The organism is Faecalimonas hominis, from assembly GCF_054660755.1.
Window position 1 is genome coordinate 1 of record NZ_BAAHSH010000029.1, and the last position, 115,343, is coordinate 115,343.

The window sequence follows — 115,343 nt, forward strand, 5'->3', positions numbered from 1 at the left end:
TTTTGCAACAGCCCCTTTTGATTTTATAAACCGTTTCTCTTTACTTTTCTATCGTAATCTCTATGGAATACTTCCTCGTCATTCATCTTCGCTGTCATGTAACCTGTCAGGTAGAAATATTCTTCGTCCGCTGTCTGTGTAACAACAATATCCGTATCCATTAACCAGCCGTCTCTGCCGTTTTTCATCTTCTGATAAATCGTGTATTTCGCTGATAACGGATCTTTATTTGAAAGTGTCAGTTCTCGTTTCAGGTTATGTTCCACAACTGTTCCGATATCGTCGAAACGATATACGCCTTCTCCGAATACGCCTCCTACTCCGTCTGTAATACAAGTCCATGTATCTTTCAAAATATCATAGGAAACGCTTCTGTCCACATGTCCTTCTGACAATGTTGTCATCGGTGTAAGCGGTGCACACATCGGATTCATATCCGGTCCTTCACTATCCTGTCCCGTAAAGATCGGAAGTGTCACCTTCGCTGTTGAAAGGTCTAATTTCAATGTTGCAATCTCAGGCATTACCCAGAACATCGGCCAGTGTGATGTCGCCAGTGAAATACGAACACGGTGTCCTTTCGGGAATTTATGTCCGCATACGTCCAAGCCGACAAATGCTTTTACTTTTTCACCCGGCACTAACGGAACAACTTTATCGTGTCCCTGCAAGTGAGTTAAGTTCATTACACCGTAAGATACTCTTGTCACCTGTCCGTTAGGGTGTACATCTGACAACTGTGCAAATAACATCGCATTTGCCTTATCGCTTGTCAGTTCCACTTCCACTTTCGGATATCCGACAATATCAAAGTCTTCTTCCAGTACGTCCGAATCAAATACCATTGATAATCCGTCATCTAACTGCTGATCACACGCATTTTCTCCCGGAACACCTGCTCCCATCCATTCTCCCGCAAGAAGTCCGTGATTTAACGGTGTGCATAAATCAACAACCTCTTCTTTAGTATTTTCCTCTTCCGTCAGTTTACCATATGTCAATGAGAATACTTTATCATTCACATCTTTTGAAGGCCAATTTTCTAATCCTACCCATCTTCCTTCACTTACGTCGTGAATTGCTTCAGGAAGCATACTGTCCTCTACCCATACGTCTACCATAGGTCCGTCCAGCGTGTCATTGTCTTTTCCTTTTAACCATTTATCCCACCATTTTGTCGCTTCCCCTAAGAAGTTCATTGCAGGAGCCGGATAACCGTCATGCGCAAATACATGAGCCCAAGGTCCGATAACCGCTTTTCTAGGAACGTCCAAACCGTTCATCAATGTTAATACGGTGTTTGTGTAAGAATCTGACCAGCCGTCAATTGCGAATACAGGAACCTGAATATCTGCGTAATCTTCACAAACAGAACCGTGTTTCCAGTATTCGTCTCTCGTCTGATGTTGTAACCAGTTCTCCGCCCACAATGGCATATCTTCTAAACGTTCCAGCCATTCTTCTCTCCATGTTTCCGGTTTGATTTCACAATCGATTGCACGGCACTGATAAGCGAGCATGATTGCTCCCCACCAGAAGTTGTCGTTTAACAGACAGCCTCCTTTATAGTGAATATCCTGATTATATCTGTCATCTGTAAATCCTACACAGATAACTGCACGAAGTGCCGGTGGTCTTCTCGCTGCTACCTGAAGAGAGTTAAATCCTCCCCATGATTTACCCATCATACCTACATTTCCGTCACACCACGGCTGTTTACTAATCCAGTCGATAACCTCCAACGCATCGTCCTGTTCCTGTTTTAAGTACTCGTCTTTTAATAAGCCGTCCGACTCTCCTGTTCCACGCATATCTACACGGACAACTACATATCCGTTTCCTGCGAAGAAACCGTGCATCGGTTCATCTCTTCCTCTCATTCCGTCTCTTTTACGATACGGGATATATTCTAAAACTGCCGGTACAGGTTCATCTGTCTTTGGATACCATATACGGCTTGATAATTTTGTTCCGTCTGATAACGGAATCCAGTGATTTTCCTCAACTGTCCAGTCGTATGGAAAATCTTCTTTTTTCAATACTTTCTTTTCTTTTACTTCTACGCTCATGTTTATACCTCCTACTTTTAAAGTAATTTATTTATTTTTTTGTTTTTTCATTTGCTCTTTATAACGTTTTCCGTAAGTATTTGCCCAAACAATACTTGCGATAAATCCAATCACTGCCATTGCAATCATAATTCCAAAATAAATGTGGTATCCTTTCGCTCCGGCAAACGTATCTAAAATATTTCCTGCCACAATCGGTGCGATTACTTCCGGAAGGTATCCCAATGTTGATGCGATACCGATTGCAAGACCTGAAACTTTTAACGGAACTCCGCCTTCCGTAAGAAGTGAAAAGTAAATTCCAAAGTTAGAATACATTCCCACATAAACAATAATACATGCTGCCACAACAAAAACCATCTGCGCTCCGCCTGCTCCGCTTGAAAGTATAAGGACGAGCGTTCCCACTCCCATCAGAAGAAATCCGCCTGCCATAACCTGACCTCTTCCAATCTTATCCGCCAAAAATCCGCCAATCGGTGATGCGAACGGACGGCAATACTGCTGAAGTACAGTCAATACCGCTGCCACTACCGCTGTTGTCTTCAGTACGTTGCTGGCATATGGTGTAAAATAATAAATGGACATATTAAATGTGTAACTGCAGAACATCATCAATATAGTGAGCCACACAGCCGGCATCTTCAATACAAGTCCGATATTGCTCCATGAAAATTTCTCTTTCGGCTCTTCTTTCTCCGGCTCTGACGCCTTCTCTTTCACTTTCGTTTCACCCGGTTCTTTCAAAACAAAAATGAAAATAATTCCACAGAGAATCGGCGCTGCCGAATAAAAAATAACAATCCATTTAATCCCCAGTTCCGGCATCATCTTCGCCTGGAAGAAACCAAAAATTGCTGTTGCAATCGCCAACTGAAGTGCATTGAACACACCGCGGCCTCCCTCAAAAATTCCATAGGCGCGGCTTTGTTCATCTTCGTTTCCCTGCGTTCTTACAATCTTCATAAGCGCCGGCCAGAATGTCAAAAGGGAAGTAAATCCCCATAATGCATAAATAGCCATCAATGCTCTGAAATCTGTCACAAACAAGTGGAGAAATCCTCCGAGTCCCGTTGCGATCATTGACAAAATCAACAACTTCTTCGCTTTGAATCTGTCTGCCAAAACTCCTCCGAACATATAGGAGAAAACGCCCAGCATTCCGTATGCACTTCCAAGAAGCCCCATCTGGGTGTTTGTCAAATGATACAGGTTCTGATAAGTATCATAGTAATATGAACGGAAATACGGAAGTCCGTAAATAATCGTTCCTGCAAACGCCAGCAGACAAATCATAAAAAAATTCTTCTTAATACCTGTCTTTTCTTTCACTGTATGTACCTCTCAATCTTTATTTCTAATCACGATTATATCATTCGTCTTTATTTTGTCAATCGTGATTATATACTAATCACGATTAAGTTTTTTGTACATTATGATGATTTTATCAAAAAAATCAAATATAATTGCACTTATTTCAAAAAAAAGATATAATTACAACTATGAAAAAAGGAGGGAAAAATATGGCAAACAGAGAACGACACCATCAGAGAGTTTTAAAATATTTTATAGAGGCTACCCAGTTAATTATTCAGAAAGAAGGCATGGAAGCCGTCACTATCCGTAAAGTGGCTGAGATTGCAGGTTTTAACAGTGCCACTTTATACAATTATTTTCAGGATTTGGATCAGTTACTTTTGTACGCTTCTTTAAATCATCTGACATCTTATAATCAGAAGATTATTCAGGAGTCCTTCGCAGGAAAAGACTGGTACGATGTTCTTCTGCTGACATGGGAAGAATTTTCGGATATTTCCTTTACATATCCTGATGCGTTTTTACAGATCTTCTTTAACAAGCACAGCGATTCGCTCGCTGCCATATGCAACAGTTATTATGAACTGTTTTCAGAAGAGAAAGTTGATGACGCCAACGAATGGCATTCGATTTTAACGGACTTTAATTTATACAATCGAAATAAAGCCATCTTAACTAAAATATATTCTGATCCTACTGTTTCAGAAGAAAATTTGGATATTACAAATGAACTGATGATTTCTGCCTATCATCTTTTATTAGAATATCGAGTTTCCAACAAAGAAGAATATTCTCATCAGATTTGCCAACAGAAAATGATGCGTTACATTACTTATCTGTTGTCTACATTAAAATCTTAAATACAAAAGGGGGGTTTTAAGATGACTAAATCAAAAATCAGTTTTAAAGAACTTGTATTTATGAATATTTCTGCCCTTTATGGTATCCGCTGGATTGCCAAATCCACCTCTGCCAGTTTCGGACTTGGCTTAGGCGCCATTCCGTCATGGGCGGTTTTCATGGTACTTTTCTTTATCCCGCAGGCTTTTATGTGTGCGGAACTTGCTTCCACTTACCAGTCCGATGGAGGGCTTTATACTTGGGTACGCGAAGCATTTGGAACAAAATATGCCTTTATGGTATCGTGGCTGAACTGGACTGCCAAAATTTTCTGGTATGCCTCATTCCTCACATTTTTTGCGGTAAATTTCGCCTATATGCTTGGAGAACCAAGTTTATCAGAGAATAAGATTTTGGTGCTCGTATTATCGGTTGCTCTTTTTTGGATTTTGTCGTGGATCAGCACAAAGGGAATGTCCTTCGGAAAATTTTTCACCAGCATAGGATCTTTCGGTTCGACCATTCCGACAATTTTATTGATTTCCATGGCTTTTATTGCCATTGTCCTTTTGGATAAAGCACCGAGTGCATCGACTTATACCGTTTCGACTCTGATGCCGAAACTGAATCCGGATTCACTTGTCGCCATTTCAGGTATTATCTTTGCCTACACAGGTGCTGAAATTACGGCAAACTTTATTACGGAAATGGATCAGCCGAAAAAGAATTTCCCGAGGGCGATTATCGTATCCGCCGCAGTTGTTTGTGTCCTTTATATTCTCGGTTCCATTTCCATCAGTATGCTACTTTCTCCTGAAGAGATCAGTTCCTCTACAGGTATTTTAGATTCACTTTCAAGAGGTTGTGAGTTACTTGGTATTCCCACTGTATTTATCCAACTTCTGGCAGCAGGAATCTCTCTCTCCATTATCGGTGCTTTAGTTCTTTACATCGCTTCGCCGATTAAAATGCTTTTTGGAAGTGTGGAGAAAGGTCTGTTTCCCGAGAAACTGACAGAGGCAAACGAACACGGTATCCCTGTGAAAGCAGTATATTTACAGGCAATCATCGTCACCGTTCTTCTCGCAGCCACTTCACTTTTACCCGGTGTGGATACGATTTACAATGTATTGGTAACAATGACGGCATTGACTTCTTTGTTCCCATATGTACTTCTGTTTCTCGCTTACATCAAAATCAAAAAGAGACAGAAAACTGTTGACAAAGATACTTATGTGATGACCAAAAACAAAAAACTTGCCGTGGGCATTGCCATTTTTGAACTGGTTATCTGTATTATCGCCATCATCTGCTCTGCATATCCGGTAATGGATACGGTAAAAGACAATATCGTTTATGAGATTGAAATGATTGGCGGAGGGCTATTGGTTATCCTTTCAGGGCTTTATATTTGGAGACGTTCAAAATTACAAAACAAACTGTAAAATCTTTTATATAGCAGAGGAGGCGGCTCTACGCGAACCGCCTCCTCTGTCTATTCTACTCTTCTGCATCATTTGTTAAATGAAATTTATCCAATATGTAAAAAATCAAACTCAAAGCCATTCCAACTACACAGGCTAATACCATTCCTTTCAATTCTACATTTCCAAATTTCACTGTAATTCCTGACAGTCCCGTCACGAAAATAACTGATGTCAACGCTAAATTTCTTGATTTTCCATAATCTACTTTTGAATCAACTAAAATTCTGATTCCCGATGTGCCTATCATACCGTACAGCAGGAAAGAAATTCCTCCGATTACCGCTCCCGGAATTGTCTGGATTAAAACGGTCAGTTTTCCGATGAACGAACAGACAATGGAAAGAACTGCCGCTCCCGCAATAACATACACACTGTATACTCTTGTTACCGCCATAACTCCGATATTTTCCCCATAAGTTGTTGTAGGAACAGAGCCTATAAATCCTGACAACATCGTAGAAAAATTATCTCCAAATAATGAACGGTGTAATCCCGGATCTTTTAACAGATTTCTTCCCACAATTTTCCCCGTTACAATCTGATGCCCGATATGCTCTGATGTAATAACAAGAATAACCGGAAGAATAATCAGAATCGCTTCCAAATTAAATTTCGGTGACGAAAAATTCGGCATAGCAAACAAGGACGCCTTTGATACTGCCGTAAAATCAACGATGCCGCAGGCAATGGCAGAAATATATCCGGCGATTACCGCAATTAAAATCGGGATAACCGACAAAAATCCTTTAAATACAACCGACCCGAAAACAGCCATTCCTAACGTAACTAAAAATACAATGGCATTTTCCGGCTTGATGTGTTTATCCAGCAGTCCCGCATTATTTGCGGCAGTTCCCGCTAACTCCAAACCAATCAGAGCAACAACCGGTCCCATAGCCGCCGGAGGGAGAACAATGTCTATCCAGTCTGAACCGAATTTGTAAATTATAAACGCTAATATACAGCCACAAAATCCAACTGCCACAAATCCTCCCAGAGCGTATTCGTAGCCAAATTTACTGATGACAACTCCCGCCGGTGCAAGGAACGCAAAACTTGAACCTAAATACGCAGGTGCTTTCCCTTTTGTAATCAAAATAAACAAAAGAGTTCCCACCCCATTCATAAATAACACAATCGCCGGATTGATTCCAAACACAAACGGCACGAGTACAGATGCTCCAAACATCGCAAACATATGCTGAATGCTAAGAGGCACCAATAACTTAAACGGTACTTTTTCTTCTACCTGAATGATTTTTCTTTTTTCCATTCACTTTCCTCTCTTTCACTTTTTCTCAACAGTATAACAAAAGAAGAGCAGATTTTCCACTCTTCTTTTTCAAAATTGCTATTTATTTAATCCCATTTCTTGTCTTACTTCAATAAAGCATTTTACAATGAAATCAATATCTTCTTTTGTGTGACTTGCACAAACCTGTGTACGAATTCTTGCTTTTCCTTTTGGAACAACAGGATAAGAGAATGCCACTACATAAACCCCTTTCTCCATCATACGTTTTGCAAATTCTGCTGCCGTCACTTCATCGTATAACATAACAGGTACACATGGGTGTGTTCCCATAATAATGTCAAATCCGTTATCTACAAGCAATTTACGGTAGTAAGCAGTTGTCTCTTCCAAATGGTCTCTAAGTTCTGTGCTTTCACTTAACATATCGAACAATTCGATACTTGCACCTGCAATCGCCGGAGCCAGTGAGTTAGAGAATAAGTACGGACGGCTTCTCTGACGAAGTAAATCAACGATTTCCTTGCGGGCAGATGTGTATCCGCCTGACGCTCCGCCGAGCGCTTTTCCTAAAGTACCCGTAATAATATCTACACGGCCTTCCACTCCACAGTGTTCTGCGGTTCCGCGTCCGTGTGCTCCCACAAATCCAACGGCATGGCTGTCATCTACCATAACTAAAGCGTTGTATTTATCAGCCAGATCACAAACTCCTTTTAAGTTACAGATAATTCCGTCCATAGAAAATACACCGTCTGTTGCAATCAGTTTAATTCTTGCACCTGCTTCATCTGCTTCTTTTAATTTTGCTTCCAAATCTTCCATATCATTGTTTTTGTAACGGAAACGTTTTGCTTTACATAAGCGGACACCGTCAATAATTGAAGCATGGTTTAACTCATCGCTGATAACCGCATCGTCTGCAGTCAAAATTGTTTCAAACAACCCGCCGTTTGCATCAAAACATGAAGAGTAAAGAATTGTATCGTCCATTCCTAAGAAATCAGAGATTTTCTTTTCCAACTGTTTGTGAATGTCCTGTGTTCCGCAAATAAAACGTACAGATGCAACTCCGTATCCTCTTTCATCATAAGTTCTCTTTGCCGCATCAATTAATCTCTGGTTGTCTCCCAAACCTAAGTAGTTGTTCGCACACATATTGATAACTTCTCTGCCGTCTTCCAATTTTACTCTTGCGCCCTGTGCAGAGGCAATCGGTGCTTCACCTTTAAATAATCCTGCTGCCTTAATATCTTCCACTTCTTTTGTGTAGATACTTAAAATATCATTTTTACGTGCCATTTCTATCAATCCTTTCTCTCTTATTTTAAACTTCCTGTGATTGTGGTTCTAATTTGTCTAACTCTTCCCAGTTCAGGATAACTTTTCCTGACTGTCCTGAGATCATTGCATCAAATCCTGCTTTGTAATCTTTGATGTTCATTCTGTGTGTAATAATATCTGAAATGTCAAGTCCTGCCTGAAGCATTGTTGTCATCTTATACCATGTGTCCCATACTTTACGTCCGTAAATACCGCGAATGTTCAATCCGTTCCAGATAACTGTCTCCCAGTTAATCTGTGCGTCCGGTCTCTGTAAACCGAGAACTGCGATTTTACCGCCATGTTTCATGTTTTCAATCATATCACGGAATCCTGCAGCCGCTCCTGACATTTCCATACCTACGTCAAAACCTTCCGTCATTCCGATTTCTTTCATCACATCTTCCAGTTTTTCATTTGCAAGGTTAACTGTTCTTGTCGCTCCCAGTTTCTTTGCAAGATCCAAACGATACTGATTAAAGTCCGTGACAACAACGTGTCTTGCCCCCGCAAATTTTGCGATGGCCGCTGCCATAATACCAATCGGACCGGCACCTGTAATCAATACGTCTTCCCCTAATACTTCATAAGAAAGCGCTGTGTGTGTCGCATTTCCAAATGGATCAAAAATCGCATACATTTCTTCCGGAATTGCAGGGTTCGTAGGCCATACGTTCTCTGCTGGAATAACAAGATATTCTGCGAAAGCACCGTCTCGGTTTACCCCTACACCTTTTGCATCTTTACAGTTTTCTTTATGGCCTTCCAGACAGTTACGGCATTTACCGCATACAATGTGGCCTTCTCCTGATACAAGGTCTCCTATTTTATATCCGCGCACGCCTGAACCCATCTCTACAATCTCACCTACATATTCGTGACCTGCTGTCTGTCCAACTGCAATTGTGTGTTGTGCCCATTCATTCCACTGATAAATATGCACGTCTGTTCCACAGATTGCTGTTTTGTGAATTTTAATTTTCACATCGTTTGTGCCTACTTCCGGAATCGGAACTCTCTTAAGGGCTAATCCCGGCGCTGCTTCTTCTTTTACCAATGCCCACATTTTGTTATCATTCATCGTTTTCTTCTCCTATTCTTTCAGGTAATTTTTCCCGTTTCTTTAAAAATATCATATCCCATTTTTACGAAAATATCAAGCAAATTCTATCCGCTACAGGCGAACATTTTTCCAAAACCGTATTTGTTTCACGGACATAAGCAAATGTATTTGTAGGACAGACAAAAAGAAAGTAACCCCTGTTAAGAGTTACTTTCTTTACAAATAATTAGTTGTGTTTTAAACGTCTGCGCACCGCCAATGTAACCATACTGAGCACACAAATTCCAATCCAGAGTATCATGTCTGAAGTGTCTGCCGTCTTAGGCGCACTTCCATTTAGATTTTTCACTTTTTCAACACCTGCCATAAATGTTCCCAATGTGTTTGTTTTCACTGACACACTGTTTTCTTTGACAGTTGTCTCATAAGATACTATGGAGTTGTCCCCACACAATTGTTTTACAATCACATTTCTTCCGTTGTAAACTGCATCAACAGGAATTTTCACTGTGATTTCTCCCACATATCCGCCTTCATACGAAATTGTATACGGAACAAAAAGATTTTCAAGTTTATCACCCAATGATACAAATTCTTTTTGCAGAACAGCTTCCGCTTCTTTATCCGCTTTCTCTACATGGAGTTCAAAATCTTCCATGAATTTTCCGCTGACTGCTATTTTGCTCTTTTCATCAACTAAAGTGATTACTTTTGCATTTGATTCCAATTCTTTCCATTTTGCTTCCGCAGCTGACAGAACACTGTAATTATCTACTTTTTCCTGTGCCGTTTTTTCTAATTTGTCATAAGAAACTCTTGCAAATAAAATCGCATCTCTTGATTTTGAAGTAAAACGAACTTCTCCTATATTGGCAATTTGCTTTTCCACATACTCTGCCGCTTTCTCCATATTTTCTTGGGCTGTCAGTTCCGCATCGGTTTTTACGGCGTCCATTTTTTCTTTTGCCGCTTTTACGACCTTGTCTATACCGTCTTTATCCGTCGCATTTTCTATCTGCGTTTTTCCTTCACGGATAATTCTTTTTAATTCTTCCTGCTGTTCCTGTCTGTATTCCGTTAAATTTTTGTAGTTGTCTAAAAGATTCTTTGCATTTTCTTTTTCTTCGACCAACAATAATTCGGCATATTTTTCTTCTGCTACTTTGAGGATTTCTTCCTTTTCTACTTTTTCTTTCTGCTCAGGAGTCAGTTTTTCAAACGCTTCCCTTGCCTGCTGAATCTGTTTTCCACTGTCAATTGTAACTTCCCCGATTTTTTCAATCAAATCGTCTACCGCCTTTGCAGCAGCCTTGTCTGCTTCTTCTTTATCGGCCTCTCCTTTTAAACGGTCATATTCTTTTTCTGACTCTTCTAATACGTTTAACTTCGTTACTCTCTCTTTTTGCTCAGCAGTCAAAGTGTTATAAGCATCTCTGGCAATATCAATTTTAGCCTTGCTTTCCAAAGTAACCGTTCCGATTGCATCAATTAAATCGTCTACTTCTTTTGCCTTATCCGTAATCGTAACATGACATTTGTCCGTTATGCTCGCTCCATCATCAGATATAACCGTAATCTCTGCATTTCCTGCTTTTTTCGGTGTTACAAGACCTTTTTCGTCTACAGTTGCTGTCTCTTCATCAGACGAATACCATTTAACCGTCTGAATCGTTGCATTTTCCGGCATGATTTTTGCATTCAACTGTAATTTCTCTGTCATATCCAGTTCCGCTTCCTGTTTATCAAGCGCAATTCCGGTTACTTTTACAGGAACTTCTAAAGTCAGATTATAACTTGTCGTTTTCTTTCCGTTTTCAGACAACACGTCGACTCTAATCTTAGCCGTTTTTGTCTGATCTTTCTTATACACATTCCATCTGTCATGCCCCTGAGTTGAAGTATTCCCATTTGATGTTGTTATTCTGTCTACATTTTCTACAGGAGTTACGGTTATTTTTGAGTTTACATCTGTCGGTTTTAACCACACTCTCCAAAAACTTTCCTGTCTTGTTGTATCCACTTTATAATCCGTTACTTCTGATGTGAATTCAGGTGTCATCTGCAAAAATCCGGTGAAGGAGTTTGAATTTCCTACCTTCATACTCTCAAGAGTGGAGATTGCCTTTACCCTCGCAAAGTTTAATGTATATGTTCTTTTATATGTTTTTTCTCCTTCTGTTTTGCTGACTTCAATCTGTACTTTTGTGTCACCTTCTTCAAGTGTCACTTCATTTTTACCGGTATATGCGCTGCCGTTGATTGTAGCAGTCATTCCCTCATTCATTTCCAATGTGATATTTGCCGTTTTCATTGTATCAGGAATTTTTAACTCATATTCCGCATTTGCCGAATCAAATGCTTTATTCCATGAAATACTTTCGTTTTCTCCGCCTTTTACCGTTACATTTTTTAAGTATGCCAGATTGTTTTCTACTGCCATTAAATAGCAGCTGTCATTCTTATAATATAGTGTTCCGTCTCTGTCCGCACAAAGAGTACTGATACAATACTGCTGCTGTTCCTTTTGCGGCACAAATAATTCCCCGTACTGTTCAGGCTTTGCTTCTGTCTGATCCTTTGTATCGTAACAGTAATAGATTCCTCCCGGCATTGCATTGTATGTGAAATACAAATACACTCTGCCGTCTGCCTCTCCGTCTCCGTCAAAATCTTTGTCCGCATATGCTGTTGATGCTAACGCTGCCGCCTGCGGATATCCGGCAATCGGAAGACTATACATGATAGAATCCTGTGTAAGCGGACCTCTGTTATCGATAATACGGAATCCGTGTCCTGCGTCAGGATCAAACTGTCCTCCCGAACCCGAAACTCCCATATAAATCTTATTTCCATATACTAACGGCGCTGCTGTCGCCATTAATTTTTCATTTGTTACCGCTCCTATGTCAATCGAACTTGTCTCACTCAGTTTCCCTTTGCTGTCTACTTTTGTCTTGTAGAGAACCCCGCCTTTTGTGGCAAAATACAAATATCCGTTGTCGTACACTGTCGTTGTACGGATATCACCCTTAATTCCGGAAATGGAGTCAATGATTTTTCCCGTACGTGAGTCTAATGTATAGAATATGGCGTCTGCCGTATAGTCACCCTCATTAGAACCGTCATCTGAGCCTACCGCTATATAATTTTCTGTAGCGTATGCACCGGCCCAGTAAAAACCTCTTTTATTCTTTACCTGCGGATCATCTGTTGAAGGAGTAAACTGCCATGTTAATTTTTTTTCTTTTCCTCCACCTTTTGTCTGCCCCTCTACTTCCGTTGTTCCCTCGTCATCTGTTGTCATACAGATATAACTTCCATCTCGTTTTTCACTGTTCCATGTACCGCTATAGATGTAACCTTTCCCGTCAATCTTCGCATAACTGATCGGAGAAACCGTCTGTCCGCCTATTTTCTCACTATACCACACACATTTTAATGTCTTATAGTCAACAGCCTGAATTGCACCGTTTCCGACCTGTACAAACAATTTCCCGTCCGCATATGTGAGAGGATTCATCGCATACCCGACATTTCCAATCATTTCATCACTTCTGCGAATTTCTTTACCTGTCTCTTTGTCGATTTCAAGAATCCGGTTTGCAACACCGATATATAATTTTCCATCTAAAATCAGAGGCGGAGTCGGTGCTGCCGACCAGCCTGTTCCATACTTTTCTGCCCACTTTTGTACTGTTTCCTCCGCCTCAATCGGAGTAGGTCTGTCTGTCACCCCGTTATTTTCCGGATTGTTTCGGAAATTGTACCATTCTGTATCTACATTCTCACGAACTGCCTCCTTGGCAAACACATTTGCCGGAAGCATTGTTATCATTAAAGACACCGCAAGAATTGTTGCTGCCATTTGTTTTAACTTTTTCATCTTTCTTCTTCCTTTCCTTTCGCACTGCATTACATGTTTCAACCTTCTTTTTCGCATCACCCCTTTCAATATTACCAGTTTCCTGAAAACCATGTTCCGTTATATTCTGCTCCATTGTTCAGCGTAAATAGAAGTTCTACCTCCGAACCGTCTTCCGCCGGTATTGTTGATAACCCGTCCGGAAAATATCCGTCTAACCTGTAGAGCCACCCCGACCAGTAATAAAAATCTTTCTCCCCAAGGGAATCCGTCTCATAGCCAACCCATGAACAGTTTTCTTCTTCCAGTTTTTGTAAAATCGGTGCGGGAATTTTATATCCGTTTGTGATGCCCGGTTTATATATTCTCTGCAAATAGAATCCATAGTCAAATGTTCCCGTATACTTATATTTTATTCCCGCTTTCTTAAACGCACGGTCCACTACATAAGGAAGGTTCTCTCCCTCATAGAACACAACCGTTTCGTCAAAAATTGTTCCCAATCCAAGTACGTCCGCCTGCAATTTGACGCGCATTGTTCCTCCCTCTATCTGCGCGTCCTCTTTTTTGACTGTGACGTGATAATTTTTAGTGGCTGTATTCCCCTCTTTATCTGTTGCCGTAACGGAAATTTCATTATTTCCATCTTGCAACTCCTGAGAAGTTCTGTAACTTATCACATTATGCTGTGTTCCCGAACTGTACAACTTCCTGCCGTTTACCTTTACCGTTACATAAAAAGAACTTAACGGTTCCTTTTTATATGTGGTTGCCTGCACCGTGAATCCCAGAAAGCCTCCGCTTACCACCTGCCCTTCCGTCAGGCTGCATATAATCTCAGGAAGTTTGGATACTTCCTCATCGCCCCCTGTATTCTCACCGCTTTCACCTTCGCCGTTTCCCTCTTCGTTTCCTCCGCCTGTTTCCGGTTTTCCCTGTCCTTCTTCCGTCTTATCTCCGTTGCCGACGGAATTTTTATCTCCTGTCTGTGCCTGTGAAGAATTTTCCGAGAGAATCGATGATGTCTTCTTTTTGCCGGATTCTGTTTCACTTTTTATCTCCTCTATCGGTTCGGCGGGCTGTTGTTTTATTTTTTCTTCCCGTTTTGCCTGTTCACGCTTATATTCTTCTTCCTGCTTATAATTCAAAGTATAATTTTTTCCTGTCACCGCTATGCGTGAAGATTCCTTATTCTCTGTTTCCAATGGATTTTTTCCGTGTACCTGCTCCTGAGTTGATAAAAATGTTCCCGAGAGAAAAATAAATCCCAGTATTACTGCGACACCTAAAAGAGACAGCCTGTATTTCCTCCAAAAGTGCCGCAAACTATTTTTGCCCGTCATAAAGCCCTCCTTTCTCCATTTTTTTCATACTGCACAGAGCCAGCAATGCTTTCTCCGTAGCCATTTCATTTGCTTTTTCCCCGTCTTCCGTATGAAGAAACGCCCCGTTTTCCGCCTGATAATTCATTAAACTTTCTCCGAGACTTCCTTCATTTTTTACGAATCGTTTGTCCGAAAATACGTCTACTCCCAATTGTGTCAATGCAATGACAGCCTCGGAAGTGGACTCACAGTTTCCCATTGTTCCGTTATCCTGCTGCATATCCGATAAATATTTTATGCCGTCTTCCGTCACCTTCTTTACCGAATCATCGTCCTGATAAAAAGATAATCCCAAAAGCCCCATTGAAATATAATCTGTATATGTGTCTTTCCGTTCAGATAACATGGCTTCCATTTCCTTCACAAGAAATTCCACATACGCCTGTTCATGTTCCAGAGAAATACCGCTCTCATTCGCCGCCACAAGTGTGTATGCAACCGCATTCACTCCCTGCTGTGTCAATTCCTCATACTCTTCCAACGGCTTTGTCATATCGTACCCTTCCACATTGGTCGGATCTTTCCCTATCGCGTTTAAGGCAATAATCACTCTGGCATAATCCGAATAATATTCCTCGTGAATTGCGCCCTTTTCCGACTTAACTTTCGCTCTCACCGTATCGTAATATACTTCAAAATAACTGTCGTCCGGTTCGATACCGCTTTCCGCAATTCCTTTTACCGCCCATTCTCCGCCTATTGACGACACTTGCGGATTTGGGACATTTTCTTTCACATATTCCGCAGTCTTTTTGGTCTGCTCATCTATATTATCTGCCAGATTTTTTGCCCCGCAGCCGCACAATAGCATGGCGGCCGCAAGCGCGCCGACCAGCATTCCTTTTATTTTTCTTTTCATTTTTCTTTTTCTCCTTTGCCGCACTTTTCAGCGCCATTAACATTTCTTTGCGTTCTTTGTCGCTCAACTCTTCCTGACTGTAAGCGGCCTTATTCCCCAGCGCTCTGACGCCCTCTTTTATCGGATACTTTTGCTCTTCCATGTACGAATACATTGCACTGACCGCCTGTTTCGGCGCCGCCTTATTAAAAAGTTTCCGTCTGTTCAGGAATTTTTTAAAACAGATAACATATTTCCAAAACAGCCTGATCACTATTGCCAGAAGAATCAGACCGATAATCCCACAGATAATAATTATTACAGGAAAAGTAATGTGCTTATTATCGTCGCCTGACATCTCCGTTTCCTGCGCCTTATTATTTGCTCCCCCCTCATTATCAAATGGTCGCAATAGTGTATTGTTGGATATACCGACTTCCATATCCGCTTCTTCCATGATTTTTCGATAAGGGGGCGATACTTCTATCGGAACAAATCCCGTCCCGTCAACATATATTTCCACCCATGCGTGTGCATTTGTTTTTGGAATGATTTCCGGCTTTCCGCTTTCCATTTTTTTTGCATCTTTCGGCGTGATTAAATATCCTTCCACATATCTTGCAGGAATCCCATAATAGCGAAACATAAGTGTTGCAGCGGTGGCAAACTGCACATCGTATCCCTTTTTAGATACAAGAAATCCCTCCAGCATACTTTGACTTTGCTCCGCCTTTTCCCCCAGATTTTCCGTATATATAAAATTATCCTCCAGATACTTTTGAATTCCCGCAATAGCCGGTTTGTAATCAATATGCCCACGGGACTGATCTCCCGCTTTACCGATATACCGGTTCAAAATACTTTTTTCTTTTTTGGAGAGATATGTAAAGTTTTCATATACATATGTATTATAATTACTTTCTTTCCGTAAATAGTCTTTTGCCTGTTCCGTATCCGCTCTCAAAAACACTTTTGACGCCGTATCCGTCCATGTTTTAACGGCATTGTTACCCGTGTTATAACTATACTTTTTTAGTCTGTTTAAACCCGACGGTGTGATAAAACTGCCGCCCCATGCTTTTCCTTCGGAAATTTCCCCTTTCATCTCATAAGGGATATAGGCATAACGGCTGTCGGCTTCTTTGACCTGAATGGTAACCTGATTCTCTCTTTCTGATTTTTCTTCATGAAACAATTCCTCCGCCTGTCCCAACTGTCCAAACGTTTGAAATTCTTCCTTTCTCAGCCAGTAAAATAAATCTTTTTCTTTATAGTAATTGTAATTTGGCAACGTTTCCCACCGGTTATCCTGATAACTTTCCCCGACAAAACCTCTGAGGTATATTGACTGAGGGGTTGTCATCGTAATTTCAAGTGCGTCTCCTTCAACTTTCTCCCGTTTTCTCTGTTTCAAATCACCATTTTTTAACGGATTAGAGCCATAGTATTTCTCTTTCGCCTTCGTTTTTACCACATTCTGTATTTTATAAATTGTTTCTGATTTGGCATTTATCTTTCTGCCCAGCGGTGAAGAAAATACGGCTGCGCACAAGATTGCCGTCAAAATAAATAGGCATAACTTATTACACAAGCCATTCCTGTCACGGGCGTACAGTATTCCGGCAATTACGGAGACGGTAAAAAGCATTGCTGTTCCCATGGAAATTTGCAAATTTGTCGCTCCGCTTAAAATAACAGTCAAAAGAAAAATCAAAAAAATTGCCCAACTGTTTTTACTGTGTACAAAAAAGAAATACAGAATTACGAAAAGAATTAGCGCCGTAATTAAAAATAATGTATTTCCCTCTCCCTCTCCGGCAAACTTAGGAAGCAGAATATACTTTTCATTCCCCAACACATCTGCGATACGGTTCCATGTATACACTAATCCGCTTCTCATTCCACCTAAATATGATCCTGAAAAACATAAAGTAAACTGAAACATATCCCGAAAACACAAAAAAGTGGAGATACCTAAAAATAGAGAAAGCAAAATTTCCTTTATAATATCTTTTTTTCTAACTAAATTCTCTCGTTCGATAAATTTCAACGTTTCCATAATTCATTAATTTCTCCGTCTCTCTCTCTGCTGTATCACTCTCTGTCACATACAGATAGTTACTATATTCCTTCCCTGCGTCCGACTCTATAAACCTATCCACCGTGCTTATTTCATCTTTACAATGGGGATTGGAAAGAAGTTCCCCGATAATCACATAGATGTCCTCCGTGGATTGAATGCGATATTGTTCAAATTTTTCTATTTCATAATTGTACCAGCCAATGGAATGCTGTATACCGTTTTTTATAATTGTATTTGACAGCGACAAAAACATTTCCGTCAGTTTATCTTTCTTGTCCGCCGAAATTTCTTCTCTCTCTCTTTTGTCAAGCAGTATCATTACACTGTTTTCTACCGGAAGTCCCGCCTCCCGTACGATGAGATTTTCCATTTTCCCAGTCAGTTTCCAATGAATGGATTTCAGGCTGTCCCCTTCTTTATACTCTCTTATCCCGAAAGTCTCACTTGTATCTTCCCCGCTTTTTAAAGCGGAATATTTATAACTTTCCATATCATATTGATTCAACTGTTCGCTTGTAAAATCAACTTCCATCAATTTGGGAAAAACGTAATATCTGTTTTCCATATGGAAATTTCTCTCTTTGGTAAATATGCCAAACGGATCTGAAATTTTCATTTTCTCTACAGTCACTTCAATGCAGCCACAGAAATGCGCTTCTAAATAGAAGTGCGCCTTTTTGCTCTGTAACGGCAGAAGAGACATTGTTTTTTTGACTTCCGTCTGTTCACCCGTCAACTTGTTTTTCACCCGCAAAAGTATCTCCCCGTTCCAGATTGGAATCTTACTGTTATTTTTCATATGCAGAGTGACTTCCAGCTGACTTCCTTTTTCACATTGCTTTTCCCCGTCAAAATGCAAATCCGTTTTTTTCCCCGATATTCCGGATACGATAAATCCTACAATTCCATAAACACATATTCCCGTCAAAAACAGCGGTGCATATGAAATCTCCGTAAAAAAGTAAAGTACCGTTCCGGCAAGAAACAAAAGACCGAATACTATTTTTTCTTTTTTCAATACCATCACTCTTCCTACAACTTTGGTGCTTTATTTTCATCTAAAATCTGCTGAAGTATACTGTCCGTATCCATAGAAGTTAAATTCGCCTTCGGCTTAAGAATAAGACGGTGTCTGCATACATCTAAAAAGCACTCGCTTACATCTTCCGGTGTCACATAATTTCTACCTGAAATATATGCTCTCGCTTTGGCTATACCGCACAGCGCCAAAGCCCCTCGCGGACTTATTCCGAGTCTGACATAATCATGTTTTCTTGTTGCTTCCACAAGTATTGTAACGTACTCATATATTTTATCGTCCACATAAATCTCTTTTGCTTCCTTCTTCATCTCAATCACTTCTTCAATTGAGAGAATTTCTTTCACGGCATCAAGAGGATCTTCTTTTTCCCTGTTCTTTAAAATTTCTATCTGTGCGTTAAATTCCGGATATCCCATAGATAACTTTATCATAAAACGGTCAAGCTGGGCTTCCGGCAGCATCTGTGTTCCCGCAGTACCTATAGGATTCTGCGTGGCCATAACGATAAACGGCTGAGGAATCCGGTGTGTCTCCCCGTCCACCGTCACTTTCGCTTCCTGCATTACTTCCAGAAGTGCCGACTGTGTTTTACTTGACGTGCGGTTAATTTCATCTGCGAGAAAGAAATTGCACATTACGGCGCCTTCCCGATATGTAAAACTATTTTTTTGCTTGTCATATATCATAAATCCCGTAATGTCTGAAGGGACAACGTCCGGAGTAAACTGTATACGCCTAAACTCCAAGCCCATCGCTTTGCTGAAGGCTAATGCAAGTGTTGTTTTTCCCACACCCGGAATATCCTCCAGAAGAATATGTCCTCCCGCTATGATCGCCATCAGAACTTTCTCAACTACTTCCTCTTTTCCTACAATTACTTTTCCAATTTCTTTTTTTAATTTCAAAATTTTTTCTTTCATTCTTTTTCCTTTCCCCTGCCTTACTTATAATCACAGACATATTCCCACACGATTTTTTCTCCGCCTTTTAATTTATACTGTGAACAGCCATAGTTTGTATTTTTTCCATCAACAAGGTATATCCAGCCGCTTCTCTTTCCCGCGTCAAATTCATATAAATACTGGATTCCTTCCACATAATATGAATCATATCCGGCTGTATAACTGTATTCTATCTGAATGTCTTTCTCCTTACACACTCTGTTTAAAACATCAAAAACCGTCTCCCCTGTTTCTATGGTACACTTTGTCTCTTCCAATATGATTCCGTTTTCCGGTATATACTGCCACAATTCCGGTTTTGTCATTTTTTCCGGATTGTCAATCAGTTCATCACAGCGAATTTTCAGCGTAACCTCACTTTTCTTTTTTTCTTTTCCATTTTCTGTTTTGAAAGAAAATAGAGTTGTCAGTACAATAAACAAAATTACAATACATACTGAAATTTTTCGTTTTCTTTTATTTCGTATCAGTTTTTCAAAATCTTTGTCCACATCTCCACCCTCAATTTTTCTATTTATAAATTCCGTATTTAATCTTTATTCGTTCCAATTTCTGAATAACATTCCCGCCAATGAAATATACGCAAACCGCAGCGGTCAGCGCATGAAAAAAGTCATACGGCACACCGGTAACATACAGTATACGCAGTCCCTCAAGACTGATTCCTTTCCCCGAAGCACCGTTTGCAGATAACAATGCACTGCTGAGATTCATAATTCCACCATACACAATAAACGTTGTGAAAAAGGTAAATAGTGAAAGCGTAATATTATCTGCCGGAAGCCGCTTTTTCTGAACAGCCACCCCTAAAATCAAGCCGACTGCCCCAAACAGATAAAATCTCCAGCCCACGGCACTGTCCTGCCCGGGATAAAGCAAAAAACTAAGATATGCCAGCAAAAGCGAAAACAGTATTGTCAGCACCGGGCCTGCAATCATTTTAAAATTTCTTGATTTTAATGTTTCCGTATTGCCGCAGTTAAACGCAAACCCTGCCAAAAATCCGAGTATCCCCCAACAAACCATCTGCCACGGAGTCCACGGTCCCTGTCCCATATAAAAGTTACACACCAATCTGCTTAATGCCCCGATGAAAAAACCTGCCTCCGGTCCGAGAGAAATGCCGCTAATGATAATCAGCGCCGTCCCTATCTGTATCGGAAATACAATATGGAAAAACAAATGCGACGCCACAACAAGAGCGCTCATCATGGCAAGCAGAACAATTTCCCTTGCTTTTGGCTTTCTCGATTCAAAAACCATGAAAAACGGCGCTATCGTCATCGCAAGAACACTCAGGCTAAGCAGCATATACCACTCTCTCGGCAAAAACTTTATTCCTACTATAAGGGCAATCGGAATACCTATTAATATCAGTTCCGCCGCCACATGAAGTCTCTGTTTTGCCGCTTTTTCCTGCTGTGTTAATTGACGTTTTTCTGAAGCCATTCCTGAACCTCCTCACAAGTAATCAATTCATTACACCATTTTCTCGCTATCCTGTTTGCCGTTGTCGTATAGAAACTGTTTCCTGAAAAAAACTTTCTCGTACAGTCTTCCGATACAATTTCACCATCAAAAAACATGGCACAGTAGTCGGTATACGATGCGCAGAACTCTACATCATGACTTACCATAAAAATAGTCATTCCGTTTCTCTGCAAATCTTTTAAAATCTTTGCCAATGTCCTTTTAAAAAACGGATCGAGACTTTTTGTCGGTTCATCTAGAAGAAGAATTGTCGGCTCCAACAGTAAAATTTTTCCGAGCGCCAGCCTCTGCTGCTCACCTCCCGATAAGTCATATGGATTTGCCTTTCGCAAATGTGTTATCTCCATTTTCTCCAGCATCATTTCTACTTTTTCAATTTTTTCCCGGTCTTCCATGTCCATAAATGCCACACCCTCAAATAATTCTTCCTCCACCGTAATCTCTGTAAAGACTGCCTGCGGATTCTGTGGCAGCATCACAACTTTCTCAGAACATTTTTTTCCTGTCTGTGCACCATTGATAAAAACTTTCCCTTTCTGCTGTTTTAAAATGCCGCAGATCACTTTAAGCATTGTGCTTTTGCCACTTCCGTTTCCTCCCAAAACACAGGACCAACGTCCTTTCTCCACGGAAAAAGATACGCCCTTCAATACATCGTGATGCCCTTTTTCATAATGAAACCATACATTTTTCAGTTGTATGACTGTCTCCTTAGATTTTTCTACCGCATCAAAGGAACTTCCAACTACTTCTTTTCCTTTCAGTAATTGTTCCATCTTTTTTCTTCCCTCGCGGATTGTAAGCGGTGATTCTCCCATGCGGAAGTTTTGAAAAATCCTAACTACCGCCGGCAGCCCGTAAAACATGGGGTGTGCTCCGCCTGTTTCACTGCCGGAAAGATACTCTCCAATCCGCTCAGGAATATCTATCGCAACTATTTTCCCTGTATCTAAAACCAGCACTCTGTCCGCTATTGGAAAAACTTCCTCTAACCGATGTTCCGACATAATAACCGTGACGCCTAAATCCCGATTAATTTTATAAACCGTCTGCAAAAATTCCGATGCTGCAATGGGATCCAGTTGTGCCGTAGGTTCATCCAAAATCAATACTTTTGGCTGCATTACCATGACGGACGCCAAATTTAACAACTGTTTCTGACCTCCCGACAATGTATTTGTCTCCTTATGAAACCAGTTTTCTATGCCGAAATAATCCGCCATTTCTGCCACGCGGCGCTTAATAGTCTGATTGTCGTATCCAAGGCTCTCCAACCCAAATGCCAGTTCATGCCAAACCTTATCCGTAACAATCTGGTTATCGGGATTTTGCTGTACATACCCTATCTCAGATACACTCTTCCTCTCTTCCAATTCTTTTATGGAAGTTCCATCATATAAAATTTCACCTTTTAATTCGCCATACGGCATCATATTTTTTTTCATTTGCCTGAGCAGTGTACTTTTCCCACAGCCCGACTTTCCGCAAATCACAATAAATTGTGATTCCTCTATTTCAAAAGTAACGTCTTTAAGCGCTGCCTGCTCTGCAAGCGGATATGTAAATGTTACCTGTTCAAACTTTATCTTTCCCATTTATGTCCTCCAATATATTCAATTACCGATGGCATAAGCACTAATATACCAAAGGAACTTATGCAGATTATATCTTTCCATGCCATCGCCGGCACGAGCAGTTTCGGATAATACTGCATTGTTGTCCGGCCAAAAATACAGCCCGCCACAGTAATTCCGCCACACACTCCGACAATGATAAGCAGTATCACGTCTTGAACAGTGATTTTAAACAGATGAAAACTGCTTCTTCCCGGCAGTCCATACCCTCTGGCAGCCATAGAATCCGCACTTTCAATGGAAGCCTCCAGCGACCATGCAATCAAAATAGAAAGTTCTTTCAACAACTGTCTTATTTTCCAAATCACTCCCGTCTGTGCATTTCTTCCCATACATGCCTGCCCCATCTGTATTTCCTTAAATCTGCAGCGCAAAAGCGGAACAAACCGAAATATCATTGACACCATTAATCCGAATACCGGAGCTATCCTTCCAAATAAATAAATCAATTTTTCTTCAGACATAATCACATGAAAACAGTCAAACAGAATGATGACGGAAGACAACATTACCGATGATGCAATCCCAAAAAATACAGCCTCCATCGTAATTCGGTTATGACGTATATAAAACAAAACCGTTTCTCCGTTATGGGTAAACAGCGCATTTATCCCTGTCATAATGACAAGGGTAATAAATACTATAGAAATGTTTTGTTTCATTGCCTTTTTCCCCTTCAATACAAGAGAATATATAAATGCCCCCGACAGAGAAAGCAATAAAAAATATGGTGACATAGAAAATATGGTAACCCCGATAACCACTGCAAAATAGACAGCATTCACAATCGGGTGAAAATCACTAAATTTCATACCTTCCCCCTTTTCCTCATTAAAAGTCATTGCGCCACTGCGCATTCTCACATTAAAAAAGCAGCCTGTCGGCTGCTTTTAAACACACAAAAACTAAGACTCTGTATATGAAAGTCTGATTTAACTTCTATGTATCATCTTATCCTCACCGAAAGATTTCACAATATGTATCGGCAGGTCTCCTGACTTAGAACTAAACCCTACTTTCCTCCTTCCCATGCAGACCAGTTGTCTCCACAGTGGCTTTATGGATTTCGTCATTCCTTACAGTAAAGTGAGCTGTTTCGGACTTGCACCGAATTCCCTTTTAATACTTTTCATTACAAAAAGTAACCGCACAATGTTTTCATTATTCAATTATAAAATTTGCATTGATATGTTAGTATACCATGCTTTTATAAACACAGCAATATATTTAGCCATTTATTCACAATTCTATTTTCATCTGTTTTTCTTTATACACAACCCCGTTAAATTCATATTCAACCGATTTTAAGAAATGAAATCCTATTTTTTCATACAATTCGCAGGCAACCGTATTTTCCACTTCAACGGAAATATAGAGTTCCTGTATTTTCATTTCTTCTTTCATGTACTTAAAAAACTGCTTAACGGCATCTTTTCCTAAGCCCTGTCCCTGATACTGCTCTCCTATCATAAATCTGCTCATTGACCAGCCGGGAATCTCAGCATCATAATCAAACAATACAAATCCTACCATAGTGTCGTCTGAATAAATCGCACGGGTGTACAACCCTTCCTCAAACTTGGCCTCCACTAAAGATTGTGCATTGTCCGCAACAAAACCTTTTTGTTCTTCCTTTATTCTCAAAGAAATACATTCCATGTAATTGCTTCTGTCTATTTCTTTAAACGTAATCATTTTTATCACCTTCTTAAAAATCAAATAGGGACAACTGGTTTGACTCCGGAAGATTTCCGAACATACCCAAATCTGCCATAAGATCGATAACCGTCTTACTCACTTTTGTTCTCTGTCGGAAATCATCTCGCGATAAATATGGACCGTCTTTTGAAGCCAATTCTACCGCTTCAGCCGCTTTATCACCCATTCCCTCAATACTGTTGAGCGGAGGCATCAATTTTCCGTCTATAATTTGGAACTTATCTGCCTTCGCAGTATAAATATCAAGTGGAAGAAATTCAAATCCTCTTGCATACATTTCCTGCACAATTTTCATATCTTTTAATACGTCCTGCTCCTTTTTACTTAAAGAATCCGAACGTTTCTTGTAATCTCTGAGATAAAACTCCAATTTATCTTTTCCCTGACACATAATTTCATAAGAAAATGCCGACGCACGGATACTGAAATACGCCGCATAATATGCCAAAGGATAATTCACCTTACAATACGCAATACGATATGCCATCATAACATAGGCTGCCGCATGGGCTTTCGGGAACATATATTTAATCTTCTCACAAGAACCGATATACCATTCCGGCACCCCGTGTTCCAGCATATCTTTCTTATACTCCGGCCACTCTTTACATTTTCCTTTTGCGACAAGTCCTTTACGGACACGCTCCATAATTGTAAAGGATTTCTCACTATCCAACCCTTTATTAATCAGGTACGTCATAATATCATCTCGTGTACAAATTGCCGTAGAAATCGTTGCCTTTCCTTCCTGAATCAGCGTCTGTGCATTGTTAAGCCATACGTCCGTCCCGTGGGAAAGACCGGAAATACGAATCAAGTCCGAAATCGTCTTCGGCTTCGTATCCACAACCATCTGAATAACAAAATCCGTTCCAAACTCCGGAATACCAAGACAGCCTACCGGACAACCACCAATATCTTCCGGCTTAATTCCAAGAACCTCCGTCCCCGCAAAAAGCGCCATGACATCAGGATCATCTAACGGAATCTTTGTTGCATCAAACTTCTCTCCGGTAATATCTGTAATCAAATCCTCCAACATACGGATAATGGTAGGATCATCATGGCCTAGAATATCCAGTTTCAACAAGTTATGGTCAATAGAGTGATAATCGAAATGTGTTGTGATTATATCCGTTGTCATATCATTTGCAGGGTGCTGCACAGGGGTAAAGGAATTAATATTTTCGCCGTGAGGAAGAACGATAATCCCTCCCGGGTGCTGTCCCGTACTTCTTCTGATTCCCGTACACCCTTCCACAATTCTCTCAATCTCACATTTTCGCTTTCGGCTGTCTCTCTCCTCATAATAATTTTTCACAAAACCATATGCCGTCTTATCTGCAAGAGTACCGATTGTTCCCGCACGGAAAGTCTGGCCTGTTCCGAAAATCACTTCCGTATATTTATGAGCATTACTCTGATAATCGCCCGAGAAATTCAAGTCGATATCCGGCTCTTTATTCCCCTTAAATCCAAGAAACGTCTCAAACGGAATATCAAACCCGTCTTTTGCAAGGGGTTCCCCACATACCGGACATTTTTTATCCGGCATATCCCAGCCCGACAAGCCGGAATACGCCCTCACTTCGTCCGATGTAAAATCACTGTAATGACATTTTTTACAATAATAATGAGGACTTAACGGATTTACTTCCGTAATCCCCGCCATGGTCGCCACGAAAGAAGAACCAACCGAACCTCGGGAACCTACAAGGTATCCGTCCTCCACGGATTTCCACACAAGTTTCTGCGCAATGATATACATAACCGCAAACCCGTTAGAAATAATTGAGTTTAGTTCTCTTTCCAGACGTTCTACAACCATATCCGGAAGGTTTTCTCCATACATACTGTGAGCTTTCTCATAACAGATGTCACGCAGTTCCTGATCCGAATTTTGGATAACGGGAGGACACTTATCCGGACGCACCGGAGAAATCGGGTCAATCATATCCGCGATCCTATTCGGATTGGTAATAACAATTTCCTCCGCTTTCGCTGAACCGAGATAAGAAAATTCCGACATCATCTCCTCCGTTGTGCGCAAATACAACGGCGCCTGATCGTCCGCATCGGAGAAACCTTTTCCCGTCATAATAATTCTTCTGTACACTTCGTCATCAGGATCTAAGAAATGAACATCACAAGTGCCTACAACCATTTTTTGAAATTCTTCTCCCAGTTTCACAATCTTTTTATTTATCTGGATTAAATCTTCTTTCGTATTTACATTGGATATACGTTCACTCTCCAGCATAAACGCATTATTTCCCAGCGGCTGAATTTCCAAATAATCATAGAAGTTGACAATTTTTGCAATCTGTTCTTCTGATTTATCATTTAAGATGGCCTGATAAAGTTCTCCTGCCTCACAGGCGCTTCCCACAATCAGACCTTCCCGATAACGGTTCAACTCACTTTTCGGTATACGGGGCATACGGCCAAAATATTTCAAATGGGACATGGACACCAATGTATATAAGTTTACTCTCCCTACATCATTTTTTGCCAAAATAATAACATGGTGTGCCGGCATTTTTCGGATAGCATCGGGATTCATCGCCCCAAATTCATTTACACCTTTTAGCGTAGTTATCTCACGCTCTTTTAACATCTCCACAAATTTCACGAAAATTTCTGCCGTAGCGCCCGCATCGTCCACCGCACGATGATGATTCTCCAGAGAAATCCCCAAAGTTTTCGCCACGATGTTCAATTTATATCTCGAAAGTGTCGGAAGCAATACTCTGGCAAGAGCAACCGTATCCACCGATGTCAACTTTCGTTCCATGCCGAGTCTTCTGCAATTTTCCTCGATAAATCCCACATCAAATCCGGCATTATGTGCCACTAATACCGCATCTCCCACATATTCCATAAATTCAGGTAATACGGTCTCTATCTTCGGTGCATCAATTACCATAGCGTCCGTAATACTTGTCAGTTTTGTAATCTCAAAGGGAATCGGCACTTCCGGATTGACAAATGTGCTGTAACGGGAAACAATTTTCCCATTTTCTACTTTTACCGCACCAATCTCGATAATCTTATCTTTCACGGAACTAAAGCCCGTTGTCTCTATATCGAATACAACAAAAGCATCATCAAGCGTCTGATTATCCTCATTCACCGCAATATCCGTCAAATCATCAACCAAATACCCTTCTACTCCATAAATGATTTTAAACGGATCGTCTTTGTCCAGCGTTTCAATATAGTGATTTGCATCAGGGAAGGCTTGGACAACACCGTGGTCGGTAATGGCAATCGCCTTATGCCCCCAATCATGCGCCCGCTTTACAATCGCCTTTACTTCCGATACGCCGTCCATGTCACTCATTTTTGTATGACAGTGAAGTTCCACTCGTTTTACCGGACTTGTATCCTTCCGTGTCGTTGTAAAATCAGGAATTTTCTTAATTCCCGTCACCGATCCGATAGTCAGTTCACCGTCAAACTTATCAATAGTCGTAACACCTTTTATTTTCAAAAATGCTCCCTTATTAATCTCGCTTAAAATCTCCGGAAGTTGTTCATTTCTCGTAAACATTTTTACCATAATCGTGTCGGTAAAGTCCGTTACCGCAAACATAATGATTGTTTTCTCGTTGCGAATTTCCCTTGTATCAAACTGAATGACTTTTCCCCGAATGGTAATCTCTCCCATTTCTCCTACGACCTGTGAAAGTTCAATCGTATCGTCCTCAAAGTTTCTGCCGTAAATAACATTCGGGTCATCGGAACGTTTAACCGATGAGTAGAACTCTTTCTTCTGAAACGGTTTCTTCTCCTCTTTCGGTTTGACCGTTCTTTCTTTGTTCTCCTCAGGCTTCTTTTCCTTCTCCTCCTCGACATGTTCTTTTCTTCGGCTTTCATTTCCCTCTACAATTGCCCTGATTTCCTGCTGCAAACGTATCTCATTGTACTTTTTATGTTTGCTTTCTTTTGCTTCCTCATAGAGTACACGGACTTCCACAGGAACATTACACCGCTCATTAAACACTTCCTGAAGCAGTTCCACAATAGAATCCTGCTTTCCCTTCGCCACAATTGTATCTTCCAGTGTCATACAAAGAATACTCTCATTTTCAAACGTACACTTAGCGTTCAAAAACATGTTATATTCCACGGCACTCTTTTCTTTCAATTCTTCCAAAATACTGTCCCGATACTCTCGCAGCAGATTTTCCGGTGTGTACTGCTCTGAAAGTTGATACCTCTCCACGATTTGAATGGAAATCGGCGTGCGGGCAAACAACTGCTCCCTTATCATCTGTTCCATCTGATAAATGTATACTTTTGGAATCAGATGTGTGCTTAAAAAATATATTTTCAACCTGTCTTTTAAGGAAGTGGTTGTCACTTTCGTCACTTCCACTCCCTCAAATAAACCCTCTATTTCTTTTTCTGTCTGCAATGTTGGAAATACATCAAAAAATCGTTTTCCCATTTTATTTTCCCCAATTCAAAAGTTCCTGTCTCAATGTTTCCAAAAGTTCTTCTTCCTTCACTTTTTTCACCATTTCACCTTTTTTAATCAGAAGTCCTTCTCCAATTCCTCCTGCAATTCCGATGTCCGCCTCTTTTGCTTCCCCCGGTCCGTTTACAACACAGCCCATAACCGCAACTTTAATATCAAGTGGAATATCCGCAACCATATTTTCCACCTGATTTGCCAATCCAATCAAATCAATCTTTGTTCTCCCACAAGTTGGGCAGGACACAACTTCAATTCCACCTTTTCTCAATCCAAGTGTCTTTAGAATCAGTTTCGCCGTCTTAATTTCTTCCAGCGGATCACCTGTTAAAGATACGCGGATTGTATCTCCAATTCCTTCATAAAGCATAATGCCAAGCCCTACGGAAGATTTAATGTTTCCCGACAAAACTGTTCCCGACTCTGTAATTCCAATATGTAATGGATAATTACACTGTTCAGAAATCAACTGATGTGCCTTAATACACATCAGTACATCAGAAGATTTGATACTGACAACCAAATTATCATATCCCATATTTTCGATTATGTGAACCTTATCTAAAGCGCTCTCCACAATCCCTTCCGCCGTCACTCCGCCATACTTTTCAACAAGATGTTTCTCTAAAGAACCACTGTTTACCCCTACACGGATTGGAACTCCGTATTCTTTCGCCTTATTCACAACAGCCTGCACTCTTGACACATCTCCGATATTGCCCGGATTAATACGGATTTTGTCCGCACCGTTTTCAATCGCTTTGATTGCCAAACGATAATCAAAATGAATGTCTGCCACAAGCGGAATGTGTATCTGCTTTTTAATCTCTTTCAACGCTTCCGCAGCCTCCATCGTCGGAACTGCACAGCGGATAATTTCGCACCCTGCCTTCTCCAATGCCAATATCTGCTCCACTGTAGCCTGTACGTCCTCTGTCTTTGTATTTGTCATCGACTGAATGGCGATTGGATTGCCTCCGCCAATAGACCGATTTCCTATATGTACCACTTTCGTTTCTTCACGTTTCATCTCTTTTCTCTCCTTCTCCGATCTTTTATAATCAAAAAATAACCAAAGCCTCCACCTAAAAAAATGTGGCTTTGGTTTATTTTTACTTTTTCACAAAAACGATTTGCTCACCATATTCGCGTTCAGATAAAGTCAGTTTACTCTTCTCCAAATTATAGTCAAAAGTTGTCTCCAGCATACTGATTTCCGTCTCCAGCGCCGTCTTCGTCAGCCCTGCATCAGAGTTCTTCACTGCTTTTGCAATCTCTGCATCATCGACTTTAAATGTAATTGTTTTGTTCTCTTTATCTAGTGTATAGTTAATCTTCACTTTAACGTTCGACGCTTCTGCAATCTCCGACCAACTTGCCGTAGCGGAATCCCCGCCGCGGATTGTCAACTGCAAATTACTCTCCTCGCTCTTCCACGTTCCTTCAAGCGGATTACCTGCAAATAAGGAAAACAGAAAATAAACAATCACTATAAGAAGAATAATCGATGCTCCTGCCATCACCATTCGCCATATTCTGCTTCTTTTTTCCTCATCATTCTTTGCTATAATCATTTTACCACAATTCCCTTCTTCATCGTTTACACTTTAAATTATACGAAGTTTATCATGGACTGTCAACGCATTAAATATCAACAAAAATTACACTTTTCGCAAATCTTTTTTACAATTTTTTCCCAACAAGAAATACTGTGACTGCTAAAACGCCTATACAGGCATATTTCCCTATACGAAGCAATGATTGATACCCAATCTGACAGAGAAAATAATTTTTCCCTGCTCCCGTCTGAATACTTTCATAAAACGCACGGATTCTATCCGCATATGCGCCTATATTTAAAATTCCTTCCGAAGAAAAGAACGTCTGTGGAATACCGCATTGATTTAACAGTGTATGCCAAAATCCGAATCCGCTTCCGCTCAGACAAACGCCCGCCAAAACAAATCGGAACTTTCTCTCCTCATAAGCCTTTGTCCACCAAAAAACAGTATAGCGGAAAAGGAAAATAAGAATAACCAGCAGGACAATCACGGAACATATCCATTTTACTTCCGTTACCATTTTATCCATATCCTGCAAATTATATTGTTTTCCGTCTTTTGCGGATAAATGCAAATATTCTTCCACCATAAGCGCAGCCGTATTCTGTCTGAGTGTTTTTCCCTGCGTACTTTTTACCATAACGGAGGTAATCGGAATTTCTTCGCCTTTCGGCATTTGATTTACATAAATTTCTTCACCAAATCCTTTTGTTTTCTCCTGATTATCATATACTTTTTCTACCCGATAAGAAGTATTGTCCAGAGAAATGGTATCACCTTTCTTCACCTTTAGTCTGTCCGCCGTATGTTTATGAAGAAACGCCTTTCTCTCACCCTGAAAGAAACTTTCTGTTTCTCCTTCCGATAATCCTATGTTTCTCGCCCGAAGCCATGATTTATTACCGTAAGCAACGTCCACTTCTTCCTCTTTGCAAACAGATTTTTTCTGACCGAAGTATGCCGTGTCCAAAACAGACTGACTGTCGGCAATATCTTTTTCCAACTTTGCCCTGTCTATTTCCTTATCCGTTACATACAATACATGATTTGGTTCAGGTTTTGTATTTCCCCGTTTTTCATACACTTTTTTGACTGTTTTTTCATCTTCTAAAGGAAACAGATTATCAACAACTACCGCCTCCGGTCTTATTTTTAAAGTAGCGCTCTCACCGACTATCTCCTTTACAACATCGGATTCAAACCGAACTTGATATTGCTTTTCACCCCAAATATCCACTACTTCCTGCATAGCCCATACGCCCTGCTCTCCCTTTTCATTTGCGCGTACACAGACAGCGGGAACTTTTGTTTGCTCCGAAAATTCGTCCATAGCCGTTGGCACGGTAGAAACTACTTCTGGTATAAGCCTTTCTTCCACCCAAAAGGACGTTATCGTACAAAGGAGAAGAAAAAGCATTACCCATATACTGCATTTCCATATTTTTTTCTTCATACGCATCTCTCCTATTTTGAAACGGAAACGGATATTCCTTCTGCCAATTCATCGTGAAAGAACAAAAACAACAATGTTACCGGAATAAGACTAAGTATTCCACATACAAACTGCAACTCAAAATTTTCCACATTAACGCTTGCTAAGAACACCGATAGCTGATTTTGTCTTTTTATAGAATTTTTCACATATACTTTGCAATATTATGCAAAAACAGACACTTCTCACGAAGTGTCTGCCTCATTACTTTCTCTTCATCTCTTTTATTTTCTCTTTTGTTTCTTTATCCACCTTCTGCGACTCCCGAATTTTCTGTAAAGCCTTATGATAAGTAAAATCATCTAAACGATTATTTTTCAAATACACCATAGTCTGCTCAGGCATTTTAATAAAGTAAATCGAAATCGCCCACGCAACCGCCATCTTCACATAATAATCTTCGTGACAGATTTCATCAAAATAGGAAAATGCCTGTTCAATATGTCCCTTATCCGTGTAATAAAAAATCATCATAACTACACTGAATCGCACAAAATACGTTCTCTCATCATGTATATATCGGGTGATAAACTCCCACATCTTTTCCGGCTCTTTTTTTGTCTGTTTCAACCCCGCACAAAAACTGTCACAAATGCCCCAGTTATCTATTTTCGGCAGAAATCTCTCTACCTGTTTTAAGACTTCTCCAAAATCTTCTTTTATATAGCCGATAACCATTCCCTGCAACATAATTTCCTCGTAACTTTCGGCAGGATATTCCTCTAAATAAAATCTCCAGTCTTCCTTTGCTATCTGTTTTGCAATCTTTCTTAAAATCGGGGTTCTTACCCCTATTATTTTCTCCGGCTTAACATTCGGAATTAATTTTGCCATAAATTGCTGAAAGTCCGGCTCAGCCAGACTTTCCAATTGTTCCCGTATATTCATCATTTGCGATTACTCTCCTCCCAATTTGCTTGCGACAAACCAGCCTAAAGCAAATGTGACAACTCCGCAACCTACCATAAGAACAGATGCTCCGCTCCAGTTCGTTTTCATTAAAATGGCAATCGGAGAAGCGAGAATCAAACCGATAATTCCATAATATGCGTGAATTTCCGCTTTGGAGAAAATAAATTCAATCAATTTTGCAATTAAGAAGATACCGATAACAACTCCGATACCAAATGGTGCTAAAACGCCTACACCCGTTGTAAGTCCACCCATATCAAATTTCACTAACGCATCGACAAAATCATTGATTGTTTTTAAGATTGTATCGTAGTAACCGAGCAGCATCAGCATCATTGAACCACTCACCCCCGGTACAACCATTGTTGCAGCGGCGATAACTCCAACACCAAACAATTTAATTACATTTACAAGTCCAAAACTGACATCAGCACTGTTTCCTCCTGTCTCTCCCAAAAGAGCCATAACAATAACAACACCGAAGAAAATCAAAAATGGAATTATCTTTCCAACCGTTACTTTGTGTCCTTTTACCTTTTTGAAGATAAACGGAAGACTTCCTGCAATCAATCCACAGAAAGCAAAATTCGTCGGAATCGGATATGTCTCCAACAGAAATTCAAACAATCTTGATAAAGCAACAATCGCAATTCCCGCTCCCGCAAAAATCGGAAGCAATAATTTTAAACTTTCTTTGAATTCACTTTTCAAATGTGTAATGGCATGAATCAGTTTGTCGTATAGCCCCATCGCAACCATCATTGTTCCGCCACTGACTCCCGGAATAATATTTGCTATCCCAACAACCATACCCTGTAGTATTTGTTTAATCATTTTTCTACCTCTTCTTATTCTATTTCTCCCGCCAAAATATTGATTTTGACTACTCTCAGAAATCTATCACACTTTATTATATTTTTCAATATTTAAAAATATTTCTTTGCCAACTCTTTAAATTTCGGAAGTGCATTTACTATCGTTTCATAAGAAACACAGTAGGCAATACGCACATATCCGCCACAGCCAAAAGAACTTCCCGGCACAAGAAGAATATGCAGTTCTTTTGCCTGCCTGCAAAATTCCTTCTCATCTTCAATCGGAGATTTCATAAACAGATAAAATGCTCCCTCCGGTTTGATGCAGGAAAACCCACAATCTGTCAGTCCTTTATACAGCGTTTCTCTGTTCCTATTATAATAGGAAATGTCTGTCTGTTCTTCCAGACATTTCTGCACGATTTTCTGCTGTAATGTAGGGGCATTCACAAACCCTAAAATACGGTTGGCAACATTCATCGCTGCGATGACTCTCCCGCTTTCGCTCACCTCATCAGGAACAACAACATACCCTATTCTCTCCCCCGGAAGAGAAAGTGATTTACTGTACGAGTAGACTACAATTGTATTGTCATAATATTTTGTCAGATAAGGAACTTCTGCCCCGTCATAGACAAGTTCACGATACGGTTCATCTGACAGAAGATAAATGTCATTTCCATACTCTTTCTGTTTCTTCTCCAATATTTCTGCCATGCGTACAACCGTTTCTTCCGGATAAACTACGCCTGTCGGATTGTTTGGTGTATTTACGATTACCGCTTTTGTGCGTTTCGTAATTTTCCTCTCAAATTCATCTAACTTCGGCTGAAAGTTTTCCGTATTCGGTGAAATTTCCACCAAAACACCGTCGAAGTTATTCACATAACTTCTGTACTCACTGAAATACGGTGCAAAGACAATTACCTCATCATCTGGATTTAAAAGTACCTTTAAGGCAACGTTTAATCCGCCTGCCGCCCCTACCGTCATTATGATGTTGTTTCCTGCTAAAGAAGTTTTAAATCTTTTATTCAGTGACGATGCCACCGCATCGCGCACTTCCATATATCCCGCATTGCTGTTTGTATAGCCGTGAAGTGTTAGGGTATCTTCCTCATTCAAAATTTCAACAATCGCTTCTTTTACGCGCTTCGGAGCGGGAAGATTTGGATTGCCTAAACTGAAATCATACACATTCTCTTTTCCATAGAGTTTTGCCATGCGATTTCCTTCTTCAAACATCTGCCGGATTGCAGAACTGTTTGATACCATTTTTTCCATCTTTTCAGAAATCATCTATCTTTTCACCCGCCCTTTTTCTACAAGAAAAGCGGGACGATAAGACAATTTTGCCTTGCGCAGTCCTTCCACCCCTGCATCGTCTTCTCTGTTGATATATTTGTATTTTGCACATTCATGCTCCACAAACTGCTGGTTAATCATCGGATATGCTCCCTGTACTTCCGAGAACGCTTTTTCGATATGGACAACAAATGTGTCATCATTAATCGGTTCTCCCATTGTAAACGCCACAATTTTGCCGTCCACACGCAAAATTCCCCCCGTCATTTCCAACTCTCTGAAAAGACGCAAAGAATTAAGTGTCACACACATCTCCGCATTTTTTTCTGCGTCTGCGTCACAGCCATTTTCTTTTCTCCACTGCAGAGCCATCTGGAAGCATTCTTCCACATTGTCTTCCGTCATTGTTTCATAACTCCAGTTTTCATGCTCCGCCTTGAATTTGTTAATATGATTTCTTTTTCCGTGTAGTTTTTTCCCCGACAAAGTTATCAGTTTTTCTGACTCATACACATAATCTGCTATGTCTCTGTCATATGTGATTTGAAATTCATCGGGATACCACGAATTCAACTGCTCAAACTGTTCTGCCGTCACACAGTACAATTCAAATTCTTTGCCGAGTTTCTCACAGTATTCCATCAAAAACCGCAGCGCTCTCTTTATATCTTCCACCTCTCCCAAAGGATAAGTAAAAGCAATATCTTCATCTTCGCTTTTAAATACGAGCGTGTTTTCAATCACTGCATATTTAACTTTGTAATGCCTTGACCAGAGATATACATTGATAAATGTCCTCTCACAACTTCTGGACGGATACCGTTTAAAGTACCCGTCCAATAATTTTCTGTCCTCCATCTCAGGACGTTTAAATTCTATATTTTTCATTTCCACACCTTCATTCTATTACTGGTTTCTAGTGAAACTGCATATGATATAAAGACTCATAAATCCCCTTTTGGTGAAGAAGTTCCTCATGGCTTCCCTGCTCTTCAATTCCTTTTTCCGTGAGAACTAAAATTCTCTCAGCATTTTTGATTGTGGAAAGTCTGTGTGCAATTACAAATGTCGTTCTGTCTTTCGCCAACATTTCCAAAGACTGCTGCACCACTTTCTCACTCTCATTATCCAGCGCCGAAGTTGCCTCATCAAAAATAAGAATTGGAGGATTTTTCAAAAACACACGGGCAATAGACAGACGCTGCTTCTGTCCTCCTGACAGTTTTGCCCCTCGCTGTCCGATGTCCGTATCGTATCCGTCAGGAAAACTCATAATAAATTCATGGGCATTTGCATTTCTCGCCGCACGAATGACATCTTCATCTGTAGCATCAGGATTTCCGTAACGGATATTTTCCATAATTGTTCCCGCAAACAGATATACGTCCTGCTGCACGATACCGATATTATTTCTCAAATCGTCCAACTTCATCTTGCGGATATCCATTCCGTCTATCTCAATTTTTCCGGCTGTCGCCTCATAAAATCTCGGAATCAGACTGCAAAGTGTTGTCTTTCCAACTCCCGAAGGTCCTACAAGAGCAATGTATTCTCCTGCTTTGACGTCCAGATTAATGTGAGAGAGAACAGGTTCGTTTGTGTCCTGATATTGGAAAGAAACGTCCTCAAATGTAATCTTGCCTTCCAATTTTCCAACGGAAACAGCATCTTTCGCATCGGTAATATCCGGTGCAATGGCAAGCATTTCCTGAAATCTGTCAAAACCTGAGTAACCGTTCTGGAACATTTCCGTAAAGTTAATTAATTTCTTCACCGGCTCAATAAAGTTATTGATATAGAGCAGGAAAGTTACAAGATCTGCCACCAATACCGTTTTTGTTGTAAGCCCTTCCGCTCCCACGAGCAGTACGACAACTGTTACAAGTGTTGTCAGCGCTGTCAATGTTGAATGATACCCCGCCATGTAACGATAACTGATTTTCTTTGCAGCCAGAAATCCGTCATTTCCTTTATGAAACTTCTTCATCTCAATCTCTTCATTGGCAAAGGATTTTACAACACGGATTCCCGATAAACTGTCTTCAATCTGACTGTTGATATCTGCAATTCTTGCACGGTTGCGCTTAAATGCAGTCTTCATCTTCCTATTATAATATACCGCAAAGACAATCATAACCGGAACAAACACAAAAGCTACCATTGCCAGACGCAGATTGATGTTCGCCAAAATAATAAACGAACCTACAATCTTAATAATGGAAATAACAATGTCTTCCGGTCCGTGATGCAATAATTCCGTAATGTCAAATAAATCACTTGTAATACGTGAAAGGAGCGCTCCCACCTTCTGATTATCATAGAAAGCAAATGTCAGTTTCTGGTAGTGACTGAAAATGTCGCTTCTCATATCCGCTTCCATTTTCGCTCCCATCATATGTCCATAAAAGGCGATAAAATAGTTGCAGCCAAACTCTACAAGAACGAGAACAATCATCAACGCCCCTAATGCCACAATTGTTTCCATTGCCCTGTTGCCGTCAAAATAGACAACCTCACTTGTGATATAGCGCACAATCAGAGGGATAACCAGTGTGACTCCCGCTCCGAGTATTGCAAAAAACATATCACTGTAAAAAAGTAATTTATACGGCTTATAGTACGCAAATAGTTTCTTTAGTTTGTCTTTCATCTCTTCTCCTCCTCATTCTAAAATAAGGACGAAACTTCTAAAAGTCCGTCCTCAAAATTCCTCTATCTTTATAATATACTACACGCTTCTAAAAAGTGCAATATTTTTGCAAAAGAAATCCCGCAGGAATTATTCGTTCCTGCAGGATTTTTCAGTCTGTATTATCTTTGTCTTCTTCTGCGTACCGCTGTAAGTACATTGAGAAGAATTACCATTCCGGCAATCGTCATCATACCTGCCATTGCCATTGGATTTGACTCGTCACCTGTTTTAACAGGTGTATCGTCTTTTGGTTTAGCAGGTGTTAATACCATTGCTTTTTCTGCGTATTCATTTGTAAATACTGCGCTGTCTCCTTCAACAGTTGCTTTTAACTGTCCTTTTTCATCATCTACAACATTTACCGTCACTTCATATACTTTTTCATCGTAAGTGATATTCTCCTGTTTATCATTTACTTCAGAAATTGTATATTTGTAAGTTCCCGCTTTGTCGTATTCTAATGTTTCAAAGATAATCTGTCCGTTTTCGTTGTTCTTTGCTTCGGCAACTACATTTCCGTTCGCGTCTTTCAACCGGAATGTAAACTGTCCTTTTACAAGGTCGTTTCCTTTTAATACTTTGCTTGCACCAAGTGTTACGCTTGTTCCTGATGCCTTGTAAACATTTCTGAACACAATTTCACCTTCTGTCGTATGTTTCACACTCAATGTACCGTCACTGTTGTCCGTTACCGATGTATGAATCATAAACTCGCTTGTATCATATGTAACACCATATGTATCTTCCGGAGCAACTTCTCGTACCGTGTAATCATGTTCACCCGGTTTGTTGTATTCCAGTCCGGTAAATGTTACTTTACCGTCAGCATCATTTGTTCCCGTTGCGACAACTTTATCGCCTTCAAGAAGTTCAAAGTTGAACTCTTCCGCCTGCATCTTGCGTCCTTCTAATTCTTTTGTGATAGAAATCTGATCTGTCACACTTGAAGTAATCGGACTTTCAATGCTGTAAGTGTTTGTAAATGTGAATAATGTGTTGTCGGCAGGGTTCTTTGTAACTGTCATATGACCTTTTCCGTCATCTGTTACCGTAAGTGTAAATGTCTTCGTCTCTTTATCATTTGTCACACCTGCAACTTTTCCGGATTCCGTTACCGTGTAAGTAAATGTCTTACTTCTCGGTTCACCCGCTTTTGCAGATGCTTTTTCTCCGAATACATTTTCTAATGTAAAGGATACTTTTCCGAAGTCTACATTGCCCTGCGCATCATTCTGTGCCGTTGTCTTCTCAGGCATTGGAGCATCTTTTTCTCCCTTCAGTGTAAATGTAAATTTACCTGTAATGTCAGGAGGTGTAAGCCCCTCTTCTGCTGAAAGAATTTTGCTTCCGTTTACATTTACTTCTACAGGTTCACCTGTTGAATATGCGTTTGTAAATCCATGTCCTTCTGGAAGATTTGTCACTGCTTTCAATGTTCCGTCACCGTTATCCGTAACAGTTACGGTAAAGTCAAACGTATTTTTCACCGGAGTAACTCCGTTTTCAGCAAGTCCGTCTATTTTCTCCACTGCTGTGTAAGATACTGTCCATGTTCCGTTTGGATTTTGAACTGCATCACCTTTTTTCGCTGCTGCTTTCAGAGAGTCGATCGTAAATGATAATTCTCCGAAGTTTACCGTTCCGTCTGCACTGTTCTTAACGTCTTTTACAACAACGTCTTTGCTGTTCTTATAAACAACGCTGAATGTAAATTCTCCTGCCGTAAGAGGACGTCCCGTCAATGTTTTCTTAGTGACAACCGGCGCTTTTGTTCCGCCTGCATTGTCTGTAGAAGCGGCATATTTGTTCTTAAACGGAATAACGGCTTTTTCACCTTCCGCATTCGTCTTGTAAGTATATGTCTTATCTCCTACTTTTGTTGTTACAGTCAGTGTCGCATCGTTGTTGTCTTTTACACTGATTTCCACTTCATGTTTCGTGTTGTCATATGTGTAGCCTTTCTGACCTTCATTGACTTCCTCCGCCGTGTAGCGGTACGTCTTTCCGGCATCAGCCTGCGTAAATTCTACTTTATCCGGAAGTACATTGACCGTTGCCGTCTCTCCGTCTTTTGCTGCCGGTGATTTGAAAGTCGTGCCTTCTTTAGAAATTCCAAGTTTTTCTGCTGAGGCATCGTCTTTTGCTTTCATTACAAATGTAAACTGGTCTTTCGCTGCATCGCGTCCTTCCAATACTTTTGTAATCACAAGTCCGCCGGCTGCTCCATAGTCGATTGAAGAGCGATAGTGGTTTGTAAATGTACCGTTGTTTACAACTGATGTTGCCGCCGTAAGTTTACCTTCTCCATTGTCTGATACAGTTACTTCCAAAGTTGCCGTATGTGTATCTTTTGATACGCCCGGCATCTTATCTTTGTTGATGTCATTTTCCGTCACCTTATAAGTGAATTTCTTTGTATGCGCTGTTCCCATAAGTTCCGGTGTAAATGTAATTTTTCCGAATCCAAATGGCGCTTTTTTATCTTTTACATCAGATTTTTTCACTGTAGCCGTTGTTTTTTCCGGTACAGGTGCATCACCCTCCGGTGCGATTGTAAATGTAAATTCGTCTGTATCTAACCAATCACGTCCTTCCAGAACTTTCTCGAAGAATACGCTTGTGTCCGTAGGAGTTGTATCAACTTCTACCGGATTTTGAATCTTGTATACGTTTTTGAAAGTGAGAAGCCCTTCAGCCGCATTTTTCACTTTCGCACTAAGTGTTCCGTCCCCGTTATCAACAACTTCAACAACTACTTCTCTTGTCGCATTTTTATCGTCAACTACACCTAAAATGCCACTTGGATTTTCAGTAACATAGAAAGTGTATTCTCCTGCACGTTTGAAAATAATATTTCCAAATGCGGCCGCTTTGTTAGGCGTTGTACTGTCAATCACAATTTCGTCTGCATTGCTCGGAAGAACTACCGCACCTTCCGGTGTTCCTTTTGCCATTGTCAGTTTGAAAGTAAATCTGTCCTTTTCAAGCCATTTATTTCCTTCACGTCCCGTAAATTCTTTCTTCACTTTCAGATTTGCAGCACCTTCAAGACTTTCGTCTGCCACACTGTACGTATTGATAAAGTGTGCTTCCGCTGTTTTCTCTGCCGGCACTGTTCCGGTGATTGTCGATTCGTTCGGTGTGTATCCCGCTGCCTTTGTTTCTGTCACTTCATAAGATGCACCTTCCGGTAAACCTTTAATTGTAATGCTTTCACCGTGTTTCAAATTGATTGTCTGACCGCTTCTAATCTTCTGATTATCTCCGTAAGTATACTCACCTTTCAGTTCCTGTCCGGCAGTATCTTTTAAGACAACTTTAAATTCAAATGCTTTGTTTTTGTCGATAACCGTTCCCTGATTTTCCGTCAGTTTAATTTCTTTGGAGATTGTAAGGTTACCTTTCTTTGTGTTAAACGATTCTGTGTTTGTGTCGATAACAGGATTGTTTTCGCCAACCTGAACACCTGCCGTATTATTTACACCGTCTTCAATCAACGCATCTTCATTTACCACTGCTTTAAATGTCACCGTACCTGTTGTTCCCGGTTTCACCTTTATCAGTTTCCATGTGATTGTTCCTGTTGCCTCATCATAACTTCCTCCGTTGTCTGCCTCTTTGAAAGTTAATCCTTTTGGCAGTTTATCCGTGATTGTTACGGTTGCGTCTGCATCTTCCGTGTTGCGATATTTGATTGTGTATGTTACCGTATCACCCACTTTAATATCAGATGAACCGTTATCATTTTTCACATCTTTACCCGGAACAAAGTTTTCTACTTCGTTTGTCTGTTTTGGATCGTTGTCTCCAATCTTGATACTTGCCGTATTTTTGATTGTGTCAACTTTCACGGCGTCCTCCGTAACTTCCACTTTGAATGTCACAGTTCCGCCCGCTCCTGCTTCCTGTTCTTTAAATGACCATGTCAGTTTGCCGTCAGCAAATTTACCGTCATTGCTTGCTGAACCTTCCACATATCTCGTTCCTTCCGGAATCGTATCTTCGATGATTACGTCTGCCACTGTCGGCTGTCCGTTTTCATCTACAGCGTTATTTACCCAGTCGATAGAATATGTCAGTGTGTCGCCGACTGAAATCATGTCACCATCTGCCGATGTGTTCTTATCCTCCCCATTTGCAACATCTTTTGATTTTTCATCTGTGTAAATATTTGTAAATACAGGACTTCCTGTCTTCTCGATAACTTTTGCTGATAACATACCCTCTGTGGAGTCGTAAGAAACTTCCACAACATAACTGAATGTATGTCTGTCATAAGTCATCTGTTTGTCAGGTGTACCAGGAATTACTTCGCTGATTGTAAAACGATATTTACCTGCTGCCGTGAATTTAACTTTTCCGAAGGAAACCGAACCGTCAGCCTTATTTGTCGCCGTAAGTTCCGGTAAAACAACTGTATTCATATCGCCTTCCAATGCATCTACTTTCATTTGGAATGTAAATTCATTGTCCTTAAGCGCTTCCTCGCGGTTACCTTTAAGCACTTTTGTCACTTTACCCGCCATCTCAGCAGGATTCATCTCAATAATATCCGGTGTGTAACTATTTACAACCGGAGCAACTGCTGTCGCTTTTTCGTCTTTTGAGTTATATACACCTAATTGTTGTCCGTCTTTTGTCACAGTTGTAACCGTATAAATGTCTCCGTTTTCTTCCAATACCTGAACGGCAACGGTTACATCTTTGTTATCGTATGCGATAGCGCCCCTTGCATTTACCACTTCATGAACTGCGTATGTAAATGTTTTTCCGATATCGTCCTGATTGAATGTCACTTTACCAAGTTTGCTCATGACTGCTATTCCATTATCACCCGGTTTGCTGTTTTTAAATGTTCTGTCACTGTCGTCCAGTTTTGCTTCCGCTTCCTCTGTCTGACCTGTGATGGTAAAGGCAAACTCATTTTCTTTTAACTTACGTCCCTGTAACTCTTTTGTTACGTTTAATCCGCCTTCGGCACCGTATGTTGTGTCTGCTGCAAATACATTGACGAAGTTACGTTTCAGATTATTTGCCGCATCTGAAATATCCTGCATTGCTACCAACTTAGAATTTTCATCTGTTACTTTAATCTTCACTTCGTAGTGGTCTGCATCATATGTCCAGCCATTTGGTACGGAAACTGCTTTTTCAAAAACATCAAATGTATATGTTCCCGCTTTTGTGAAAGTCAATTCTCCAAATGTAACTGCCTGAGGGTCTCCGCCCTTTTTCAGCATATCTTTAGAGATTGTTGCTTCTTCTTTGTACCCTGTGATTTCGCCTGCTTGAATCGCATTCTTTGTCACATCGTCTTTCGCTTTCATGATGAAAGTAATGTCTTCCACCGCATCGTGTCCTTTTACCTGTTTTGTAATGGACGGTACAAATGTTGCGTTTTCTGTTGTATTGTATGCGTTTGTAAATGTAAGTTCATCAGAACCTTCTTTTATCGCCGCAGTCAGTGTTCCGTCATTGTTGTCCGTTACGGTTACCGTCACAACTTTTACGGAAGTGGAATGGAAAAACACCAAGTCCCCAGCCTTTGCCTGCGAGAGTGGCAGATGTTGGGTTGCGTCATACTGTGCTTGTGCCGTTCTCGGTAAAGAGATACCAGCTTTTCCATAGCACCATTGCGTCAGTCCCGAACAGTCAAAAGAAGTATTCGGGTTACTGCCCCCATACACATATTTCCAGCCTTGATATTTCAACGCTTCATTCATTACCTTTTGTGCCAATTCTCCCGATACCTGCGGAACAGTTAAATACTGATTAACTAATTCCACATAGAACATATTTCCATAGCCATACCGCCAGCCCCCATTCTTCGCAACAGCTATCGGGTTAGTATAGGTTACTTTCTTTCCACCCGATTTTTCACGGGCGAAGCTCTCTGCAAGATTAAAAGTATGTTTCTTTCCTTTTCCTGCCACGGTCTGTACCGATTTCCTCTGCGTTGCTGTTCCCGAATTGAAGCAAGAGCCACGGCTGTTCCACTTGAATAGAAAATAGGCTGTCCCGTATCAAGTCCACGCTGTCCTTGCCCTCGCTGTCAGAGTTTGGGAGCATGATTTTTGTTCCCAAATCAAGTGAATTATCATTTAAGGAAATGATGTCAAAAGCAGTATCTTTCAAAGTGGCACTTCCTTGTGGCTTTGTATCGCCCGTTTCTAAATCTCGTTTCTGAATTTTCACACCGCCACGGATAACCTTGTCAGATACGGAAAACTGGTTACTTCCAGTTAATACGGCAAGGTCGCCGTCCTCGGTAATCTGTGTTACATATAAGCCCTTAATCTGTTCGGACTTATCGCCAGCCTGCATATATGCACCGTCTAACAAGTAGCCGTTTGGAGCTTTTGTTTCCTCAACAGTTAGCGTTCCAAGTGGAAGAACCGCCTTACCGTCCTGCATATAGAAGTTGTTGCCAGACACCTTGTAAGCGTCCGCTAATTTTGTGATGTAGTGGGTTGTCCCGTCGCTGTCTGTTTCAGCGATTGTCTTTGTAACCCATGTACGAGTAGCTTCGGCAGGGAGATTGTCTTTATTGTAGAAGCCAGCATAATACTTCCATGTAAATTCCGCACCTGCTAAAGAAGCGTCTCCCTGCGGATTGACTTTCTGTGTTTCCATATCAATCTTGAAAAGCTCAATCAAAGTGTCTGTTACTTTTGGTGTATCTGATACTTTCAAAGTCGCTGTCTTTCCAGCTTCAACCTTTAAGGAATATACAGTTTTATCTACTTTATATCCTGCTGGTGCGGATAATTCCTTGATATAGACTGTGCCTGCTTTTACCTCTGCAACATCTGTATTTCCGTTTTCATCAGTCGTAAGGGTGGCAAGCTGTTTCGTGCAGTCCTTATCAGCAAAGACACCGTATGTTGCACCAGCGATTGAGTAGTTCCCGTTACCGTCTGTAATGCTGGTATTACTGGAAGTCTTTTGCAGTTTCGCATTTCCGACATTTAATTTCGCCCAGAATTGCCCTAATTCCTGCCCCTCGCCAGAGTAGATATAACCGCCACATTCATAGCGTCCTTTATTCTCTTTGACAAAGGCTTTTGCACCAGCGAAAACTTCGTCCTGCGTAGCCTTTGGAATTTCATCATAAGAAGCTCGCACGTTATCACATTGCCAGCCAAGATGTACGCTCAATCTCTGCCAGACAACACATTGTTCCAACAGATAAACTTGTTTGTAGTTCAGTTCCTTGTGAGCTTCGCTATACTGTTTGACATACTCTAAGGATAACGCCACATCTGAAATCTGGTCGGCACTTATGCGTGAGCTTGCGTCAGTTCTGGTCTTGTAGCCATTCTTAAAATCTGTATTGATGTCAATACAATAGGCAGTTTCGCCCTCGACTTTCATCATGCCCTCATTGAATGTCGAACCGATAGAACCGTCATTCATTACTTTTTCAATGATACCGACACGCTCTGCACTTTCCGTCCAGTATTGCTTGTTTTCTGCATGAACGGGTGTACTCGGTAAAGCAGTAACGACAGTTGCAAAAGCTAAGAAGCCCGTACACAATCGCTTTAATATCTTTTTCATAAATCTAATGCTCCTTTCATTTTAGGTAATAAAATAGCCGTCCAATAAGAACGGCTGGAAATAGAAAAGGAACGTCATTTTAGGCGTTCCATAGTCTATGAGTTATTCAATTTTTTCTTGTTTCAATACTGATGTGCTGTACCATATCTTTGCATATCTAGGAAAACTTGCGTATCAAGGCTCATTCGTTAATAGTAAATAAGTAGTAAATTGATGTGTTTGTTTCCTTGAAAATGCTGATAGATACTGTGTTTTAGCGGATAATCAGATTTTTATTGTGTTTTTATACATAGAAATTTTACAAAATGAACTGTTACTCTTTCGTTACTTTTCACCTTGATTTTTTGTCTTTTTTTGGCATATTAAAAAAGGTCGGAAACTTTTTCGTTTCCAACCTTTTGCCTGTTTTATTTTATTTTTTCTTCCAACTCTATCGCGGTCTCCTCCGCCCAGGAATACTCCCACAGATACTGCCCGACATATTGTTTTTCCCGCATGGTATCCGTTCTTCCCTCTAAGACCGCATAATAGTCACAATCCACTTTTTCATAATGAATGTTGCAAGAACCCCTGTTATTGACAAACACATCTTCCACCTCATACACCTGAAAAAGTTTTTTCAGATACATAACCGCTTTCCGATATAAGGTTTTCACTCGCTCGTCGTACAGTCTTTCTCCCCACAGTTTGTCAATTGCCTCTTCCATTGTGACATTTCCGCCCCTGTGATCTGCGCAAAGCGCCAGCAATTCTTTCGCCTTTGCGTTAGCGAAATAGACAACCTGTTCATCGATAAAGACGTCAAATCGTCCAAACATTCTGAAATACACTCTCTTCTTCTGTCGTTTTGAAAAATAGTACGAACGTCTCAGAACATCTCGGATTTCTTCCTGATTATAAGGCTTTAAAACATAATAGTCTGCCCTAAGGCGAAGCGCCTCTCTTGCATATTCCTCGTATCCCGTCACAAATACAAGAACAAGGTCGGGATACAATTCCCGCAGTTCTTTCCCAAATGCCAAACCATTCATCTCCGGCATTTCAATATCGGTAAACACAACTTCTACCGGGTGCTCTTTCAGATATTCGTATGCCTCCAGCGGGTTTTTAAATGTCGCTGCAATTTCTACTCCTTTAAGGCCCTCACATTCCATTTCAAATTGTTTAATCTGTAACCATTCATCATCAACAATCACGATCTTCAATTTGCTCGCACCCCCCCCCGAAAAATTTTAGGAAATGTCAAAGTTACCTTCGTTCCTTTGCCATTTTCTGACCACAATTCACACTTTGCCCGTGATATTTTTTCAAGACGAAATTGAATATTTCTTAATCCCACAGAGTCTTTTTTCTCTTTTCCTTCAAATCAAATCCCACGCCGTTATCTTCTACCTCCACAATATAATTTTCTCCCCGCTTATAACTTCGAATCCACACACAGCCGCCACCCGATTTTTTTCGGATTCCGTGTTTAATCGCATTTTCAACAAGCGCCTGTACACTTAAAGGCGGAATATAAAAGTTTTCTTCCTGTATATCAAACTGAACTTCCAATTGATTCTGAAATCGTACTTTTTCAATATTAACATAAGATTTTACATGACGCAGTTCTTCTGAAAGTAAAATATTTTGCTGATTTCCAATGGCATCAATATTCCCCCTAAGATAATTTGAAAAATCGTATACCATCTTGTAGGCTTCATCGGGGGATATTTTAATTAAGGCACGTATGGAACCGAGTGTATTGTATATAAAATGTGGCTGAATCTGACTCATCATCAGTTGTATTTCACTATCCTGCAATTGTTTACTCAACTTCCTATTGAGCTGTGCCGTGCCATAAATCTCCAAAATATAGTACCCGAACAGATATACCGTATAAATCAGCACCGTCCCTCTGATACATACGCCAAACGTATGCCATGTCTTGGAATAAAAATGTCCCCATTCTACCATTCCCGCAAGGAGAATCAAAATCATGCAAATAAATTCTCCCTTATTATATCCTTCTTCTTTTGCCAAAATCTTTTTTCCATAAATCCAGCAGGCATATATAAAAGACAGAATCAATGTCATCAGCATATAATTCGATGTTTCTACCAAATCTTTTATTCCTGTTATCTGTAAAATCAGACACCCAAAAGCACTTACAATGCTAAGATAAAATGCTGTTCTTGTAATTTTCTGACTTTCCCCCTCCACTCTCTGTTCCAGATAACTCAAGAAGAACACATTGCAAAACAGGGCAGACAGCATTGTAATAAAATGTCTCGGTTCTGCACCTACGCTTTTATATACCATCTGCGACACACCCGAAAGCCACAGGGAAACAAGAATAAACAAAATCCCCAGCGTTTCTTCCCGCCTGTATCCTCTGAATTTTCTCAAAAAAATAGAGATAAGCAACATAATGATGCCCATACTCCCAATGAACAGACTCGTAAAAAATGCAGGAAATTTCCATTCACGTATTCCATAATATAAACTGTTATAAGAGCCATAATAAATCGAATCCATTTTCCCCTGAAACCGTTTATACGGAGAAGATATTTCAATGCGAATATGCTTTCCCGAACTGTCCTGCGGTAATCGGATAAAATTCCATGTACTCGGTATCATATCGCCCGCTAATTTTCTTTCCGGATATTCATAAATCATTTCTTCGTCCAAAAATACTTTCACTTTCTGCTGCTGTGAATAAAATGCTACTGCAGCATTTCTATAAGCGATTTCGGGAAGTGTATTTTCCACAACAAACGTTCCGTGATTCACTTTATCAATGACAGTCGGAAGTTCCGGTTTAATTTTTTCTCCATTTTCTTCATAATACCAACCGTCCATTTTTCCGATTCTCTTATCCGGTCTGACTATTCCCACTGTATTCGGCATAAGAAGAAACGTCACATACATCACCACAAGGATACCGGCAGTGAACTCCGTTATTATCGCCTTTAATCTGTTACTTCCTGCTAGTTTCTTAATAAATTTCATTTTTCTTTCTCTTCCGACATACTTTCTTTAATTTATGGGACGCCAATTTTAATAAAACAGGACTTAACTTTCTTGCATGCCGCGGACAGACTGCCACGCATCTCATACAGGAAATACACAGATTTTTATCCAACTTTATATACTCTCCCATGGAAATTGCTCCGGCAGGACATTCCTTTGCACATTTTCCACAGTGATTACACGTCCTCTTTATCTGTGGTTTTAACGGAATCTTCCCGTATGCACGATAAGGTTTCTTTCCCGGAACTTTGAATGGTTTCGGATTCTCTATTCTCTCCCTGATAAACTGCACATAGGAAAGCAGTTCTTCCCTGTCCTGTTTATCCGGTCTTCCCTTCGCAAACTGATGCATAATGGAATGTTCTGCAACGGCTGCCACTGCCACGACCGGAAGAAATCCCGACTTTTTCGCCACTTCTTTTAATTCAAGCAGTGTGTCATCATATTCCCGATTTCCGTAGACAACAAGCAGGATTGCTTTTGCACCGTTTCCCTTTATTCTCGCAATTCTTTCCGCAGCCTCTTTAGGTACTCTCCCACCATAAGACGGTACGGCAAGCATACAGACATCGTCTTTCTGCAGACAGATTTTAGAAAATTCTCTGTTTCTATCCAGCAAATCTATTTTCTCTGCCGACTCATCAAGTCCTTTTATAAGAATATCGGCAACCTTCTCCGTTCCTCCGGTCGCGCTAAATATAATTTTCTTCAAACCCATTTCTTTTCCTCACTGTTCATAACATTTTTGAACATTATAACTCTCCCAAAATTTTTCTGCAATATGCTTGCAAAGAAATAGAGCATATTTTCATATGCTCCACTTCCTCATCTTATTTCCTTTTTGTCAATACAACCGCCAATCCTGATAACAGGAACAGTCCTCCGAATAAGAATATCGGCTCTGTATCCGCTGTCTTTGGCACATTCGGTTTCTTGTTTTCCGGTTTTTGCTCCGGTTTCGGTTCCGGTTTTGGTTCAGGTTTCGGCTCCGGCTTCGGTTCAGGTTTTGGCTCCGGTTCAGGTTCCGGCGCCGGTTTTGTTTCCAGACCGCTATACGCCTTTTCCACTTCACCTGTCATCTTATCCACATCTTCCTGTGTAACCCCTTTATCGAACAATTTTCCTGCCTCCGCCAATACATTTTCCAGTTTCTGCACACTTTCCTCTGTATATAAATCTTTATCTACTTTTTGTGCCTGTGAAATTGCATTGTCAAATGCAGTTAAATTTAACCTGTTCACCTGTTCAATCGCCTTCTCCAAGTCAGTTTTCGCACTTTCCAAACTGTCTCTTGTGCTTTCTGTATCAGCCAACACTTCTTTCGCTTTCTCCAATACAGGTTTTAATGCATCAATTGTGGACACATCATACAGACGATGATTTGACTCTGCATCGCTAATCATTTTTTCTGCTGTATCAATAAAATCCTGCAATGCTTTTCGCAGTTCTGTCAAATCTTCCTCTTTCGGTTCTCCCTTAACAACTGTCTGCACTGCTTCCACTTTTTTATCATTTATCAAAAGCGCTCCTGTAGGAAGTCCCCCTTTTAATGAAAGACTTACATCTTTTGCTTCATCAAAGCCTTCCGTATTCCATTTTGGAAGTACCTGTACAGCAATCTCCTCACCTGTTGCTTTTGCCATTTTTACATTCACAATTTCCGGTAAATGTAAATCTTTTACAGTGGCTGCATTTTCCACCTTGACATCTTCAAATGTATCCGTAACTGCCAAATAGTTCAATGGAGTTGTCTTTCTGATTCCTTTTACGGTTAATTCCGTAATCGAAACACTTCCACCTGCCGCCTGTGTATTTAACTTCTCTTTCGGGAAATACAGACGGATATATCTTGCCATAAGCGGATTTTCAAATGTCTTCTTATCTGAAATTCCTTCTTTATTTGCAGACTCTCTTATAATCGTCTCAAGTGTCACCCAGTTTTGCTTATCGTTTGAAACTTGAATCTGATACTCTGTCGGCCATACTTTCTTGTAGAAATCAATCTGAATTTCGTTCATCAATACAGGTTTTTCTCCCATATCCAATATGAGCCACTGGTCAGCAGGCTCTCCGTAACTCTTATCATTCAACGCACCGCTGCTCCAACGTGTATTTTTGTCTCCATCTACGGAAAGGTTTCCCGTATAATTTGTTTCAGCGCCTGAACCCTTCACTCTCTCTACATCAGATACTTCCACTTTCTGATTTAATGCAAGATTTACCACTTCCTCACTGTCCGGCTCTGACGAGTCTATATAAATATTTTCCACTGCAACTCCGATATCATCAGAAGGATTTTCCCCATAAGTGAAAACCAGTTCATGCAATTCCACGTCTTTGCCCTGTTCAAAATCAAAACGGATTGTATGAATATTTCCGTCGATTCCACTAAAGTCCTGTTTGCCGGAAGTCAGTTTGCCAAGTTTCTGTTCTGTATTGTCCGCCTTAACTAATGTAACGTCCGCATTGCAAGGTGTTCCCTGGAATACTGTGAAACTGTCAATATTTACATTGTCCGTCAATCTGTATTCCAACTTATCCCCTGCCTTTACATTCTGTACATAGAATAAAGTTGACAGGTTTTTATCGTCCAATGCTTTTACATCGCCTTTTGTGTTCGTCACTGCCGATTCAGGAGGAATAGAGTAGTTTGGCTTATCTCCCTTGTTCACTTCGATTTCATGAATCTTCAAGTAATATCCATATGCTTCTGTCACTTCCAGACGGATATATCGTCCCCGCTGTCCGTTCGCATTTGCGCTGTAACTTCTAAGCGGCGGGTCTACCTTTCCATTGTCATTGAAATCCGTAATCTTTGTAAAATTCTTATTGTCTGTTGAAATGGAGAGGGACGCCTTTTTAATTCTTGGATTTCCGTCCGATGTCCAGAATGTGATATCACGAATTGGTTTTGTCTCACCCAAATCTACCGTAATATAATCTCCAACTTTTTGTGCACGGTTTGTCCATACAAACGTATCCTTGTTTCCGTCCACCATGTTATCCCATTTACCTTCTTTAATTTCATTGATATTCGTCTCTTTAAAACGAAGGTCATTTGGAAGATTTTCCACAACCATGGCCAAACGTTTCAGATTTACGTTTACTGCCGTGTTTCCTTTATTAATTAAACGGATATATTTTGCTTCCAAATGTTTTGTCTGGTTTCCTGCTTTCGCAGTCTGCCATGAATCACCATAAAGAGAATACTCTAATGTAAGTTTGTCCGTGTTTTCTCCTTCCACAATGATAGAAGAAATCTCTGCAATCGCTTCTTTCTTCACACCGATGTAATCACCTTTGTTCAGTGTTACGTTAGAAAGGTCTCTTACACCAAATTCTTTCTCAGCGATTGTCAATGGTGTTTTTGCATATGCAGGCATATTTGTATAAATACGGTCTGCTTTCTTTTCTGTATTGTCACTGCTCAGCCATTTGTCTAATTCTTTCTGCACATCTTTCATGCAGGCATTTACAAATGGTACCAATCTTTTATTTCCCGCTTTCGGTGTCACCCTGTCATTGCCCTGACCGAATTTATATGTGCGGCTGTTGTATGCATTCATCTCTTTTGATGCTTTTGAAAATTCCGTCCATACTTTTGACATATCAAGTGTTTTCGCAGAAAGTTCTGCCTCTGCCTGTAAAAGGGCTTCTCCGGCTTTTGCCACGTTGTCAAGCGCCTGAAGCCAGCCTTCTCCGTTTTCTGTTCCACCCGGATTAGACAATTCTTGTACTAGAGCCTCATTTGTACAGTTCTTTTGGAAATCTGCTATCGCAGACTGTATATGTTTAAATTCTGCCAGCAATTCTTTTACTTCTTTTGCGTCTGCTTTAAACGTGTCATTTTCTGCAGCACTTTTCACTTTATCCAAAGTATCTTTTAAATACAAAGATTCTTCAAAACCTTGCGGTACTCTTCCTGAATTTGGACAGTCTGACACATTTCTTGCAATCGTTAAGTACTCGTCATATACTTCCGGCTGCAAATATTTAAAACACTGTTCCCAAACTTTCTCTACATTCTTAGAATAATTGTTTACATTCCAGAAATATGCGCCCAACTGAAATAGAGGTACTTTATCTGCCTCTGCAAAGAAAATTGGATTGGATACCGCACCTGCAAGTCCTGTAATGTTATCACGAATATAGTGTGTACTGCTTCCGAGGAAAATTCCTGATTTTGCATGCTCATTACACGGGTAATTTACCCAGAACACAGGGTCATGTCCCGTTTTTTCTTTTACATATTTAATTGTTGACTGTTCAAACGGAGAGTTTACGTCTTTCCCTGTCCAGAAAATAAGCACTTCCTCATTAAATTTTTTCATTGCCTCCAACTCTGCCGGTCTTGCCCATGCTTCATTGTAACCCTGCGGACAGAAAATAATCGGCTTACAGTTTTTTGGCTTGATATATTCCTCCGTTAAATCATTGATTAATTTTACAACTATTTCATTTGAGCCTGAACCGAAGTCATCGTTCAAAACACAAAAACGGCGGACACCAATATTGTAAAGCTGGTCAAATTTCTTTTTCAGTTTCTCTTTACGTTCATTATAAGTAGCGTCCTCTTTTGTCACGCCTTTTAACACATTTGTCAAATGCACTGACCACGAGAACTCCGCCTTTGTCTCTGCCTGTAAATCAGCCAGTTCCTTAAACTGATTTATTTGCTCTGCCGGATATAACTGATCCCACTTGTCCGTGTGGTATGGATCTGTTTTCGCTGCATATACATAGAGATTCATCTTTGCTTCCGGCGCAAATTTCATCAGACTTTTTCTCTGTTCATGTGTCCAATTTCCATAGAATCCTTCAATATATCCTCGCGCATCTATAGACGCATAATCCATAATCTCTACCGGATAAAATTTCTTTCCCGCAAAAGAAGAAAACATCATTTCCAAAGTAGATACGCCGTAAAATACGGCATCGCTGTCTTTTCCTAAAATAACGATATCCCCGTCCTTTGCATAGAGTGCGTATGCGTCCTCTTTCTCAAAATGTTTTGCATCTAAATTTTTATCTTTAAACCATTTATCTGTCTCATCATTTTTACCGTAGATACCTAAAATAATTTTGGACTCTTTCTTATCTGCCTTACTTTCTTTCGCTGTCCTATCATATTTTTTCAACACTTTTTCCAAATGCTTCTTCGTGGCATCGTCCACATCTGCACCAATTACAGTCTGCACTTCTTTACTTATCTCAAAAGACTGTTTCTCTTTTGGATATGTCACCTGCTGCGGAATTGGGTAAATCTGGTACTCTTCCCCGGTTGTCATTGCATCTCCCTTTTTCCATTCGGAAACCCACGGAGACTTTACTGCTTCGATACTTTCTTTTTCATTTCCCACTGCTTTTGCGGGTATAACCGCTGTAGAAACCATAGCAACTGTAAGTATTGCGCTTACAAGACTTTGCCATATTTTCCTTTTTCGCATTCTTTTCCCTCCTTCTATGCGTCGGCACTTATGAATATGTCTATTATAACATATAAATCCGCTTTACAAATTTATTTTTTGTGCATTTTAGTAGCATTTATTTGTATAATTATCTATGTATTTTACATTTTCACCATTTTGTCTTTTCTTTTATTACAGATAATCATTATATATGACAAAAAAACTACCAGATACATTGCTGTAAATGGTAGTTTTCTTATAATTTATTCATTCATATTTGCCAGTTTCGCCGCCTGGTCTGCCGCAATCAACGGGTCAATGATTTCGTCCAAATCCCCGTTCATAATATTATCAATCTTATATAACGTCAACTTAATACGGTGTTCCGTAACACGCCCCTGTGGGAAGTTGTAAGTACGGATTTTCTCCGAACGGTCACCTGTACCAATCTGGCTTCTTCTCGCTTCCGCTTCTGCCGACTGCTGTTTTTCTAATTCCAGTTCATACAGTTTTGAACGGAGCAGTCTAAACGCTTTCTCTTTATTTTGTAACTGTGATTTCTCCGTCTGGCTGTAAATAACAATCCCCGTAGGATAGTGAGTCAAACGCACGGCAGAGTCTGTTGTATTGACACACTGTCCACCGTTTCCTGATGCGCGCATAACGTCAATACGGATATCTTTATCATCAATTACAACGTCAACCTCTTCCGCTTCCGGCATAACCGCAACAGTAATTGTGGAAGTATGAATACGTCCGCCCGATTCCGTTTCAGGAACACGCTGTACACGGTGTACTCCACTTTCATATTTCATTCGTGAGTAAACGCTCTGTCCGCTCACCATGAAAACAACTTCTTTAAATCCGCCGATTCCATTTTCATTAAAAGAAATCAACTCTGTCTTCCAGCGTTTGCTCTCCGCATAATGTACGTACATACGGTATACTTCCGCAGCAAACAATGCGGATTCATCTCCACCTGCACCTGCACGAATTTCCACCATAATGTTCTTATCATCATTAGGATCTTTTGGCAGAAGTAAGATTTTAAGTTCATGTTCCAATTCTTCCACACGTTTTTTTGAAGCGGAGAGTTCTTCTTTTGCCAACTCTCTCATCTCTTCATCTGATTCCATCTCAAGCATCTCTTCGCTGTCTGCAATCGCCTGTTTTGCACTCTTATATTCATTATACGCATCTACAATCGGTGTTAAATCCGCCTGTTCTTTCATTAATTTACGAAAACGATTCTGGTCATTCGCCACATCTGGTTCCTGTAATTCGCCCATGATTTCCTCAAAACGAATGATTAAATCTTCTAATCTGTCAAACATATTTTTCCTCCTATCCGTTTACCCTCTTCTGAAATATTTTACACGCCACAGACTACACGGTCAAGCCCTGCCAAATCCTTTTTTATTTTCACATTGGTAAAACCTTCCTCTTCCATCAGCGTTTTTACTTCTTCTCCCTGGGTATTTCCTATTTCAAAATACAATTTTCCATTTCTTTTCAAATATTTTCTGCTCTCTTTTATTATCTTACGGTAAAAATAAAGTCCGTCTTCCTTCCCGTCAAGCGCAAGCATTGGATCGTGCAGTTTCACTTCCTCCTCCAGTTTTTCTATTTCTTCCGTTTTAATATAAGGGGGATTTGACACAATCACATCATACGTTCCCTCCACATTTTCAAACAGATCACTTTGGATAAAAACGGCTTCCATATCATGTTTCTGCGCATTTCTCCGCGCCACTTCCAGCGCCTCTTCGGAAATGTCAACGCCGACTCCTTTTACGCCGCGCATTATTTTTAACAGACTGATTAAAATACACCCCGAGCCTGTACATATATCGAGAACACGCATATTTTCCTCTAAATCTTCCAGAACAGTCTCCACCAGCACTTCCGTGTCCTGTCTCGGAATCAACACATGTTCATTCACCTCAAAAGATAATCCCATAAATTCCTGTTCTTTTGTCAGATGCTGGAGGGGAATTCTTTTTGCCCTCTCCTCAACAAAATATTTATATTGTGTTTTCTGTTCTCCCGTCATTTCCCGTTTCGGATTGGCATAGTACATCGCTCTGCTGATTTTGGTTATGTACTCCAAAAGAATCCATGCATCTATGGACGCATCTGCAATTTTATGTTCCTCCAATGTCCGTTTTCCAAAACCATACGCTTCTTCCAGTGTCATTCTTCACTCACTCCATATGTTTCTTTTTGATAAGTTCTCCAGTCAAACACCGCCTCAACAGATTGAATGGCAACTTCTATCATATCATCGTCCGGTTCTTTTGTCGTCAGATTTTGAAGCCATAATCCCGGTTTACTCAACAGATTTACAATCGGATTATCACTGTTTCCCGCCCATTTTATCAGTTCATAAGAAATTCCTGCAATTACCGGAATAAGTGCGATTCTAAGCCCGACTTTTACTAACTGGGAATCCGAACGGATAAAGAATATCATTACGCAACTGACAATCATAACAAACAAAAGAAAACTTGTCCCGCATCTTTTATGCTGCTTAGAACTTTTTCTCACATTGTCCACATTCAGTTCCATGCCATGCTCTATGCAGTTAATACATTTATGTTCCGCTCCATGATACATGAAAACACGTTTTATATCTTCCATTTTTGATATCATTAAAATATATGCGATAAAAATAAGAATACGGATAATCCCTTCCAGCGCCGCAAGCGCTGCCTTTGAATGAACGATATTCTCCGCAAAACTAATCAGGTAGTAAGGCAGAACCATAAAAATCCCCACGGCAAGCACTACGGAAACTCCAACAGTCACTCCCGTCAGAATAGATTCTTTTTTCTTCTTCTTTCTCTCCTCTTCCTCCGTCAGAGGAATCTTTTCTTCCTCTTCTTCATAAAACTCTGAGGAATAGGTTAATGTTTTCATACCAAGCACCAATGAGTCAATAAAATTAAATATCCCTCTTATAAATGGTGTCTTTGTGAGAAATTTCCATTTTACAATCCCCTTGTAAATATCTTTCTTCACTTCTATTTCACCGTCAGGCTTTCTCACTGCAACAGCGTAGTCTTCTCCGTTTTTCATCATCACGCCTTCTAAAACAGCCTGACCTCCGATATTGGACGATTTCATCATTTACCTCCAATCTTCTCCTTAACGCAACAAAGGTTGAGGTTTTGCAACCTCAACCTGTAAATGCTGGATTCTATTATGCCTGAATTCCGTATTTCTTGTTAAACTTGTCAACACGACCACGAGCCTGAGCCGCTTTCTGCTGTCCTGTGTAGAATGGGTGACATTTTGAACAAATTTCTACGTGAATGTCTTCGTTTGTAGAACCAGTTACAAATGTGTTACCACAGTTACAAGTTACTGTTGCCTGATAATAATCTGGATGGATTCCTTCTCTCATGATTTCACCTCTCTATTTTTATTTGTGCATAGTTTCCTACGCATTAGCATTTTTCTTAAACATCTTTTTGATTATATCACAATTTCATCTGCTTTGCAAGTTGTTTCTAAATGATTTTACTTTATTTTCCCTTTTATAGTCACCCACATATGTTTAACTGCCTGCAGAGGGTGAGAAAAAATCATTCTCGGACCTGCATATTTCATAACTGCCTTTATCTTTTCCTGCTTCTCTTTTGTATAACAGTGTACTTTACATGCGCTGCAGAACGTTTTCGTTGCCATAAACGGGCATTTTTCCGTCCGAAACAATGCATATTCCAGTAATTCCTTACATTCAGGACAAAGTTGTCCTTTTGTCTTATGCACTCCCCTGCAGTACACCGTAATCATCGTGCGCAGCATTTCCTTTTCGTTTTCCCGCTTTTTCTCTATATTCATTTGTTCTCTCCATTATTAACTTAATTTTCGATATTAGTATAAACTAACTTTTATTTCAAGTCAATAACTTCCGAGTGGAGATTTCTTTTATATGAACTTTGTTTTTCGTACAGTCTGCACTAACTCCTCATTATTTTTTGTGCGTGAAAACATATTTAAAATATTGTCTACCGCCTCTTCCGCTTTCATTCCGTTTAACGCCTTGCGCATATTGTTTACCGCTTCCTGCTCATCTGCCGTCAACAGAAGGTCTTCTCTTCTTGTGCCTGATTTCACAATATCAATGGCAGGGAATACTCTCTTTTCCTGTAACTTTCTATCCAGTACAAGTTCCATGTTACCCGTACCTTTAAATTCTTCATAAATCACATCGTCCATCTTACTTCCGGTATCCACAAGTGCCGTTGCGAGAATCGTCAGACTTCCTCCCTCGCGCATATTTCTCGCAGCACCAAAAAATCTCTTCGGCATGTGAAGCGCAGCCGGATCCAAACCACCTGAAAGTGTTCTTCCGCTTGGGGAAACCGTAAGGTTATACGCCCTTGAAAGTCTTGTGATACTGTCCAATAAAATAGTAACGTCTTTTTTATGTTCCACCAACCTCTTTGCGCGCTCAATTACCATTTCTGAGACACGTTTATGATGCTCCGGCAACTCATCAAATGTAGAATAAATTACTTCCACGTTCTTACCGCAAATCGCCTCCCGAATATCCGTCACCTCTTCCGGTCTTTCATCAATCAGCAGAATCAGTATATGCATTTCCGGATTGTTTTTCAAAATGGAAAGTGCAACTTCTTTTAATAATGTAGTTTTTCCCGCTTTTGGCGGAGAAACAATCATACCACGCTGCCCTTTTCCAATCGGGGAAATCAAATCGACAATACGCATTGCCGCACTGCTTCCCGGTCCTTCCAAATGCAATCTTTCATTTGGGAAAATAGGTGTCATATCTTCAAAACAGCCTCTTTTTGACGCCTCCGCCGGATTCATGCCGTTTATTTTTGTCAAATACAACAGCGCACTGAATTTCTCTGTCGGAGATTTCACCCTTGTATTTCCCTCAACAATATCACCTGTTTTTAAATTAAAACGGCGAATCTGTGACGGAGACACATATACGTCGTTTTCCCCCGGAAGATAATTGGCACAACGAATGAACCCATATCCGTCCGGAAGAACTTCTAAAATACCATTTGCCACAATTCCGCTGTCTAATTGTTCAATATCTGCCGTTCCTGATTTTTCATTTTTCACTTCTTCTCTCACGGCTTTCGTATTGTCTTTCTCATCTTCCTCTAACATTAACTCAATAATGTCCGCCTTTTTCATTGTCGAAACACCTTTTAAATGTCTTGCTTTTGCTAAATCTCTTAATGTTGCCAATGGCAAAGACTCATATTTTTCTCTCATTATCTTTCTTCCTTCCTTATTCACTTAACACTATGGGAATCTCTCGTCAGAACTGACTTTTCTGAATTATGTGGTAATTATACACTATTTTTTATAAAATGCAAAGGGTTTCTCACAAACTTTATGCAGTTGATTTGCTTTCGCAGGAATGGTATATTATGTACAGAGAAACCGTCAATATTTTATTTGACTATGTAAAAATAAGGAAAAGGTGTGAAATTATGACAACAAACGAAAAAGCATTACAAATGCACGAACAATGGAAAGGGAAAATCGAAACTGTAGCAAAGGCAAAAGTAAATTCTCGCGAAGACCTTGCAATCGCATATACTCCGGGTGTTGCAGAGCCTTGCAGAGTAATTGCCGAAGACAGAGATGCCGTTTACAAATACACAATGAAATCAAATACAATCGCAGTCGTTTCTGATGGAAGCGCAGTTCTCGGACTTGGAAATATCGGTGCTTATGCCGCTCTTCCCGTTATGGAAGGAAAGGCTGTTCTTTTTAAAGGATTCGGAAATGTCAACGCCGTTCCAATCTGCCTTGACACACAAGACACAGAGGAAATTATCAAAACGGTAGTAAATATCGCTCCTGCCTTTGGCGGAATCAATCTGGAAGATATTTCTGCCCCTCGCTGTTTTGAAATAGAGGAACGTTTAAAAGAGCTTCTTGATATTCCCGTTTTCCATGATGACCAGCATGGAACTGCCATCGTTGTATTAGCCGGAATTATTAACGCACTGAAAATCACGGGAAAAGAAAAAGAGAATTGTAAAGTTGTTGTAAACGGCGCCGGTTCCGCCGGAATTGCCATCACAAAACTTTTACTCACTTACGGATTTAAACACATTACGATGTGTGATATTAACGGAATGATTTCCAAAGCCTCCCCTAATCTGAACTGGGCGCAGGAAAAGATGACCGATGTGACAAACCTTGAGGAGAAAACAGGTTCTCTTGCTGACGCTTTAAATGGCGCTGATATTTTTATCGGTGTTTCCGCTCCAAATATTGTCACAAAAGAAATGGTACAGTCCATGAATAAAGACGCTATTTTATTTGCCATGGCAAACCCTGTTCCTGAAATCATGCCTGATCTCGCAAAAGAAGCAGGGGCAAGAATCATTGGCACAGGCCGTTCCGATTTCCCAAATCAGGTAAATAATGTCGTTGCCTTTCCGGGTATTTTCAAAGGCGCTTTGGAAGGACGCGCCACACAGATTACGGAGGAGATGAAACTTGCTGCTGCAAACGCCATCGCCGGTCTTGTATCAGACGAAGAATTAAGCGACACAAACATTCTCCCGGAAGCATTTGATCCGCGCGTTGCCGATGCAGTAAGCAATGCGGTAAAATCTCTTATCTGATGAAGCGGTGGGGTGATAAACGCTACTATTCTCTTGATTATTATTTAAAAGAAGTTTATGGTGAAAAATTATATAAGCTTTCTTTAAACGGAGGAATGACATGTCCAAACCGCGATGGGACTTTGGATAGTCGAGGTTGCATTTTCTGCAGTGCGGGCGGCTCGGGAGACTTTTCCGCCCCTTCCTCCATAGACATCAGAGAACAGATTGCCTACGGCAAGAAACTGGTAGAAAGAAAATATAAAGGACATTCTTATATCGCCTATTTTCAGGCATATACAAATACGTACGCTCCCGTTTCTCATTTAGAAAAGATTTTCACCGAAGCCATTCAGGAACCGGAAATTAAAATTCTTTCCATCGCAACAAGACCTGACTGTCTCGGAAAAGATGTTTTGGATTTACTTGCAAAATTAAATCAAATTAAGCCCGTTTGGGTTGAATTGGGTTTACAGACTATACATGAAAAGAGTGCCGAATTTATCCGACGGGGATATACTCTTGACGTCTTTGAATCTGCCGTGAAAAATCTTCGCGCTATTGGAATTACGGTTATTGTCCACACGATTCTCGGGCTTCCAAATGAAACCGAAGAGATGATGCTCGAAACTATTTCCTACCTGAATCAATTAGACATTCAGGGCATCAAACTTCAATTACTGCATATCCTAAAAGGAACTGACATGGCGGTATTTTTTAAAAATGATAAATTTTATCTTCCCTCTTTAGAGGAATATATGGTATTATTAAGTAGATGTATCTCTTTACTCCGTCCAGATATTGTGGTACACAGGCTCACTGGTGACGGTCCTAAAGATTTACTTATCGCGCCGCTTTGGACAGGCAGCAAGCGTTTTGTCTTGAATTCCATACAGCGATATTTCAAAAGCGAAGACATATGGCAGGGAAAGGAATATTTCCCGCAATAGAAAGGGGTGTTTGTATGTCTGAAACCTTTACTTTATACAAATTGATTATATTGTATATGTTGGAAAAAGTTGATTTTCCTCTTACAAACGGACAAATTTCAGAATTTATTTTGGATAAAGGCTATACCACTTATTTTAAATTGCAGCAGGCACTGTCAGAGATGGTGGAGGCCCGATTTATTCACGAAGAGACAACCCATAACCGTACTTTATATCATCTGACGGAAGAAGGCAGTGAAACAATCCAGTTTTTTATCAATAAATTATCTCCTGCCATTCGCGATGATATAGACGCATTTTTCAAAGAGCATAAATATGAATTAAAAAATGACGTTTCCGTCAAAGCAGATTACTTTCCAAATGCCAATCAGGAGTTTTCCGTGCGCTGTCAGATTATTGAAAACAACGCAAGTCTTATGGAACTTGTTCTGACTGTTCCGTCTGAGCATGAGGCAGAAGCCATCACAAATAATTGGCGTCAGAAAAACGAAGAAATCTATGCTTTTCTGATGAAAAATCTGTTATAAACAAAGCAAAGCACGTTCCCCTAGTAAGAGCGTGCTTTTATTTTATCCAAATATTCTTTTATCACTTTTTCATGCCCGTTTTCTGTAGGGTGATAGAAAGTCTCCTCCTTTATCTCATCAGGAAGATACTGCTGTTTCACATAATGTTCCGGATAATCATGAGCATATTTATATCCTATGCCATGCCCCAAATTCCCCGCTCCCTTATAATGGGAATCCTGCAAATGTGACGGAACCGTTGTCTTTTTCCTTTTTACATTATCCATCGCATTATTAATCGCCATGTAGGAAGCATTACTCTTTGGAGCGGACGCCACATACGTCACTGCCTGCGCTAAGATAATCCTCGCCTCGGGCATACCGATTCTCTCCACCGCCTGAGTAGCCGACACGGCCACCGTCAGCGCATTGGGATCTGCATTGCCCACATCTTCCGATGCGCAAATCATTATGCGCCTTGCAATAAATTTAATATCCTCTCCTGCATACAGCATCTTCGCCAAATAATATACCGCCGCGTTCGGATCAGAGCCACGCATACTTTTAATAAATGCCGAAATCGTATCATAATGATTATCACCTGTTTTATCATAGCGCACGACTCTCTTCTGAATACACTGCTCTGCCACTTCCAACGTGATATGTATTTTCCCGTCATCGCTTCGTGGAGTTGTCAGTATTCCCAGTTCTACGGCATTTAACGCATTTCTTGCATCTCCGCCGGAAATGTCTGAGAGAAATTCCAGCGCATCTTCATCTATCTCTGCGCGATAAGTTCCCATGCCTTTTTCTGTATCGTACACTGCACGTTTCAGCAAAATTTTTATATCTTCTCTTTCCAACGGTTTCAATTCAAATACGCTGGATCGGGAAATCAGCGCTCCATTTACCTCAAAATAAGGATTTTCTGTTGTTGCCCCGATTAAAATAACCGTACCGTCCTCCACAAACGGTAACAGATAATCCTGCTGCCCCTTATTAAACCGATGAATCTCATCAATAAACAGAATTGTTCGCTTACCATACATTCCCAAGTTGTTTTTTGCCTGCTCAATTACGGCTTCCATATCTTTCTTACCTGCAATTGTTGCGTTCATCTGCATAAACTCTGCGCTTGTCGTATTCGCAATTACCTTCGCCAGAGTTGTCTTTCCCGTTCCCGAAGGTCCATAAAAGATAATGGAACTTAATTTGTCTGCCCTGATGGCGCGATAGAGCAACTTATCTTTCCCGATAATATGCTGCTGCCCTACTACCTCCTCCAGTTTTGTCGGGCGAAGTCGTGACGCTAACGGTGATTCTTTCTCTTTTGTGTTTTCCCGCATATATTCAAATAAATCCATATCGTTTCTCCTAAACTCCCGCCAATTCTCTTACCACTTCTCCTGCAATAATCAGTCCCGCCACAGGGGGAACAAACGATATGCTTCCCGGAAGAGAACGACGTTTTCCCATCTTTTCCTCAATCACTTTTCCCGAAGTATCTACAGGCTGTTCCTTTGAGTACAGCACTTTTAATTTTCGTATGCCCCTTGCCTTCAATTCTTTTCTCATCACTTTACAGAGCGGACAAACCGATGTTTTATATATGTCCGTAACTTCAAATCTCTCCGGGTGCAGTTTATTTCCCGTACCCATACTGCTGATTATCGGAATATTTTTCTCTTTTGCCATTTCAACCAGCACAAGTTTTGCCGTCACCGTATCAATGGCATCAATAATATAATCCACCTTTTCCGTAAACAATGTGTCTATATTCTCAGGTAATACAAACGTTTCATATGTCACCACTTCTATCTCCGGACAAATATCTTTTATCCTGTCCCTCATGATTTCGGTTTTATATTTTCCTACCGTACTGTGATAGGCAATGGACTGTCTGTTAATGTTCGTCATGGAAACTACGTCGTTGTCCACAAGAATCAGTTTGCCCACTCCGCTTCTTGCAAGCGCTTCTATACAGTGAGAGCCTACGCCTCCCACTCCGAAGACCATCACCGAAGATTTTTTCAGTCTGGAAACTCCTTCTTCTCCGATTAACAATTCTGTTCTGGAATATTCATTTATCATTCTATTCTCCAATCTATCCTAATCTACTATAAGTTTATCCACCGTAACAAATTCATACCCTTCTTTCTGCAAAATATCAATAATCCGAAGGGCTGCATCGACCGAACTCTGATAGCAGTCGTGCATTAATATAATATCATTTTCTTTTACCTCCGTCACTACTTTGTTGACAATTTCATCGCTGTTTTCCGTTGTCCAGTCCAGCGGATCCACGGACCATGTCACCGGAAAAACATTCATTCTTGCAACCAAATTTTTCTTCCAGCTTCCAAAAGGAGCGCGAAGATATTCCACATCTTTTTTCGTGACTTTTTCAATCGTCTGATTTGTCTTTTCGATTTCCGTCACTGCCGCCTCATCTGACATTTTGCTGATATCCACATGATTATATGTATGATTTCCAATTAGATGCCCCTCTTCCTGCTCCCGCTTAATCAATTTGGGATTTTTCTCTGCCATTTTCCCTATCACAAAGAAACTGGCTTTCACATTTCTTTCCTTTAGTCCGTCCAACAGTTGAGGCGTATACTTCTCGCTTGGTCCGTCGTCAAATGTAATCGCTATCTGTGGTTTTTCCGACAGTACCTTCCCTGTTTCTACCACCTTTTCTTTATGCAGGAAACTTATCCCCAATGTCTGAAATAAAACTAACGTATACAGAAATCCACACAGACATAATAACTTCTTTATCTTCTTCACTTTATACAACCCTTTTTTCATCATCATACTCTATAAAGAATATGAAGCCATTGTATAAAACTTTCTCTTCATAACGAAAATAACAGGCTGTTACACCTGTTATCTTACTTCTTCTTTTTCTTTCTGACACTATATCCAAATGTCCCAAGCAGATTTCCGACACCATAGTATTCTCCGTGAGAATATACAAGCGGTTTCGCCTTTGACAACTCGAATTTATTTTTCTCATTCAAATATCTTTCATCAATGTTGACCGCCACCACGTCTGCCAGAAACATGTGATGTGAGCCTAACTCTTCAATCTTTCTCACTTTGCATTCAATATTGACCGGACTTTCCTTTATGAGAGGTGCATTGATGATACTTGCTTTCTCTTCCGTCAGTTTCATTTCCTTAAATTTATCCACATCTCTTCCGGAACGGACTCCGCAATAGTCTGTCGCATAGGCCAGTTTTTCTGTTGTGAGATTTACAACAAATTCTCCAGTTCTTTTTAAAATGTCATAAGAATATCTTTCCGGTCGAACGGAAATCGACAGCATTGGCGGATTTGTGCAAACCGTCCCCGCCCATGCCACTGTTATAATATTGGATTTTCCTTCCCCGTCCGCCATACTAACCATAACTGCAGGCAGCGGATATAACATATTTCCTGCTTTCCATGTCTGTTTTGCCATTTTTTCTCCTTAACTCTGCAATGATACTACAATTGCCGGTATTAACTGTTTCTTACGGGAAACAACTCCTTTTAAAATAATATCTTCCGTATCTGCCGACAAATCAAACGCCTCCAGCACAAGATTCCTTGCATTATTTCCGACACAGAGCAGTTCTGTCGCTTCCTCTATAATGTTTGTCAACATAATAAACATCATATCGATTCCTTTTTCCACAAGTGCGGTTTTTAAATACGGTAAAATACGTTGTTTGATCTCTTCCAGTTCTTCCCTGCTCATTGAGTTAATCTGACCTACGCCAAAGTCAACTCCGCTTACCTCGAACTTTTTAAAGTCCTGGAAACAGATTTCTTTTGCTGTCTTATTGACAAGATTACTTCCGGCTTTAAACATATTACCCGCAAGTTCTTCAATATCAATATGAGCAATCTCCGCAAGTTCTCTTCCGGCTTTCTCGTCCACTGCCGTGCATGTTGGCGAGCGGAACATAAGTGTGTCAGAAGTTATTGCCGAACAGAGAAGTCCCGCTGTCGTCTCATCAATCTCCACATGATTTTCCAAATACATCTGATATACAATTGTTGCCGTACAGCCTACCGGCTGATTTCTAAAGTATACGGGACCTACCGTCTCTATTCCTGTTCCCAAGCGGTGATGGTCGATAATCTCCAGTATATCCGCTTCCTCTATTCCGTCAACCGCCTGCGTTTTCTCATTGTGGTCTACAAGAATAAGCTGTTTTTTCTTTGCGTCCAACAAACGCCTGCGGGAAATAAATCCGACAAACCTGCCGTGTTTGTCGATGACAGGGAAATCGCGGTAACGTTTTTTCGTCATCACTTCCTTAATATCGTCAATGTAATCACTTGTCTTAAATGCAGTGAAATTTTCTTTTGTCATAAAATGCTTTACCGGAATACTCTGGTTAATCAATCTCGCCACCGTAAACGTATCATGAGGGGTGCGGATAATGACACAACTTCTCTCTTCGGCAATCTTTTTAATTGTTTTGGATACCGTTGCGTTCTGACACACGACAAGACAACTTGCGTCCATCTCCAAAGCACATAACTGTGATTCATAACGGTTTCCCAAGATAACCAAATCGTCCTGCTCAATGAAATTTTCCATCAACTCAGGGCTTGATGCAGCGATAACCACTTTTCCTTTAATGAAATACGCATGTTCATTCCCGGTCACAATCTCTCCGTCCAATGTATTTGCTATACTTCTGTACTGTGTTCTCGCAGATGCCAAAATATTACTGTCATACACTTCCATATATGATGTGGCAATATCTCCTATTGTAATCAAACCTTCCAGTTCACCGTTCGCCGTAACCGGCATCGTCTTCGCATTGTTCTCTTTCATCAACGCCCAGACTTTCTTAATGGAAACACTGCTCTCCACACCCGACATCTTATTAATGTCAATGTCTTTTACCTGCGTCTGGACATTGTTCAGCAGCCCCGGAGGCGTCACTCCAAAACGTTTTAACACATACTGTGTCTCTTCGTTAATCTGCCCTGCTCTTTTAGCGACATAGTCATCTCCCGTAATCTGCTTTTTTAAATTCGCATATGCCAGTGCGGAACAAATAGAATCCGTGTCAGGATTCTTATGCCCTACCACATACACTTTTCTTCCTCTCTTACTTTCCATAAACTCCATATTCACTCCTCGTCTCAATTGTTCTCGAAAGTGAAAAGAAACAGTCAAAGAACATACTTCCATGACTGTTTTCTTAGCCAAATCAACTTATTTTCTACAGTTGAATATTTTTAAATAAATCTCCTAAACTTGTGCCGATTTCCTCCGCTTTAGGGATTTCCACTTCCTCTACAACTTCCTCTTCCGGTTCAATCAGCGCTTTCATGCTAAGGCTGATTTTACCGTCCTTAATTCCGATCACTTTAACCGTAACCGCGTCGCCTGCTGACAATACATCTTTAGGTGATTTGATACGTTTGTCGGAAATCTGGGAAATATGTACAAGTCCTGACAAATCATTTTCCAAACGGACGAACGCACCGTAAGTCTGTAATGATTCTACCGTACCTTCCAAAACACTTCCCACTTCCACGGCGCTCAGTCTGCGTGCTTTTTCCTTATTTTCTTTTTCCTTTAAAATTTCTCTGGCAGATAATACCAGTTTATTCTCCGCCTGATCCACGTCAATAACGCGCACTTCCAGTTCTTTTAATAAGTACGATTCCACATTCTCCACATATGAAAGAGAAAGACGGGAAACAGGAATAAATCCTCTGATTCCTTCAATATAAGCAATTGCTCCGCCATTTACAATTCCTTCTACCTTAACAGAAAGAGTTGTTCCTTCTTCCATATAACGTTTGACAATATTCCACGGATTTGCCACATCAAACTGATCTTCATAATCTGCCATAGTTTCTGTCTGTAATTGTTCTTCGCTCATAATACACCTCTTCTTTTTATCGCTTCATTCTATTTAGTAGTATACCACGAATGCACTCTAAATTGCACCCCTACTTTTTCTTTTCACGTTCTTTTACAATCATAACTATCTGATAAACACAATATGGTATCACGGATATCGAACCTGCAACTAAGAAAAATGGTATCGTAAACACAATAATAACTATTTTCATTGCCAGTGACAACTTACTGATGACTTTCAAAAAAAGATACACTCCGTTAATCACTCCCGCTATCAGTAAGCCGCCCAAAAAACCAAATTGAAGTACAAACAGCGCCCTGTTTCCCCAGAGCCACACTTCCACTTCCATATTTGATAACTCCTGATGAAGTTTAAGTCCCATAGCCCCATAAATAATAAAACCAATCGCATATCCAAAAACTATCCAAAGCAGATAGTTCATTCTTTGTCTTCGTCTGTATTTTTTTCTGCCGTCAAAAAATTTTAAATCCGGTTTTTCTTTATATAACTGGTTTTCTTCCCACTGCACACTTTCTGTCGCACTCTGCTCTTCCTCTTCTTGTCCGTCCAGAACAGCCAGAAGTTTTTTGGCATTTTCCACATAGTATGTACGATTTCCATGTTGTAAAACGAATTGACAATATTCTTTTGCTTTATCTGCATTTCCTCTTCCAAACTCTGCTCTTGCCATTAGCATATATACGGAAACTTTCTGAAGCATTCGGGTCATGTCGGAAGTACATTCCAAAATCAATTTATCATAGATTGCATAATCTCTCCGATGAACGGCCACCTGCAAGTCCATATATTTTATCTGCTGAATAATCAATTTTCTTTCCATTGCTTTGGCATTTCCCAGTCTCCTTTCAAAGACACCTTTCACTTTTACCAATTGTTGCTCGTCATTCTTACAGGAAAAATACATTCTCATAAAATCATAGTAACTCAACTCAAATCGGGGAGGCAAGTCAGAAAAATCTATTTGATTCATCAATTCATATGCCGAATCTTCATATCCCTGCATAAGGAGAGCGGTAGAAATCTGAATACTGTACAAACTTTTTATTCGTTCTTTTTTTGTTTTTGCACGAAAATATTCATATATTTCCTTAAAACGAAACGGATCGCACTCTTCGTATAAAACATCTTGTATTTTCTTCATCTGATTTCTTTTCCAAAATCTAAAACCAAGTTCCAATCCCAATACAACAATCGTAAAAAGCCACCACGTTCCGTTTATATCACCAGTTCTAAATAATTCGCACCCCGTAAAAAACAACCAGGCAACGACAATAATATAAATCGCTGCAGTTCCAAAACGCACTTGTTTTCTATATGTTTCCGCCCATTTTTTATCCATTGATACCCAGCTCCTTTTTTACAACCGCTCTAACTCCTCTAACCAAATTGTTACACACGCATCACTCGGCATTCTCAAATCACCTCTTGGCGATAAACCTACCGTTCCCACTTTTGGTCCGTCCGGCAGGCATGAGCGCTTAAACTGCTGTGTGAAGAAACGTCTGCAAAAACTCTTCAGCCATTTTAAAATTGTCTCATCTTCATAAACGCCCGCAAATGCTTTTCTCGCAAGACGATATATTTTGGAAGGCTCGTATCCGTAACGAAGCATGTAATACAGATAGAAATCATGCAACTCGTAAGGACCTACCAAATCTTCCGTTTTCTGCTCAATTTCTCCTTCTTTTGCAGGGAGCAGTTCAGGGCTGATTGGCGTATCTAAAATATCAAATAATGCTTTTTTCAACGTTTCATCTTCACATTCCACTGCACAGTGTTTTACGATAAACCGTACAAATGTTTTCGGAATGGAAGAATTCACTCCGTACATGGACATATGATCGCCGTTATACGTTGCCCAACCAAGCGCCAGTTCCGACATATCTCCCGTTCCGATTACCATACCGTTTTCCATGTTTGCAATATCCATTAAAACCTGCGTTCTCTCTCTGGCCTGTGCGTTCTCATAAGTTGTATCAAAAAGGTCTTCTCTCTGGCCGATATCTTTAAAGTGATTTCTGACCGCCTCCTGAATGGAGATTTCTCTAAGAGTTACACCCAGTTTCTCAATAAGAACACAGGCATTCTGATATGTTCTGTCCGTTGTCCCAAAGCAAGGCATTGTCACTGCAGTGATATTTTTTCTGTCAATGCCGAGCATATCAAATGTTTTTACTGCCACAAGCAATGCCAATGTGGAATCCAAACCTCCCGATACGCCTATAACAACATTTCGGCAATTTGTGTGCTGAAGACGTTTCTTCAATCCTAACGCCTGAATCATTAAAATTTCCTCGCAGCACTCATCTCTTTCTTTTTCATCTTCAGGAATAAACGGCATCTGCGAAATACTTCTTGTCAATTCCGTCTCTTCCTTTTCAATTTCAAAAGGTACCGTAACCAAGAAATGTTTCCCGCTCATCTGTTGGAAAGTTGTGTTCTTTCTTCTTTCGTTCAGCAGACGATGCACATCTATCTCCGAATAAATCACATCGTTCATATATCGTCTTGATTCTTTCAGCACCATACCATTTTCTGCAATAATGTTATGTCCGCCAAAAACTAAATCTGTCGTGGATTCTCCCGCGCCTGCATTGGCGTACACATACCCTGCGATCATTCGTGCGGACTGTCCCGAAATCAGAGAAGTTCTGTACCCGTCTTTTCCGTAAGTTTCACTGCTGGCCGAACAGTTGACGAGAATTGTCGCTCCCGCCGTCGCTGCCATAATACTTGGCGGAATAGGTGACCAGACGTCCTCACAGATTTCCGCTGATACAATCAACCCTTCCATATTTTTCGCCTTAAAAAGAATCTGCGGTCCAAATGCGACCTGCTCTCCCTCATACAAAATAACTCTCGCCTCTTCCGGCCCCGCCTGAAATGTTCTCATCTCATAGAATTCGGAATAATTCGGCAAAAATGTTTTTGTCACCAGCCCGATGATTTTCCCACGGTTTAACGCTGCCGCCACATTATATAATTTTCCATTAATCGCTAACGGAACACCTACAAACACTAGCGCATCTTTATCTTTCGTGTACTCCGCAATTTCATTTAACGCTTCTTTTGAACGCTCCAATAAAATATCCTGGAAAAACAAATCTCCACAAGTATATCCCGTCACACAAAGTTCCGGGAAAACGACTATTTTAGCCCCGTTGGCAACCGTCTCATCAATCAGTTTGCAAATCTGTTCCGTATTGTAAGAAATATCTGCCACCCTAATGTCCGGTGTTGCCGCTGCTACTTTTACAAACCCCTGTTTCATTTCTATCTGCTCCTTTTTAACATTTCTTTTAATTCTTCTACGGAAAATGTATAGTTCGTATTACAGAAATGGCAATTTACTTCTATTTCTTTTCCATCATCTATCATTTCCTGAATATCTTTCTTACCGATACTGATAATGGCTTTTTCCACTCTTTCTTTTGTGCAGTTGCAATAAAACTGTGTCGGAACCGTATCCGTAAATTCCACATCTAACCCTTCCAGTACTTCTTCCAAAATATTTTCCGGTGTGTATCCTTTATCCAGCATCGACGTTACAGAAGAAATCTTCTTTATGTTTTCTTCCAGTTTAGACAATACCTCTTCCTCGATAAACGGCATAACCTGCACGATAAACCCTCCTGCCTGTTTTACCGTATTATCTTTCTCCATCAAAACGCCAAGTCCCACTGAGGACGGAACCTGTTCCGATGTCGCAAAATAATAAGTTAAGTCTTCCGCAATCTCGCTTGTCTGCAAAATCGTCTGTCCCACATACGGCTCTTTTAAGCCCATGTCTTTAATAACGCTTAACACACCTAAATCCAATGCTCCGGCAACATCAAGTTTTCCCTGCTTATTCGGCGGTAACATCACCTCCGGATTTTCCACATATCCCTTTACATTTCCATGTCTGTCAGCCGTGACAGTCAGCCCTTTAATCGGACCGTCACATTTAATCTGAATGGTAAGCATATCTGTATCATTTTTCATCATACTTCCCATCATCGCTCCGCCTGTAAGCAGTCTTCCAAGTGCGGCTGTTGCAACCGGACTTGTATTGTGAGCCTGTCTTGCTTTCTCCACTGCTTCTTTTGTTGTTGCGGCAAACGCACGAATCTGATTGTTTCCCGCTGTTGCTCTTACAATATAATCTTTCATCTCTATTTTCCTCTTTCCCTTGCTATTACATAAATTCGTTCACTGTTTTCCGTTGGTTTTTCATGGGTAAATGCATCGTATGCTGTGATATATTCTAACCCTGAACGTTCTACAAGACGCCGAATTGTCTCCAGACTGTATGCTTTCTGGTAATGAGTCTCCTCATATTTGCGATAGCAATCCGACCCTCCTTCCCTGATAAACAGGCTCAATTCATACTCATTTATCTCTTCCTCTTCATAATAATAGTTATCCCAGATAAAACTGCACTCTTCCCTGTTCTCTGCAATCGTCCGGTCACCCAGAATTTCCCTGTATTTATAAGTTGTATTGAAGTCAAAAACAAATATCCCCTTCGGATCTAAGTAATTGTTCACCAACCTGAAAACTTCTTCCAGCTCTTCCTCTTCCATAATGTAATTGATTGAATCGCAGACACTGACTGCCGCCTTTACCGTGCCATATAATTCAAACTCTCTCATATCCTGCAGCAGATACAAAATATCATGGTCGGAAGATAATTTCTTCTCAAGGGCAATCTCCAGCATTTCCTCCGCATTATCTATTCCAATCATGTCATATCCCGCTGACGCCAGCAGTTCCGTCATCGTCCCTGTTCCACAGCCCAGTTCCAGCACAAGACCTTCCGTCACCCCATATTCCTCCAGCAGTTCTTTTACATAAACGCTCCATTCTTCGTATGGGATATTATCCATAAATGTATCATAGACAGATGCAAAACTTGTATACGCTTCCATTTGGAAATCACCTCTTTCTAAAACATAATCTGTTTTATTATACCATATTTTTTTATTTAAAATCAATCCGCTAATTTTTCTTGACACACTATTTATTCCGCGTTAGAATGAAATGGTAATAAAGACACTCGGTAGGTGAGGTTACCATAGGGATTTGGTTTTACCTAAGATTGCTGCCGCAAAATTGTGGAGACACGATTAGTTGGTTAGCAGGCTATGTCGGAACAAGGCATAACCTAATGCAATTTTTACGCCCTATGATACTAAAGCTTGAACGATGTACCATGTGGGAGTATTTTTATACCTTGTCATCGTTTAGGCTTTGGCAAGGTTTTTTAGCGTATATGAATTTATTTAAGAGCAGAAAGGCAGGTGATGGTAATGGACGCTGGTGCCGGTAGGTATACCTTAATATTTGTACATAAACTAAAAACAGAACAAAGGAGAGGTCATCATGAATACAACAATTTTTATGGAACTTTTGGCAAAAAGAGAATTCAAAGTTATTCGGAGCATTTTAGACGTCATGAATGCAGTGGACATTGCCATTTTACTTTCTGAATTAGACGATAAAGAACTTGCACTGGCATTCCGTCTGATTCCAAAGGACAAAGCCGCTGATGTTTTTTCTAATATGAATAACTCCATGCAGACTTATCTTGTAGATATTTTCACGGAGAAAGAATTAAAGGAACTGCTAGATGACTTATATATGGACGACACTGTAGATATGTTGGAAGAGCTTCCTGCTAATCTCGTCACAAGAATATTAGACACCGTGGACAGCACAAAGCGAAACAGCATTAATCAACTGTTAAATTATCCCGACGACAGCGCCGGAAGTATTATGACAACAGAGTATGTCAACCTGAAAAAATCCATGACAGTTAAAGATGCCATGTCACATATCAAGGCGGTAGGGATTCATAAAGAAACTATTTATACCTGCTACGTCCTTGAGCATCGCCGTTTAATCGGTATCGTATCCGCCAAAGATTTAATGACAATGGACGATGAGACGGTAATTGAAGAAATTATGGAAACGGAAATCATCTCGGTTTCCACCCACACTGACCAGGAAGAAGTTGCCAAACTTTTTTCTAAATATGGTCTTCTTGCCATTCCCGTACTGGACACAGGAAACTTAATGGTCGGTATCGTCACTGTCGATGACGCTATGGGAGTTATGGTCGATGAGGCAACGGAAGATATTACAATCATGGCAGCCGTAAATCCAAGTGAGAAATCTTATTTTGAAACTTCCGTTTTTTCTCACGCAAAAAACCGTTTTTTATGGCTTTTGATCTTAATGCTTTCCTCCACTATTACAGGAGCAATTATCACAAAATACGAGAACGCATTCGCAGCCATACCGCTTCTTGTATCTTTCATTCCAATGCTGATGGATACAGGCGGAAACTGTGGTTCACAAAGTTCAACCTTAGTTATCCGCGGACTTGCTTTGGAAGAAATTAAATTTTCGGATATTTTCCGTGTTATGTTTAAAGAATTCCGCATTGCACTTTTAGTCAGTGCCGGACTTGCCATTGCAAACGGAATCCGCATTTTTATTATGTACCACGATGCAAAACTTGCGATTGTTATCGGACTTTCCCTGATTGCAACCATTATTATCTCAAAGTTAATCGGCTGTGTTCTTCCGCTTTTTGCGAAAAAATTACATTTAGATCCTGCCATTATGGCGGCGCCGCTTATCACTACTCTCGTGGATACATGTTCCATTATCATTTATTTTTCTATTGCAACAAAAATATTTGCTTTATAGATATGCAAAAAGGAGAAGAAAACCGCCACGGCTTTCCTCTCCTTTTTTGTCTGCTTTTTTGTTTTCAATACTATTTTTCTGCAATCTTTCCTGAACGGTAAGCCTCCAATAACCTTTCCAAATCTGCCATTTGTTCTTTTAATTCTTTCCCTGTGTCCGTGTCTTCAACGAGAGTCCTCTTCTCCACCCGCTTGACAAGAAACGTATCTGAATGTATGTCTGTTTCTTTTTGAATCGCGGATTCTCTCGACTCAAACGGTTCATGGGCTGCCAAAATCATTCCATATGAATTATAAATCAGTGTATACCCCGCAAGCCCCGTTTCTTTCTGATAAGATTTTGCAAATCCACCGTCAATGACAAGCACTTTTCCGTTACATTTTATCGGATTTTCTCCGTCTTTGCTTTTCACCGGAACGTGACCGTTGATAATATGGCTTCCCTCTTTTGGCAAACCGAATTCTTCTAAAATACGGTTCATCACTTCCCCATTTTCCAGAAGATAGTAATACGGATTTTTCTTCTCTTCATGGGTTTCTTTCTCCTCAAGAAAATAGCGCTCAAACGTAGCCATTTTATCTTTTGCAAAAAGCGGTGAATCCTCATGAAGCCATATGTACCAGAGCAGGTTTTTGCCCCTCTCTCTTTCTACTTTATCCGCGGCAAAGAACGCTTTACGCACATAACTTTCCAAAACATCATATAGTTCCTTTCCATGATATGTTTTGCCGTAGATCTGCACTTCCTTAAAACTTCCGTCCTCATTTAAAGGTACGCAGCCGTGATAAAGCAAATTTCCGTTGTATACTTTATAAAGGCTTCCTTTGGACAACAATACTTTCATATGCCCCTGCAGTTTTTCACAATTAACAAATGCTTTTTGCAGTCTTTCCATAATGTCCTGTTCTTCTTCCGTCAGTTCATACGGGTTATCCGCATCTACCGTCGGAAAGTTCGTATCCAAAAGGGCATACTCTTTATCCCCAATCTGTATGGTTCCCCTGTCGTAATCAATCCAATGTAACAACAGCCTGTTTTTCATGTGAAACTGTGGATTTCGCTCAATCAACTGTCCCTCCAGTTTAAACTGAATGATTGAAATGGCTTTGTGCATCTTAATCTCATTATTCATCTCAGCCGAACTGCAACCCTGCTGCCCTTTTATCCGAAAGCAGCCGCACGGATCGTCCTTATATGTATTTACCGCAAAAGTTGCAAGGGGAAGCAGATTAATACCATATCCGTCCTCCAAAATATCCAAATTTCCATATCTCGCACAAATGCGGATAACATTCGCAATGCAGGCCAACTGTCCGGCTGCAGCGCCAAGCCAGAGAATATCATGATTTCCCCACTGTATATCCAGCGAATGATACTTTTTCAATTTATCCATAATCTTGTGGGGACCCGGTCCTCTGTCAAAAATATCTCCCACAATATGAAGGTGATCCACCACAAGTCTCTGTATCAGTTCACTCATGGCAATAATAAATTCTTCTGCCCTTCCAATGCGAAGAATTGTGTCAATAATGGAATTATAATAGTGTTCCTTATCTTCCGCATCTGATTTTTCCGTCAAAAGTTCTTCAATGACATAGGCAAAATCTTTCGGCAGCGCTTTTCTCACTTTGCTTCGCGTATATTTTCCCGATGCACATTTGCAAACCTCTATTAAGCGATACAGTGTAATTCTGTACCAATCTGCCATATCTGTTTCTGTATGCCGCACAAGTTCCATTTTCTCTTTCGGATAATAGATAAGGGTGGCAAGGGATTTCTTATCCCTGTTTGTCAGCGTATTGCCAAACACCTCATCAATCTTTCTCCTCACTGAGCCCGAGCCGTTTTTCAGCACATGGGTAAACGCCTCGTCCTCCCCGTGAATATCCGTCAGAAAATGTTCCGTGCTTTTCGGTAAGTGTAAAATCGCCTGCAAGTTGATGATCTCCGTTGAAGCGGAAGCGATTGTAGGATATTTTTCTGCAAGCCGCTCCAAATACTTCATTTCCAATGTTTTCATCGATTGTCCTCCTGATTTTATTCTCTTACCCCTATTCTAACACACTTTATTCCTTTGCAGACATCATTTTCTTCAGATAAATCAAGAACCAGCCGGTCAAAATAACACCTTTAAATATACTTGAAATTGTAATGCTCCACCAGATTCCATTTAACCCCAATGCCGTCGATGTGAGCGCCACCGCCATAGGAATTCGCGCTGCTGTCAAAACGATACTTGAAATTGACGGCGGAACTGTTTTTCCAAGTCCCGAGAACGCTCCGGCGGTCGTCAGTTCAATACACATAAAGAGTTGTGATACTCCTAAAATTTTCAGATAGTCCACGCCCATCGGAAGTACATCTGCCTCCGGAATAAAAATTTTAAAGATAACTTCCGGAAATACAATAAGGATAAATGTGCATAAAATTCCCCATACAATTTCTATGCGCATCGCCACCTTGTATCCCTGTACAATTCGCTTTTTGTTTTTCGCCCCGTGATTCTGCGCCATAAACGCATTTACCGCAGCACCGAATCCTTCCGCTGTCATCCATGAAATCGATTCGATCTGAGAGCCTACTTTCTGAACCGCCACCGCGCTATCCCCAAAACCTGCAATCATTCTTGCGATAATCATGGAAATACTTGTGAAAATCATACTCTGCACACCTGTTGGAAAACCGATTTTGACAATCGTCATCATGCTTTCCCTATCTACCTTTTCAAGCAGTCTGACCTTCTGAAAAATAATCTCGTCCTTCAGCGCCGCCAAAATAAATACGGCTGTTACAATCATTTGGGCAAAAACGGTTGCCACTCCCGCTCCCATAACGCCCATCTCGGCAAAAGGTCCTATGCCGAAAATAAGAACCGGATCCATAACAATATTAATAACGAGTCCCACCGCTGTCGCGACAAACGATGTCCTGCTGTTCCCCATTGCCGTCATAATTCCCGTGAAAATCTGGTTCAGGAAGGAAAATACAACTCCCCCACAAGTAATCTGTAAATAAATCTTTGCGTCAGCAACTACTTTCGCACTGTTTAATTTAAAAAAGTCAATCAACGGATTCGCAAGAACAACGGAAAGGATACCGTAAATCAATCCCAACGTTATCCCTAACTGCAGTGCACTTTTTGCGTAACTTACTGCCTGCTTATTTTCTTTTGCCCCCAAAGCCTGTGCTACTTTTACCTGACCGCCCATTTTCGCCAGTGTAGCGAGTCCGTTTGCCAGCCACATATACATTCCGGCAGCCCCTACTGCCGCCACGGCTGAACTTCCCACTCTTCCAATCCAAATCATATCCGTCAGGTTATACGCCATCTGGATAAGTGATGTCGCCATAATCGGAAGCGCCAACCCTGACAGTGACGGCAGAATCGGCCCTTCCAAAAGATTAATGCTTTTCTTCATTTCCTTTCACTCTCTCATATCTCGCAAATACATATTCCAAATCAAAATATGTCTGTTCCTCACTAATTCCCGTTAAACTCCAATCTTCCATTTCATCTAAGTTCGGAAAATAGGTATCCGCCTCGTATGCATGGTCAATCTTTGTCACATACGCTGTTTTACAATGCGGAAGAAGTTGTCTGTAAATGCTTTCCCCTCCGATAACATAAATATCTTCTTCCTCATATTTTTTCAGTTCTTCCAAAACCTCCTCCAAACTTGTGACAACAATTGCATCTTTCACCTTATAATTTTTATCCTTTGTCATCACAATATTTGTACGCTTTTTAAGCGGTTGTCCCCCCGGAAAACTTTCCAATGTCTTTCTTCCCATGACAACCACTTTCCCCGTCGTCGTCTCGCGGAAAAATTTCATATCTGCCGGAATGCTGACCAACAGTCTGTTCCCACAGCCAATCGCCCAATTTTTATCTACTGCCACAATTAAATTCATTTTCTTTCTCCCCCCTTACACTGCAATCGGAATATTTTTAATCTGCGGACCGGTCTGATAATTATCCAGTCTCACATCGTCCGTTGTAAACTCATAGAAATCCTTTATCTCCGGATTAAGCCAAAATGCAGGCGCCGGATAAGATTCTCTTGAAATCAATTCTTCAATCAGCGGGATATGTCTGTCATAAATGTGAGCGTCCGCAATGACATGAACAAGTTCACCGACCTGCATATCACACACCTGAGCAAGCATATGCACAAGAACTGCATACTGACATACGTTCCAGTTATTTGCCGCCAAAACGTCCTGAGAACGCTGATTTAAAATGGCATTTAACACTAATTTATCACTGTCATTTTTCTTCGTCACGTTAAATGTCACGCTATAGGCACACGGGTACAGATTCATCTCATGTAAATCCTGATGTACATAAATATTTGTCATAATACGACGACTGTACGGATTATTTTTGAGATCGTAAATCACTCTGTCCACCTGATCCATCATACCTTCTTTATACTGATGTTTCACACTCATCTGATAGCCGTATGCTTTCCCGATAGAGCCGTCTTCATCTGCCCAACTGTCCCAGATGTGGCTGTTTAAATCATTGATGTTATTTGATTTTTTCTGCCATATCCAAAGCATTTCATCTACACAGCTTTTGATTCCTGTGCGGCGCAATGTCAGAGCCGGAAATTCTTTCGATAAATCATAACGGTTCACTACACAAAACTTTTTCATCGTATAGGCAAAACTTCCGTCCTCCCATTTCGGACGTACCTTCTCCCCCTCCGTGCTTACTCCATTGTCAATAATGTCGCGGCACATTTCTATAAATACTTTATCTGCATAACTCATTTTAATCTCCTCCTACGGTTCTGATATGTTATAAAGCACTTTTTCCAGACCTCGTCTGAATACTTCTACTTCTTTTTTTGTCATTCCGATTGTCAGCCGTTTATCCAGCCTTTTCCTGTCGGATTCCATTTTCTTTTGAATATCAAATGCTTTCTCTGTCAGATAGATATTCTTGCACCGTTTGTCAGTGGGACTTTGTACACAAAGCACAAACCCTTTTTCATCAAGCCGTTTCAACAATCCTGTCACAGTCGGATTCTTCAACTGCAGATTTTTCTCTATCTCCCTTTGGGTAACATGTTCCTGATTACTTTGGAACAGATAATTGAGAACTGCACATTGGGAAGAAGTGATACCGAGTACCTTAAGGCGTTTTGTCAGTTCTTTTTCATAAATATTGTTAATCTGTTTTACAATAAAACCTATCGGTTGCCTTTCTTCCATACATGCTTACTCCCTTTTATCTTTTTGTTTTCACTAACTCAAAAATTCTTGCCTTTGACAGGGCTTTCGCCACAATATAGAAAAGAAAACTTTCAATCGGTACAGACATAACCTGTTTCCACAGTCTGACCGGAATCAATGCCCAAAACGCCTTGCCATACATAATGTGCAGCCAATATGTTCCAAGCAATAAGTTTACAATAATTGCGACAATTATTTTAGCAATTAAAATTCTTTTCAAACTGATTGGACGGTGATATAAAATCATTCCATAGATGACCGCTCCCAAAATTGCGTTAAATGTAAATCCGAAGAAATACGCCCCTGTCGGCTTTAACACAAATTTGATAATGTCCGTCACTCCGCCCATAATTCCGCCCACCACAGGGCCGAACAGCAGCGCCGTCATTTCATTGGCAATAAAAGAAAAACCTATTTTCAAAAAATCCGTCACCTGAATTGTAAAAAAGAATCCAAGTACGACACCGATTGCAATAAACATTGCCGTCACTACAATCGTCTTCAGATGCTTCAACTCTTGCCAGGAGTCTTTAAACTGTGCTTTCATTTGTTCCATAAAAAATACCTCCTTTGCAGTAGTCCTCAAGCCACGCATAGCAGGTATACAGTACAAACATATCTGTCATGTGCAGCGGCGGGATGCAAAATATGTACCGCAAGTTATCACTTTTCGTCCCACCGGCAACTCCCCGTCCGGTCGGCACTTAACGCACATATTTCTACTCTGCTTTTTTCATTTTATTTTCTTAGAAATTGTATCATAGTATGAAAAAAGATGCAAAAGAATTTGCAATTCCTTTGCATCTTTTTATTTGTCTAGGCTTTCGCTGCCACTCTTTCTCTAACTTTTTTTGGCTTTTCTTCCACCACGTCTTCATAAATCAATTTCTGACGTGTACCAAATTTTTCTTTATATTGTTTTCTCGCGTATCCGTAAAATGCAATTCCCAGAAGAATCCATGCTCCTACAATTACCCACTCTTCAGTGATTAACTGTGAATTGCCCGGAACTATATACAACAGACACATAATTGTCGTTGTGATAACGGCCATGCCGCCAACAAGTTTTGCATTTTTTACTTTATATGGTCTGTTCATATTCGGCTCGCTCTTTCTCAATTTTAAGAAAGAAGCAGAAACCATCAGGTATGCAAGACAAACCGCAAAACTTCCGGCATCAGTAATCCATGTCATCATAGATTTTCCAAAGAACGGAGCGATCACTGCGATAAATCCAACTAAAAGAATTGAATTTGTCGGTGTTTTTGTCTTCTTATTTACTTTTGCCAAAAATCCCGGTGCCATATGCGATTCAGATAAAGCGGCAATCGCTCTTGAACCACCCATGAAGAATGAGTTCCAACTTGTTACAATACCCATAATACCACCGAAAATACATACTGTTGAAGCAATATCACTGTTAAAATATGCTTTCTTCATCGCATCAGCCGTCACCAGTTCAGATATACTTAAATCTCCTTTTGACATAATAAGTGAAACTGCCAAAACAATTAATACATACCATGCAACCGCCATAAAAATGGAGAAGATAATAATTTTACCGATTTTCTTGAACGGAATGTTGATTTCTTCGGCTGCCTGTGGAATAACGTCGAATCCGACAAGCATAAACGGTGTCATTACCGCAACTTTGAATACGCCGCCAATCTCATCTCCCTCTAAAAACATCGGATCAAGATTTGCCGTATCACCGCGAACTACCGACGCCGCAATCAGTGCAATTCCTACTAAAGCAATAACAACCGTAAGAATTGTCTGCACATTTGCCGCTGTTTTTGCTCCCTTATAATTGATATAAGTAATAATAATCGCTGCAACCACCGCTACCGCTACCCATGAGGCATATACGTCAAATCCGCCAATCGTGTACATATATCCTTTTGTCACAAGTGACGGAGCAATGTATTTAATAACCGTAGGGAAAGCACACGCCTCAAAAGCAACAACGCCTACATATCCCAAAATAATTGCCCATGTACAGACAAATGAACCATTTTTACCAAAAGCCCTCAAACTGAATATATGCTCACCGCCGCATTCCGGCATTGCCGCTGTCAGTTCCGCGTAAGTCAGACCTACGAACAATACCATAAATCCACCGATACCAAATGCTATCATTGCTCCGATGCTGCCGCCATAATTAATCCATTCACCTGTCATAACAATCCAGCCCCAGCCAATCATCGCCCCAAACGCAATGACAAATATATCTTTTGAACTTAAGACTTTATCATACTTTGATTTTTTCTCATTCATAATTTTTCCTCGCATTCTTTTTATTTATGACAACTTTACTGCATTTCAAAGTTGTCACTTTAAGTAACAACTTTATTATATTCCAAAGTTGTCATCTGTTCAAGTATTAGTTTGTGAAAAATTACACAAATTTCCAGTGTCCATTTTTAGCATATTGTCTAACTAAAAAAATGCACCTTGACTGATAATCAAGATGCACTCTATTTTTCTCTATTTATTTGGATACATAAACCCTCTCACTCTGTCCGGACAATCTTCATCTCCCGTATAATATACGATGTCATTTAACCTGAATACCGCTTCCGGCCCCGGTGACATAATTAACGTTCCGTTTCTTCGTATGGCAATTACCGTGGCAAATGTTTCCTGCCAAAAATTAATCGAGCCAACTGTTTTATTCAAATACGGAGTCTTATCCGTAATGACAAGTTCATACGGAATAAACGGGTTGATCGAACGATAATTATCAATTTTCTTGATAACTTCATCTAAATATCCATACAGTTCTTTTGTAGCTTTCTGCTGCTTCTCCACATTTTCCAAAATATTTCTTTTCAATCCCTGAATGGACTGCATATGGGTGTGCTGCTGCAGGAAATTCTTAGCATTGTCTTCCGATTTAATGACAACACCGCTGTTCTTCGCAACCTCCACAACGTCCCAGTCAGACAGCACGCACATCGCTCTTCTCGCCGTTTCTGAAGATACACCATAACGGCTTCCTATGGAAGACCGTGCATAGACTTTCATTCCCTCCGTGTAAGTGCCGTCGACAATCTTATATGCAATGTCTGCGGCAATCTGCTGATACTTCGGGATTCCCACCTCATTTTTCAATTCCTTTTTCATAATTTTCCCTCCGGCTTTATACTTTTATATACAAAAAAAGCACGAGACGGGATTCGAACCCGCGACCCTCGCCTTGGCAAGGCGATACTCCACCACTGAGCCACTCGTGCATATCTGTTCTGCTCTCCAGAACAATTATTCAATTAAATTCTTTGGAAGCACGAGACGGGATTCGAACCCGCGACCCTCGCCTTGGCAAGGCGATACTCCACCACTGAGCCACTCGTGCATATCTGCTGCTCGTCAGAACAGTATTCATTATACTTCGCCTTTTCACTTTTGTCAACACTTTTTTTCAATTTTCAAAGTATTTATATTTTGTCAATAGTTTTGCGACAAGTTTTTTGAAAAAATATTATGCCGTGATTTTCTCCAACTCTTCTTTAAATAATTCTTCTGATGTTTTAAAGCCAAAAATACCCCGTGGGTATGTGTTTATCCAATTTTCTATAAATTCAATGTCCCTATCTTGCTTTTCGTCAAAATCTTCCCCTTTAGGGATATGGCGGCGGATTAACTTGTTTGTGTTCTCGTTGGTCCCTCTCTCCCAACTACTGTACGGGTGGCAATAGAATAGGTATGTGCGTTTCTCTCCTGGTGTCAACGCTGAACGCTCCATGCCTTTACAATCTGAAAACTCCACGCCGTTATCTACTGTGATGCTTCTAAACACCTTAGAAAACATATCTCCCCATTTTCTTTCTAAACGGTCCAGGGCATCCACCACGCTTTCCGCCTTTTGGTCTTTTAGTTTAAATATAATCTCGTCCCTGGTCTTTCTCTCTGTTAATACAAGCATACATGATTTTGTAACGCCTTGTTTGCCCTTTACGGTGTCCATTTCCCAATGTCCGAATGTTTCACGGGTTGCCACTTCATCCGGGCGGTTCTCTATGCTCTCCCCGGCCGCTGCCCTCTTCTGTACCTGGACTTTCTTATTTTTCTTTTTCTTCTTACCCTTAACGGGTAAATGCTTGTTGGTAAGTTTAAGGAATATGCCGTTATCAATATAGCGGTATAGGGTTCTTACGCTTATAGTGGTGCTAAATTCTATTCCGCTTGTTGCTACTGCTGCCAATGCTGCTTCCGGGCTATATTTATTTTCTACAATCTTATTTTCTATGTATTCCGCCAATTTAATATCATTGCCTATTTTAATATTTCTGCCTTTGCCCTGGGCGTTCCAATCATGGGTCTGCTGCCCCTTATCACTACTATAACGCACCTCTTCCGTATAGTCTGAATTTCTATGTACATACTCGCCCCGTTTCATTTCTCTGTAAATAGTGCTTCTGTGAACGTGCAAATAATCCGCAACCTCTTGTACGGAATGGCCTTTGTTAAGTAGTGTTTCCATTGATATTCTATCATTTTGGCTTAATTGTTTGTATTTTCTACCCATAAAAATAACCCCCTTGATACGGCAATAGGGACAACCCGGAATAATCCGTTGTTGTCCCCGTCTGTTTCCTATGTTCCTTTACTTATTCTGTGATTTCTTCTTTATAGGTTATTTCAATGGTAATACTAAATTCTTTTTCTAATTCATCATAGTAATATACATCTTTTCCGGCGTCATACCTTAAATGTTTATAGTTGCCGCCGGAAACCTCGGACCATATATTTTCTATGTTTCCCTTTTTCAAAAGGTTCTTTACTCTGCTTATGCCGCCCTTTTTAATATCTCCAATGTGGGTATTACATACAAATACTTGTAGTTGCTCCACCCCCCCCTCACAAGATATAGGGGTTATTGTGGCTTTTTCGTTCAATTCATATTCATAGATGTTTTCATCTTCCCTATTTTCTTCTATGAGGTCTTTCTTTTTTAACTTGTAATCCTCGTTTTTCTCCACAAGGTCCATAATATCTTCCATGTGGTCTTTTACATTATCCAGGATAAAGCGTTGACTTTTTACAATATATCTTGGCTTTTTTTCTTCCGGCATCTGTACGGGCTGCGGTTGTGCTGCTGCCGTGTTCTTTTTTGAAAATAGGTTGCTAAATAATCCCATGTTGTGTTCCTCGCTTTCTTCCGTGCTACCTTCCTTTAATTTGGCATATCAATTTCCACTTTTGCCACCAATTTAAAGTAGGGTTTCTTTTTATAAGTTCTATATCCTCTTTCCCTGGCGGTGGTAATAATCGCATGGCGGCGGTTAATGCTTCTGTGGCTTCCTTTGCCGTTATTCCGTATTCATTAGGCATTGCTTGTATTCTCCATTCTCTGTTTAATAGCCTGGTTAATATATTCGTTCACGCTTTCCCCGGCTGCTGCTGCCCTTTCTTTAATAACGGCTTTATCTCCTTTTGGTACGGTCAAGTTGATGCGGTCATACTTCTCATTTATAAACTGATTTTGGTATTTCACTTGGTCGAACTCTTTTTTTGTTTTTGGCATCCGTTGCCCTCTTCCTTTCTCTTGCCTTATGGTATATAATAGGTTTTACAGTTTGGGCGGTTTTGGCAAGTCCACCGCCCTTTCTGCATCCCTAAAGCCTATTCATTAGGCTTTTCTTCATTTCTTGGCTTCGCATCCACAATTCTTCTGATTAAATCCAAAATCTCATGTTCGCTATGCCCTTTCTCGTCACACCACTCAATGACTTCTTTAATTTCTTTCTTGTCCATATCTTCCATGTTATTCTCCTTTCTCTGCCGCCCAGGTACTCGTTAGGTTTTATGTATCTCCCTTAACTATCTTTATTATATATCATATTACGCAATATGTCAATACATATTACGCAATATTTATAAACTTATTTTTATGTGCAATAAGCCCGGCGGAATGTGCCAGGCTTAAAAGTGCGTGTATTTACCATTGATAAAATCACAGAAACAACGGGTTTCAATATATAGTTGCATCATATAGGCGTTTTGGGTTTCCGGGCATTGGTCTAAACGATTGTGTATATAAGCAATGCACCCTTGCCCGGTGTATACCTCATTGCTTCCCCGTTTCACATTAAAACGTGGGTTAAAACTTGTCAGACAGTACCGCAACGCCTATTGTTGCAACCCCTCAACGGTTTATAGTGGCTTGGGACACTCGCACCCGTTCACTGTGCGGCCGTTTTAGTTGCCTGGGCGGCACTGCTGCCGCCCTTACTTTATGCAATCCTTGTTTGTTCCACATACTCTTGTGCTTCTTTTTCGCTTTCAAACCAATCATTGTATATATCTTTTCTCCTGGTGCTTGTGTATGTGCTTTCCGGCTTCTCTTCTGCTTTTATCATATCTGTAATGTTTGCCGTTGCTCTTCCCCTATCGTCAAATGATGATGTTACACAATAATATGTTTTCATACTCTTTTCCTTTCTGCCGGGGCGTTTGCCCCGGTCTTATGTGTTATTATGCTGCTATGTCGGATGCTCCAATTACCGGACACATGGAGTAAACGCCCCACGGTGTAATTGTTTCTTCCTTGCCATTCCAGGAAAGCCCAATTTTGCACCGCTTTTCTTCTCCGTCCTTTAAGACTACAACGGTCTTTGCGGTTCTTTTTATAACCTTTTTTTTGATTGCTTCATGGTATTTAAAAATCCAATTATCCATTAACTATTCATCCCGTAACGCCGCCAAACGGTCCACTTTTTCTTTTTCTTTTGGCGGTAAATACTCAATGAGTGAGTGAATAATTGCGGTATATTGGCGTGAATATTTCTCGTAAATTTGGGTTGAGGGGTGGGCTTTTACAAATTTCTGTGATGCGTTCACGGTTTCCGTTGTAAGGCCCTCTTTTTTCAATTCTTCTTTCGCCTGGAAACAAGCCACTTTTAAAAATGCCGCTTCCTCAATCAGCGAATTTATAAGGGTTTTCTTGTTTTCATCATCAACCCCAACAAACATTTTTTCTAAAAACTCTATCTCTTTTTTAATCCTCGCATTTGTTAATTTGTTCGGTCTTTTTTTCTTATTTTCTGTTAAATCATTCTTGCTTTCTGCCATAAATATACCCCCCTCATATGCGTGCGACCTTGCGGAGTTTTTTTGAAGTAACTCCCTCGGTTCTTTTACCCGGTGTCAAATTCTGTACCCCGGGGGTGTGGTCTGATTTATTATTTTCTTTCGGCGGTAATAAATTTCCGTTTGCATCATACTGATAACGCATTGGTGTATCTGTAATTTTGATTTTCATTATTTCACTCCTTTATTTCTTCCATAATCTCTTTTATTTGGTTCATGGTGCTTTCCACCTGGGCTATTGTCATATTCTTATCGTCTATGTAATAATCCGCATAGATTTTTCTTGTATCGTTTCCCCACCGCTTTATCTGCTCCGGTAACGGCTCATTCACGGCATCAAATACAAGCCCTTGCAATCTGCACCACTCCACGGCATTTTCCAGGTCTGTCCCGGCTCTGCTTGTCCACAATATTATTTGGTGTCCCTGGGCTTTTACCGCTTTTGCAAAAGCAACCATTTTTTTGTTTGGGGCTATAATTTCCGGGAAACGGGTAATAGCCAATGTGTTATCAAAATCAATTGCGTATATTGCCATTATTCGCCCTCGCTTTCTGCTGCCGGGTTAAGGCTCATTTCATATTTCATAAGCATTGCGGCCGTCTGTACGGCTTCACACGCAAGGTTAATTGCGTAATCTGCAATTTTAAGCGGTGTTATCTCTTCTTTCAGATAACAAGGCGTTTCTTTCCCTCTCACATCATCCCATAAGCACTTGAAAGATGTTTCTAACTCTTCAAGGGCTTCTTTACTCTCTTCCAATTCCTCATAGGCAACCGCCACGCCCTCATGTTTTGATGTAAATAACGGGAATTGCTCATTTGCCCGGTTTAATTCTCTGTTGGCTGCTGCCGTGATTTCTTCTTTTAATTTCTGCATCATGTTGTGTTCCCTCGCTTTCTGTACTGTTGCACCCTAAACCATGTAAGGGGCTGCAAATTCATATACCGGCCTATCTGCTGCCGGGTTCATCTGCTCCGGTTTGGTATAAAGTTTTAATGTGATTGCCGGGTTTCCGTCTGCATCCGTTCCCCGTTGGTTAAAATTGTACTTAAATCCCAAATGGCTATTCATGGATGCACCTTTTAAAGTAAAGGCAAAATTACTTAATTCCCTTGCCCCAATCGTCACGCCCTGGGTGTTTAAATCTCTCCACCGCTTAAAGGTGCTTTTGATGTGTTCTAAAAAATCCGGCTCAATCTGATTGTTAATAGGCATCATTGTTTTTTCTTCCATGTGTTATTCCTCACTTTCTTTGTCCTTGCGTGATTTCTCCAGGCACGCCGCCTTTGGATTTTCTCGTACCTCTTCAATAACCTTTGGATTTTTGGCATATCCAAAACGGTAATTTCCAATTTTCCAATTTCTGCCACGGCTTATTCCTCACTTTTCAATATGATTTCCCGGTATATAGTCAACTGCAAATCCGAAAAACTGTAATTTGGTGTTTCTTCCGGGTGTAACGGCTGCATCAATCCCAATTCCTTATATCTTTTATGGGTTATGTCCACCGTTTCTTTTATCCGTGTGACCTCTTCCGCCATAAGTGCTTCATATTCTGTCATGTGTACCAAATTACCCAAATATCCGGCAAATAGTTCATTGCTTCCTTTTGTAATCCGTACACGGTCCGGGCCAGACATAACGGTCACAATATCCGCTAATGTCATACGCTGCACCTACCTTGTGGCTTCTACAATGGCGTTGTATAAATCCGGTGTTCTTTCTCCGGCTTCCAACCGCTCTTTTAATGGTGTAAGTAATGGATAAATGATTTTTCCCATATATCCGCCCGGTGCATATTTTGAAAGCATATCATTGACGGCGTTTTGTGCCGCTTCCCAATCTCTCAATATCTCCGGTGCTTCCCCAATCGTCATTCCGTCCAATTCCTCTTTAATGTGCTTTGCAAACATCTTTTCTGTTTCATCTGTCACGCACGCACTCGCTACAATTCCACTATCAAGAAGAAAATGTAACATCCCGGTGGCTAATGTGTCCGGCGTTATGGTTTCCTCTGCCGTAATTGCGGTTTTAGTTGTTTCTTCCTGTCCTGCTGCCGCCTGGGCTTCTGCTTCCACTGTTGCCAAAATGCTTTCCGCCGTTGGCTTCTCTTCCGGTTCATTTATCCCGGTAAAGTTCTTGTTTTCTGCTTCCATGTTTTGTTCCTCGCTTTCTTCTGCTGCATAAATGCTTTTTGCTATCTCTTCCGCTATTGCAGTAAAAACCGTTGTGGTTACTGCATTACCAAATTGTTTATATGCCTGGCTATCTGAAACAACTTGTTTCCAATCGTCCATAGGGAACGCTTGTAAAATCCCGTATTCTTTAGGTGTCAACTTTCGCACCCTCAACCGCTTTGTATCAAATATTTTCACTTCCCTTTGCCCCCCCCGGATGTTGTAAGGGTTGGTGCTATTCCATTCACGGAATACACCCGGCGGCATTGGTCTTGACCCTTTATGTCAAGCATCCCCACCATTTGGCAACCCTGGTTATTTGCTCTTTCCATTGTCTTGTTCCTTTCGCTCTTCTATAACTGCTATCATGTCTTTCTTTCCGGCGTACCCTTTATAATCCCTTGCGGTAAGGCACGGGGAAACATCCGCAATTTTTAAAACATTTCTTCCGCACTTATTGACCGTTACTGTTATGGGAAACTCTGTTGCTCTCTGCCCCCCCCCCAACTCGTAATGTTTTACCACAACCGTTGGGGTCTAAAAGCCCGGTTTCCTCTGCAATGTCCGTAACCACGCTTTCTTCCGTCTGTTCATCTTCCAGGATGATAACGCCGTGTAAATCCTGGGCGGTAAGTGTAAACATTGGCTCGTCCTCTGCCTTTGCCCTTGGTCCGTTCTGCCGTTTGTTAATACGGTCCGGCGTAATGCACGCATGGCACTTTCCCATTTTCTCCAATTTCTCCATTGCCTGGACTATAATGGTTTGTGCCTTTTCATCCGGCAAGTAATATTTTTCCGGCACATCTTTTTCCAGGTAATCCGATAACTTCGGTACAAATTCGTGTTGCTCTTTTGGAAATGTAAATGATAGGTTCTTTTTGTTCCTGGTCCCTACTACTGCGTAACGGTCCCGGTTCTGTGGCACATTCCAATATTTGGAATTAAACATTTCAATATGTGCCGTGTACCCGTGGCGTTCATATTCCAGGCGTAACACTGGCAGATACGGGCGTAACCCTCGCACATTCTCCGCAATGATAACGGCCGGCATGGCGTGTTCTCTCTCTCTCTCTGTTTCTTCAAGCAATCGCATCATTTCAAAGAAACATCCGCTGCGGCTCGCCGCCTTGAAATTCTCTCCACCGCACACCGGGCATTTTGTGTTCCCCGTGTACTCTTCCGGGTTAATTTCTACTTCATCGCCGCAATCCTCGCATTTTAAAATCATGCCCCTTTGCTTTCCGGCAACGCTCAAATCCTGGCAAGGAAAACCAAACGCCCATACATCCGCTTGTGGTATATCTGCTTGGTGCAATTCCTTTATATCTGCCTTTTGCACATGGTCCCCAACATTGGCACGGTATGTTTCCACGGCGTATTTATCAAAATCCCACGCCCCGGCTATCTCATACCCGGCATTTTTAAATGCAATACCCATTCCGCCGCATCCACAAAAGAAGTCATTAACCTTTAATTTTCTTTTCATCTGCTGCCACCTACGCTTCCTGGAATAACGGTTTTGCTTCTACTGCAACCATTGCTGAATACTCCACCTTATAACCCGTTACCTTATCCCCTCGCATCTGCGGCACTACTGCCGTTTGATACTGAACCGTTGGCGTATGGAAAAGTGATTTTACCTTTTCCACCTCTTCCAACTGCTTATTTATCCTTTCTTCCAATGTTTCCGGGTCTGTCCCTCGTAATATCCACACTTCCATGTTGAGTTCCTTTCTATACTGCTGCCGCCTGGCATTTATAAACTTCTCTGTGCTACTTCTGCCCGGTATGGTGTTCCCCCACGCTTCAATTCGTTATAAATCGTTGCTCTGTGAAACCCAACCGCCTTTGCAATATCTGTAACCTTTGCCCCGGTTCGCTCCATTGCTTCAATCTTCTGTCTGTCGGCGTATGTAATACGCTTATCTCCTTTTTTCACGTTTCCGCCCACCTTTCCTTAAAAATTGGCAAAATAAAAAGTGCTACAAGAGTTTTTTAATTCTCTTGTAGCACTCGTATTTTCCACAATAAAAAATCAAGTGCGATAGAGTTATTAACCCTTGTCGCACTTGATTTTACAACTTAGCAATTTTCAAAGTATTCGCTTGATAGACGCATAGGACAATCTGTGTTAGTATATTCTTAAAATATTTCAGGGACATTCAAGGAGGTACATACTTATGAATCCAAAACAAAAAGCACATGAAAATATGGCAAATACTATTATCAAAAATCTCTCCAGACGAAATATCGAAGGTTTCTATTGTCCCGATAAAGATTCTGCCGTTTCTCTGGCAATGGACATTATAGGCGAAAACGCCACCGTCAGTTTCGGAGGCTCTGCGACACTAAAAGAATCCGGAATGTTAGAAGCTTTAAGGAACTCTTCTGTCCATGTTATCGAAACATTTTCCGCCCAAACTCCTGAAGAAAAGCATCAGGCATTTCTGAATTGTGTTGCTTCAGACTATTTCTTTATGAGTTCTAACGCCATCACTATTGACGGTGAACTCATTAATATTGACGGAAACGGAAACCGTATCGCCTGTCTTATTCACGGCCCGAAACATGTTATTCTTCTGGTGGGCATGAACAAGGTTGTATCTGATGCCAAATCGGGGATTGCCCGCATTCAAAATACCGCTTCCCCGGTCAACGCCGTTTCACTCAACAAGAAAACACCATGCGGCATCACGGGACATTGTGGAAACTGCCACTCAGCAGACTGCATGTGCTGTCAGGTTGTTGTCACAAGACACTCCAGACATGATGGGCGCATTAAAGTTATTTTAATCGGAGAAGAACTTGGATATTAATTTCACATATCTTCCGGAAGGCATTTCTTTCGGAAGATATTTCTCTCTTCCAACTCTTTTAATGAATAAAATGAAATTTCATATCCTTTTTCCGCAAGCATATCTTTCAGTACCTTCATAAAGATTCCTGGTTTTTCCTCTCTTTTTAAAGAATCTAATGTATCAGATAAATTTTCATTTCCACTAAATTCTCCTCCCCATTCTCCATCATATGTAAATGTCACACCACAGCTTGGACTTCCATCAATCCCCACAATTCCAATGATTTCAAACCTTTCCGGATAAAAACTGTACTCCTCAATTTGCAAAAGGATCGGCTCCAGCATTTTTCTGGATTCCTTACGAAAAAACGCTGTATCAAACTGAGATGCCGCATGTCCCCAACGATTTGCCCCGTATAAAATAAACTCCGGACACGGAAGTTGAATAATCTCCACTCCAGCATCTAAAATTTTTTTCAAAAATTCTCTCTTATCTTTCCTTTCTTGTTCCATTTCCGATAGATTTTGATTTTTTAATTTCGCTCCATCATTCAGAAAACAATGGCTTACAAATAAAATTTTTTGTTTCATGCAATCCTCCCTAAATAAAATTTATTCTATACATATTATATCACGTTCTTTATAAGTTGTTTTATTGAATCCGTTAATAAGTATATACCAAAAATCAATTATCCTTATCCTATAGAAAATGCTAAAATAAAACTATATCTAAAGAAAAGAGGAAAAATAAATGAACAAACAATTTTCACCAACTGCCAGAATGGCGTTTTGTGGTCTTGCCATCGCATTAAACATCGTTCTCGGCATTGTAACCGCAGCTCTTAAATTTCCATTTTATCTTGATGTTATGGGAACTATGTTTATTGCCATATTCTTCGGACCGTGGTACGGTGCAGTTGTAGGAGGAGCAACCAACATTTTAACAAGCATTTTCAGCGGTTCCATCTCCGGTATGCCATTTATGCTCGTAAGCATCGCAATCGGTCTCATTACAGGATTTGCATTCCGTAAAATCAATTTCACTTTTGTAAACGCTATTTTAATCGGCGTTGTAACAGGAATCGTTGCTCCACTCATCGGAACTCCTATCGGAATTGCCGTATACGGCGGACTTACGGGAACTGTTTCTGATGTTGCAGTTATGTTTTTAAAACAAAGTGGAGCAAGTATTTTTACAGCTTCTTTCATACCAAAACTCTTCAATAACTTATTAGATAAAATCGGTTCTATGATTCTGGTATATCTGCTTGTCATTGCTTTGCCAAAAAATTTAAAGCCGAAAGCATTTACAAGAACACAAAAATAGTTTATATAAAAAACGGGATATAATTTGACATTATATCCCGTTTTTCATATAACCGAATCCAACTACACAGTACAAAACTGTCGTTTTCTATTCTTCTGTCTTTTCTTTCACAACAATGGCAAGTCCTAATTCGTCCAACTGTTTCTGATCTACTCCCGCAGGCGCTTCCGTCATCAAATCTGAAGCATCTTTTACTTTCGGGAATGCAATTACATCACGAATGCTGTCCTGTTTTGCCATAAGCATAATTAAACGGTCTAATCCGTAAGCCAGTCCTGCATGAGGCGGAACACCATATTTGAAAGCATTTAACAAGAAACCAAACTGTTCCTGTGCCTGTTCTTTTGTAAAGCCTAACACTTCAAACATTTTGTTCTGGATATCCTGATTAAAGATTCTGACACTTCCTCCACCAAGTTCTGTTCCGTTTAAAACAATATCGTATGCTTTTGCACGGACTTTTCCCGGTTCAGTATCAATTAAGTGTAAATCTTCTTCCATAGGCATTGTAAATGGGTGATGCATTGCTGTATATCTTCCGGCTTCCTCATTCCACTCTAACAATGGGAATTCTGTTACCCATAAGAATTTATATTCGTTTTTATCCAACAATTCTAACTGACGTGCAATTTCTAAACGAAGATTTCCGAGAACGTCCCAAACAACTTTGTTGCAATCCGCTGCGAACAGTAATAAGTCTCCGTTTTCTCCACCCATTGCATTTACAAGCGCAGTCATTTCTTCCTCACTCATAAATTTAGCAAATGAAGATTTCATTGTTCCATCTTCCTGAATTGCAATATATGCCAATCCTTTTGCTCCGTATCCTTTTGCAAAATCAACTAATTTGTCAATTTTCTTACGAGGCATTGCTCCCTGTCCTTTTGCATTGATACCGCGAACACTTCCGCCCTGCTCAAGAGCATTTTTAAACACAACAAATTCACAGTCTTTTACAACTTCTGAAACGTCTGTCAATTCCATGCCGAAACGAATGTCCGGTTTATCGGAACCGAATCTGTCCATTGCTTCCTGCCATGTCATTCTCTGAATCGGAAGAGAAACTTCTACGTCAAGAATTTCTTTGAATACTTTTGCAAGCAGTCTCTCATTTACGTCAATAACATCATCAACATCTACAAAAGACAATTCCATATCAATCTGTGTAAATTCCGGCTGTCTGTCTGCACGCAAGTCTTCATCACGGAAACATTTTACAATCTGGAAATATCTGTCATATCCGGCACACATTAATAACTGTTTGAAAATCTGCGGAGACTGTGGAAGTGCGTAAAAACTTCCCTGATGCACACGGCTTGGCACAAGGTAATCTCTCGCCCCTTCCGGTGTACTTTTAATTAACATCGGTGTCTCAATTTCCAAAAATCCTTCTTCCGCCAAAAACTGACGTGTCAATGTTGCAACCTGACTTCTCATAATAAGGTTTCTCTGTAAGTCCGGTCTTCTCAAGTCTAAAACACGGTTTTTTAATCTGACTTCTTCTTTTGTCTTGCTGTTTTCTTCGATTGGAAACGGAGGTGTCTCTGATTCCGATAAAACACGAAGTTCTGTCGGAAGAACTTCAATATCACCTGTTACAATATTTTCATTTACTGCTCCTGAACGTTTCGCAACTTTTCCCACTACTGCCACTACATATTCTGAACGAAGACTTCCTGCTTTTTCAATTAATTCTGAAGATACGCTTCCTTCCTCAAAAACAACCTGCACGATTCCCGAGCGGTCTCTCACATCGACAAAAACAAGCCCTCCTTTATTTCTGTTTTTCTGTACCCAGCCCATAACGGTAACTGTTTCCCCGATATGACTGCTGTTAAGTTCTGCACATCTATGACTTCTTTTCAGTCCCTGCATTGATTCTGCCATCTTTTTTCCCTGCTTTCTTTATAGTTTATCTTTAAAAAATTCCTGTATATCGTTGTATCCTTCCGAAGAAAGTTGTTCTTTTTGGAATTTCTTATTTTTCTTCATCACACTAATCTGTACCTGATTGCCCGCAGCACGCTCTTCTTTCGCAAGTGAAAGCACTTTCAACAAACCTTCCTGATTCATACCTTTTTCAATTAGGAATGCTTTTTTATTTTTCGCTGTTGGCACTTCATATCCTCTTTCAAGCAATAACATAACAATACGCTCAAATCCTATGGAAAATCCACATGCCGGCGTCTGCTGCCCTGTAAATTTGCCAATCATTTCATCATATCGTCCGCCACCGCCTACGGAACCTCCGAACTCGTCCATGGCGATTTCAAAGATTGTTCCCGTATAGTATGACATTCCACGAACTAAAGTCGGATCGAAACTAATTTTAAACTCTGCCTCTTTCACACTGTCTACACTTGTGATAATCATTTCCAAACCGTCAGCAGTTTCCGCATCTAAAAATCCTGCTAATTTTTCTTTGCAGTAACGTACTCCTTCCACATCGTTTGTGATTTCTTTAAACAATGCCAAATATTTATCTACGGACTCTTTTGCATATCCGTTTGCTTCCAACTCTGCCGCAACACCGTCCAAACCGATTTTATCCATTTTATCTAGGATAATAAACACATTATCATAGTCTTTTTCTTCAAATCCGCTGTAAGACGCCATCGATTTTAAAATTTTTCTGTCATTAATACGAATTGTAAAATTCTTGAAATCTAATTTGCCAAGTAATGTCGTTGTTGCCAAAATCAGTTCTATCTCTGCCAAATTAGTAGGCTCTCCTAAAATATCAATGTCACACTGCATAAACTGGCGAAATCTTCCTCGCTGCGGTCTGTCCGCACGCCACACATTTCCCATCTGTAATGCTTTAAACGGAGAAGGCAATTCATTTGACGCATTTGCATAATATCTGCAAAGAGGAACCGTAAGGTCATAGCGAAGTCCTCCGTCCACTACGTCACTTTCTGTCTGTGCCGTTTCCAATTTTAACTTTTCTCCGCGCTTCAGGATTTTGAAAATTAGTTTTTCATTTTCCCCGCCCTGTTTACTGCACAAATTTTCGATATGTTCTACACATGGTGTTTCAATGGAAGAAAATCCAAATGTGCTGTATGTTTCCTTAATTAAATGAATGACATAATCTCTAATCTCCATTTCTCTTGGCAACATATCTTTCATGCCTGTCATTGCTTTCTTCTTTAACGCCATAGCCATTCTCCTTTTCTCTCTATCATTTCATCAATACGCATAATATACGCATCTACATCTTTCACATTTTCTATGCGTACAATATTTTTCAAATCACCGGATTTCCTGTCCCGGATTTCTTTCCCTTTTGGAAGTACAATCTTTGTGGACGCTCCTGCTCCAACCGCTACAATCGATTGTTTTTCCTCCATAATAAGTATATTGTATATTCCCGCTTTGTCAACCTTTGCATAACCAACATTTTCAAAATTTCCGGCAATATTTTTTTGTCGATATAAATAGTATGGAAACAATTCCATTTCTCCTGCATATTTTGCTGCGAGTTCAATCATCTCTGAAAGTGTCTCCGACTGATTCATCAATTCTTTTTTTGTTTCAGTCTGATTTAGTTTCGATGCACGTTTGATTGCCAGGGAATGTACTGTAAGATTATCGGGATTCAACTCCTTTATCTTCTCTAATGTATCTCGCATATCGTCAACATTTTCTCCTGTTAATCCTGCAATCAAATCCATATTGATATTATCAAATCCCAATTTTCTTGCCAACCGGAATATTCTGATGACATCTTCCACCGTATGTCTTCTTCCTATACTGTCCAATGTCTTTTGCTGCATCGTCTGTGGATTAATGGAAATACGGGTAATATGATGTCGCTTAAGTACTTCCAGTTTCGCCTCTGTAATACTGTCCGGGCGTCCCGCCTCCACAGTGAACTCCTTTAATTCTTCTAAAGAAAATGTCTTTTCCACATGCGTCAGCAGTCTGTCCAACTGTTCCGCCTCCAACGTAGTAGGAGTGCCACCGCCCATATAAATAGTGTTCAATTTTTTCTCTTTTGAAGTTTCTCCCACAAATGAGATTTCTTTACAAAGCGCTTCCAAATATTCGTCTGTTCTTTCCTTCCACTGCTGAATCGGATAAGAGGTAAACGAACAGTAGGAACATGTGGTAGGACAGAAAGGAATTCCGATATAGAGACTGTATCCGTTTTCGTAGTCCAACTGTTCCAACAGACTTTTTTCTCTTTTAGCAATTTCCATTCCCAAAGTTGCTTTTTTCTCAGACACAAGATACTGTTGCTGAAACCACTCTTTAATGTCCTCTTCTGATTTTCCGTCTTCCAATTTTTTCATCAGTATTTTTGTCGGCCTTATCCCAGTAAGGATACCCCACGCTATACTCTTATTTGTATACCTTTCCATTTGTTTGTAAATTTTTTTATTTACTTCACTTTTATTTTCTTTCTTTGTACACTCTTTGTTGACATCATCAATTTTTATTATCGTTTGTTTATCCACATCTATAGAAATTATTTCATTTCTTTCTCTATTAATATGTTGCTTTATTTCTTCGTTTGGTAAAAAAGCCTTTACGATATGGAACGCATCATATACATAAAACTCTTCTTTTATATAAATATCAACCATTTTCATCTCTCTCTTTTATAAAATAAGGGACGCAATTTTTCTTTCAGAAAACACGTCCCACACCTTTTGACTTTGTAACTTTTCTATTGAATAAAAGGGTTCTGCTGTCTTTCATATCCGATAGAAGTCGCTCCCATATGTCCCGGATAAACTATCGTTTCGTCCGGCAGGCACATTAATTTCTCCTTAATAGAACGAATCAGTGCAGATGTACTGCCTGTCGGAAAATCTGTCCTCCCTACCGACGCATAGAACAATGTATCGCCGCTAAACAAAACTTCTTCCTCTTTTACATAATAACACGCACTTCCCTTCGTATGTCCCGGTGTATGTATCACCTGAAAATCATATCCAATCAGGTTCAACATTTGTCCGTCCTTTACATACTGCGCCTTTGTAAAAACATAGCCTTCCGTATAAGTTTTAGACTGATTCAAAACTGCATCTTCAATCAGTTCCTTTTCTTCCTCATGAACATAAACAGGAACATCAAACATTTGCAGCAGTCCGTCCAATCCTAAAATGTGGTCAAAGTGTCCGTGTGTAAGAAGAATTCCTTTGACATTCAGTTTTTCTTCCAAAAGATAGTCTTTCAGGTTCTTTGAACAGGCACCCGGATCTATAAGAATCGCCTCTTTTGTTGTTTCATTATGAACTACATAACAGTTGGTGCTGATTATTCCCGTTACAATTGTTTTAATTCTCATCTTTATCTCCTAACTTACCGCACGTTCTATATCAATAACTCCGTCTATCTGACGAAGTTTCTCCGCCACTTTTGCAAGTTCTTCCCTTCCATGTACAATGAAACCAATCTCCAGTGTCACTTTTCCCTGTTTACTCGTTCGGGCGTTCATTGATTTCACATCAATTTTGTTTTCCGTAAACACTTTTGAGATTTCCATAAGGAATCCGGTTCTATCCATTGCATACATGCGGATTTCTGCCATATACTGACCTGTCCCCTTCTCTTCTTCCTGCTCCCACTCTGCATCTATCAGTCTTGCGCGTTCGCTCTCCGACAGATGAATAATGTTTACGCAGTCTGTTCTGTGAATGGACATTCCTCTTCCCCGTGTGACAAATCCTACAATTTCATCTCCCGGAACAGGATTACAACATCTTGAAAAACGAACTGCCATATCGTCAATCCCTTTAACAACAATACCGCTCTTTGATTTCGTCACATGCACTTTATTTTTGGCGGCCTCAGACACTTTTTCCAAAATTGTTTCATCTGTAATCGCCTCTTTATGCTCTTTATTGTACTCTTCCAAAAGGCGGTTGATAATCTGTCCTTCTTTTAAACCGCCATGCCCCAGCGCTGCCAGCACAGCTTCCCAATCTCTAAAACCATATTTCTGCTGTACGACCTGCATATATTTTGGTTTAGTCAAATCACTTAACACAAGCGCTCTCGCCCTGCAGTATGCGGCGAGCATTTCTTTTCCCCGCACAATATTTTCTTCTTTGAACTCTTTTTTAAACCACTGATTAATCTTGTTTCTCGCCTGTGTACTCTTCACAATATTTAACCAGTCACGGCTAGGACCTTTTGAGTTCTGCGAAGTGAGTACTTCTATTCTGTCACCATTTTGGATTTTATAATCAATCGGAACTAGTTTGCCGTTCACTCTTGCTCCGACCATTTTATTGCCTACCGCACTGTGAATTGCATAGGCAAAATCCACAGGCGTTGAACCATTAGGCAGATTCTTCACATCTCCATTCGGCGTAAAACAGTATACATCTTCCGCAAACAAATCCAAATCTCCTTTTAACAGAGATAGAAACTCACGGTTATCCGTATCCTGCTGCCACTCAAGAATCTGTCTGAGCCAACTCAGTTTTTCTTCCGCGCGGGTTGCCACACTCTTCTCACTTCCGCCGCTCTCTTTATATTTCCAGTGAGCAGCAATACCGTATTCCGCCGTCTTATGCATTTCCACTGTACGAATCTGAATCTCGAAAGGCTGACCTGCCGGTCCCATCAGAGTCGTATGCAAAGATTGATACATGTTTGGTTTCGGCATTGCGATATAATCCTTAAAACGCCCCGGTATAGGAGTGTACATCTCATGTATTGCTCCCAACGCAGCATAGCAGTCTTTTACCGAGTCGACAATAATGCGAATTGCAAACAAATCATAAATCTGGTCTACCGTTTTATCCTGATTTACCATTTTTTTGTAAATACTGAAGAAATGTTTTACTCTTCCATACACTTCCGCTTTGATATTCGCATTTTTCATATGCGTGGAAACTTCTTCCACAATCTGCTGTACAAACTCTTCTCTCTCGGTCTTTCTCGCATTAATCTGATTGACCAAATCATAAAATACGTCCGGCTGGGAATATTTTAACGCCAAATCATCTAACTCCGTCTTAATCTTGGAAATACCAAGACGCTGTGCGATCGGAGCGTAAATATCCATTGTCTCTCTCGCCTTTTCCTTCTGTTTCTCCGGACGCATAAACTGTAATGTGCGCATATTGTGTAATCTGTCCGCAAGTTTAATCAGAATAACACGAATATCTTTCGCCATTGCAAGAAACATCTTTCTTAAATTCTCCGCCTGCACTTCCAGTTTGTCTGCCGAGTAGGACAACTGTCCCAACTTTGTTACTCCATCTACCAGCAGCGCAACTTCACTTCCGAACTCTTCCGTGATTTCTTCTTCCGTCATAACCGTATCTTCCACGACATCATGAAGAATTCCCGCCGCTATTGTTTCTTTATCCAATTCCAAATCGGCAAGAATCAATCCAACCCATGTAGGGTGAATGATATATGCTTCTCCCGATTTACGCACCTGCCCCTCATGTGCTTCCTTTGCAATCCTATATGCTTTCTCAATCAGTGAAATATCTGTAGACGGGTGGTATTTCCTAATTCTTGCAATCAGGGCATCGTACAATTGATCTGAATCCTGATAATCCTCCGGTGCTTTTACCGCATGACCGTCAACAATTTCTAAATTTTGATACGGATTCTCCACGATGTTGTTCTGTGCCATAATGATACCTCCCTCTTTTTCTTACTCTAATTACCCGGATAAGTAATTACCGCTTCCATCTGATAATCCTTTAATCTCTTTCTTCCTTCCAAACCTGCCAATTCAATCAGACATACAATTTTAACGACTTCTCCGCCCATTCCTTCAATGAGTTTGATAATGGCTTCCATCGTCCCTCCGGTTGCCATCAAATCATCTATAATAACAACTTTCTGTCCCGGTTTTATGGAGTTCTTGTGCATCTCAATCTCTGCACTTCCATACTCTAAATCATATTGAATGGAAACCGTCTCACACGGCAGTTTTCCTTTTTTACGAACAGGAATAAAAGGTTTACCCATATTATATGCAATCGGAACTCCGAAAATAAATCCTCTTGATTCAGGTCCTACGACAACATCAAAGTCACCTTCCCCTATATTTTCCTGCATTAAATCGATTGCCAGACGCAATCCTTCAGCATCTTCCAAAACACTTGTAATGTCTCTGAAAATAATTCCCTTTTCCGGAAAATCCGGAATACTTCTTATATACTCTTCTATTGGCTTCATCTTTCCTGCCTCCAATTTTCTACAAAATATGTATATTATTATATCACTTTTCTAACGTAAATCCAATAACTATTGATAATTCTGTATGACAATCTGCAGCGTTTTCCGCCCCATATATTCATTGACAGTCGGATAATATGTAATGTTTATTTTCCCGTTTTTGTTTTCGATTGTATCCATAACTCTCCCGACATCACCGAAATACATTCCTTCCATCTCTGTTCCATACATATCGGAAAGCTGCAGTTTCAACACATTTTTATTTTTTCCTAATATTCTTGTTCCCCTTATCTGTATATCCTTTTCGGCAAATACAGGTTTAGGATTCCCTTTTCCAAAAGGCTCTAAACATTCCAGTTCCTCAATAAGCGTTTCACTTACATAGGAAAGCGGCAACTGCATGTCAATAGAAACTTTTTCGTACAATTCGTCCTCACTTAACTCACAGTTTTCATTTAATCTTTTCCGGAATAAATCAATGTTCTCAATCGGAATGGAAAGCCCTCCGGCTAGTTTATGTCCACCGAATTTCTCAAGTAAATCTTTGCACTTATTCATTTCCTCATACATATGATAAGCATCTATTGAACGGCCTGAGCCTTTTGCCCCCTCCTCCGCATTCGTCAGAACAAAAGTAGGTCTATAATATTTCTCGCGGATTCTTCCCGCAACAATTCCCGCAAGACTTTCGTGGCAATCCGGAAGATAAATCACCAGCACTGTATCCTCTTTTAGAGAAGTATTTTCCACCTGCTCAACCGCCTCTTCAACAGCCTCCGCCGTCATCTCTTTTCGACTGTCATTCAGCGCCTTTAAATCTCCTGCAAGTATATCCGCATCAGCCTTTGTTTTTGCCCGCAATAGTTCTAATGCTCTCTTAGCCGTATCCAATCGCCCGCTGGCATTTAAACACGGTCCAATCACAAAACCGATATGATATGACGACAATCTGTCCAATTCCATTCCCGTACATTCTATAAGTGATTTCAAGCCCAAATTTTTTGTCTTCTTTATCTTCTCCAGTCCATATTTCACAAAAATGCGGTTTTCTCCGATTAGATCCATGACATCGCCCACAGTGGCAATCGCCACATTTTCAATAAGATACTCTATCTCTCCCGCATCTCTTCCTTCCACATTAAACAACGTTTCCACCAGTTTATACGCAACACCGGCTCCACATAAATGTGGGAAAGGATATTCACAGTCTTCTCTTTTTGGGTCTATCACCGCGTCAGCGTGTGGGAGAAGATAGCGTATTCCTTCCTCCGTCTCCTCGTACGGCACTTCATGATGGTCTGTCACAACAATCGTCATGCCAAGACTTTTCCCATAGGCGATTTCTCCCCCGGCAGCAATGCCATTGTCACATGTGATAATCGTGTCCACACCGTCCTCGAACGCTCTGTCAATTAAAGTTTTATTCAACCCATACCCGTCTTTCATTCTGTCCGGAATATCCACACTTACGTCCCCGCCAAGTTTTTCTATCCCTTCCAGCAAAATGTATGTGGCGTTAATTCCGTCAATATCGTAATCTCCTATAATCCGAATCGATTTTCTTTCCTGAATCTTTTCTCTAATAATGTCAACGGCCACAGACATATCTTTCATCAGTATACCATCATATAAATTTTCCACATTTCCATTCAGGTAAAATTGTATTTCATCATCTCCCACTATATCCCTATTGCGGATAAGTCTGGCGATAACCGGATTGATATGGAACTTTTGACTGATTTTTTGAAAATCAGCGCCTTTTCGTGTTAAAAACCATTTTTCCATCTGTTTTCCTGCCTTTATCCATAAGACGAAACGGGGGATTAACCAATCCCCCGTCCTGTCTTTTTCTTATTTTTTCACGAATTTTTTCTTCAGTACATACCACAATGAACCTGTGATGCAAACTGATGAGTACGCTCCCACAACTACACCTACCATAAGCGGTGCTGCAAATTCTTTTACAGAACTTACACCTAAAACATAAAGTACCGCTACCATGACAAATGTTGTAAATGATGTATAAATACTTCTTGTGAGTGTCTGTGTAATACTCTTATTAACCACATCTTCAAGACTGTCTTTTCTGCGTCCTGCTTTTAATTCTTCACGAATTCGGTCGAAGATAACGATCGTCGCATTGATTGAATATCCGACAATTGTCAGCATACATGCGATAAATGTATTACCAACGGAAACTCTTGCGATTGCATAGAACGCCAATACAACTAATACGTCATGAAGTAATGCAATAATCGCACTGCTTGCAAATCTAAAGTCTTTAAATCGCAGCCAAATGTAAATAAGCATGCATACCGTTGCAATCAATACGGCGACAATAGCGTCCGATCTCATTTCCGAACTTACCGTTGAACTGATGTTGCTGTAAGTAATTTTTTTCTCATCTACTTTAAAGTTATCAACAAGCGCTTTATTTAACGCTTCACGTTTATCCAAATCCAATGCCTGTGTTTTTATGATAACCTGTTTTGTTCCTTTAACTTTCTGCATCTGCACATTTTTGTCACCTGTCACTTTTTCAATAACCGGTGTCACTTTTGAATCTAACTCTTTGATAGAGAAGTCTTCATTAAAGGTTACATTTGTTGAAGTACCGCCTTTAAATTCAAGGCTGTAATTTAAAATATCATTACCCTGTGATTTCTGAACGCCCATTGCTACAAAACCGCTCAATGCAAGCGCAATAGAAACGGCAAAACAAATTTTTCTCTTTCCGAGGAAATTAATTGTTTTTCTTTCTTTCTGAACGCCGTATAATTTTTCGCTTTTAAGTCCCACTGCATAGAATGCAAAAATAATTATACGTGTTACAACAAGCGCCGTAAACATAGAAACAACGATACCTAAAGCCAATGTCTGTGCAAATCCTTTTACAGTACCTGTTCCTTTCAATCCCAATACCAAAGCAGCGATTAAAGTAGTGATATTTCCATCTAAGATAGCAGATAACGCTTTTTGGAAACCTTTTTTCAACGCTGTCTTAACATTTTTACCTTCTCCCAACTCTTCTTTTACTCTGGCGAAGATAATAACGTTTGCATCTACTGCCATACCGATACCGAGAATAATACCTGCAATACCCGGTAATGTTAATGTAATGTCAAATGCGTTTAATAATACAAGAATAATTCCTGTGTAAATGCATAACGCAATACTTGAAGCAAGTCCCGGAAGGAGATATACAGCACACATAAATACAAAGATGATTGCCAATCCGATTGCACCTGCCATCAAACTCGTGCTGATTGCTTCTTCACCGAGCTGCGCACCTACAACGCTTGAGTTAATCTCTTCCAACTCAACCTGAAGTCCACCGATACGGATAGTTGAAGCAAGTTCTTCCGCTTCCTCATATGTAAATGAACCTTCGATAACAGCCTGTCCGTTTGTAATTGCACTGTTTACCGTAGGACTGCTGATAACCTGTCCGTCATATACGATGGAAATCGGCTTTCCTAAATTTTTCTCCGTTGCCTCAGCAAATTTCTTTTTACCTTCTTTTGTCATCTCAAGCGAAACCATGTTCTTTTTATTTCCGGAATTATCTTCCTGAATCTGTGCTGTCGCACTCTTAACATCTGTTCCATCCAATACAACGTTTCCTTCAGAATCCTGGAATTCCAATGAACCCGGTTTTCCAAGTTCTTCCAACACTTTGTTTGCATCTGTTACACCCGGGATCTCGATAGAGATACGGTCATCACCTTCCTGGTAAACCCCTGCCTCCGTGCTGTACTGTTCAACACGTTTCTGCAATTTGTAAACAGTATCGCTCATTTCTTTTTCTGTCGGTTTTTCACCTTTTGCCTGGTAAGTAATACTTACCCCTCCTGCCAGGTCAAGACCTAACTTAATGTTTTTTGCCGCCCCAATATGTCCGCTTCCGAATCCGACAGCTGTTGTGAATACGAGAAGTCCTGTCAGAACAGTCACTAGGAGCAGGCTGATGACGCCTTTGCTTTTTTTCATTTTTTACACCCTTTCCTTATCTGCTAATGCAGCTTTTATCATAATTGCGCATTCCACACGTTTTCTCTCCATTTCACAACTTACATCGTATGCATTGTGAATAGAACCGTGGAATTTATATGAATTTGCCATGCAGCCGCCACTGCAATAAAATTTCGCAAAGCATTTTTTACATTTCTCTTTTGAATATACACTGCAGCCTCTGAATTCGTCCGCAATTTCAGGTTTCGTAATTCCCTCATCGACATTTCCCATAAGGAAATCTTCTTCACCTACAAACTGATGACACGGATATAAATCTCCCCACGGAGTAACAGCTAAATATTCCGTTCCCGAACCACAACCTGATAAACGTTTCGCAACACAAGGACCTCCGTCCAAATCAAGCATAAAGTGGAAGAATGCAAATCCTTTTCCTTCTTTTTCACGTTTAACCATTTCTTTTGCCAGTGCATCATACTCTTCAAAAATCTGTGGAAGATCCTTTTCTCTAATCGAATAGAAATCACTCTCTTCTCCCACTACCGGCTCAATGGAAATCTGTTCAAATCCTAAATCCGCAAAATGCAAAACGTCTTTTGAAAAATCAAGATTATCTCTCGTAAATGTTCCTCTGATATAATATTTCTGCTGGTTACGGCTATCTGCAAGTTTCTGGAATTTTGGAACGATCAAATCGTAACTTCCTTTTCCATTTCTGAAAGGACGCATCTTATCGTTGACTTCCTTTCTTCCGTCCAGACTTAACACCACGTTATCCATTTCTTTATTAACAAATTCCTGTACTTCATCATTTAAAAGCACACCGTTTGTTGTCAAAGTGAATCTGAAGTTTTTGTTATGTATTTTCTCCTGCTCTCTTCCGTAGGCAACTAAATCTTTTACAACCTGCCAATTCATTAATGGTTCTCCGCCAAAGAAATCCACTTCCAAATTTCTTCTGTTACCCGAATTTGCAATAAGAAAATCTAATGCTTTCTTCCCTACTTCGTATGACATTAACGCCCTTCGTCCGTGATATTCTCCTTCTTCCGCAAAACAATATTTGCAGGCCAGGTTACAGTCATGAGCAATGTGAATGCAAAGCGCCTTTACAACTGTCTTTCTTTTCTTCACTTCTCCTATATATTCTTCGTAAACGTCCTTTGTGAATAATTGTCCTGCTTTTACAAGTTCTTTAATATCTTCAAATGCCTCAGCAATCTCTTCCACCGGATATGTCTCTCCCAAGTCCGTTTCCATCTTCTCCAGCGTTTCATTCTGCTCAAGCAATTCCATATTATCTTCCACGCCTAGTTTATTCAAATAGTCGATAATATCGTAACACATATCGTCCACCACATGAACAGAGCCGCTGTTGACATCTAAGACAATATCGTACCCGTTATTCTTGTACTGATGAATCACAATTTTTCTCCTTTCCTTATGTAAACATTTTCTGCCTTAACAAGAAAAAACAGCGACCGAAGCCGCTGCCCAGTTCTGACTATGCAATCGCTATTATTTCTTCTGTTCGCAAGTCTGATTTCCTACTGTGCATGATGTCTTACATGCTGACTGGCAAGATGTCTGACATTCTCCACAGCCACCTTTTTTCACTGTATTATTTAATGTCTGTGCATTTAATGTTTTGATGTGTTTCATATCAATTCCTCCTTGATTATACATTAACTTGTTTCATTATAACACAGTACATTCCGTTTTTAAAGTCTTTTTTGCAACTATTCAGCCGTCAATTCGAGTTTGCACGGCTGAATAATTATCATACCCCGAACGAAAACCTGTTTGTAAACGAAGGGTTATGAAACCATTCCGCCAAGCATTCCGCCTCCCGCACAGAGTAAAAGTGTCGTTATCAGATTTGTTCCGTTGCTCTGCAATTGATGATTGACCGCAAAGGAAACGGCAAAAAGCAGCAGAAAATAGATTACGCCTAAAATAAGCCCCCAAACGAACCGCTGTTCTTCGACAAGTTTTCCCATAATGAATCCGCCTGTAAAAGTGGAAATAACATATGTCGCAATAATTCCCATAGTCACTTTTTGCTCGTCTAAATCTATTTTATACAGTAAAAGTGCCAGTATCATCAGCAGAACCCCCGTCACCACATACCCTGCCAACAACGCCTTTAACAGCCATATCCCTTTTGATTCTTTTTTCTCTTTCTTCCCCACAAAAACTCCTCCTTCACCTCTGTTCTAACACAATGTATGATTGTCCGAGGAGTTTTATACCTTTACTGCTCCATTTGTTTTCCTAAAAATCCGGCCCCTGTCTGCGCCAGTATCCTCTCTAAGTCACCAAATTTTTTACCGTCATTTTTGTCAAGCAAAATAACCGCTCCAATCACGTCCCCACCACATATGACGGGACTGACCGCCTGAGAAGTATACTCACGCATTTCTCCATCAACAATTTTCACATAGTTTTTGCTTCCGCACTCCGCCACAAAAGATTTTCTCATTTCCATCACTTTTCTTAATTCATGAGTTATTCCTTTTTCTAAAAGAGATTTTTTCCCACTTCCCGAAACCGCAACTATCTGCTCCGTATCCGCAATACAGACCGTATACCCTGTCGCCGCCGACAAACTATCCGCATACTCGCACGAAACACTGTGCAATTCTCCGATTGGAGAATATTTTTTCAAAATAACCTCACCGTTTCTGTCCGTAAAAATTTCCAGAGGATCGCCCTCTCTTATTCTTAATGTTCTTCGTATTTCTTTTGGAATAACAACTCTGCCCAAATCATCTATTCTTCTTACAATCCCTGTTGCTTTCATCTTCTTTTCCTCCATTATTCTTTTCCGATTTGGAAATAGTATCTGTAAATGGAAAATTTTTATTCATTTTGAAATACAAAAACAAACATTGACTTTAACCGGTCATCTTTTATAATGAAAGTATATGATTTTAAGGAGGTAGAAAAATGAGTAAAATAGACGAAGTGAGAAGTGCAATGGTAACTGCCATGAAAGCAGGGGACAAAGAAACAAAAGAGACTTTATCCATGCTTTTATCCGCATTAAAAAACAAAGCTATTGAAAAACGTGCCGACCTCTCAGCCGAGGAAGAGACACAGGTTATCATGAAAGAAATCAAACAGACAAAGGAAACTTTAGAAATGACACCAGCCGACCGCACGGAAATTGTTGATGAATGTAAAAAACGTCTCGCCGTTTTAGAGCAGTACGCACCAAAGATGATGGGTGAAGAGGAAATCAAATCCGTTATCGACGCCACTCTCGCAGAACTTGGCATCGACGCTCCTACACCGAAAGACAAAGGACGGATTATGAAAGAGTTAATGCCTAAAGTGAAAGGGAAAGCCGACGGAAAATTAGTAAACGACTTACTTCTCTCTTTGATGAACTAAATAGTTAGGGCGGGATTAAAATCCCGCCCCATTATTTTATCTCTTATTTCTGTTCTGTGGATTCCTGCTGTTCAACCGTCTTTAAAGTTACTCTCTGTTTAGAGAAACTGATTTTCTTCCACTCTTTGTTGTCTACATCAATTTTCGTATCTTTCAGGAATTTGTCCACTAATTCTTCGTATTTCTTATTTTCACGTTCCGCAATAATTGTCTGTTTTTTTTCATCTGTCGCTTTTCTGTCCAACACGCTCGTCACTTTTGCAACATAGTATCCCGATGGCGCTTCAACTACGCCTGTCATCTCTCCCGCTTTTAATTTGTCAACTTCTTTAATCAAAACTTCTGAAGGATCAACATCGTCTGCGTCAAATGTTTTTGTTACCGCTTCATATCCGCTTTCTTTTGCATATGCCGCAAAATCTGCCTGTGTTTTTGCACCTTCCTGGAATTTTGTTGCTTTTTCTTTCAATGTCTTTTTCTCATCATCGCTTATTGTAGAAGAAGTTCCATTTTCTTCCGTCTTTGTAAATGTGAAAAATACATACTGCATACTCTTTTGAGCTGCTTCTTCGTCGCTTACGTTCTTATCAACATCTGCCGTCATCGCTTCTCTCATCTTGTCCTGAATTGTAAGAAGTTCCAACACTCTGCTTACCGTCTCTTTATCTGCTGAAACCACTTCTTTCGCAGCGTCTTTATTTGCTTTCAGAAATTCTTCCGCAGTCTTATCAATCTTCTGTTTCTCTTCAGCAGTCAATTCCACTTTGTAATCTTTCATATGGTCTTCCAGTACATACAAAGTTTTCAGCGTCTCTAAAATTCTTTTCTTCATTGTATCTTCCATTGTTTCAGATTCCGCCATCTCTGATTCCCACATATCATCGCCCATATATGTGCCATATTGCGCCTCAGCCATCGCCTGCTGATATCTGGCAAAGAAGTTTGCAACTCCCATAGATACCTTATCTTTGCCAACCGTCATTAATGTCGCCTCGTTATTTATTTTTCCGCACCCTGTAATTGCTGTTGCAGACATAGCGACCACTGTCATCAACGCAACCATCTTCTTTCTTGTATTACCCATAACGTCCTCCTTAGTTTTACTAACCTCATTATTATATCGTTTTTTTCTTATTCTATCAATCCCTTTATCCCACTTATCACACTTTTTACACATTCAAGTATATTTTCATCTTTCTCTCTTTTGTTCTTTCCCTTTTTCTGATAAATAAAGTATGGATTTGTCTCGATTTTAAAAGTCAAATCTCCTTTATATTTCTGCAGAAGAACCGGAATGCGCTCCGCACACACTTTTGCTTTTTCATACATGGTGAATTTATATTGCTCACCTTTTTGTTCAATAGAAATAATATACGCACTGTGGGCAAGCGCTTTCACGGAAGCAATATGAAGTAACTGCTGCACCTTTTTCGGAATATCTCCGAAACGGTCAATCAGTTCTTCCACCATATCGTCCATTTCTTCCTCATTTTCAATACTGGCGATTCTCTTGTAAATATCCAGTTTCTGATACTCATTTGGTATATACGAAGACGGAATATAGGCATCTACATTTAAGTCTACCGTCGTCGTGTAAGTCTCTTCTTCCATTTCTCCTTTCAAATGTTTTACTGCCTCATTTAACATTTTACAGTACAAATCATATCCAACCGCCTCCATATGGCCATGCTGCTCCGCTCCAAGAAGATTACCGGCACCGCGGATTTCCAAATCACGCATGGCAATTTTAAATCCCGATCCCAAATCAGTAAATTCCCTGATTGCGGAAAGCCTCTTTTCTGCCACTTCTTTCAATAACTTGTCTCGCTTATACAGCATAAACGCATACGCCATTCGATTGGAACGTCCTACCCTTCCACGCAGTTGATACAGTTGGGAAAGTCCCAGTTTATCCGCCTCGTGAATAATCATTGTATTTGCATTTGAAATGTCAAGCCCCGTCTCAATAATTGTAGTGGACACAAGAACGTCTATCTCACCGTTGATAAAATCATACATAATTTTCTCCAACTGATGTTCACTCATCTGCCCGTGAGCATAAGTCACTGCCGCCTCCGGAACAAGACTTTGAATCCTGTCCGTAATCTCTTCAATGTCTTTTACTTTATTGTAAACATAATAAACCTGTCCCTGTCTTGACAGTTCTCTCTGAATCGCTTCACGCACCATTTCATCGTTGTATTCCATGACATACGTCTGAATAGGGATTCTGTCCATCGGCGCTTCTTCCAGAACGCTCATATCCCTGATGCCAATTAAACTCATGTGGAGTGTTCTTGGAATCGGTGTTGCCGTCAGTGTCAATACGTCTATATTTTCCTTTAACTTTTTAATCTTTTCTTTGTGCTGTACACCAAAACGCTGTTCCTCATCAATAATCAAAAGCCCCAAATCTTTAAACTTCAGATCATCACTCAACACTCTGTGCGTTCCTACAATAATATCAACTAACCCTTTTTTCGTATCCTCTATTGTCTTTTTCTGTTGTGCCGGTGTACGGAAACGGCACATTAAATCAACTCTTACGGGAAATTCTTTCATTCTCTGTACAAACGTATTGTAATGCTGCTGAGCCAAAATCGTTGTAGGAACCAAGTACACGACCTGTTTATTTTCCTGTACCGCTTTAAATGCCGCCCGGATAGCCACTTCCGTTTTTCCGTAGCCAACGTCCCCACAGATCAGGCGATCCATGATTTTATTACTTTCCATATCCCGCTTTGTCGCCTCTATGGCTAACATCTGATCCTCCGTCTCCTCAAACGGAAACATTTCTTCAAATTCTTTCTGCCAAACCGTATCCGGTCCGTACACGAAACCTTCCTCTCTCTGTCTTGCCGCATATAATTCCACAAGGTCTTTCGCAATCTCCCTGACTGCTCCTCTGACTTTTGTTTTCGTCTTTGTCCACTCCTGCGTGCCAAGACGGTTCAACTTCGGTTTCTTCGCATCTGCACTTGCATATTTCTGAATCAAATCCAACTGCGTTGCAGGAATATAGAGATTTCCGCCCCCTGCATAGGAAATTTTCATATAGTCTTTTGATGTCTTATCCACATCAATCTTTTCAATTCCCTGATATATCCCCAGACCGTGATTTTCATGGACAACATAATCTCCTATTTTCAGTTCAGAGAAACTTTGTATCTTCTGCCCTTCATAAACTTTTCGCTTACGCTTTTTCTTTCCTTTTCCGAAAATGTCCGTCTCTGAAATCACCGTAAATTTCAACATCGGATACTCATATCCTTCGGCCACATGACCAAAAGAAACTAAAATTTCTCCCTCCTGCACAAGACGGTCTTTTTCCTCACTATAAAAACTACTCAGATTATAATCTCGTAAATCCTCCGCAAGACGTCTCGCCCTCGTTCTTGAACCCGAGAGAAGAATTACCCGATAACCGTTTCGTTTCAACCGTTTCAAGTCTCTTGTGAGCATCTCAAAACTGTTGTTATAAGGATTGACGCTCTTTGTGTGAAGACTGTACAGATTATTTGTCTTAAACTCCCTCGTCCGTATTTCCAGCGCTGAAAACCCTATACAGTAGTACTCATTCATCTTATCTATAACCTGCTTTGTCCGATAAAGCGGTATTCTGACGTCTGAAATCTCACACCCTGCCTCCATACGATTTTTCTGGGCTTCCAAATATTCTTCTTCCACGCCCATTCCTTTTTCCATCAGTCTTGCCGGTTCATCTAAAAATACCATCGTTTCTTCTACAGGAAAATATTCCAAAAAAGAAACTCTTTTTCCCTCTTCTTCCGGAAAATCCGTCGCCGGATAAATGACAATCTCCTCAAGATTCTCTATGGAACGCTGACTCTCCACATCAAATGTACGAATGGAGTCAATCTCATCGTCCCAAAATTCAATACGAATCGGAACTTCTTCCGTCAAAGGGTAAATATCAATAATCCCCCCACGCACGGCAAACTGCCCCATGCCGTCAATCTGTACCTCTCTGTCATATCCAAGCGCTGCCACTTTTTCTTTTAACGAATCAAAATCTACCGTATCCCCGACTTTCAGAGTAAAAATTCTTTCTTGAATTTTTGGGAGCGGTAACAGTGAATCCATAAATCCGTCAAACTCAGTAATAACAGTCACCTTTTCCTCTGTCAAAACCGCCTGTATCACTTCCAACCTCTGTTTTACCAACGCCTTTCCACGCAAATCCGCCTGATAAAATAAAAGGTCTTTCGGCGGATAATAGTATACTTTTTCGTCTAAAAACTTGTATTCTTCGTAAATCTGTTTCGCTTTTGCTTCACTTGAAACAGCGATGATTCGATATGTTGAATCATCGCCAAGAGCATACATCAAATGTGTTTTTTGAGAATTGACACAACCGGCAATCTGTATCATTCCCTTTTGTTTTTTCTTTTCTTTCTGTATTTCTTCAAACTCCGCCAGTTCCTTAAGCGGTTCTACAAAAGCCTGCATATATCCTCCTTCTTCTATTTTGTTTTCTTGTTAAACTCATTCATAGCCGTTTCAATCTCATCATTAACCATTAACTCTATCGCCTTAACCGCATTCTGATAGCCGTCCTCCATGACTTCTCTTTCCGCTTTGGAAAAATGTCCCAAAACATAGCCTGCCAAATCATACTGTTTCGGTTTTTCACCTACTCCCACTTTAATTCTCGGAAATACAGAATGCCCCAAGTGGGCAATGATATTTTTAATTCCATTATGTCCTCCCGCACTTCCTTTTTTGCGAATGCGGAGTTGTCCCACATCAAGACTTATATCATCATAAATTACGATTAATTCCTGTTCTTCATCAATCTTAAAATAATCTACAAGACTTCTCACACTCTCTCCGCTTAGATTCATGTATGTCTGCGGTTTTGCTAAAATAACTTTCTGTCCCGCAATAATACCTTTCCCGCAAAAAGCCCTGTGTTTTCTTATATCCATTGTTATATTATATTTATCTGCAATTGCATCTATGACATCAAATCCCACATTATGACGTGTTCCTTCATATTGGGAAGTTGGATTTCCAAGCCCTACAATAATGTACATTTCGCCACCTCGTTTTCTTTTTATCTTTTTCTATTCTACAAGAACATTTTCTATTTGTCACGCAATGACATGAATATTTTTTTCTTCCATTCATATATTATACAAAGTAAATGATACATTTTCTAATATATATAGATGAGGAGGGACTTCATGAGTTCAAAAACAAAGATTGTTGTTCTGCATATGAAAGAAATCATTTACACTGCCATTTTTGTCATTTTGGGAATTCTTTTTATTTTACTTTTAGTGTTTATGTTCTTCCCGAAAAATAAAAAAGCATTGGACACTACAAAAGAGTACGCGCCCGGAATTTATACATCTACGGTAAGTCTAAATAACACGGATTTAGAAATAGAGGTTACGGTAGACCAGTCGAAAATTACCTCTATACGTTGTGTCAACCTGAGCGAATCCGTTACGACAATGTATCCGCTGCTACAGCCGACAATCGAAAATATTGCCGAGCAGGTCTGCGAATCACAGTCAACTAAAAACCTTACTTACCCCGAAGATAATCCGTATACTTCCCAAATGATTGTTTCTGCCATTGAGAAAGCGTTGGAAAAAGCCGTAGTCAAATAAACTGCGGCTTTTGGTTTTTAGTTTTTATTGTCACCTTTATTAATTTATTTCTGATTATATTCCAATTGAAATAATTCTGTTTTGTGTTCCTTACATAAAAACAACGTATATCCTTTGAAATGCTGATTATCACCAATAACAACATATCCTGTTTCCAATTCTTTTACAAAATATGGATTTGTTCCTTGTTTAATCATTTCAATTCTATCACATATTCGTTCCCCCTCTAAAACCAATTTGTTTTTTTGTTGGTAAACTGCGGTTTATCCCCATTCTCATAAGGATTGTAGAAATTCAGATTACAACCAAATTCCTTTAAAAAACAAATTTTATTTTCTTCTGTCCATTCAACAAGTGAAACACCATCAAATTCTTCTATCTCTCCATTACTCATTTTATTTCTAAAGTACCATTCCACAACCGTTTGACTGTCCTTATGAAAATATTGTTTTATATCCCATTCATAGACTTTTCCACGTGTATTCCATTCTTCAAACCAATGTTTTACTGTGGAACGATTTGTGTATTTAGGTCCCCAACTTTCAATATAAGTAACATCTTCCGTAAAAATTTCATCAATTCCTAAATCTTTTTGACATAACCACATATCAAACCATAAACGAATTATCCCTTCTCGTTCATTCATAATATCACCTCAGTTTCATCTTACAACATCATAAATAATAACGCAAACTTTTATAGAATTCCTCTGCATTCTTTTTGAATATTCGCCTGAATTGGCACGACTTGTTTATTTATGCCCGCAATCCTTCTCAGTTTTGCGGGCTATAGATTTGATTTACCTAGAAATAACTTAAGATATTTTAGAAATAAATTCCTCTATTGATTCAACTTCAACAGACAGTTTTATCCACTGTTTTAATACTTCCATATCTTTTTCTTCATTAATTTTTTCTGAAAGAGTATCGGGAACTTCTCCGTATTTTGACAGAAATACAATTATGGCTTCAGCCATTCCTTCTCGTCCCTCTTGTCGTCCTTCTTCTCTTCCTGATTTTCTTTCTTCTTTCAATAATTCTTCAAAAAGCATAAAGCGTTCCTCCATTTCCCTATCTTTTTTGATATGTTCTACAAACTTCTGCAACTGCTTTACATATTCATCTTGAAAATCATTTTGGCTTTCCTTTATGTCTGCTTTTACAAACTCTAGAAAACGGACAAGTTCCTCCGGCACTTCTTCTGCATTTTTACCTTTTGTACTTAAAAATACAATCTTTCTTTTGTCCTGTAATTTGGCGTTTGCTGTTTCTT

The 115,343-nt window shown here is 40.3% G+C and carries 99 protein-coding genes, 2 tRNA genes, 3 pseudogenes and 3 riboswitches (1 of these 107 running past the window's edge); of the genes and pseudogenes, 10 read left to right on the top strand and 94 right to left on the bottom strand.

Annotation, left to right across the window (positions count from 1 at the left end; all coding sequences use genetic code 11):
* Positions 1-23 precede the first annotated feature (23 nt).
* Together ACYQ35_RS05370 and ACYQ35_RS05375 are read right to left on the bottom strand one after the other, a co-directional pair.
* Complete coding sequence (locus tag ACYQ35_RS05370; protein ID WP_009460651.1) at positions 24-2,069, bottom strand: CocE/NonD family hydrolase; 2,046 nt, start codon at positions 2,067-2,069, stop codon at positions 24-26.
* A gap of 27 nt (positions 2,070-2,096) precedes the next feature.
* Entirely contained in the window at positions 2,097-3,401 is a 1,305-nt protein-coding gene (locus ACYQ35_RS05375; RefSeq protein WP_009460649.1) for an MFS transporter, read from the bottom strand.
* A gap of 191 nt (positions 3,402-3,592) precedes the next feature.
* On the opposite strand from ACYQ35_RS05375, the gene ACYQ35_RS05380 reads away from it, so the two are divergent.
* Both ACYQ35_RS05380 and ACYQ35_RS05385 read left to right on the top strand, forming a co-directional pair.
* Positions 3,593-4,246, top strand: coding sequence for a TetR/AcrR family transcriptional regulator (locus ACYQ35_RS05380; RefSeq protein WP_009460647.1), 654 nt, complete (start codon positions 3,593-3,595; stop codon positions 4,244-4,246).
* Between the two features lie 21 nt (positions 4,247-4,267).
* A complete protein-coding gene (locus tag ACYQ35_RS05385) occupies positions 4,268-5,671 on the top strand; it encodes an APC family permease (protein WP_009460645.1) in 1,404 nt (467 codons plus the stop codon).
* Positions 5,672-5,726: 55 nt separating this feature from the next.
* On the opposite strand, the gene uraA is transcribed toward ACYQ35_RS05385, so the two are convergent.
* From uraA to rho, 36 genes and pseudogenes are all read right to left on the bottom strand, one after another.
* Positions 5,727-6,986: a uracil permease gene (uraA, locus tag ACYQ35_RS05390; protein WP_009460644.1), complete on the bottom strand. Its 1,260-nt coding sequence runs from the start codon at positions 6,984-6,986 to the stop codon at positions 5,727-5,729.
* Positions 6,987-7,064: 78 nt separating this feature from the next.
* The gene (locus ACYQ35_RS05395) at positions 7,065-8,267 is read right to left on the bottom strand and encodes a glycine C-acetyltransferase (RefSeq protein WP_009460642.1); all 1,203 of its coding nucleotides are present in this window, start codon (positions 8,265-8,267) and stop codon (positions 7,065-7,067) included.
* Between the two features lie 25 nt (positions 8,268-8,292).
* Positions 8,293-9,369: an L-threonine 3-dehydrogenase gene (tdh, locus tag ACYQ35_RS05400; protein ID WP_009460640.1), complete on the bottom strand. Its 1,077-nt coding sequence runs from the start codon at positions 9,367-9,369 to the stop codon at positions 8,293-8,295.
* Positions 9,370-9,577: 208 nt separating this feature from the next.
* On the bottom strand, positions 9,578-13,234 hold the full coding sequence (locus ACYQ35_RS05405) for an Ig-like domain-containing protein (RefSeq protein ID WP_459830992.1): 3,657 nt from the start codon (positions 13,232-13,234) through the stop codon (positions 9,578-9,580).
* 71 nt (positions 13,235-13,305) lie between these two features.
* Positions 13,306-14,556: an Ig-like domain-containing protein gene (locus ACYQ35_RS05410; RefSeq protein ID WP_009460636.1), complete on the bottom strand. Its 1,251-nt coding sequence runs from the start codon at positions 14,554-14,556 to the stop codon at positions 13,306-13,308.
* Entirely contained in the window at positions 14,540-15,457 is a 918-nt protein-coding gene (locus tag ACYQ35_RS05415) for a hypothetical protein (RefSeq protein ID WP_459830994.1), read from the bottom strand. Before ACYQ35_RS05415 ends, ACYQ35_RS05410 begins: the two co-directional genes overlap by 17 nt.
* Positions 15,369-17,336: a transglutaminase domain-containing protein gene (locus ACYQ35_RS05420; RefSeq protein WP_459830996.1), complete on the bottom strand. Its 1,968-nt coding sequence runs from the start codon at positions 17,334-17,336 to the stop codon at positions 15,369-15,371. Before ACYQ35_RS05420 ends, ACYQ35_RS05415 begins: the two co-directional genes overlap by 89 nt.
* A gap of 118 nt (positions 17,337-17,454) precedes the next feature.
* On the bottom strand, positions 17,455-18,543 hold the full coding sequence (locus tag ACYQ35_RS05425; protein WP_459830998.1) for a DUF58 domain-containing protein: 1,089 nt from the start codon (positions 18,541-18,543) through the stop codon (positions 17,455-17,457).
* Between the two features lie 8 nt (positions 18,544-18,551).
* Positions 18,552-19,481, bottom strand: a complete 930-nt coding sequence (locus tag ACYQ35_RS05430) for an AAA family ATPase (RefSeq protein ID WP_459831000.1) — start codon at positions 19,479-19,481, stop codon at positions 18,552-18,554.
* A 20-nt stretch (positions 19,482-19,501) separates the two neighbouring features.
* Positions 19,502-20,014 (bottom strand): DUF4430 domain-containing protein, encoded by a 513-nt coding sequence (locus tag ACYQ35_RS05435; protein ID WP_009460626.1) that lies wholly within the window; start codon positions 20,012-20,014, stop codon positions 19,502-19,504.
* A 19-nt stretch (positions 20,015-20,033) separates the two neighbouring features.
* Positions 20,034-20,972, bottom strand: a complete 939-nt coding sequence (locus tag ACYQ35_RS05440) for an ECF transporter S component (RefSeq protein ID WP_459831004.1) — start codon at positions 20,970-20,972, stop codon at positions 20,034-20,036.
* Entirely contained in the window at positions 20,948-22,609 is a 1,662-nt protein-coding gene (locus ACYQ35_RS05445; protein WP_459831006.1) for an ABC transporter ATP-binding protein, read from the bottom strand. The genes ACYQ35_RS05440 and ACYQ35_RS05445 overlap by 25 nt, the downstream gene beginning before the upstream one ends.
* Positions 22,597-23,460 (bottom strand): energy-coupling factor transporter transmembrane component T, encoded by an 864-nt coding sequence (locus tag ACYQ35_RS05450; protein ID WP_459831008.1) that lies wholly within the window; start codon positions 23,458-23,460, stop codon positions 22,597-22,599. Before ACYQ35_RS05450 ends, ACYQ35_RS05445 begins: the two co-directional genes overlap by 13 nt.
* 155 nt (positions 23,461-23,615) lie before the next feature.
* A riboswitch (cobalamin riboswitch) is annotated at positions 23,616-23,813 on the bottom strand.
* Positions 23,814-23,887: 74 nt separating this feature from the next.
* Positions 23,888-24,343: a GNAT family N-acetyltransferase gene (locus ACYQ35_RS05455; protein WP_009460619.1), complete on the bottom strand. Its 456-nt coding sequence runs from the start codon at positions 24,341-24,343 to the stop codon at positions 23,888-23,890.
* 13 nt (positions 24,344-24,356) lie between these two features.
* Entirely contained in the window at positions 24,357-28,820 is a 4,464-nt protein-coding gene (locus tag ACYQ35_RS05460; protein WP_459831011.1) for a PolC-type DNA polymerase III, read from the bottom strand.
* 1 nt (position 28,821) lies between these two features.
* Positions 28,822-29,883, bottom strand: a pseudogene (gene ispG / locus ACYQ35_RS05465) (flavodoxin-dependent (E)-4-hydroxy-3-methylbut-2-enyl-diphosphate synthase); the annotation flags it as partial.
* 76 nt (positions 29,884-29,959) lie between these two features.
* Complete coding sequence (locus ACYQ35_RS05470) at positions 29,960-30,421, bottom strand: hypothetical protein (protein ID WP_009460613.1); 462 nt, start codon at positions 30,419-30,421, stop codon at positions 29,960-29,962.
* 109 nt (positions 30,422-30,530) lie between these two features.
* Complete coding sequence (locus ACYQ35_RS05475) at positions 30,531-31,862, bottom strand: ABC transporter permease (protein WP_459831014.1); 1,332 nt, start codon at positions 31,860-31,862, stop codon at positions 30,531-30,533.
* Between the two features lie 243 nt (positions 31,863-32,105).
* Entirely contained in the window at positions 32,106-32,792 is a 687-nt protein-coding gene (locus ACYQ35_RS05480) for a DNA alkylation repair protein (RefSeq protein ID WP_009460609.1), read from the bottom strand.
* Positions 32,793-32,798: 6 nt separating this feature from the next.
* Positions 32,799-33,647 (bottom strand): DUF368 domain-containing protein, encoded by an 849-nt coding sequence (locus tag ACYQ35_RS05485; protein ID WP_009460607.1) that lies wholly within the window; start codon positions 33,645-33,647, stop codon positions 32,799-32,801.
* A gap of 92 nt (positions 33,648-33,739) precedes the next feature.
* Positions 33,740-34,927 carry a pyridoxal phosphate-dependent aminotransferase gene (locus ACYQ35_RS05490; RefSeq protein ID WP_009460605.1) on the bottom strand — a complete coding sequence of 396 codons (1,188 nt, stop codon included), beginning with the start codon at positions 34,925-34,927 and terminating at the stop codon, positions 33,740-33,742.
* Entirely contained in the window at positions 34,928-35,821 is an 894-nt protein-coding gene (locus tag ACYQ35_RS05495; protein ID WP_009460603.1) for a DUF2156 domain-containing protein, read from the bottom strand.
* A 28-nt stretch (positions 35,822-35,849) separates the two neighbouring features.
* On the bottom strand, positions 35,850-37,583 hold the full coding sequence (locus ACYQ35_RS05500; protein WP_009460601.1) for an ABC transporter ATP-binding protein: 1,734 nt from the start codon (positions 37,581-37,583) through the stop codon (positions 35,850-35,852).
* Positions 37,584-37,744: 161 nt separating this feature from the next.
* Positions 37,745-43,003, bottom strand: a complete 5,259-nt coding sequence (locus tag ACYQ35_RS05505) for a Spy0128 family protein (protein WP_459831156.1) — start codon at positions 43,001-43,003, stop codon at positions 37,745-37,747.
* 42 nt (positions 43,004-43,045) lie between these two features.
* Positions 43,046-43,606: pseudogene (locus ACYQ35_RS05510) on the bottom strand (C40 family peptidase); the annotation flags it as partial.
* 19 nt (positions 43,607-43,625) lie between these two features.
* A pseudogene (locus ACYQ35_RS05515) lies at positions 43,626-45,185 on the bottom strand (SrtB-anchored collagen-binding adhesin); the annotation flags it as partial.
* 407 nt (positions 45,186-45,592) lie between these two features.
* Complete coding sequence (locus ACYQ35_RS05520; protein WP_459831159.1) at positions 45,593-46,381, bottom strand: response regulator; 789 nt, start codon at positions 46,379-46,381, stop codon at positions 45,593-45,595.
* A gap of 133 nt (positions 46,382-46,514) precedes the next feature.
* Complete coding sequence (locus tag ACYQ35_RS05525; RefSeq protein WP_459831022.1) at positions 46,515-48,176, bottom strand: histidine kinase; 1,662 nt, start codon at positions 48,174-48,176, stop codon at positions 46,515-46,517.
* Entirely contained in the window at positions 48,163-48,915 is a 753-nt protein-coding gene (locus ACYQ35_RS05530; RefSeq protein WP_459831025.1) for a 4Fe-4S binding protein, read from the bottom strand. Before ACYQ35_RS05530 ends, ACYQ35_RS05525 begins: the two co-directional genes overlap by 14 nt.
* Positions 48,916-49,027: 112 nt before the next feature.
* Entirely contained in the window at positions 49,028-53,644 is a 4,617-nt protein-coding gene (locus ACYQ35_RS05535; protein ID WP_459831027.1) for a beta-N-acetylglucosaminidase domain-containing protein, read from the bottom strand.
* Positions 53,645-53,868: 224 nt separating this feature from the next.
* On the bottom strand, positions 53,869-54,939 hold the full coding sequence (prfA, locus tag ACYQ35_RS05540; protein ID WP_009460589.1) for a peptide chain release factor 1: 1,071 nt from the start codon (positions 54,937-54,939) through the stop codon (positions 53,869-53,871).
* Between the two features lie 38 nt (positions 54,940-54,977).
* Positions 54,978-55,802: a peptide chain release factor N(5)-glutamine methyltransferase gene (prmC, locus tag ACYQ35_RS05545; protein ID WP_009460587.1), complete on the bottom strand. Its 825-nt coding sequence runs from the start codon at positions 55,800-55,802 to the stop codon at positions 54,978-54,980.
* Positions 55,799-56,731 (bottom strand): DUF1385 domain-containing protein, encoded by a 933-nt coding sequence (locus ACYQ35_RS05550; RefSeq protein WP_009460585.1) that lies wholly within the window; start codon positions 56,729-56,731, stop codon positions 55,799-55,801. The genes prmC and ACYQ35_RS05550 overlap by 4 nt, the downstream gene beginning before the upstream one ends.
* A gap of 76 nt (positions 56,732-56,807) precedes the next feature.
* Positions 56,808-57,011, bottom strand: coding sequence for a 50S ribosomal protein L31 (gene rpmE, locus ACYQ35_RS05555; protein WP_009460583.1), 204 nt, complete (start codon positions 57,009-57,011; stop codon positions 56,808-56,810).
* A 116-nt stretch (positions 57,012-57,127) separates the two neighbouring features.
* Positions 57,128-57,451: a nitrous oxide-stimulated promoter family protein gene (locus ACYQ35_RS05560; protein WP_009460581.1), complete on the bottom strand. Its 324-nt coding sequence runs from the start codon at positions 57,449-57,451 to the stop codon at positions 57,128-57,130.
* 87 nt (positions 57,452-57,538) lie between these two features.
* Positions 57,539-58,864, bottom strand: a complete 1,326-nt coding sequence (gene rho, locus ACYQ35_RS05565; protein ID WP_009460579.1) for a transcription termination factor Rho — start codon at positions 58,862-58,864, stop codon at positions 57,539-57,541.
* A gap of 221 nt (positions 58,865-59,085) precedes the next feature.
* Here rho and ACYQ35_RS05570 point away from each other — a divergent pair, with 221 nt between their 5' ends.
* From ACYQ35_RS05570 to ACYQ35_RS05580, 3 genes are read left to right on the top strand one after another with little or no spacing between them, the layout of a single operon-like run.
* On the top strand, positions 59,086-60,234 hold the full coding sequence (locus ACYQ35_RS05570; protein ID WP_459831035.1) for an NAD(P)-dependent malic enzyme: 1,149 nt from the start codon (positions 59,086-59,088) through the stop codon (positions 60,232-60,234).
* Positions 60,234-61,163, top strand: coding sequence for a tRNA modification radical SAM protein MnmL/YtqA (locus ACYQ35_RS05575; protein ID WP_009460575.1), 930 nt, complete (start codon positions 60,234-60,236; stop codon positions 61,161-61,163). Before ACYQ35_RS05570 ends, ACYQ35_RS05575 begins: the two co-directional genes overlap by 1 nt.
* A gap of 14 nt (positions 61,164-61,177) precedes the next feature.
* Positions 61,178-61,690, top strand: coding sequence for a DUF4364 family protein (locus tag ACYQ35_RS05580; RefSeq protein WP_009460573.1), 513 nt, complete (start codon positions 61,178-61,180; stop codon positions 61,688-61,690).
* Positions 61,691-61,710: 20 nt separating this feature from the next.
* Here ACYQ35_RS05580 and ACYQ35_RS05585 read toward each other — a convergent pair whose 3' ends face one another.
* The 10 genes from ACYQ35_RS05585 to ACYQ35_RS05630 all read right to left on the bottom strand — a co-directional run bounded on the left by ACYQ35_RS05585 (position 61,711) and on the right by ACYQ35_RS05630 (position 72,483).
* Positions 61,711-63,033, bottom strand: a complete 1,323-nt coding sequence (locus tag ACYQ35_RS05585) for a replication-associated recombination protein A (protein ID WP_459831039.1) — start codon at positions 63,031-63,033, stop codon at positions 61,711-61,713.
* 10 nt (positions 63,034-63,043) lie between these two features.
* Complete coding sequence (locus ACYQ35_RS05590; protein WP_009460569.1) at positions 63,044-63,760, bottom strand: tRNA threonylcarbamoyladenosine dehydratase; 717 nt, start codon at positions 63,758-63,760, stop codon at positions 63,044-63,046.
* 18 nt (positions 63,761-63,778) lie between these two features.
* Entirely contained in the window at positions 63,779-64,480 is a 702-nt protein-coding gene (locus tag ACYQ35_RS05595; protein ID WP_009460567.1) for a polysaccharide deacetylase family protein, read from the bottom strand.
* 83 nt (positions 64,481-64,563) lie between these two features.
* Positions 64,564-65,136 carry a flavin reductase family protein gene (locus tag ACYQ35_RS05600; protein ID WP_009460565.1) on the bottom strand — a complete coding sequence of 191 codons (573 nt, stop codon included), beginning with the start codon at positions 65,134-65,136 and terminating at the stop codon, positions 64,564-64,566.
* Positions 65,137-65,145: 9 nt separating this feature from the next.
* Positions 65,146-66,798 carry a putative manganese-dependent inorganic diphosphatase gene (locus ACYQ35_RS05605; RefSeq protein ID WP_459831042.1) on the bottom strand — a complete coding sequence of 551 codons (1,653 nt, stop codon included), beginning with the start codon at positions 66,796-66,798 and terminating at the stop codon, positions 65,146-65,148.
* A gap of 103 nt (positions 66,799-66,901) precedes the next feature.
* Positions 66,902-67,570 carry a S1 RNA-binding domain-containing protein gene (locus tag ACYQ35_RS05610; RefSeq protein ID WP_009460561.1) on the bottom strand — a complete coding sequence of 223 codons (669 nt, stop codon included), beginning with the start codon at positions 67,568-67,570 and terminating at the stop codon, positions 66,902-66,904.
* 70 nt (positions 67,571-67,640) lie between these two features.
* Positions 67,641-68,912 (bottom strand): hypothetical protein, encoded by a 1,272-nt coding sequence (locus tag ACYQ35_RS05615; protein ID WP_459831045.1) that lies wholly within the window; start codon positions 68,910-68,912, stop codon positions 67,641-67,643.
* A gap of 18 nt (positions 68,913-68,930) precedes the next feature.
* Positions 68,931-70,844 (bottom strand): NAD(+) synthase, encoded by a 1,914-nt coding sequence (locus tag ACYQ35_RS05620; RefSeq protein ID WP_459831049.1) that lies wholly within the window; start codon positions 70,842-70,844, stop codon positions 68,931-68,933.
* Between the two features lie 2 nt (positions 70,845-70,846).
* Complete coding sequence (gene hslO / locus ACYQ35_RS05625) at positions 70,847-71,725, bottom strand: Hsp33 family molecular chaperone HslO (RefSeq protein WP_009460555.1); 879 nt, start codon at positions 71,723-71,725, stop codon at positions 70,847-70,849.
* A 2-nt stretch (positions 71,726-71,727) separates the two neighbouring features.
* Positions 71,728-72,483: a class I SAM-dependent DNA methyltransferase gene (locus ACYQ35_RS05630; protein WP_459831161.1), complete on the bottom strand. Its 756-nt coding sequence runs from the start codon at positions 72,481-72,483 to the stop codon at positions 71,728-71,730.
* A gap of 120 nt (positions 72,484-72,603) precedes the next feature.
* Positions 72,604-72,773: riboswitch (M-box (ykoK) riboswitch) on the top strand.
* Positions 72,774-72,937: 164 nt separating this feature from the next.
* On the opposite strand from ACYQ35_RS05630, the gene mgtE reads away from it, so the two are divergent.
* Positions 72,938-74,269, top strand: coding sequence for a magnesium transporter (gene mgtE, locus ACYQ35_RS05635; protein WP_009460551.1), 1,332 nt, complete (start codon positions 72,938-72,940; stop codon positions 74,267-74,269).
* A 70-nt stretch (positions 74,270-74,339) separates the two neighbouring features.
* Here mgtE and ACYQ35_RS05640 read toward each other — a convergent pair whose 3' ends face one another.
* The 27 genes from ACYQ35_RS05640 to ACYQ35_RS05770 all read right to left on the bottom strand — a co-directional run bounded on the left by ACYQ35_RS05640 (position 74,340) and on the right by ACYQ35_RS05770 (position 90,719).
* Positions 74,340-76,289: a fructose-bisphosphatase class III gene (locus tag ACYQ35_RS05640; RefSeq protein WP_009460549.1), complete on the bottom strand. Its 1,950-nt coding sequence runs from the start codon at positions 76,287-76,289 to the stop codon at positions 74,340-74,342.
* Between the two features lie 46 nt (positions 76,290-76,335).
* Positions 76,336-77,688: an MATE family efflux transporter gene (locus ACYQ35_RS05645; protein WP_009460547.1), complete on the bottom strand. Its 1,353-nt coding sequence runs from the start codon at positions 77,686-77,688 to the stop codon at positions 76,336-76,338.
* The gene (locus ACYQ35_RS05650) at positions 77,672-78,181 is read right to left on the bottom strand and encodes a dihydrofolate reductase (RefSeq protein WP_009460545.1); all 510 of its coding nucleotides are present in this window, start codon (positions 78,179-78,181) and stop codon (positions 77,672-77,674) included. Before ACYQ35_RS05650 ends, ACYQ35_RS05645 begins: the two co-directional genes overlap by 17 nt.
* Positions 78,182-78,196: 15 nt before the next feature.
* Positions 78,197-79,045, bottom strand: a complete 849-nt coding sequence (gene thyA, locus ACYQ35_RS05655; RefSeq protein WP_009460543.1) for a thymidylate synthase — start codon at positions 79,043-79,045, stop codon at positions 78,197-78,199.
* 12 nt (positions 79,046-79,057) lie between these two features.
* The gene (locus ACYQ35_RS05660; protein WP_009460541.1) at positions 79,058-79,489 is read right to left on the bottom strand and encodes a MarR family winged helix-turn-helix transcriptional regulator; all 432 of its coding nucleotides are present in this window, start codon (positions 79,487-79,489) and stop codon (positions 79,058-79,060) included.
* 16 nt (positions 79,490-79,505) lie between these two features.
* Complete coding sequence (locus ACYQ35_RS05665; RefSeq protein WP_009460539.1) at positions 79,506-80,066, bottom strand: folate family ECF transporter S component; 561 nt, start codon at positions 80,064-80,066, stop codon at positions 79,506-79,508.
* A gap of 74 nt (positions 80,067-80,140) precedes the next feature.
* A riboswitch (THF riboswitch) is annotated at positions 80,141-80,239 on the bottom strand.
* A gap of 87 nt (positions 80,240-80,326) precedes the next feature.
* Positions 80,327-81,787: an APC family permease gene (locus ACYQ35_RS05670; RefSeq protein ID WP_009460537.1), complete on the bottom strand. Its 1,461-nt coding sequence runs from the start codon at positions 81,785-81,787 to the stop codon at positions 80,327-80,329.
* 210 nt (positions 81,788-81,997) lie between these two features.
* Positions 81,998-82,636 (bottom strand): GntR family transcriptional regulator, encoded by a 639-nt coding sequence (locus ACYQ35_RS05675; protein WP_009460536.1) that lies wholly within the window; start codon positions 82,634-82,636, stop codon positions 81,998-82,000.
* A gap of 38 nt (positions 82,637-82,674) precedes the next feature.
* Positions 82,675-82,746: transfer RNA gene (locus ACYQ35_RS05680), tRNA-Gly, on the bottom strand.
* A 47-nt stretch (positions 82,747-82,793) separates the two neighbouring features.
* Positions 82,794-82,865, bottom strand: a tRNA-Gly gene (locus tag ACYQ35_RS05685).
* Positions 82,866-82,991: 126 nt separating this feature from the next.
* Positions 82,992-84,038, bottom strand: coding sequence for an IS30 family transposase (locus ACYQ35_RS05690; protein WP_069431745.1), 1,047 nt, complete (start codon positions 84,036-84,038; stop codon positions 82,992-82,994).
* 82 nt (positions 84,039-84,120) lie between these two features.
* Positions 84,121-84,585, bottom strand: a complete 465-nt coding sequence (locus tag ACYQ35_RS05695; protein WP_459831059.1) for a hypothetical protein — start codon at positions 84,583-84,585, stop codon at positions 84,121-84,123.
* Positions 84,586-84,676: 91 nt separating this feature from the next.
* Positions 84,677-84,844 carry a hypothetical protein gene (locus ACYQ35_RS05700; RefSeq protein ID WP_181989640.1) on the bottom strand — a complete coding sequence of 56 codons (168 nt, stop codon included), beginning with the start codon at positions 84,842-84,844 and terminating at the stop codon, positions 84,677-84,679.
* Positions 84,837-85,037 (bottom strand): hypothetical protein, encoded by a 201-nt coding sequence (locus ACYQ35_RS05705; RefSeq protein WP_055304030.1) that lies wholly within the window; start codon positions 85,035-85,037, stop codon positions 84,837-84,839. The genes ACYQ35_RS05700 and ACYQ35_RS05705 overlap by 8 nt, the downstream gene beginning before the upstream one ends.
* Positions 85,038-85,135: 98 nt before the next feature.
* Complete coding sequence (locus ACYQ35_RS05710) at positions 85,136-85,276, bottom strand: hypothetical protein (RefSeq protein WP_159464034.1); 141 nt, start codon at positions 85,274-85,276, stop codon at positions 85,136-85,138.
* Positions 85,277-85,746: 470 nt separating this feature from the next.
* Entirely contained in the window at positions 85,747-85,941 is a 195-nt protein-coding gene (locus tag ACYQ35_RS05715) for a hypothetical protein (protein WP_117786991.1), read from the bottom strand.
* 46 nt (positions 85,942-85,987) lie between these two features.
* Positions 85,988-86,191, bottom strand: a complete 204-nt coding sequence (locus ACYQ35_RS05720; RefSeq protein ID WP_459831063.1) for a hypothetical protein — start codon at positions 86,189-86,191, stop codon at positions 85,988-85,990.
* A 3-nt stretch (positions 86,192-86,194) separates the two neighbouring features.
* Positions 86,195-86,584 carry a hypothetical protein gene (locus ACYQ35_RS05725; protein WP_008722332.1) on the bottom strand — a complete coding sequence of 130 codons (390 nt, stop codon included), beginning with the start codon at positions 86,582-86,584 and terminating at the stop codon, positions 86,195-86,197.
* 13 nt (positions 86,585-86,597) lie between these two features.
* Positions 86,598-86,774 carry a hypothetical protein gene (locus ACYQ35_RS05730; RefSeq protein WP_459831065.1) on the bottom strand — a complete coding sequence of 59 codons (177 nt, stop codon included), beginning with the start codon at positions 86,772-86,774 and terminating at the stop codon, positions 86,598-86,600.
* Between the two features lie 4 nt (positions 86,775-86,778).
* Positions 86,779-87,138 (bottom strand): hypothetical protein, encoded by a 360-nt coding sequence (locus tag ACYQ35_RS05735; RefSeq protein WP_459831067.1) that lies wholly within the window; start codon positions 87,136-87,138, stop codon positions 86,779-86,781.
* The gene (locus ACYQ35_RS05740) at positions 87,138-87,482 is read right to left on the bottom strand and encodes a hypothetical protein (RefSeq protein ID WP_459831069.1); all 345 of its coding nucleotides are present in this window, start codon (positions 87,480-87,482) and stop codon (positions 87,138-87,140) included. Before ACYQ35_RS05740 ends, ACYQ35_RS05735 begins: the two co-directional genes overlap by 1 nt.
* Positions 87,483-87,515: 33 nt before the next feature.
* Positions 87,516-87,836 (bottom strand): hypothetical protein, encoded by a 321-nt coding sequence (locus ACYQ35_RS05745; protein WP_459831071.1) that lies wholly within the window; start codon positions 87,834-87,836, stop codon positions 87,516-87,518.
* 140 nt (positions 87,837-87,976) lie between these two features.
* Positions 87,977-88,270, bottom strand: coding sequence for a hypothetical protein (locus ACYQ35_RS05750; RefSeq protein ID WP_459831073.1), 294 nt, complete (start codon positions 88,268-88,270; stop codon positions 87,977-87,979).
* A gap of 9 nt (positions 88,271-88,279) precedes the next feature.
* Positions 88,280-88,978 (bottom strand): DNA cytosine methyltransferase, encoded by a 699-nt coding sequence (locus ACYQ35_RS05755; protein ID WP_459831077.1) that lies wholly within the window; start codon positions 88,976-88,978, stop codon positions 88,280-88,282.
* 256 nt (positions 88,979-89,234) lie between these two features.
* The gene (locus ACYQ35_RS05760) at positions 89,235-90,266 is read right to left on the bottom strand and encodes a DNA cytosine methyltransferase (protein ID WP_459831079.1); all 1,032 of its coding nucleotides are present in this window, start codon (positions 90,264-90,266) and stop codon (positions 89,235-89,237) included.
* A gap of 10 nt (positions 90,267-90,276) precedes the next feature.
* Positions 90,277-90,501 (bottom strand): hypothetical protein, encoded by a 225-nt coding sequence (locus ACYQ35_RS05765; protein WP_459831082.1) that lies wholly within the window; start codon positions 90,499-90,501, stop codon positions 90,277-90,279.
* A gap of 35 nt (positions 90,502-90,536) precedes the next feature.
* A complete protein-coding gene (locus ACYQ35_RS05770; protein ID WP_021938450.1) occupies positions 90,537-90,719 on the bottom strand; it encodes a helix-turn-helix domain-containing protein in 183 nt (60 codons plus the stop codon).
* A gap of 241 nt (positions 90,720-90,960) precedes the next feature.
* On the opposite strand from ACYQ35_RS05770, the gene ACYQ35_RS05775 reads away from it, so the two are divergent.
* The gene (locus ACYQ35_RS05775) at positions 90,961-91,596 is read left to right on the top strand and encodes a lactate utilization protein (protein ID WP_459831085.1); all 636 of its coding nucleotides are present in this window, start codon (positions 90,961-90,963) and stop codon (positions 91,594-91,596) included.
* 2 nt (positions 91,597-91,598) lie between these two features.
* Here ACYQ35_RS05775 and ACYQ35_RS05780 read toward each other — a convergent pair whose 3' ends face one another.
* On the bottom strand, positions 91,599-92,168 hold the full coding sequence (locus tag ACYQ35_RS05780) for a CD3072 family TudS-related putative desulfidase (RefSeq protein WP_009460532.1): 570 nt from the start codon (positions 92,166-92,168) through the stop codon (positions 91,599-91,601).
* A 160-nt stretch (positions 92,169-92,328) separates the two neighbouring features.
* Here ACYQ35_RS05780 and ACYQ35_RS05785 point away from each other — a divergent pair, with 160 nt between their 5' ends.
* Positions 92,329-92,904, top strand: coding sequence for a CD3073 family putative ECF transporter S component (locus tag ACYQ35_RS05785; protein WP_459831087.1), 576 nt, complete (start codon positions 92,329-92,331; stop codon positions 92,902-92,904).
* An 87-nt stretch (positions 92,905-92,991) separates the two neighbouring features.
* Here the strand turns inward: ACYQ35_RS05785 and aspS are convergent, their stop codons facing one another.
* The 12 genes from aspS to spoVT form a co-directional block, all read right to left on the bottom strand.
* Complete coding sequence (gene aspS / locus ACYQ35_RS05790; protein WP_459831089.1) at positions 92,992-94,791, bottom strand: aspartate--tRNA ligase; 1,800 nt, start codon at positions 94,789-94,791, stop codon at positions 92,992-92,994.
* Positions 94,792-94,809: 18 nt separating this feature from the next.
* Complete coding sequence (gene hisS / locus ACYQ35_RS05795) at positions 94,810-96,066, bottom strand: histidine--tRNA ligase (RefSeq protein WP_459831092.1); 1,257 nt, start codon at positions 96,064-96,066, stop codon at positions 94,810-94,812.
* On the bottom strand, positions 96,057-97,496 hold the full coding sequence (hemZ, locus tag ACYQ35_RS05800; protein ID WP_459831094.1) for a coproporphyrinogen dehydrogenase HemZ: 1,440 nt from the start codon (positions 97,494-97,496) through the stop codon (positions 96,057-96,059). Before hemZ ends, hisS begins: the two co-directional genes overlap by 10 nt.
* 83 nt (positions 97,497-97,579) lie before the next feature.
* On the bottom strand, positions 97,580-98,203 hold the full coding sequence (locus ACYQ35_RS05805; RefSeq protein ID WP_009460526.1) for an MBL fold metallo-hydrolase: 624 nt from the start codon (positions 98,201-98,203) through the stop codon (positions 97,580-97,582).
* A 9-nt stretch (positions 98,204-98,212) separates the two neighbouring features.
* Entirely contained in the window at positions 98,213-100,513 is a 2,301-nt protein-coding gene (locus ACYQ35_RS05810; RefSeq protein ID WP_459831097.1) for a RelA/SpoT family protein, read from the bottom strand.
* Between the two features lie 26 nt (positions 100,514-100,539).
* Complete coding sequence (locus ACYQ35_RS05815) at positions 100,540-101,064, bottom strand: adenine phosphoribosyltransferase (RefSeq protein ID WP_009460524.1); 525 nt, start codon at positions 101,062-101,064, stop codon at positions 100,540-100,542.
* Between the two features lie 69 nt (positions 101,065-101,133).
* Positions 101,134-102,849, bottom strand: coding sequence for a single-stranded-DNA-specific exonuclease RecJ (gene recJ / locus ACYQ35_RS05820; protein WP_459831099.1), 1,716 nt, complete (start codon positions 102,847-102,849; stop codon positions 101,134-101,136).
* A gap of 66 nt (positions 102,850-102,915) precedes the next feature.
* A complete protein-coding gene (locus tag ACYQ35_RS05825; RefSeq protein ID WP_009460522.1) occupies positions 102,916-105,054 on the bottom strand; it encodes a protein translocase subunit SecDF in 2,139 nt (712 codons plus the stop codon).
* 3 nt (positions 105,055-105,057) lie between these two features.
* Positions 105,058-106,461 carry a thioether cross-link-forming SCIFF peptide maturase gene (scfB, locus tag ACYQ35_RS05830; RefSeq protein ID WP_459831102.1) on the bottom strand — a complete coding sequence of 468 codons (1,404 nt, stop codon included), beginning with the start codon at positions 106,459-106,461 and terminating at the stop codon, positions 105,058-105,060.
* A gap of 93 nt (positions 106,462-106,554) precedes the next feature.
* Complete coding sequence (scfA, locus tag ACYQ35_RS05835) at positions 106,555-106,698, bottom strand: six-cysteine ranthipeptide SCIFF (protein WP_009460520.1); 144 nt, start codon at positions 106,696-106,698, stop codon at positions 106,555-106,557.
* A gap of 155 nt (positions 106,699-106,853) precedes the next feature.
* Positions 106,854-107,228 carry a TIGR04086 family membrane protein gene (locus ACYQ35_RS05840; protein WP_009460519.1) on the bottom strand — a complete coding sequence of 125 codons (375 nt, stop codon included), beginning with the start codon at positions 107,226-107,228 and terminating at the stop codon, positions 106,854-106,856.
* A 62-nt stretch (positions 107,229-107,290) separates the two neighbouring features.
* Positions 107,291-107,839: a stage V sporulation protein T gene (gene spoVT / locus ACYQ35_RS05845; RefSeq protein WP_459831107.1), complete on the bottom strand. Its 549-nt coding sequence runs from the start codon at positions 107,837-107,839 to the stop codon at positions 107,291-107,293.
* A gap of 146 nt (positions 107,840-107,985) precedes the next feature.
* Between spoVT and ACYQ35_RS05850 the strand changes: the two genes are divergently transcribed.
* Positions 107,986-108,432: a GatB/YqeY domain-containing protein gene (locus ACYQ35_RS05850; protein ID WP_009460517.1), complete on the top strand. Its 447-nt coding sequence runs from the start codon at positions 107,986-107,988 to the stop codon at positions 108,430-108,432.
* A 43-nt stretch (positions 108,433-108,475) separates the two neighbouring features.
* On the opposite strand, the gene ACYQ35_RS05855 is transcribed toward ACYQ35_RS05850, so the two are convergent.
* The 3 genes from ACYQ35_RS05855 to pth are packed head-to-tail and all read right to left on the bottom strand — an operon-like array spanning position 108,476 to position 113,489.
* Positions 108,476-109,516: a peptidylprolyl isomerase gene (locus ACYQ35_RS05855; RefSeq protein ID WP_009460516.1), complete on the bottom strand. Its 1,041-nt coding sequence runs from the start codon at positions 109,514-109,516 to the stop codon at positions 108,476-108,478.
* A gap of 47 nt (positions 109,517-109,563) precedes the next feature.
* Entirely contained in the window at positions 109,564-112,902 is a 3,339-nt protein-coding gene (mfd, locus tag ACYQ35_RS05860) for a transcription-repair coupling factor (RefSeq protein WP_459831111.1), read from the bottom strand.
* 14 nt (positions 112,903-112,916) lie between these two features.
* The gene (pth, locus tag ACYQ35_RS05865) at positions 112,917-113,489 is read right to left on the bottom strand and encodes an aminoacyl-tRNA hydrolase (RefSeq protein WP_459831113.1); all 573 of its coding nucleotides are present in this window, start codon (positions 113,487-113,489) and stop codon (positions 112,917-112,919) included.
* Positions 113,490-113,639: 150 nt separating this feature from the next.
* Between pth and ACYQ35_RS05870 the strand changes: the two genes are divergently transcribed.
* Positions 113,640-114,071: an FMN-binding protein gene (locus tag ACYQ35_RS05870; protein ID WP_009460513.1), complete on the top strand. Its 432-nt coding sequence runs from the start codon at positions 113,640-113,642 to the stop codon at positions 114,069-114,071.
* A 44-nt stretch (positions 114,072-114,115) separates the two neighbouring features.
* Here the strand turns inward: ACYQ35_RS05870 and ACYQ35_RS05875 are convergent, their stop codons facing one another.
* The 3 genes from ACYQ35_RS05875 to ACYQ35_RS05885 form a co-directional block, all read right to left on the bottom strand.
* A complete protein-coding gene (locus ACYQ35_RS05875; protein ID WP_459831164.1) occupies positions 114,116-114,268 on the bottom strand; it encodes a hypothetical protein in 153 nt (50 codons plus the stop codon).
* A 29-nt stretch (positions 114,269-114,297) separates the two neighbouring features.
* Positions 114,298-114,717: a nuclear transport factor 2 family protein gene (locus ACYQ35_RS05880; protein ID WP_009460511.1), complete on the bottom strand. Its 420-nt coding sequence runs from the start codon at positions 114,715-114,717 to the stop codon at positions 114,298-114,300.
* A gap of 168 nt (positions 114,718-114,885) precedes the next feature.
* Positions 114,886-115,343: the 3' portion of an Rpn family recombination-promoting nuclease/putative transposase gene (locus tag ACYQ35_RS05885; protein ID WP_009460510.1), read on the bottom strand. It continues 409 nt past the right edge of the window; only the last 458 of its 867 coding nucleotides appear in the window; the start codon falls outside the window, past its right edge; it ends in the stop codon at positions 114,886-114,888.

What these genes read in the sequence shown, in the direction of transcription:
- ACYQ35_RS05675 (WP_009460536.1), bottom strand. Translation starts at nt 82,636, where the DNA reads ATGAAAAAGGAATTGAAAAATGAGGTGGGAATCCCGAAGTATCAGCAG.
- ACYQ35_RS05380 (WP_009460647.1), top strand. Translation starts at nt 3,593, where the DNA reads ATGGCAAACAGAGAACGACACCATCAGAGAGTTTTAAAATATTTTATA.
- ACYQ35_RS05880 (WP_009460511.1), bottom strand. Translation starts at nt 114,717, where the DNA reads ATGAATGAACGAGAAGGGATAATTCGTTTATGGTTTGATATGTGGTTA.
- ACYQ35_RS05730 (WP_459831065.1), bottom strand. Translation starts at nt 86,774, where the DNA reads ATGAAAATCAAAATTACAGATACACCAATGCGTTATCAGTATGATGCA.
- mfd (WP_459831111.1), bottom strand. Translation starts at nt 112,902, where the DNA reads ATGCAGGCTTTTGTAGAACCGCTTAAGGAACTGGCGGAGTTTGAAGAA.
- ACYQ35_RS05670 (WP_009460537.1), bottom strand. Translation starts at nt 81,787, where the DNA reads ATGAATGAGAAAAAATCAAAGTATGATAAAGTCTTAAGTTCAAAAGAT.
- ACYQ35_RS05750 (WP_459831073.1), bottom strand. Translation starts at nt 88,270, where the DNA reads ATGACATTAGCGGATATTGTGACCGTTATGTCTGGCCCGGACCGTGTA.
- ACYQ35_RS05595 (WP_009460567.1), bottom strand. Translation starts at nt 64,480, where the DNA reads ATGAAAAAAGGGTTGTATAAAGTGAAGAAGATAAAGAAGTTATTATGT.
- ACYQ35_RS05735 (WP_459831067.1), bottom strand. Translation starts at nt 87,138, where the DNA reads ATGGCAATATACGCAATTGATTTTGATAACACATTGGCTATTACCCGT.
- ACYQ35_RS05385 (WP_009460645.1), top strand. Translation starts at nt 4,268, where the DNA reads ATGACTAAATCAAAAATCAGTTTTAAAGAACTTGTATTTATGAATATT.
- ACYQ35_RS05620 (WP_459831049.1), bottom strand. Translation starts at nt 70,844, where the DNA reads ATGAAACAGGGGTTTGTAAAAGTAGCAGCGGCAACACCGGACATTAGG.
- ACYQ35_RS05500 (WP_009460601.1), bottom strand. Translation starts at nt 37,583, where the DNA reads ATGAAAGACAAACTAAAGAAACTATTTGCGTACTATAAGCCGTATAAA.
- ACYQ35_RS05525 (WP_459831022.1), bottom strand. Translation starts at nt 48,176, where the DNA reads ATGAAATTTATTAAGAAACTAGCAGGAAGTAACAGATTAAAGGCGATA.
- ACYQ35_RS05805 (WP_009460526.1), bottom strand. Translation starts at nt 98,203, where the DNA reads ATGAGAATTAAAACAATTGTAACGGGAATAATCAGCACCAACTGTTAT.
- ACYQ35_RS05810 (WP_459831097.1), bottom strand. Translation starts at nt 100,513, where the DNA reads ATGGCACAGAACAACATCGTGGAGAATCCGTATCAAAATTTAGAAATT.
- ACYQ35_RS05615 (WP_459831045.1), bottom strand. Translation starts at nt 68,912, where the DNA reads ATGGATAAAAAATGGGCGGAAACATATAGAAAACAAGTGCGTTTTGGA.
- ACYQ35_RS05780 (WP_009460532.1), bottom strand. Translation starts at nt 92,168, where the DNA reads ATGAAACAAAAAATTTTATTTGTAAGCCATTGTTTTCTGAATGATGGA.
- ACYQ35_RS05415 (WP_459830994.1), bottom strand. Translation starts at nt 15,457, where the DNA reads ATGAAAAGAAAAATAAAAGGAATGCTGGTCGGCGCGCTTGCGGCCGCC.
- ACYQ35_RS05410 (WP_009460636.1), bottom strand. Translation starts at nt 14,556, where the DNA reads ATGACGGGCAAAAATAGTTTGCGGCACTTTTGGAGGAAATACAGGCTG.
- ACYQ35_RS05725 (WP_008722332.1), bottom strand. Translation starts at nt 86,584, where the DNA reads ATGGCAGAAAGCAAGAATGATTTAACAGAAAATAAGAAAAAAAGACCG.
- ACYQ35_RS05495 (WP_009460603.1), bottom strand. Translation starts at nt 35,821, where the DNA reads ATGAAAAATATAGAATTTAAACGTCCTGAGATGGAGGACAGAAAATTA.
- ACYQ35_RS05875 (WP_459831164.1), bottom strand. Translation starts at nt 114,268, where the DNA reads ATGATTAAACAAGGAACAAATCCATATTTTGTAAAAGAATTGGAAACA.
- ACYQ35_RS05815 (WP_009460524.1), bottom strand. Translation starts at nt 101,064, where the DNA reads ATGAAGCCAATAGAAGAGTATATAAGAAGTATTCCGGATTTTCCGGAA.
- hslO (WP_009460555.1), bottom strand. Translation starts at nt 71,725, where the DNA reads ATGAAAGATTATATTGTAAGAGCAACAGCGGGAAACAATCAGATTCGT.
- ACYQ35_RS05455 (WP_009460619.1), bottom strand. Translation starts at nt 24,343, where the DNA reads ATGATTACGTTTAAAGAAATAGACAGAAGCAATTACATGGAATGTATT.
- ACYQ35_RS05660 (WP_009460541.1), bottom strand. Translation starts at nt 79,489, where the DNA reads ATGGAAGAAAGGCAACCGATAGGTTTTATTGTAAAACAGATTAACAAT.
- pth (WP_459831113.1), bottom strand. Translation starts at nt 113,489, where the DNA reads ATGTACATTATTGTAGGGCTTGGAAATCCAACTTCCCAATATGAAGGA.
- ACYQ35_RS05370 (WP_009460651.1), bottom strand. Translation starts at nt 2,069, where the DNA reads ATGAGCGTAGAAGTAAAAGAAAAGAAAGTATTGAAAAAAGAAGATTTT.
- ACYQ35_RS05630 (WP_459831161.1), bottom strand. Translation starts at nt 72,483, where the DNA reads ATGGAAGCGTATACAAGTTTTGCATCTGTCTATGATACATTTATGGAT.
- ACYQ35_RS05460 (WP_459831011.1), bottom strand. Translation starts at nt 28,820, where the DNA reads ATGGGAAAACGATTTTTTGATGTATTTCCAACATTGCAGACAGAAAAA.
- uraA (WP_009460644.1), bottom strand. Translation starts at nt 6,986, where the DNA reads ATGGAAAAAAGAAAAATCATTCAGGTAGAAGAAAAAGTACCGTTTAAG.
- ACYQ35_RS05665 (WP_009460539.1), bottom strand. Translation starts at nt 80,066, where the DNA reads ATGGAACAAATGAAAGCACAGTTTAAAGACTCCTGGCAAGAGTTGAAG.
- ACYQ35_RS05740 (WP_459831069.1), bottom strand. Translation starts at nt 87,482, where the DNA reads ATGATGCAGAAATTAAAAGAAGAAATCACGGCAGCAGCCAACAGAGAA.
- ACYQ35_RS05580 (WP_009460573.1), top strand. Translation starts at nt 61,178, where the DNA reads ATGTCTGAAACCTTTACTTTATACAAATTGATTATATTGTATATGTTG.
- mgtE (WP_009460551.1), top strand. Translation starts at nt 72,938, where the DNA reads ATGAATACAACAATTTTTATGGAACTTTTGGCAAAAAGAGAATTCAAA.
- thyA (WP_009460543.1), bottom strand. Translation starts at nt 79,045, where the DNA reads ATGAGTTATGCAGATAAAGTATTTATAGAAATGTGCCGCGACATTATT.
- ACYQ35_RS05445 (WP_459831006.1), bottom strand. Translation starts at nt 22,609, where the DNA reads ATGGGAAAGATAAAGTTTGAACAGGTAACATTTACATATCCGCTTGCA.
- hisS (WP_459831092.1), bottom strand. Translation starts at nt 96,066, where the DNA reads ATGGCGTTAAAGAAGAAAGCAATGACAGGCATGAAAGATATGTTGCCA.
- ACYQ35_RS05640 (WP_009460549.1), bottom strand. Translation starts at nt 76,289, where the DNA reads ATGAAAACATTGGAAATGAAGTATTTGGAGCGGCTTGCAGAAAAATAT.
- ACYQ35_RS05760 (WP_459831079.1), bottom strand. Translation starts at nt 90,266, where the DNA reads ATGAAAAGAAAATTAAAGGTTAATGACTTCTTTTGTGGATGCGGCGGA.
- ACYQ35_RS05645 (WP_009460547.1), bottom strand. Translation starts at nt 77,688, where the DNA reads ATGAAGAAAAGCATTAATCTTTTGGAAGGGCCGATTCTGCCGTCACTG.
- ACYQ35_RS05395 (WP_009460642.1), bottom strand. Translation starts at nt 8,267, where the DNA reads ATGGCACGTAAAAATGATATTTTAAGTATCTACACAAAAGAAGTGGAA.
- ACYQ35_RS05430 (WP_459831000.1), bottom strand. Translation starts at nt 19,481, where the DNA reads ATGAAAGAAAAAATTTTGAAATTAAAAAAAGAAATTGGAAAAGTAATT.
- ACYQ35_RS05475 (WP_459831014.1), bottom strand. Translation starts at nt 31,862, where the DNA reads ATGAAGAAAAAAATATGGAAATGCAGTATATGGGTAATGCTTTTTCTT.
- prfA (WP_009460589.1), bottom strand. Translation starts at nt 54,939, where the DNA reads ATGTTTGACAGATTAGAAGATTTAATCATTCGTTTTGAGGAAATCATG.
- scfA (WP_009460520.1), bottom strand. Translation starts at nt 106,698, where the DNA reads ATGAAACACATCAAAACATTAAATGCACAGACATTAAATAATACAGTG.
- ACYQ35_RS05490 (WP_009460605.1), bottom strand. Translation starts at nt 34,927, where the DNA reads ATGATTTCTGAAAAGATGGAAAAAATGGTATCAAACAGTTCTGCAATC.
- ACYQ35_RS05450 (WP_459831008.1), bottom strand. Translation starts at nt 23,460, where the DNA reads ATGAAATTTAGTGATTTTCACCCGATTGTGAATGCTGTCTATTTTGCA.
- ACYQ35_RS05745 (WP_459831071.1), bottom strand. Translation starts at nt 87,836, where the DNA reads ATGGAAGAAAAAACAATGATGCCTATTAACAATCAGATTGAGCCGGAT.
- tdh (WP_009460640.1), bottom strand. Translation starts at nt 9,369, where the DNA reads ATGAATGATAACAAAATGTGGGCATTGGTAAAAGAAGAAGCAGCGCCG.
- ACYQ35_RS05470 (WP_009460613.1), bottom strand. Translation starts at nt 30,421, where the DNA reads ATGATTATAGCAAAGAATGATGAGGAAAAAAGAAGCAGAATATGGCGA.
- ACYQ35_RS05550 (WP_009460585.1), bottom strand. Translation starts at nt 56,731, where the DNA reads ATGAAATCGTCCAATATCGGAGGTCAGGCTGTTTTAGAAGGCGTGATG.
- rho (WP_009460579.1), bottom strand. Translation starts at nt 58,864, where the DNA reads ATGAGAGAAAAATATGAGTCTTTGCCATTGGCAACATTAAGAGATTTA.
- ACYQ35_RS05610 (WP_009460561.1), bottom strand. Translation starts at nt 67,570, where the DNA reads ATGAGCGAAGAACAATTACAGACAGAAACTATGGCAGATTATGAAGAT.
- ACYQ35_RS05605 (WP_459831042.1), bottom strand. Translation starts at nt 66,798, where the DNA reads ATGGAAAGTAAGAGAGGAAGAAAAGTGTATGTGGTAGGGCATAAGAAT.
- ACYQ35_RS05690 (WP_069431745.1), bottom strand. Translation starts at nt 84,038, where the DNA reads ATGGGTAGAAAATACAAACAATTAAGCCAAAATGATAGAATATCAATG.
- spoVT (WP_459831107.1), bottom strand. Translation starts at nt 107,839, where the DNA reads ATGAAAGCAACAGGGATTGTAAGAAGAATAGATGATTTGGGCAGAGTT.
- ACYQ35_RS05560 (WP_009460581.1), bottom strand. Translation starts at nt 57,451, where the DNA reads ATGAATATAGAGAAAAAGCGGGAAAACGAAAAGGAAATGCTGCGCACG.
- ACYQ35_RS05600 (WP_009460565.1), bottom strand. Translation starts at nt 65,136, where the DNA reads ATGGCAAAACAGACATGGAAAGCAGGAAATATGTTATATCCGCTGCCT.
- ACYQ35_RS05710 (WP_159464034.1), bottom strand. Translation starts at nt 85,276, where the DNA reads ATGGAAGATATGGACAAGAAAGAAATTAAAGAAGTCATTGAGTGGTGT.
- ACYQ35_RS05775 (WP_459831085.1), top strand. Translation starts at nt 90,961, where the DNA reads ATGAATCCAAAACAAAAAGCACATGAAAATATGGCAAATACTATTATC.
- ACYQ35_RS05720 (WP_459831063.1), bottom strand. Translation starts at nt 86,191, where the DNA reads ATGGATAATTGGATTTTTAAATACCATGAAGCAATCAAAAAAAAGGTT.
- ACYQ35_RS05535 (WP_459831027.1), bottom strand. Translation starts at nt 53,644, where the DNA reads ATGCGAAAAAGGAAAATATGGCAAAGTCTTGTAAGCGCAATACTTACA.
- ACYQ35_RS05440 (WP_459831004.1), bottom strand. Translation starts at nt 20,972, where the DNA reads ATGGCTTCAGAAAAACGTCAATTAACACAGCAGGAAAAAGCGGCAAAA.
- ACYQ35_RS05420 (WP_459830996.1), bottom strand. Translation starts at nt 17,336, where the DNA reads ATGAGAAGCGGATTAGTGTATACATGGAACCGTATCGCAGATGTGTTG.
- ACYQ35_RS05585 (WP_459831039.1), bottom strand. Translation starts at nt 63,033, where the DNA reads ATGGATTTATTTGAATATATGCGGGAAAACACAAAAGAGAAAGAATCA.
- ACYQ35_RS05650 (WP_009460545.1), bottom strand. Translation starts at nt 78,181, where the DNA reads ATGAATTTAATTGTGGCAGTAGATAAAAATTGGGCGATTGGCTGTGGG.
- ACYQ35_RS05695 (WP_459831059.1), bottom strand. Translation starts at nt 84,585, where the DNA reads ATGCCGGAAGAAAAAAAGCCAAGATATATTGTAAAAAGTCAACGCTTT.
- recJ (WP_459831099.1), bottom strand. Translation starts at nt 102,849, where the DNA reads ATGGAAAAATGGTTTTTAACACGAAAAGGCGCTGATTTTCAAAAAATC.
- ACYQ35_RS05530 (WP_459831025.1), bottom strand. Translation starts at nt 48,915, where the DNA reads ATGGGTTTGAAGAAAATTATATTTAGCGCGACCGGAGGAACGGAGAAG.
- ACYQ35_RS05700 (WP_181989640.1), bottom strand. Translation starts at nt 84,844, where the DNA reads ATGCCTAATGAATACGGAATAACGGCAAAGGAAGCCACAGAAGCATTA.
- hemZ (WP_459831094.1), bottom strand. Translation starts at nt 97,496, where the DNA reads ATGGTTGATATTTATATAAAAGAAGAGTTTTATGTATATGATGCGTTC.
- ACYQ35_RS05570 (WP_459831035.1), top strand. Translation starts at nt 59,086, where the DNA reads ATGACAACAAACGAAAAAGCATTACAAATGCACGAACAATGGAAAGGG.
- rpmE (WP_009460583.1), bottom strand. Translation starts at nt 57,011, where the DNA reads ATGAGAGAAGGAATCCATCCAGATTATTATCAGGCAACAGTAACTTGT.
- ACYQ35_RS05715 (WP_117786991.1), bottom strand. Translation starts at nt 85,941, where the DNA reads ATGAAAACATATTATTGTGTAACATCATCATTTGACGATAGGGGAAGA.
- ACYQ35_RS05480 (WP_009460609.1), bottom strand. Translation starts at nt 32,792, where the DNA reads ATGATGAATATACGGGAACAATTGGAAAGTCTGGCTGAGCCGGACTTT.
- ACYQ35_RS05765 (WP_459831082.1), bottom strand. Translation starts at nt 90,501, where the DNA reads ATGGAAGTGTGGATATTACGAGGGACAGACCCGGAAACATTGGAAGAA.
- ACYQ35_RS05785 (WP_459831087.1), top strand. Translation starts at nt 92,329, where the DNA reads ATGAACAAACAATTTTCACCAACTGCCAGAATGGCGTTTTGTGGTCTT.
- ACYQ35_RS05575 (WP_009460575.1), top strand. Translation starts at nt 60,234, where the DNA reads ATGAAGCGGTGGGGTGATAAACGCTACTATTCTCTTGATTATTATTTA.
- prmC (WP_009460587.1), bottom strand. Translation starts at nt 55,802, where the DNA reads ATGACACTGGAAGAAGCGTATGGTTTTGGAAAACGGACATTGGAGGAA.
- ACYQ35_RS05705 (WP_055304030.1), bottom strand. Translation starts at nt 85,037, where the DNA reads ATGCCAAAAACAAAAAAAGAGTTCGACCAAGTGAAATACCAAAATCAG.
- ACYQ35_RS05855 (WP_009460516.1), bottom strand. Translation starts at nt 109,516, where the DNA reads ATGGGTAATACAAGAAAGAAGATGGTTGCGTTGATGACAGTGGTCGCT.
- aspS (WP_459831089.1), bottom strand. Translation starts at nt 94,791, where the DNA reads ATGGCAGAATCAATGCAGGGACTGAAAAGAAGTCATAGATGTGCAGAA.
- ACYQ35_RS05870 (WP_009460513.1), top strand. Translation starts at nt 113,640, where the DNA reads ATGAGTTCAAAAACAAAGATTGTTGTTCTGCATATGAAAGAAATCATT.
- ACYQ35_RS05405 (WP_459830992.1), bottom strand. Translation starts at nt 13,234, where the DNA reads ATGAAAAAGTTAAAACAAATGGCAGCAACAATTCTTGCGGTGTCTTTA.
- ACYQ35_RS05850 (WP_009460517.1), top strand. Translation starts at nt 107,986, where the DNA reads ATGAGTAAAATAGACGAAGTGAGAAGTGCAATGGTAACTGCCATGAAA.
- ACYQ35_RS05590 (WP_009460569.1), bottom strand. Translation starts at nt 63,760, where the DNA reads ATGATAAATGAATATTCCAGAACAGAATTGTTAATCGGAGAAGAAGGA.
- ACYQ35_RS05485 (WP_009460607.1), bottom strand. Translation starts at nt 33,647, where the DNA reads ATGATTAAACAAATACTACAGGGTATGGTTGTTGGGATAGCAAATATT.
- ACYQ35_RS05825 (WP_009460522.1), bottom strand. Translation starts at nt 105,054, where the DNA reads ATGAAAAAAAGCAAAGGCGTCATCAGCCTGCTCCTAGTGACTGTTCTG.
- ACYQ35_RS05425 (WP_459830998.1), bottom strand. Translation starts at nt 18,543, where the DNA reads ATGGTATTGAAAAAAGAAAAAATAGTATTCGGTCTTTTGTTTCTTGCC.